We start from the raw sequence: 115,343 nt of genomic DNA on the forward strand, positions 1-115,343 counted from the left end.
GCGCCGGCGATGTCTTCTTCGGTGTACGGCACGCCGAGGGTGCGCAGTGCCGACATCTTCTTGGCGGTGTCCTTGCCGTCGAGGGTGTTCTCGACCAGCCACGGGTAGGACGGCATCTTCGATTCGGGCACTACGTTGCGCGGGTTGTACAGGTGCGCGCGGTGCCAGTCATCGGAGTAGCGGCCACCGACACGGGCCAGGTCCGGACCGGTACGCTTGGAGCCCCACAGAAACGGGTGGTCGTAGACGCTTTCGCCAGCAACGGAGTAGTGGCCGTAGCGCTCGGTTTCAGCACGGAACGGACGGATCATCTGCGAGTGGCAGCCGACGCAGCCTTCGCGGATGTACAGATCGCGGCCTTCCAGTTGCAGCGCGGTGTAGGGCTTCATGCCTTCGACCGGCTCGTTGACGGCGTCCTGGAAGAACAGCGGGACGATCTGGGTCAGACCACCGATGCTCACCGCCAGGATCATGAACAGGGTCAGCAGACCAATGTTCTTTTCGAGTACTTCGTGATTCTTCATCTATCCGTTCCTCAAGCGATCTGCGCAGCAGCGTCGTACTGAGCTGCTTTGGCGGCACGCACAGTGCGCCAGGTGTTGTAGGCCATCAGCAGCATGCCGGCGAGGAAGAAGGCACCGCCCAGTGCACGGACGATGAAGCCGGGGTGGCTGGCTTCCAGTGCCTCGACGAAGGAGTAGGTCAGCGTGCCGTCTTCGTTGATTGCGCGCCACATCAGACCCTGGGTGATGCCGTTGACCCACATCGAGGCGATGTAGAGCACGGTGCCGATGGTGGCCAGCCAGAAGTGGGTGTTGATCAGCGCGACGCTGTGCATCTGAGCGCGGCCGAAGACCTTCGGAATCAGGTGATACAGCGCGCCGATGGACACCATGGCAACCCAGCCGAGGGCGCCGGCGTGAACGTGGCCGATGGTCCAGTCGGTGTAGTGCGAGAGGGCGTTGACGGTCTTGATGGCCATCATCGGACCTTCGAAGGTCGACATGCCGTAGAACGCCAGCGATACCACCAGGAAGCGCAGGATCGGGTCGCTGCGCAGTTTGTGCCAGGCGCCCGAGAGGGTCATCATGCCGTTGATCATGCCGCCCCAGCTCGGAGCCAGCAGGATGATCGACATCACCATGCCCAGGCTTTGTGCCCAGTCCGGCAGGGCGGTGTAGTGCAGGTGGTGCGGACCGGCCCAGATATAAAGGGTGATCAGCGCCCAGAAGTGAACGATCGACAGGCGATAGGAATACACCGGGCGCTCGGCCTGCTTCGGCACGAAGTAATACATCATGCCCAGGAAGCCGGTGGTCAGGAAGAAGCCCACGGCGTTGTGGCCGTACCACCATTGCACCATCGCGTCGGTCGCACCCGAATAGATCGAGTAGGACTTGAACCAGGACACCGGGATTTCCAGGTTGTTGACGATGTGCAGCATCGCCGTAACCAGGATGAACGCGCCGAAGAACCAGTTACCGACGTAGATGTGCTTGGCCTTGCGCTTCATGATCGTGCCGAAGAACACGCCGATGTACGACACCCACACCAGCGTGAGCAGGATGTCGATCGGCCACTCCAGTTCCGCGTATTCCTTGGAGCTGGTGAAGCCCTGTGGAAGCGTGATGACTGCAAGCACGATCACAGCCTGCCAACCCCAGAAGGTGAAGGCCGCGAGTCCGTCGGAGAACAGACGCGCCTGGCAAGTGCGCTGAACCACGTAATAGGACGTGGCAAACAGTGCGCAACCACCGAATGCGAAGATAACCGCGTTTGTGTGCAATGGTCGTAGACGGCCGAAGCTCGTCCACGGCAGGTCGAAGTTGAGCGAGGGCCACACCAACTGCGCGGCGATCAAAACACCCAGGCCCATCCCGATGATTCCCCATACCACCGTCATGATGGCGAATTGGCGAACCACCTTATAGTTATAAGCAGTCTCACTTATTGCTGTGCTCATGCAAGGCTTCCACGCTAATGGCATTTTCGAAGGCAAAAACGGCGGCAAGTATGGAGAAAGCATGGGGGCAATGCAAACGACGCCCGGGCTCTCTTTGCTGGCCAAAACCCTGATTTAAAGCGTTTTCCATGCGCTGCGCAGGGATGTTTCGCACCAGGCCGGTGCGCTAGAAATACCGAGTTCGCCTTATGCTTCTAGGTGGTGCGGCGAGTCGGAAGCAAAGCTTAGAAGTGCGTGGGCGGGCGGGGAAGGTCTTCGGTCGGCTGATGATGCGACAGATGGTCGCAGCGCGACGAGAGTTGCCTGAAGACAAGGCGAGAAGGGCGGTACGAGTGTACCGCCCTTTTACGACTTACTGCTTGGCGAGTTGTTCCGGTTTCTGCGACAAGCTGTAGACGTAGGCGGCGAGCAGGTGAACCTTGTCGTCGCCCAGGTACTGCTGCTGGGCAGGCATCTGGCCGTTGCGGCCGTGGCGGATGGTCTGCTGCAGCTGGGCGAGGCTCGAGCCGTAGATCCAGCCGGAGGCATGCTGGAGATTCGGCGCACCCAGTGCCGCCATACCTTCTCCACCCTGGCCGTGGCAGACGGAGCAGGTCTGTGCATAGACCTCTTTGCCTTTGCCCAGATCAGCGTCGGTGCCTTCCGGCAGCGCCAGGCCAGCGAGTTCCTTACGGACGAAGGCTGCCACGTTCTTCACGCCTTCCTCGCCGATAGCCTGACCCCAGGCCGGCATTGCTGCGATACGGCCGTTGAGGATGCTGGTCTTGATCGAGGCTGCATCACCACCCCAGCGCCAGTCATGGTCAGCCAGGTTCGGGAAGCCCAGGGAGCCCTTGGCATCGGAACCATGGCAGATGGCGCAGTAGTTGGCGAACAGGCGAGCACCCATCTTCACGGCTTGCTCGTCCTGAGCGACTTCTGCCACCGACATGGCAGCGTACTTGACGAAGATCGGACCGTATTTTTCATCGGCCTGAGCGACCTCGCGCTCCCACTGCTTTTCCTGAGTCCAGCCACCCTCGTAGCCGGGCAGTACGCCTTTCCAGTTACCCAGGCCCGGATAGAGCACGAGGTAAAGGATGCCGAACACCAGGGTGCCGATGAACAGCAGGAACCACCAGCGCGGCAGCGGGTTGTCGTATTCCTCGATGCCGTCGAAGGCATGACCCATCGTTTGGTCCGTGGTGCCGGCCGACTCGCCCTTGCGGGTGGCGAAGATCAGCCAGAACAGAGCGACGATGGTGCCCAGCGTCAGCAGGGCGATGTATCCACTCCAGAAAGTGCTCATGTGCTACTCCTGGACAGCCCGAGCAACTCTGGCTGTCCGCGATTGAAGTCCCTGACGGCTGGCTTGGCAGCCGTCATTTTTCTTGGCTGCGATTAGCGCTTGTTGGTCAGAGCCGTGCCGAGCACCTGCAGATAGGCCACCATGGCGTCCATCTCAGTCTTGCCCTTGACGGAGTCACGAGCGCCGGCGATGTCTTCTTCGGTGTACGGCACGCCGAGGGTGCGCAGTGCCGACATCTTCTTGGCGGTGTCCTTGCCGTCGAGGGTGTTCTCGACCAGCCACGGGTAGGACGGCATCTTCGATTCGGGCACTACGTTGCGCGGGTTGTACAGGTGCGCGCGGTGCCAGTCATCGGAGTAGCGGCCACCGACACGGGCCAGGTCCGGACCGGTACGCTTGGAGCCCCACAGAAACGGGTGGTCGTAGACGCTTTCGCCAGCAACGGAGTAGTGGCCGTAGCGCTCGGTTTCAGCACGGAACGGACGGATCATCTGCGAGTGGCAGCCGACGCAGCCTTCGCGGATGTACAGATCGCGGCCTTCCAGTTGCAGCGCGGTGTAGGGCTTCATGCCTTCGACCGGCTCGTTGACGGCGTCCTGGAAGAACAGCGGGACGATCTGGGTCAGACCGCCGATGCTCACCGCCAGGATCATGAACAGGGTCAACAGCCCGACGTTCTTTTCTAGTTTCTCGTGCGATTTCATTTACCTAGGCTCCTCAGGCGATCTGCGCGGCAGCGTCGTACTCGGCGGGCTTGGCAGCCTGCACGGTGCGCCAGGTGTTGTAGGCCATCACCAGCATGCCGGCGAAGAAGATCGCACCACCGATCATGCGCACCACGAAACCGGGGTGGCTGGCTTCCAGTGCTTCGACGAAGGAGTAGGTCAGCGTGCCGTCGTCGTTGATCGCGCGCCACATCAGGCCCTGGGCGATACCGTTGACCCACATCGAGGCGATGTAGAGCACGGTGCCGATGGTGGCCAGCCAGAAGTGGGTGTTGATCAGCGCGACGCTGTGCATCTGAGCGCGGCCGAAGACCTTCGGAATCAGGTGATACAGCGCGCCGATGGACACCATGGCAACCCAGCCGAGGGCGCCGGCGTGAACGTGGCCGATGGTCCAGTCGGTGTAGTGCGAGAGGGCGTTGACGGTCTTGATGGCCATCATCGGACCTTCGAAGGTCGACATGCCGTAGAACGCCAGCGATACCACCAGGAAGCGCAGGATCGGGTCGCTGCGCAGTTTGTGCCAGGCGCCCGAGAGGGTCATCATGCCGTTGATCATGCCGCCCCAGCTCGGAGCCAGCAGAATCAGCGACATCACCATGCCCAGGCTCTGCGCCCAATCCGGCAGAGCGGTGTAGTGCAGGTGGTGCGGACCGGCCCAGATGTAGACGGTGATCAGTGCCCAGAAGTGGACGATCGACAGGCGGTAGGAATACACCGGACGTTCGGCCTGCTTCGGCACGAAGTAGTACATGATCCCGAGGAAGCCGGCGGTGAGGAAGAAGCCCACGGCGTTGTGGCCGTACCACCACTGCACCATCGCATCGGTCGCACCGGCATACAGCGAGTAGGACTTCATCGCACTGACCGGGATTTCCAGGTTGTTGACGATGTGCAGAATGGCCACGGTCAGGATGAAGGCGCCGAAGAACCAGTTACCGACGTAGATGTGCTTGACCTTGCGCGTCGCCAGCGTACCGAAGAAGACGACCGCATAGGCCACCCAGACGATGGTGATCAGGATGTCGATCGGCCACTCCAGTTCCGCATATTCCTTGGAGCTGGTGAAGCCCAGCGGCAGGGAGATCGCGGCGAGCAGGATGACCAGCTGCCAGCCCCAGAACGTGAACGCGGCCAACTTCGGCGCGAACAGTGTGGTCTGACAGGTACGCTGTACCGAGTAGTAGGAAGTTGCAAACAGAGCACAGCCGCCGAAGGCGAAGATCACCGCGTTGGTGTGCAATGGACGTAGACGACCGAAACTGGTCCAGGGGAGGTCAAGGTTCAGAAATGGCCAGGCCAATTGTGCTGCGATGAAAACGCCGAGCCCCATCCCGACGATTCCCCACACCACCGTCATGATGGCGAATTGGCGGACCACCTTGTAACTGTAGGCGGTACTGGTTGCTGTGTTCATGTATGGGCTTCCATCCACGGGTAATGAGCAGTTTTTTCTTTCTAATAGAAAGCGGGGCAAGGATGGGGAAAGGGCAATCTGCCGGTATTGACGCGGGTCAATACACACAAAGTGACAAAGGGTATCTCGTCAGGTGGAACCGGCCGTCTGGCGGCGCATGGGTGAGCCTGATCCTGGCGCATGGTGCAGGCGCACCGATGGACAGCCCGTTCATGGAACAAATGGCTGCGCGCCTTGCTGCGCGCGGGATAGCGGTTTGCCGATTCGAGTTCGCCTACATGGCGGCGCGACGTGCCGGGGCAGGCAAGCGGCCGCCCAGTCCACAGGCTCAATTGTTGGCCCAATGGCGTGAAGTCCATGCCCTGGTGCGACAGCAGGCCACAGGACCGCTGGCCATCGGTGGCAAGTCGATGGGGGGGCGAATGGCCAGTTTGCTGGCCGATGAGTTGGGCGCGGACGCGCTGGTCTGCCTGGGTTATCCGTTCTATGCCGCCGGCAAGCCGGAAAAGCCTCGGGTGGCGCATCTCGCCACGCTACAGACGCCGACCCTGATTGTCCAGGGTGAGCGCGACGCCTTGGGTGATCATGAAACGGTGGCGCAGTACGCGCTATCCCTGGCGATTGCGCTGCACTGGCTGGCCGCCGCCGATCACGATCTCAAACCGCTGAAACGCTCGGGCCTGAGCCACGACCAGCACCTCGACAGTACTGCCGATGCGATTGCCGCGTTTCTCCAGGGTGTGATCTCGAACTGAGCGCTGCCTGCAGCCGGATCGATCGATACCGGCTGCGGCTTTTCCTAGCGGTTGAAGCGCTCGACCAGGGCGTACTGCCCTTGCGCCGTGGCGGCGAGGTCCTCGCTGAGCAGCGCAGAGCTGCGCGCGTCACCAGTGGTCTGTTCGGCCAGCTGGGCGATGGTGCTGACGTTGTTGCTGATCTCGTCGGCTACCGCGCTCTGCTGCTCCGTCGCGGACGCGATCTGCGTGGTCATGTCGATGATATTGCCCATCGCCTCATTGATCCCGCTGAGGGCCTGATCGGCCTGGATCACCTGATCGACGCCGCGCGTCGCATGCACTCGGCCATCCTCGGTGGTCTGCACGGCGTGCCGCGCCTGCGACTGAAGCTTCTCGATCAGTTGGTGGATCTCACCCGTGGCACTGGCCGTTCGTTGGGCAAGCTGGCGGACTTCGTCGGCGACCACCGCGAAGCCGCGGCCACTTTCACCGGCACGCGCAGCCTCGATCGCGGCGTTGAGTGCCAGCAGGTTGGTCTGGTCGGCGATGCTCTTGATCACATCGACCACGCTGCCGATCGCCTCGCTGTCGTTGGCCAGTTGGTTGACCGCCTCGCCCGTCTTGGCGACGGACTCGGATAGCTGCTGAATGGCCTTGCGTGTCTCGGCAGTGACCGCACGGCCCTGATCGGTGAGGCGGCTTGCCTCTCGGGTCGCGTCGGCGGCCAGCGCTACGTTGCCGGCGACCTCCTGCGTCGTCGCGGCCATCTCGTTGATCGCCGTTGCGACCTGCTCGGTTTCCTGATGCTGCTGCACGAGGCCATTGGCGCAGTTCTGTGCCAGCGAGTCGGCCTGTTTGGCTTGGCCCTGCAACTGCACGGCCATGTCCTGCAAGCGCGTGAGGCAGGTCTTCAGATGCGCGTGCTGGCTGAGCATCGCCATTTCCAGCTGGGCTTCGACGCCGCTGCTGTCGGTATACATACGCGCGATGAGTGGGTCACTGGTGCTCTGGCTCGCCAGCTGCAACAGGCGCTTTATGCCACGTTGCTGCCAGTGCAGCGCGACTAGGCCGAACGGTACGGCCAGCAGCGCGGCGGCGATGAACCCCAATGCATGATCGAAGCTGGCCCCGACCAGAAATCCTATCTGGCTGATGACCAGAAACGGCAGCCATTTGCTCAGTACGGGCAGCCAGGTGTCGCGGCGGGGCACGCCGGACTTGCCGGAATTGATGCGAGCATACAGGGCTTCGGCTCGCTGAACCTGTTCGCGGGTCGGTTTGGTACGCACCGACTCATAGCCTGTTACCTGGCGCTGCTGATCGAAAATGGGCGTGACGTAGGCGTTGACCCAATAATGGTCGCCGGTCTTGCGCCGGTTCTTGACGATGCCCATCCACGGCTTGCCCTGCTTGAGGGTCGTCCACATGTGGTCGAACACGGCCGGCGGCACATCTGGATGGCGTACCAGGTTATGTGGTGCGCGGATCAGTTCGTCACGAGCGAAGCCGCTGACTTCGGCGAATATGTCATTACAGTAGGTGATCTGACCTTTGAGGTCGGTGGTCGAGATGAGACGTTGCTGGTCAGGAAAGGCGTATTCACGCTGGGTTACGGGCTGGTTGTTACGCATCGACTATCACGCCTGGCAGAGAAATCGTAGGGTGGCGCACCCGACCTTTATATTTTTCTAAGCGGTCGGGCTGACCAGTTGGTCGGCCGGAGACTGGCGTTCTTGAGCGAAAGCTGATTCCGGGATCAGCTTCTATCGCCCACAGGCGACCAACGGCAACAAAGGCTTAATGGTTTTGTCACGAGTTTTCGCCATTGTCGGCGCATGCCCGGATGCTTCGCGATGCGAAGTAGCTTGAGGGAGCCGGGCAACGGGCAGGGATGTCAGGGCAGCTGGAAAACCACTCGCCGAAGGACCGGAAACGCCGATGCGAAAGGACTCGCATCGGCGTTTCCGGTTTTCGATCAGCTTCCGATGAGCTGGCGCAGAACGTAGTGCAGAATGCCGCCCGCCTTGAAGTACTGCACTTCATTGAGCGTATCGATGCGGCTCAGCACCTGGAACGAATCACGCGAGCCATCGGCGCGCTCAACGTCCACGGTCAGCATCTGGCGTGGCGCGATATCGGCGCCAAGGCCGCGGATCGACAACTTCTCCGTGCCGTTCAGGCCTAGCGACTGGCGCGTCTGATCATCGACGAACTGCAACGCCAGCACGCCCATACCGATCAGGTTGGAGCGATGGATACGCTCGAAGCTCTCTGCGATGACCGCCTTGACACCCAGCAGATTGGTGCCCTTGGCCGCCCAGTCGCGGCTGGAGCCAGTGCCATACTCCTTGCCGGCGACCACTACCAGTGGGACGCCTTCGGCCTGGTAACGCATGGCTGCATCATAGATCGAAAGCTTCTCGCCACTCGGCTGATGGAGTGTGTTGCCGCCTTCCTCCCCGCCAAGCATCTCGTTCTTGATGCGGATATTGGCGAAGGTGCCGCGCATCATCACCTCGTGGTTGCCGCGGCGCGAACCATAGGAGTTAAAGTCCTCCGGCGCCACGCCTAGCGACTGCAAATAGGTGCCAGCCGGTGAGCTGGCCTTGATATTGCCAGCAGGGGAAATGTGGTCGGTGGTGATCGAGTCGCCGAACAAGGCCAGTACGCGAGCGTTCTCGACATCTGCCGGCGGGGTCGGAGCCTGGCCGATATCCTCGAAGTAGGGTGGGTTCTGCACGTAGCTGGAGCCTGCGTCCCACGCGTAGGTGTCCCCGGCGCTGACCGGAATCTTTTGCCAGTGCTCGTCGCCGCTGAACACGTCGGCGTAGCGGCTGCGGAACATTTCGCCATCGATGCTCGCTACCGCTTCGGCGATTTCCGCGCTGCTTGGCCAGATGTCCTTCAGGTACACCGGCTCGTTCTGCGCGTCATAGCCCAGCGGTTCGCGGTCCATGTCGATGCGTGTGGTGCCGGCCAGTGCAAAGGCGACCACCAGCGGCGGCGAGGCCAGCCAGTTGGCCTTGACCAACGGATGTACGCGCCCTTCGAAGTTACGGTTGCCAGACAGTACGGAAGAAACGATCAGATCGTTATCTGTGATCGCCTGGCCGATGGCATCCGGCAGCGGCCCGGAGTTGCCGATGCAGGTGGTGCAGCCGTAGCCCACCAGGTTGAAGCCGAGCTCGTCGAGATAGCGGGTCAGGCCAGCACGCTCGAGGTAGTCGGTCACCACCTTCGAGCCGGGCGCCAGAGAGGTTTTGACCCAGGGTTGGCGTTGCAGGCCGCGCTCGATGGCCTTCTTGGCGACCAGGCCGGCGGCCATCAGCACGTTCGGGTTCGAAGTATTGGTGCAGGAGGTGATGGCAGCGATCACTACTGCGCCATGCTTGAGCTGGAACTGTTCACCAGCGACCGCAAAATCGGTATCGGCCTGTTGCTGGCGCCCGCTGGTCTCCAGCAGCAGATCGAAATTCGCGCCGATGTCGCCAAGGGTCACGCGATCCTGGGGTCGTTTCGGTCCGGCCACGGACGGGCGTACCTGGCCGAGATCGAGTTCCAGCGTGGCGGTGAACTCCGGGTCGGGCGAATTGGTGTCGCGCCACATGCCTTGTGCCTTGCTGTAGGCCTCGACCAGCGCGATGCGCTCTTCGTTGCGACCGGTCAGGCGCAGGTAATCGATGGTCACTTGGTCGACCGGGAAGAAGCCACACGTGGCCCCATACTCCGGCGCCATGTTGCCGATGGTGGCGCGGTCGGCCAGCGGGAGGTGATCCAGGCCGGGGCCGAAGAACTCGACAAACTTTCCGACCACGCCGTGCTTGCGCAGCATCTGCGTCACGGTCAGCACCAGATCGGTGGCGGTGACACCCTCGTTGAGCTTGCCGGTCAGGCGGAAGCCGATCACTTCCGGGATCAGCATCGACACCGGCTGACCGAGCATTGCCGCTTCGGCTTCGATACCGCCAACGCCCCAGCCGAGCACGCCGAGGCCGTTGATCATGGTGGTGTGCGAGTCGGTGCCGACCAGGGTATCCGGATAGGCATAGGTTTCGCCGTTCTCTTCGCGGGTCCAGACCACCTGGCCGAGGTATTCCAGATTCACCTGGTGACAGATGCCGGTGCCCGGTGGCACTACGGCGAAGTTGTCGAATGCCTGCTGGCCCCAGCGCAGGAACTCGTAGCGCTCGCCGTTGCGCTGCATCTCGATCGCGACGTTCTGCTCGAATGCCTGATCGTTGCCGAAACGGTCGACCATCACCGAGTGGTCGATGACCAGGTCCACCGGCGACAGCGGGTTGATCTTCTGCGGATCACCGCCAGCTTTGGCGACGGCGTCGCGCATGGCTGCAAGATCGACGACCGCCGGGACGCCGGTGAAGTCCTGCATCAGTACGCGGGCAGGGCGATACTGGATCTCCATCGTGGAACTGCGGGTATCCAGCCAGCTCACCAGGGATTTCAGGTCGTCGGCGCGCACCGTCTGGTTGTCTTCCCAGCGCAGCAGGTTTTCCAGCAGCACCTTCAGTGACGTGGGCAGGCGGCTGATATCGCCGAGTTGGGCGGCTGCGTCGGGCAGGCTGTAGTAGTGGTAGGTCTTGCCGGCAACTTCGAGGCTGCGGCGGCAATTCAGGCTATCCAGGGAAGGCATTCCTCATCTCCTTGTGCCCACACGGTAAGGGCTGGCTGATGAACGAGCGGTGAAACCCATGGGGCTTCGCTACTGCACTGGACCGGGTCATGCAGGCGAGGGTTCCCGTGGTCGGCTATGATGCGCGGCTTTGGCGCTGGCCCGACCGCTGACAGGATTCGAACATGAACACATTGCTGCTGCATTGCCGCCCCGGTTTCGAGGGCGAGGTTTGTGCGGAAATCAGCGAGCACGCCGCTGTCCTGGAAGTGGCCGGCTACGCCAAGGCGCGGCCCGAGAGTGCCTGTGCGGAATTCATCTGCAGCGAAAGTGGCGGCGCCGAGCGGCTGATGCGCAAGCTGCGTTTCGCCGAACTGATCTTTCCGCGGCAATGGGCGCGCGGCGAGTATCTGCAACTTCCTGAAACGGATCGTATCAGCGTCCTGCTGGAGTATCTGGCGAGCTATCCGGTGTGCAGCAGCCTGTGGCTGGAAGTGCTGGATACCAACGACGGCAAGGAGCTTTCCAACTTCTGCCGCAAGTTCGAGGCGCCGCTACGCAAGGCACTGATCAAGGCCGGCCGCCTCGACGAGCAGGGCAACGGCCCGCGACTGTTGCTGACCTTCAAGAGTGGCCGTGAGGTGTTCGTCGGTATTGCCGAGGTGAACAACAGCGCCTTGTGGCCGATGGGTATCCCGCGACTGAAGTTCCCGCGCCAGGCGCCCAGCCGCTCCACGCTCAAGCTGGAAGAGGCCTGGCACCATTTCATCCCGCGCGACCAGTGGGATGCGCGTTTGGCGGCGGGCATGACCGGCGTCGATCTCGGCGCAGCGCCGGGTGGCTGGACCTGGCAGCTGGTCAACCGACACATCAAGGTCAGCGCCGTGGACAACGGCCCGATGAGCGCCGAGCTGATGGATTCCGGGCTGGTCGAACATTTCCGTGCCGACGGCTTCACGTTTCGCCCGCGCAAGCCGGTGAACTGGATGGTCTGCGATATCGTCGAAAAGCCGGCGCGCAATGCTGCACTGCTGGAAACCTGGATCGGCGAAGGCTTGTGCCGCGAAGCGGTGGTCAACCTCAAACTGCCGATGAAGCAGCGCTATGCCGAGGTCAAGCGGCTGCTGGAGCGCATCGCCGATGGCCTGGCCGCGCGCGGCGTCAAGGCCAGCATCGGCTGCAAGCAGCTGTACCACGACCGCGAAGAGGTGACCTGCCACCTGCGGCGTCTCTGATCAGCCAGCGGATGACCCGCCTGCGCGCATGCGTAACAATGCACGCCAGTTTTCCGGAGCCCAAGATGACCCAATCAGCTGAAATGTCCGTCGATGCCGTGCTCGATGCCAGCGGCCTGAACTGCCCCGAGCCGGTGATGATGTTGCACAACAAGGTGCGCGATCTGGCCGGTGGTGCGCTGCTCAAGGTGATTGCGACCGATCCCTCGACCCAGCGAGATATTCCGAAGTTCTGCATCTTTCTTGGTCATGACCTGGTCGAGCAGCAGGAAGCGGCTGGCACCTACCTCTACTGGATTCGCAAGAAGAGCGAGTGAGCGAGGCGGCTGCAGGCTCGTTCGCAGCCTCAGCCCAGCTCCTCCCGGGCAGCACCCGTTTGCTGGCGCCGCCACATGCGGGTCAGCCAGCGCCAGGCGATCCAGCCCCCGCCGATCAGATAGATAAGCCCACCGGGTACCCACATGATCAGGCCGGCGAGTTGCTGGTCGTCCACCGAGCGACCTTCGCCATAGAACGAGACGGTGCCGAAGGTTAGCAGGGCGCCCAGCAGGCCGGTGTGCATCAGCGTCAGCAACACGGCCATCAACGCCTGGGGCACCTGCTTCGGATTGGCGCGCAGCACCGACCACCAGAACAGCCAGCCGGTGAACAGAAAGCACGCATGTTCAAAGGCGTGCCACCAGAGGTTGTCCAGCGCCAGCACATAGAGCTTCGGCGTGTGCCAGATCCAGATGATCGCACCATGCAGCAGCGCCAGCAGCGTGGGGTAGCGGCCGGCGCGCAGAATGCCGGTCCACAGCGGCTGGGCAAAGCGGCCGGTGACGCCGCGCCATTGCGGCAGCGGCCGGGCCAGCGCCCACAGCGGCGCGATCACGATGATGAACAGCATGTGCTGGGTCATGTGCCAGCTGGTGCTGCTTTCCGCCCAGTCGTCGATGGGGCCGAAAACCGAGAACACCGCCAGCAGCATGGCGCTGTGAAAGCAGAGGGCCTCGCTCCGCCGCGGCGGTACCTTGCGGGCGCCCAGCACATAGAGCAGCCAGGCGGCCGCGACCAGCACCGCCGTGAGCAGCAATGGCGCGCGGTCCAGCAGGTGGGCATCGAAAAGGCCATGGGCCTGCGCCGATACCGGCAGGAAGATGGCGGTCAAGGCTGCAGCGGCTGCCCAGCGCATCGGGGGCCGAATTACAGGCATGGCGGAATCTGCAGCAGCGGAATGCCAACGAACAGGGTCGCCAGCGCCGCGATGAAGTGAATGCCGGCAGCCAGCTTGGTGACGAACTGCTGGCGTTCGTTCAACTGCTCCGGTCCCCGTGACAGGCGCCAGAAGTAGCGCGCCATCCACAACAGTAATCCGAGCGTAAGCAGGGTCAGCACGCCGAGGCTGCCGTTCAGCCAGTTCCATACGCCGTCCGCGGGGTCCGGTGGGCTCACCTTGCAGATCACCGCCTGGCCACCGTACATCGCGACAAACCACAGGCTCCAGATGATCAGGCCGATCGGGATCTGCACCGGGTGAAAGGGCGACGTGCGTGCATAGGCCATCAGGCACCTCCCCAGGTCGCCGGGAACAACACGATCGCCGCATAGCTGACCCACAGCACACCCAGGTTGTAGTACCAGAGCTGCTCGACCACGATGGGCTCGTATGGCGCTTTGTCGCCCACGTAACCGAGGGCTACCCGCCACGCCTGCAGGCCGGTCAGCACCGCTGCCAGCGTGCAATGAATCAGGTTGTACGCCAGCATTACGAAGATCACTGCATCGTGGGCCGTTTCGGTCGGTGCCAAACCGGCCGATAGCATCAGCCAGAGCAGCAGCGCCGATTGAATGAAGGCGACGATCGCCAACACGGCAAGTTGCCCCATCAGCCCGCGATGCATACCGGCGCGCAGACGCTTGATCAGCTGGTGCAGCCAGAGCGTGCCGGCACTCAGTAACACGGTGCTGGCCAGCATCAACCAACCGTTCAGGTCGCTGTCCGGCACCTGCCATTGCGGCGACACGGTCCACAGATAGAACCAGCCGAACAGCAGCGAAAGGTACAGCGCGCCATTGGCTAGCAGCGTCACGCCCATGCCCCACAGGCCCGGGCCGTCGAACGTACGCGAGTGCAGCGGTGGCTCGCCCGGTTGGGTATGGGCGTCCGGCGCGGCAGCAGGATGGGCGCCGTTTTCCCAGGACCAGCGCAGCAGCACGATCAGGGTCGCCACGGTGGCGATGATCGCGAGGATGTACGCTTTGTTCAGCAGGCTCAGGCAGAGCACCGCAAGGAACACCGAGGCAATGAACGGCAGCCAGCTGTTGCCAGGCAAATGAATGATCTCGCGGACCTTGCCCGTCAGCGGATCACTGCCCCAGGTCTCCCGTCGACCGTGGTCGATCACCGTCAGCGCATGTTCGCCGCGGGCGATGCTGTCGGGCAGGTTCGGGTCTTTCCACAACGGATGACGGTCCGTCACGTCGGGCAGGCTGACGAAGTTGTACGCGCTGGGCGGCAGGCTGGTGGCCCACTCGAGGGTATCGGCTTTCCAGGGATTCTCCGGTGCCGGGATGCCGAAGCGGAAATGCAGGATGATGTCCAGCAGGATAGTGGCGACACCCACGGCCATGATGAAGCTGCCGATCGACGACACCAGGTTGGGCATGTCCCAGCCGAGGCCGGTGTCATAGGTGTAGACACGCCGAGGCATGCCGATCAGGCCCGTCCAGTGCATGATCATGAAGGTCACGTTGAAGCCGATGAAGAACAGCCAGAAGCCCCAGCGGCCGAGCTTTTCCGACGGCATGCGCCCGGAGAAGTGCGGCAGCCAGTAGTACAGACCGGCCATCAGCGGGAACAACATGCCGCCCACCAGCACGTAGTGCATGTGCGCGACGACGAAATGGGTGTCGTGTACCTGCCAGTCGAACGGCACCAGCGCCAGCATTACCCCGGTCAGGCCGCCGGCGACGAAGACGATCAGAAAGCCCACCAGCCAGAGCATTGGCACTCTGTACACCGGTTTGCCGAGCCAGAGCGTCGCCAGCCAGGCGAAGATCTGCACGCCGGTCGGGATTGCCACCAGCATGCTCGCCGCCGAGAAGAATGCCGTGGCCAGCTGCGGAATGCCCACCGTGAACATGTGGTGCACCCATAGTCCGAAGCTGATGAAGCCGGTGGTCAGTACGCCCAGCACGACCCAGCGGTAGCCCACCAGCGGGCGCTGGCAGAACACTGGAATCAGCGTGGAGACGATGCCGGCGCCGGGCAGGAAGATGATGTACACCTCCGGGTGACCGAACAGCCAGAACAGGTGCTGCCAGAGCACCGGATCGCCACCGCGGGCGACATCGAAGAACGGCATGCCGGCCGCGCGTTCCAGTTCCAGCAGGATCGAGCCGAGGATCAGCGGCGGAAAGCCGACCACGATCATCATCGCCATCACCAGGATGTACCAGGCGTACAGCGGCATCTTGTGCAGCGCCATGCCGTTGGTGCGGGTGCGCAGGATCGATACCACCAGCTCGACGCCGGCGGATACCGCGGAAATTTCGACGAAGGTGATGCCCAGCAGCCAGAAATCCGAGTTCACCCCCGGCGTATGTGCCGAGCTGGACAGCGGCGTGTACATGAACCAGCCGGCCTTGGGCGCGACGTCGAGAAAGATGCTCGACAGCAGGATCAGCCCGCCGAACAGGTAGCAGTAGTAGCCCAGGGCGGAAAGGCGCGGGAAAACCAGGTCGCGGGCACCGATCATCTTCGGGATCAGGTAGACCGCCAACCCCTCCATCATCGGCACCGCGAAGAGGAACATCATCACCGTGCCGTGCATGGTGAAGACCTGGTTGTAGACGTCCGGCTCCATTAGCTCGTAGCCGGGGAGGGCGAGCTGGGTGCGGATCAGCATCGCCAGCAGGCCGCCGACGAGGAAGAAGAAGGCTCCGGTGACCAGAAAGCGCAGACCGATGCTGGTGTGGTTGACGATGGTCAGCGCACGCCAACCACGGGGGTTGCCCCAGACCTCGTTGAACTGGTCCTGCAACTGGTCGAGATCGGTGGCGGGCGCGCCGCTCTTCGGGGTCGGTGTCATGGAGCGAGTGTCTCCAGCCAGTCGGCAAGCTGGCCGAGGGTTTCTTCGGGAATGTCGTCGTGCCGCGGCATGGCGTTGCCGTGCTTGAGGCTCTGGTGATCGCTCAGCCAGCGGCGCAGGCCGTCCGCATCGTTGGCGATCACGCCGGCGCCGAGGCTCGGACGGGTGGCGAGATCGCTCAGGTCCGGTGCGCGATTGCCCTCGCTGACGCCAGTGACGCGGTGGCATTGCCCGCAGCGCTCAGCGAAGACGCGACCGGCATCGCCGCTGGGTGGCTGGTGCTGCAGCTCACGGCGGGTCTCGATCCAGCTGGCAAAAGCGTCAGCTTCCAGCGCCTCTACGTGCAGAATCATGTGCGCATGCTGACTGCCGCAGAACTCCGAGCATTGCCCGCGGAAAATCCCGCTCTGCGCGGCCTGCACACGCAGGGTGTTGGTCCGGCCGGGAACCATGTCCAGCTTGCCGCCCAGGCGTGGCACCCAGAACGAGTGGATCACGTCCGCGCTGGTGACCTCGACGTCCACCGGGCGATCGACCGGCAGGATGAATTGGTTGGCCGTCACCACCCCGCTTTCCGGGTAGCGCACCTCCCACCACCATTGGTGGCCGATGACCTGGATGCGCAGCGGCTGCTCGCCCTCGAGCGGCAGTGGCAGCATGCCGCGCCCGGTGGGAATGCCGAACGCCAGCAGGGCGATGATGGTGACGGTGGGCAGGATCAGGCCGCCGCCGATGATCCAGCGACGATTGATCCGTTTGGCTTCTTCGGCGGTGTGCGTTCGCGGGCGGCGCAGCATCGCGTAGATCCACAGCGCGCTCACTACCAGCAGCACCACCACGGAAAAGCCGAACATCGCCCACCAGACGTTCGCCACGTCGCGGGCCATCGGGCCGGCCGGTGAAAGCGCCGATTGCGGACCGTCGCAGGCCGCGAGTAAAGGAACTGCCAGCGCCAGTGTGGTCCATTTGAAAGGGTTGCCGTCTCGCCTCGTCGCACGTACGGCTCGTTTCACTTCAATGCCTGGGAGGGCTGGATGGCCATAGAACGCGAGTCCATCAATAGCAACGCCGCCATTGGTGGCCATCCGCTGCACCCGATGATGATCCACTTTCCGGTCGCCGCGCTGATCGGGCTGGTGCCGGCCGACCTGGCCTACTTGTGGACACTCGACGAGTTCTGGTGGCGCGCAGGGTTGTGGCTGTCGGGCGTCGGCGCGATCGGCGGCTGGATCGCCAGCATTGCCGGCATCATCGACCTGGTTTCGGTCCAGCAGATCCGCCGCAAGGTCACCGCCTGGTGCCATGCGATCCTCGCGGTGATGATGCTCTCGCTGGCCTCGTTGAACTGGCTGCTGCGCTACCAGGGCTTGGATAGTGGAGACGGCGACGCGATGTGGGGGCTGTATCTCTCGCTGCTCACGGCCGTGCTGATTTCCCTGGCCGCTTTCCTTGGCGGGCGGCTGGTCTACGAGCACGCGGTCGGTGTGGATCTGGATGGCGAGCAGGCGCCCTGAGTCGTCGCTCCGACGTGCCGGAGACGGCCAGCTCGGGCAGGCGGGATGGGAATGGTCGAGGCGGGCCGGGCGATCGGTCATGCGAGGTGGTCATTCCTTGAGTCAGAAGGGTTTGGCCAGTACCAGCCACAGGGTCAGGGCAATCAGAACCGGCACCAGTACTCCCAGCGCCATGCATTGGTATGTGACGCCACGCTCCGGCTGGCGTTCGATGCGCAGCACCAGCACGCCGCACAGTGCGTGACAGAGCGCCATCCCCGTTACCGTCGTGAGTTTCAGGATCAGCCAGCCGGCCAGGGTGCCGTCGCGCAGGAACAGCGCCGTGCCGGAGCCGATGGCCAGCAGTGCGGCGGGGGTGCTGATGAGGGTAAAGACCATGCGGGTGAGGTGGGCATGGTCGCGGTAGAACAGCTGCTCGCTGCGCTTGGTGCCGGCGGCGATCAGGGCCGGCAGATACAGCAGCGAGCCGCACCAGCAGAGCAGAGCGGCGAAGTGCAGCAGTTTGAGCAAGGGCATGCCGGTCTCCATCCTGCCTGATGCGAATCTGAGGATGTGACAGCCCTGCTGGTGGGCAGTTCGGGTGTAATCAGCGAGGTGGCCGCCGCGCGCACGGGGTGGGCGCGGGGTCGCTGCGCTCAGTCTGCCGTGTCCTGCTGCTTCGGCTCGAACAGTTGACTGCCGCAGCGGCTGCAGAAGGCCGCATTGGGCTCATGGGTGAGCTTGTCGCAGGTCGGGCAGCTGTGGCGCAGGCTGTCCTGGCGCATGGCATTCGCCAGCTCGGCGGTGAAGATGCCGGTCGGCACGGCGATGATCGAATAACCAGTGATCATCACCATCGTCGCCAGCGCCTTGCCCAACGGCGTATGCGGAACGATATCGCCGAAGCCGACCGTGGTCAGTGTGACCACCGCCCAGTAGATGCTTATCGGAATGCTGGTGAAGCCATTGCCTGGCCCTTCGATCACATACATCAGCGTGCCGTAAACGATGATCAGGGTGGTTACGCTGACGAGGAAGACGATGATCTTCTGCCGGCTGCCCTGCAGCGCCACCAGCAGGAAGTTCGCCTGGCTCAGGTAGGGCGTGAGCTTGAGTACACGGAAAATCCGCAGCATGCGGACGATGCGTACCACCAGCAGGTACTGCGCATCGGGTAGCAGCAGGGCGATGAAGGCCGGCAGCACCGAGAGCAGGTCCACCGCGCCGTAGAAGCTGAAGATGTATTTGCGTGGCTCGGGGTGGGTGTAGATGCGCACCAGGTATTCCAGGGCGAATATCGTGGTGAATCCCCATTCCAGAGTGGTCAGCAGCTCCCCGTGGCGCTCATTGAAGGAGGCGATGCTGTCGACCATCACCACGACCAGACTGGCGAGGATAATCACCAGCAGCCAGGTATCGAAGCGTTTTCCCGCTGGGGTATTGGTGAAAAAGATGATGACGTATAGCCGTTCGCGCCAGCTCATCGCTTTCAAGGAGTCGTTATCCATTCGCTGTGGTCTCTCGCATGGGTTGCAGGTCAGCGGGTCGCCTGCCAAAGCGGCTCATTAAAGCATTGCGACCGTGATGCTGCATGCCCGGCGGTGGCGCGGACCGCTCGCCGTTGGTAACGTCACTTTGCCTGATTCGCGCTTAGCGCATAGTCTGAATACAGGCGCAGCCAGCAGTTGGAGAGTTCCATGCCCGATTCCCAGTTGGTCGACCCGTTCGGCCGGCGCATCACCTACCTGAGGTTATCGGTAACCGATCGCTGCGATTTTCGCTGCACCTACTGCATGAGTGAAGACATGGTCTTCGCTCCCCGCGCGCAGATACTTACCCTCGAAGAGCTCTATGCCGTGGCCGATGCCTTCATCAGTCTCGGTGTCAAACGCATTCGCGTGACCGGCGGCGAGCCGTTGGTGCGCAAGGGGCTGACCGGCCTGCTGGCGCAACTGGGCGCGCGCAGCGAGCTCGAAGACCTGGCAATCACCACCAATGGTTCACAGCTGCCAAGTCTGGCGCCGGCGCTGCGTGATGCCGGGGTGAAGCGCCTGAACATCAGCCTCGACTCGCTCAAGCGCGACCGCTTCGCCGAACTGACCCGCCGTGACCGCCTCGATCAGGTGCTGGCAGGCATCGAGGCGGCACGCGCTGCTGGCTTCAAGCGGATCAAGCTCAACAGCGTGGTGCAGAAGGGGCGCAACGACGACGAGATTCTCGATCTGGTGGAGTTCGCCATCGAGCGCGGCCTGGATATCAGCTTCATCGAGGAGATGCCGCTGGGCAGCGTGTCCAGTCATCAGCGCCAGATCACCTTCTGCTCGAGTGACGAAGTGCGCGAACGGATCGAGGCGCGGCACACCCTGGTGCGCAGCAGTCACGCTACCGGCGGCCCGTCGCGTTACTGGCAGGTAGCGGGCAGCGAAACACAGGTCGGCTTCATTTCGCCCCACAGCAACAACTTCTGCGGCAGTTGCAACCGCGTCCGCGTGACTGCCGAAGGCAAGCTGGTGCTATGCCTCGGCCACGAGGGTGCGCTGGATCTGAAAAGCCTGATGCGCCGGCATCCGGGCGATGGCGAACGCCTGCGCAATGCGCTGGTGGACGCACTGCAACTCAAGCCGGAGAAACATCACTTCCGCACTGATGAGCAGGTTCAGGTGGTGCGCTTCATGAGCATGACGGGCGGCTGACGAATCGTCTTTCCAGCCCGAGCGCCGCTTGCACTTCTGATGCCTTCACCTGCCACACCGTTCTGTGCGCCGCCACGCTGCGAGCGGAGCCAGGCTGCGTGATAAACTCCCTGGCTTCTTGCCAGTACCCATTCGATGCCAGGATTTCCGATGTTCACGGCGACCCCGCTTGTTCGTTCCCACGCTGACTGCCACGGATAGGCCGCATGCGACTGAAAAGCATCAAACTCGCCGGCTTCAAATCCTTCGTCGATCCCACCACGGTCAGCTTTCCGAGCAACATGGCGGCGGTGGTCGGGCCGAACGGCTGCGGCAAATCCAACATCATCGACGCCGTGCGCTGGGTAATGGGCGAAAGCTCGGCTAAGAACCTGCGTGGCGAGTCGATGACGGACGTCATCTTCAATGGCTCGAACACGCGCAAGCCGGTAACCCAGGCGAGCATCGAGCTGATCTTCGATAACTCCGACGGCACGTTGACCGGTGAGTACGCAGCCTTCGCCGAAATTTCCATCCGCCGCCGCGTCACCCGCGACTCGCAGAACACCTACTTTCTCAACGGCGTGAAGTGCCGGCGCCGCGATATTACCGATATCTTCCTCGGCACCGGGCTCGGGCCGCGTAGTTACTCGATCATCGAGCAGGGCATGATCTCCAAACTGATCGAGGCCAAGCCCGAGGACCTGCGCAACTTCATCGAGGAAGCGGCCGGCATCTCCAAGTACAAGGAGCGCCGGCGCGAAACCGAGAACCGTATTCGTCGGACGCACGAGAACCTGGCTCGCCTGACCGACCTGCGCGAAGAGCTGGAACGCCAGCTCGAACGTCTGCACCGTCAGGCGCAGTCGGCGGAGAAATATCAGGAATACAAGGCCGAAGAGCGTCAGCTTAAGGCGCAGCTGTCGGCACTGCGCTGGCAGGCCTTGAACGAGCAGGTCGGCCAGCGCGAGCAGGTCATTGGCGATCAGGAAGTCGCCTTCGAAGCGCTGGTCGCCGAGCAGCGCAACGCCGACGCGAGCATCGAACGCCTGCGTGACGGCCACCACGAACTGTCCGAGCGCTTCAACCAGGTGCAGGGTCGCTTCTACTCGGTTGGCGGCGATATCGCCCGGGTCGAGCAAAGCATCCAGCACGGCCAGCAGCGCCTGCGTCAGTTGCAGGACGATCTGCGCGAGGCGGAGCAGGCGCGTCTGGAGACCGAATCACACCTCGGTCACGACCGCACGCTGTTGGCCACGCTCGGCGAGGAATTGGCGATGCTCGAGCCTGAGCAGGAGCTCTCCGGCGCCGCCGCGGAGGAATCTGCCGTCCAGCTGGAAGAGGCTGAAGCGGCCATGCAGGGCTGGCAGGAACAATGGGAACGCTTCAATCAGCTCAGCGCTGAGCCACGCCGCGTGGCTGAGGTCCAGCAGTCGCGCATCCAGCAGCTGGAGCAGAGTCTGGAACGGTTGGCCGAACGTCAACGTCGGCTGGATGACGAACGTGCGCTGCTGGCTACCGATCCTGAAGATGTGGCGATTCTCGAGCTGGGCGAGCAGCTTGCCGCCAGTGAGCTCGATCTCGAAGCGCTCGCCGCGGCCGGCGATGCGCTCAATGAACGCCTGGAGCAATTGCGTGAAGCGTTGCAGCAGGCGACCCAGACGCAGCAGCAGGCGCAGGGTGATCTGCAGCGTCTGAATGGCCGCATCGCCTCGCTGGAGGCGCTGCAGCAGGCGGCGATGGATCCCGGCAAAGGCGTCGGCGAGTGGCTGCGTGAGCAAGGGTTGGAAAAGCGCCCGCGCCTAGCCGAAGGGCTACGTGTCGAGCCCGGTTGGGAAGTGGCGGTGGAAACCGTGCTGGGCGCCGATCTGCATGCCGTGCTGCTGGATGATTTTGCGGCGATCGAGTTCGAGGGCTTCGAGCAGGGCGACCTAAGGCTGGTCAGTCCTGCAAATGGCGGTGCGCGCCGCGCTGGTAGCTTGCTCGATCTGGTCGAGTCCGCTCTGGATCTGTCGCCCTGGCTGGGCAACGTGCGTCCGGTCGATTCGCTGGAGCAGGCGCTGGCCGCGCGCTCGGGTCTCAACGACGGCGAAAGTCTGGTAAGCCGCGACGGCTACTGGGTCGGTCGGCATTTTCTGCGGGTGCGGCGCGCCAGCGAGGCCGAATCCGGTGTGCTCGCCCGCGGGCAGGAACTGGAGCGGTTACAGGCAGAGCGCGAAGAGCGTGAAACCGCCCTGGCGGCAGTTGAAGAGCGCATCGCTGAGTTGCGTAGCGATCAGGCCCGTCTCGAAGACGAGCGCGAGCAGCAGCGTCGTCGGCAGCAGGAGGAAGCTCGCAGCCATAGCGATCTCAAGGCGCAGCTATCTGCCGGGCAAGCGCGCCTCGAGCAGTTGTCGCTGCGCCGCCAGCGTCTGGATGAAGAGCTTTCCGAGCAGAACGAACAGCGCGAGATCGAGACCGAACAGCTTGGCGAGGCGCGTCTGCAACTACAGGACGCGCTGGATGCGATGGCCCATGACACCGAGCAGCGCGAGACATTGCTGGCCAGTCGCGATGGCATTCGCGAGCGGCTCGATCGCATTCGCCAGGATGCCCGTCAGCACAAGGACCAGGCGCATCAGCTGGCGTTGCGGGTCGGTTCGCTCAAGGCGCAGCACGAGTCCACCCGGCAGGCGCTGGAGCGATTGGAGCAACAGTTCGAACGTGCCATTGAGCGCCGCGAGCAGCTGACGCTGAACCTGGAGGAGGGCGAGGCACCGCTGGAAGAACTGCGCATGAAGCTCGAAGAGCTGCTGGAGCGGCGCATGGGTGTCGAAGACGAACTCAAGCATGCGCGACTGGCCCTGGAAGACGCCGACCGCGAGCTGCGTGATGCCGAAAAACGCCGCACTCAGGCCGAGCAGCAAGCGCAGCTGCTACGTGGGCAGCTGGAGCAGCAAAGGCTGGATTGGCAAGGGCTGAGCGTCCGCCGCAAGGCGTTGCAGGACCAGCTGCAGGAGGACGGCTACGACTTGCACGGCGTGCTGGGCACACTCCCTGCCGATGCAGACGAGCCGAGTTGGGAGGCGGAGCTGGAGCGCCTTGGTCAGCGCATTCAGCGCCTGGGCCCGATCAACCTCGCGGCGATCGATGAGTACCAGCAGCAATCGGAGCGCAAACGTTACCTCGATGCGCAGAACGATGATCTGGTCGAGGCGCTGGACACGCTGGAAAACGTCATCCGCAAGATCGACCGTGAAACCCGCAACCGCTTCAAGGAAACCTTCGACCAGATCAACAGTGGTCTGCAGGCGCTCTTCCCAAAAGTGTTCGGCGGCGGCAGTGCTTATCTGGAACTTACCGGAGAAGATTTACTCGATACCGGGGTGGCGATCATGGCGCGTCCGCCCGGAAAGAAGAACAGTACCATTCACCTGCTTTCCGGTGGCGAAAAGGCGTTGACTGCGCTGGCGCTGGTGTTTGCGATCTTCCAGCTAAACCCGGCGCCGTTCTGCATGCTGGATGAAGTTGACGCACCGCTGGATGATGCGAACGTCGGCCGATACGCGCGCTTGGTGAAGGAGATGTCGGAGAAAGTGCAATTCATCTACATCACCCACAACAAGATCGCCATGGAAATGGCCGATCAGCTGATGGGTGTGACCATGCATGAGCCGGGCTGCTCACGCCTGGTGACGGTCGACGTCGAACAGGCCGTTGCACTCGCCGAAGCCTAGGATTAAGCCGCGTGTTTGAGCATTTTTGATACAAGGAACGCTATAAAAAGAGAACTACCGCACGGTGCAAAGTTACCGTTCGTCGTGCTAGCTTAGAGCACAATTTTTGCGATGCGCTTGAAGCAGTCCCAAGTGACTGTTCGTTGCGTCTTTATCATCGAATTCAGAGGTTAAAGCATTAATGGATATCGGTCTGCGCGAGTGGCTGATCGTCATCGGCATCATCGTCATTGCCGGCATTTTGTTCGACGGCTGGCGTCGCATGCGCGGTGGCAAGGGCAAGCTGAAATTCAAGCTGGACCGCAGCCTTTCCAACCTTCCCGATGTCGATGATTCCACCGAGCTGTTAGGGCCGGCTCGCGTGGTGGATCGTGAGCACGAGCCTTCGCTGGACGAAGCCGACATGCCGCCGGTGAGCGCCCGCCAGTCTGGTCGCGACGCGGGCAAGAAGCGCCGGCATAGCGAGCCTTACCAGGGCGATCTGCAACTGAGCACTGACGAGCCGGTGCCGACCCTGCTGGATCCGGTCGTCGGCGACGCGGACGATGCCGAGGCGCAGCCGGCGAAAGAGCAGGCACCGGTGGAAGAAGTGCTGGTCATCAACGTCATCTGCCGCGATCCGCACGGCTTCCGTGGCCCGGCATTGCTGCAGAACATCCTGGAAAGCGGTCTGCGCTTCGGTGAGATGGACATCTTCCACCGCCACGAAAGCATGGCCGGGAATGGTGAGGTGCTGTTCTCCATGGCCAATGCGGTCAAGCCCGGTACCTTCGACCTGGACGATATCGATCACTTCACCACACCGGCCGTGAGCTTCTTCCTTGGTCTGCCGGGGCCGCGTCATCCCAAGCAGGCCTTCGATGTCATGGTCGCCGCGGCCCGCAAGCTGTCCCAGGAGCTCAACGGTGAGCTGAAGGACGACCAGCGCAGTGTGCTGACCGCCCAGACCATCGAGCACTACCGCCAGCGCATCGTCGAGTTCGAGCGCCGGCAGATGACCATCAAGCAGCGTTGAGTGATATTTGCACCGGGCCTTGCGCCCGGTGTTGTGTGTTAGCAGACGTGGCTTGCTCGCGCCGTCTCATGCTCATGTCTCCAGTGCAGCCATTCCATTGACGGGCGCGCTCCGCCTCTGTCCATCAGTGAGCAGTTTGATTCGGGATAGCTGAGGCCGTCCCGCTGCGCTTCCAGCCTCCGACTAGCCAAAGCCGCGAACCTGCCTTCGATTACGCATTCGGCTAGAATCCGACCTCTCACTATCAACCAAGGCGCGCTGATGCGGTCTGAATCAGCACAGCCCCAGTCACGGCTCCGTCCCTATGCCTTCCGCCCAAACCGCCGCCGAGCGTATTGCCGAACTACGCAGCGAAATCGACGCCCACAACTACCGCTACTACGTGCTCGACGAACCCAGCGTTCCCGATGCCGAGTACGACCGTCTGTTCAATGAGCTCAAGGCGCTCGAGGCAGAGCACCCGGAGCTGGTGACACCCGAGTCGCCAACCCAGCGGGTCGGTGGCGCGGCGCTGGCGGCGTTCGGTCAGGTGCGCCACGAAGTACCGATGCTGAGCCTGGGCAACGCCTTCGAGGAGCAGGATCTGCTCGATTTCGACCGCCGCGTGCGCGAAGGGCTGGATCTGCCGGCGGGCGACCTGTTCGGCGATGGCGCTGTGGTCGAGTACAGCTGCGAACCCAAACTGGATGGTCTGGCGGTCAACCTGCTTTATGAGAACGGCCATCTGGTGCGCGGCGCCACCCGGGGCGATGGCAGCACGGGTGAGGACATCAGCGCCAACGTGCGCACCGTGCGCAACATTCCATTGAAGCTGCATGGCAGTGGCTGGCCCGCGGTACTCGAGGTGCGCGGCGAGATCTACATGCCCAAGGCCGGCTTCGAAGCGCTCAATGCGCGGCAGCTGGAAAGCGGCGGCAAACCCTTCGCCAATCCCCGCAACGCCGCTGCTGGAAGCCTGCGCCAGCTGGATTCGAAGATCACCGCAAGTCGTCCGCTTGAGCTGTGTGCATATGGTGTCGGACGTAGCGACGGCGAGCTGCCGGGCACGCACATCGGTATTCTCGAAGCGCTGAAAAGCTGGGGCCTGCCCATCAGTCGTGAGCTGAAACTGGCCAGGGGCGTGGCCGAATGCCGGGCTTACTACGACGCCATCGGTGAAAAGCGCGACGCGCTGCCGTATGAGATTGACGGTGTGGTGTTCAAGGTCAACGCGGTCGCGCAGCAGCGTGAACTGGGCTTCCGTGCGCGGGAGCCGCGCTGGGCCATCGCACACAAGTTTCCCGCACGGGAAGAAATCACCGAGCTGCTCGATGTAGAGTTCCAGGTCGGCCGTACCGGCGCGATCACCCCGGTCGCCCGGTTGAAGCCGGTGCAGGTGGCGGGCGTTACGGTTTCCAACGCGACGCTGCACAACATGGACGAAGTGGCGCGCCTGGGCGTGATGATCGGCGATACGGTGATCGTGCGACGTGCAGGCGACGTGATTCCCCAGATTCTCGGCGTAATCGCCGAACGCCGCCCGGCCGACGCGCGCGCCGTGCATGTGCCGGAGCAGTGCCCGGTGTGCGGTTCCGCCGTGGAGCGCACCCAGCTGATCAAGCGCAGCAAGGGCCGTGAGTCGGTGAGCGAAGGCTCGATCTACCGTTGCGTCGGTCGTCTGGCCTGCCAGGCTCAGCTTAAGCAGGCAATCATCCATTTCGTATCGCGCCGAGCGATGGATATCGACGGCCTGGGCGACAAGATCGTCGAGCAGCTGGTCGACAGGGGGTTGATCAAATCGCCGGCGGATCTTTACTGCCTGACCCATGATCAGGTCATCGACCTGGAAGGTTTCGCCGAGATTTCCACGCGCAATCTGCTCAATGCCATCGATGCCAGCCGCAAACCGAGCCTCGCAAGGTTCGTCTACGCCCTCGGCATCCCAGACGTCGGTGAAGAAACCGCCAAGTTGCTTGCGCGGGCGCTAGGTTCGCTGGAGCGAATCAGCCGTGCATTGCCCGACGTGCTCGTCTACCTGCCCGACGTGGGGCTGGAAGTTGCCCACGAAATCCACAGCTTCTTCGAGGACGAACACAACCGCACGGTTATCGCGCTGCTGCGTGAGCGTGGCGTCGAGCCGCAGGAGGAGGGCGTCCTCCACCCTGAATTCGCCGCCTGCGCGACGCTGGCGGACCTGCTGGACCGGCTCAATATCCCCTATATCGCCCGCACCGGCGCCCAGCGCCTGGCAGAGCGTTTCGGTAGCCTGGACGCGATCATCGCCGCCGACTGGCTCGATCTGCGTCAGGTCGAACGCCTCACCGAAAAGGCCGCACGCGCGCTGCGCGATTACTTCGACAAACCTGAAAACACCGAACGCGCCCGCGCTATCGAATCGCAATTGCGGGATTTCGGTATGCACTGGGAGAGCGAGCGGAAAGCCGCCGAAGGCCTGCCGCTGGCCGGGCAGACCTGGGTACTGACCGGCACGCTGGAAACCATGAGTCGTGATGAAGGCAAGGCGCGGCTGGAGGCGTTGGGAGCAAAGGTGGCTGGTTCGGTATCCGCAAAAACCACCTGTGTGGTCGCAGGCCCTGGCGCCGGCTCGAAGCTCACCAAAGCCAACGAACTCGGCGTGGCGGTGCTCGACGAAGCGCAATTCCTCGACCGTCTCGCACAGCTTGGTTCATAGCACGTCCGCAACGCCTCATCCCAGCGAGCTTCGCTGTCATACCCGCTCCCCAAATGTTTCACCGAATCTGTGGGAGCGGCCTTCGCCGGGAATGCGTTAGCAAAGCTCACCAGCAGTGAGCGAGCTCCCTTTGACTCCAGGTCAGGGAAACGGCTTCAGCCATCCCCTAAAGTTTTCCCCGCTTCACCCGAAAAGCTAGTCAAGCAAGTCCGCAGTATGGATGTGCTGGCGTAGCGTTGGAGCGGTACCGGGGCCACGAAAAAGTTCGAATCTGCCCTAAAGCCAACCCAAACGGCGCCGATAAGCTAATCGAATGCGAACTCAATGGGTGCCTGGGCACAAGCCGGCCCGGAGTCGCAAGCTCAGGCAAACCAAAGTAACCAGCGCCCTTGGAGGCACATCATGGCTCTTACTGTCAATACCAACATCCCGTCGCTGAATACCCAGCGCAACATCAACAGCACGTCCAACGCCCTGAATACCTCCATGCAGCGCCTGTCCACCGGTAGCCGCATCAACAGCGCCAAGGACGACGCCGCCGGCCTGCAAATCTCCAACCGTCTGACCAACCAGATCAGCGGCCTGAACGTTGCCGTACGCAACGCCAACGACGGTATCTCCCTGTCGCAAACCGCTGAAGGCGCCCTGCAGCAATCCACCAACATCCTGCAGCGTATTCGCGACCTAGCGATTCAGTCCGCCAACGGTTCCAACAGCGACGCTGACCGCGCTGCACTGCAAAAGGAAGTGGCCGCCCAGCAGGCCGAACTGACTCGTATTGCCGAAACCACTACCTTCGGTGGTCGAAAGTTAATGGATGGCTCCTTTGGTACATCCAGTTTTCAGGTGGGTTCCAATGCCTATGAAACTATCGACGTCACTGTCAAGAACGCGTCGGCGAGTGCGATTGGCTCTTATCAGACGGGTAGCGATACGAAAGCCGCTTCAGTTGACGGCGTTCCAACTGCAAAAAATGTTTCCACAGTGACAGCCAGCGTTGTTGCTGATGCTGATGCTGCTTTTTCGGCCACCACCCTCCGTGTCGTTGGTGGAGGCTCCGATTCAACCGTCTCGGTTGAAGCTGGTGATAGCGCTAAGTCCCTGGCGGCAAAATTTGATGGCGCGATTCCTGGCTTGACCGCTACCGCGCGCACTGTATTCAAAGCGGAAGTAGACGCTGATCCAGGTGAGTCGACAGATTTCACTTTGACCGTGGGGTCTGGCGAGGGCAAGCGAGAAGTAAAGTTGGTCGGCGTCAGCTCCACTGAAAGCTTGGCGGATCAAATCAACTCTAATGCTGCCAAGCTGGGCCTGAAAGCTAACGTTTCCAACGAAGGTGTGCTGACTATTGAATCAGCCACTGGTGAGAATGTCACGTTCGGTACTGGTAGTAATACAAACGTCTCAATGAGCGTTCAGGTGCAGGACGCTAATGGTGACTTTGGCTTAAAGAGTGATGTTGGCGGTAAAACGGTGGTTGGTTATCTGCAGCTAAACTCGCCTGAGAGCTACGCAGTTTCCGCAGATGCGGTGGACAATGTAAGTTTTGACTTTGCTCAAGTTGGTTTGGCGCTTACAGCCCCGACCCCATCCGAATCGCCCGACGATCCCGCCGATGATGCCGTGTCATTCAGTATCGCAAGCATTGCGGTGGCGGATGCGTCCGGAAAGATTGGTGCAGAGATTGATCTAAGCGACAAAAGAATCACTTCGCTGGAATCGCTGCGCGCCGCTATCCTGGAGAAGGACACAACTGGTGCCTTGGTTGTTTCTGATGATGGAGCGACCATTAGTTCGGCCAATGGTGGAGACATAGCCTTTGGCCTGATAACTCAGTACAAGGCCAGTGGCGAGGTAGCCGACGGTGCTCAGTTCACGCTCAAAGCAACACAGGTGGATGAGACCGGTGAAGCGACTCCTTCTACCGAAAAAAATCTGACTACGGCTACTACAGCCACTAGTTTTACTGCTCAAACTGAGAGCATTGATGGCGTACCTGGAAGCTATCAGATCTTTGGCACAGCTAGCTCTGAGAAGAGCGCGGTAAGCGAACTGGATATTTCTACTGCTGACGGAGCGCAGCGCGCCCTGGCGGTAGTGGATAACGCCTTGGCCGCCATTGACGCCCAGCGCGCCGACCTCGGTGCGGTGCAGAACCGCTTCGACAACACCATCAACAACCTGCAGAACATCTCGGAAAATGCCTCGGCTGCGCGCAGCCGGATCATGGACACCGACTACGCTGCGGAAACCGCCAACCTGTCGAAGAACCAGGTGCTGCAACAGGCCGGTACTGCGATCCTGGCGCAAGCCAAGCAGCTGCCGCAGTCGGTTCTCTCGCTGCTTCAGTAAGCGAGGACGCCAGCAGGCACAAGCGTGGAGGAAGGGGTAGCCCCCTTCCTCCTTTTTGCGTTGTGAGGTAATGAGCATGGAAACGATAATTCCAACGTCTACTGCGGCGGCCATCAATCTCGTGCGGCGTGAGGCGTCGCACACCGGTATTCTCCAGGGCGCAGTGGGGGCGCCGGTCGGTGCTGCCGAGGGAGCCGAGCCGAAGAGCGCTGCGGTTGAAAGTGCCCAGTCCGCCGTGGAGCAGTTCAAGGCGTTCGTCCAGGACATCCAGCGCAACCTGGATTTCAGCGTGGACGATTCCACTGGCCAGGTCGTGGTCAAGGTCATGGATGGCGATTCGGGCAAGCTGATCCGCCAGATTCCGTCCGAGGAGTTGTTGCGCCTTTCGGAGCGACTCGAGGACATGCGCAGCCTGCTATTCAAAGCGCAGGCCTAAAGAATTTTGTGGAAGGGGCCTTGGCCGCCGACGCTCTTGTTTTGGCTGCGGTGGCGGCCGGTCTTGTCGCGGCCAAGGCCCCTGCTGCGGAGTAGGCATGGTATTTGGATGCTCGGTCTGTGGTCGGGCTTTTCCGGTGGTTTATTGACGAGGTGACATATGGCGGGTATCACGGGTATTGGTTCCGGGATGGATATCAAGGGGATGGTCGATGCCATCGTTGCCGCGGAGAGGGCGCCGAAGGAAGGTCAGCTCGCGAACCTGGAAAAGAAGACCACCACGCAGCTGACTTCCTTGGGCCAGTTGAAGAGCGCCATCAGCAATTTCCAGTCTGCGTTGAGTACGCTGAACAGTCCCTCGTCATTCCTGGCCCGCACGGCTACCTCGTCCGATAGCAAGGTGATGACGGCCAGTGTCAGCCAGAGCGCACAGGCCGGCAGCTACAAGGTCGAAGTTCTGCAGCTGGCCAGCAGCAGCAAGGTGGCGCTGGCTGCGATTGATGGTAAGGCCAAGCTCAATACCGGCACCCTGGATATCAAGGTTGGCGATACTAAATTGGGCATCACCGTCGACTCGACCAACAACACGCTGGATGGCATACGTGATGCGATCAACGAGGCTGGCAAGAGTGCGGGAGTGAGCGCGACCATCATCACCGACGACCATGGTTCGCGGCTGGTGCTGAGCAGCAGCAAGGCGGGTGAGGGTAACGACATTACGGTTGCCGTTGATGAGACTGGTGTCGTGGAAGACGGTGTTTCGTTGAATGAGTTGGCCTATGCCGGCCCGCCTACCAAACCCAGTGAGGGTGACCCTGATTACACCGCTAAGCTGGCGGCTTACGAAAAAGGTGGGCAGACGCTGGCCACTGCACAGAGCGCCAAGCTGACCATCGACGGGCTGGCCGTAACCCGCGACAGCAATACCATCGATGATGCGGTGGCGGGCTTGAGCTTCAATATCAAAAGCGCTGGTTCCAGCACCCTGACCATCGCCAAGGACGAAGCCGGAGTAGAGGCCAACGTCAAGAAGTTCGTCGATGCTTACAACACGCTGATGACTTTCATCAACACCGAGACGAATGTCACGCCAGTCAATGACACGTCGAAGCCGGCAGTGGGGGCGTTGGTCGGGGATAGCTCGGTTCGCTCGTTGGTCAATACCATTCGCTCCGAACTGGTTTCGCCTCAGGGCGAAGGTGCTATTCGTGCGCTGGCGGATATGGGGATCACCACCAAGAAAGATGGCACGCTGGAGATGGACAGCGACAAGGTGAAAAAAGCGGTCAGTACGGACTTCGAGGGGGTGGCAGCCTATTTCACAGGCGACAATGGGTTGACCAGCCGCTTGGGTGACAAGCTGAAACCTTACACCGATGGCGGCGGTATTCTTGAGTCCAGAACCGATTCGTTGCAGGCAACCATCGACAAGGTCGACAAGCAGAAAGAAGACCTTGATACCCGTATGAAAGCGGTGGAGGAGCGCCTGTACAAGCAGTTCAATGCCATGGACAGCCTGGTTGCGCAGTTGATGAGCACCAGCGATAGCCTGACGCAACTGTTCGACAGCATGCCGGGCTTTGTCACACAGAAGAAGTGATTGGTCACGTAGGTTTTGACTAAAGCTTGGCGCGGGCTGGCCGATACCTTGGTAAGTGCCGTTGAACAGCTTTGGAGTTACGTATGAACGCTATGTTGGCCATGAAACAGTATCAGCGGGTTGGGGTGCAGGCTCAGGTTACCGAGGCGACCCCCCATCGCCTGATCCAGATGCTCATGCAGGGTGGTCTGGATCGTATCTATCAGGCCAAGGGGGCGATCGAGTTCGGTCGGATCGCCGAAAAGGGCGAGCTTATCGGCAAGAGTATCTCCATCGTTGGTGGCTTGCGCGAGGCCCTTGATCATGAGGTGGGCGGCGAGATTTCAGCGAATCTCGACCGGCTCTATGAGTACATGATCAGGCGGCTGACGGAAGCTAACCGCAACAATGACGCCGATGCGCTTACAGAGGTCGCGGCTTTGCTTCAGGAAGTCAAGGCTGGCTGGGATGGCATTGCGCAGTACGCGTAACATCTAATAGGGCCTTCGGGTCACCCAGACCAAGGTATTTTTTATGACGCTTATCGGCTCTCTCAAGGATCTTCAGGTCGAGCTAAGTGACGCGCTGTCTCGCCGTGATTGGGGGGCAGTCAGTGGGCTTGATCCTCGCTGTCGTGCGCTTGTAGCAGAGGTTGTTGCGATGGAGCCTTGGGGTGATTCAGCGCTCCGCGAACAGGTTGGCGCTTTGTCTAGTTTGTATGCGGATCTGCAACAGGCGGCGAGAGCGGAGCGTGAGCGAATTGCTGGTGAGTTAGCTCAGCTCAATCAGTCCAGGCGGGCAGATCAAGCGTACAAGACACTCGGCTGAAAGCAGCTCAGTGGTGGAAAGTCCTTGGCGGCTTTCCACCTTGCGCTTGTAATGCTTAACGGTACTCGCACAGATACGCGGTATCTACCTTGACCTTCAGCTGAAACTTGCTGTTCGCCGGCACGGTGAACTGGCTGCCGCTGGCGAAGGTTTCCCAGGCATCGCTACCCGGCAATTTCACGTCCAGGCTGCCGGCAACTACGTGCATGACTTCCAGTTGGGCGGTGCCGAACTCGTATTCACCTGGCGCCATGACGCCGATCGTGGCCGGGCCTTCAGTCATGTCGAAGGCGATGGATTTGACGGTGCCATCGAAGTACTCATTGACCTTGAACATTTGGATTCCTTTGCAGGGTCGGGAAAAGGGTCGCCAGTATGCCCAAGCGCCAGGCCTGGCGTCACCTGGCAGAAGTGCTAGCTGCGGAAAATGAAGTAGATCGCTCCGACCATGCAAAGCCCTGCCCATAGATAGTCCAGCTTCAACGGCTGCTGCATGTACAGCACGCTGAAGGGCACGAACACCATCAGCGTGATCACCTCCTGCATGATCTTTAGCTGGCCGATCGACAGCTCGGTATAGCCGATGCGGTTAGCTGGCACCATCAGCATGTATTCGAAGAAGGCGATGCCCCAGCTGATCAGTGCGGCGATCAGCCAGGGTTTGCCGTTCAGGCTCTTCAGGTGGCCGTACCAGGCGAAGGTCATGAAGAGGTTGGAGCAGCAGAGTAGGGCGGCGGTTTGCAACCAGACAGGCATGATGGGTGTGGGCTCGAAATAGCGACGCGCTAGCGTATTTGCACCTGCGGTCGCCTGCAATGGCGCATCTGGTGTCTTTGCTTTGGCCGGATTATTATCGCGCCCGTTTTTTCACTGAGTGGCAGTTTATGGATTGTCGCCCTGGTTGCGGTGCATGCTGTATCGCGCCCTCCATTAGCTCCTCGATACCTGGCATGCCTCATGGCAAGCGCGCTGGGGAGCGCTGTATTCAATTAAGCGCTGACTTTCTCTGTTTGCTGTTCGGCGATCCGCGGCGGCCGGTTGTCTGCTCTGCTTTTTCGGCGGGCCCTGTTTGCTGTGGTGAAACTAGGGAGGATGCGATTCGATTGTTGGGTTGGCTGGAGCAAGCGACTGCGTAGGCAAGTCTGCGCTTGTTAAGTCCAAGATTGCGTATTCAACTGCTCGTCGGGCTATGAGTTGCTGGCTGCGCCGGTATGTCTGCTGAAAGCTGATCAATGACGTCAGGCCGGAAGATCGCTGATTGCGCTCGATGGCCATCGCTCACCTGTGTCGACCTCTAGTGAATCGAATGGAAGGGATAAATATTCAGTCGGCCCAGGGGGAATAAAAAAGGCTGCCCAAAGGCAGCCTTATTTTGCGCTGGTTGTCGCTTAACGCGGCAGGTCGCGCTTGGTGTGGCCGGTATACAGCTGGCGCGGACGGCCGATCTTCTGGCCGGAGGCGATCATTTCCTTCCAGTGGGAAATCCAGCCAACAGTACGCGCCAGGGCAAAGATGACGGTGAACATGCTGGTCGGAATGCCGATAGCCTTGAGAATGATGCCCGAGTAGAAGTCCACGTTCGGATACAGGTTGCGCTCGGCGAAGTAAGGATCGTTGAGAGCAATCTCTTCCAGCTTCATGGCCAGATCCAGCTGCGGATCGTTGATACCCAGCTCGCCCAGCACCTCGTCGCAGGTCTGCTTCATAACCTTTGCGCGCGGGTCGAAGTTCTTGTAGACGCGATGCCCGAAGCCCATCAGCTTGAACGGATCGTTCTTGTCCTTGGCCTTCGCCAGGAATTTCTCGACGTTCGATACGTCGCCGATCTCGTCCAGCATGGTGAGTACGGCTTCGTTCGCGCCGCCGTGTGCCGGTCCCCACAGAGCGGCGATGCCGGCTGCGATACAGGCGAACGGGTTGGCACCGGTGGAGCCGGCGAGGCGTACGGTGGAAGTCGAGGCGTTCTGCTCATGGTCGGCGTGCAGGATGAAGATGCGATCCATTGCCTTGGCCAGCACCGGGCTGATCGGTTTGATCTCGCACGGAGTATTGAACATCATGTGCAGGAAGTTTTCCGAGTAGCTCAGATCGTTGCGCGGATACATCAGCGGCTGACCGATCGAGTACTTGTAGACCATTGCAGCAATGGTCGGCATCTTCGCGACCAGGCGCACCGCGGAAATCTCGCGATGGTGCGGGTCGTTGATGTCTAGGGAGTCGTGGTAGAAGGCAGAGAGTGCGCCGACTACGCCGCACATGATGGCCATGGGGTGAGCGTCACGACGGAAGCCATTAAGGAAGGACTTCAGCTGCTCGTGAACCATGGTGTGGTTCTTCACGGTGCTGACGAACTGTGCCTTCTGCTCGGCGGTAGGCAGTTCGCCGTTCAGCAGCAGGTAGCAGGTTTCCAGGTAGTCGGATTTCTCTGCCAGCTGCTCGATGGGATAGCCGCGGTGCAGCAGGATGCCCTTGTCGCCGTCGATGTAGGTGATCTTGGACTCGCAAGAGGCGGTCGACATGAAGCCGGGATCGAAGGTGAAGTGACCCGTGGAGGTCAGGCTTCGTACGTCTATTACATCAGGCCCTACGGTACCGGTTAAAACGGGCAGTTCGACGGGGGCAGCGCCCTCGATGATCAACTGCGCTTTCTTGTCAGCCATGTATGGCCTCCTGTTTTGTGCTTGGAATCATCATGGCCCCCCACGCAGGGCCCGCATCACTATAGAGTGATAAATCGCAAAGTCAATTTGCGTGAACCCATGCCGTAGAGGGCTCTGCAGGGGGATGCGTACAGCTTGGGTGCACTGTTTACGGCATTTATATAGGGGCTGCTATCAGCCTTTAGTGGCACTTCACCACATTGTCATTAGTGACCTAACTGTTTATACTCGGACACCGACCGGCAGGGGCCTTACAGGCAGTATTCTGTAGGTTGTCACTCGTGGGTAGCGGGTACTGCTGCGTACTCTTCCCAACAACTTTGCCCTGCGCTCTGGGGCTCTCAAGTGTGAAAAAAAGCCGTGAAAAGCCAACGACCTGTAAACCTAGATCTTAGGACAATAAAACTCCCCATCACTGCTTACACGTCGATTCTCCACCGTGTATCCGGTGTCATCCTGTTCGTCGGTGTCGCCTTGCTGCTGCTTGCGCTCGATACCTCGTTGTCTTCGCCAGAAGGCTTTGAGGATGTTCGCGCGTACCTGGGTAGTCCGCTGGCCAAGCTGGTGAGCTGGGCGTTGCTGTCCGCACTGCTGTATCACCTGGTGGCGGGTGTGCGTCACCTGATCATGGACACTGGGCATGGCGAGACGCTAGAAGGCGGCAAGCTGGGCTCGAAAATCGTAATCGCCGTGTCGGCGGTGCTGATCGTTCTGGCGGGAGTGTGGATATGGTAACCAATGTCACCAACTTTTCGCGCTCGGGTCTGTATGACTGGATGGCACAGCGCGTTTCTGCAGTGGTTCTTGCGGCTTATTTTCTGTTCCTGCTTGGGTACCTGATTGCGAACCCGGGCCTGGAGTACGCACAGTGGCATGAGCTGTTTTCGGCCAACTGGATGCGGATCTTCAGCCTGTTGGCGCTGGTTGCCCTGAGTGTGCACGCGTGGGTTGGTATGTGGACGATTTCCACTGACTACCTGACCAACATGGCGATCGGTAAGTGGGCTACCGGCGTTCGTTTCCTGTTCCAGGCGGTGTGTGGCATTGCCATGTTCACCTTCTTCGTCTGGGGCGTGCAGATTCTTTGGGGTATCTGATTCATGGCTAACATTCGTACGCTTTCTTTTGACGCCATCATCGTTGGTGGCGGTGGCGCCGGTATGCGCGCGGCGCTGCAGTTGTCCCAGTCCGGTCACAAGACCGCTGTGGTCACCAAGGTTTTTCCGACCCGTTCGCACACCGTTTCCGCTCAGGGTGGCATCACCTGCGCCATCGCTTCGGCCGATCCGAATGATGACTGGCGCTGGCATATGTACGATACCGTCAAGGGTTCCGACTATATCGGGGACCAGGACGCTATCGAGTACATGTGTTCCGTCGGCCCGGAAGCTGTGTTCGAGCTCGAGCACATGGGTCTGCCGTTTTCCCGTACCGAGCAGGGTCGTATCTATCAGCGTCCGTTCGGTGGTCAGTCCAAGGATTTCGGCAAGGGCGGGCAGGCTGCTCGTACCTGCGCTGCCGCCGACCGTACTGGTCATGCACTGCTGCACACCCTCTATCAGGGCAACCTGAAGAACGACACCGTATTCCTCAATGAGTGGTATGCGGTCGATCTGGTTAAGAACCAGGATGGTGCGGTCGTTGGTGTTATCGCCATCTGCATCGAAACCGGTGAAACCGTTTACATTCGTTCGAAGGCCACTGTTCTTGCGACTGGTGGTGCTGGTCGCATCTATGCATCGACCACCAATGCTCTGATCAACACCGGCGACGGCGTGGGCATGGCGCTGCGCGCAGGCGTGCCGGTTCAAGACATCGAGATGTGGCAGTTCCACCCGACCGGTATCGCCGGCGCGGGTGTGCTGGTAACCGAAGGTTGCCGTGGTGAAGGTGGCTACCTGATCAACAAGCACGGCGAGCGTTTCATGGAGCGCTATGCTCCTAATGCGAAAGACCTGGCTGGTCGTGACGTCGTTGCGCGCTCGATGGTCAAGGAAATCCTGGCTGGCAATGGCTGTGGCCCGGATGGCGACCACGTGATGCTGAAGCTGGATCACCTCGGTGAAGAAGTGCTGCACAGCCGCCTGCCGGGCATCTGTGAACTGTCGAAGACCTTTGCGCATGTCGATCCGGTGACCGCTCCGGTACCGGTCGTGCCGACCTGTCACTACATGATGGGTGGTATCGCCACTAATATTCATGGTCAGGCCATCACTCAAGACGCCAATGGTAATGACACCATCATCGACGGCCTGTTCGCAGTAGGCGAAGTGGCTTGTGTATCGGTGCATGGCGCCAACCGCCTGGGCGGCAACTCGCTGCTGGATCTGGTTGTGTTCGGTCGCGCCGCAGGTCTGCACCTGGAGAAAGCGCTGAAGGAAGGTATCGAACATCGCGGTGCCAGCGAAACCGATCTGGACGTCGCCCTGAGCCGTCTTGCCGGTCTCAACGAGCGCACCACTGGTGAAGACGTCGCCCCGCTGCGCAAAGAACTGCAGAACTGCATGCAGAACTACTTCGGTGTATTCCGTACCGGCGAGTACATGCAGAAGGGTATTGCTCAGCTGGTGGACCTGCGTCAGCGTATCGCCAATGTCAAAATCTCGGACAAGAGCCAGGCGTTCAACACCGCGCGCATCGAAGCGCTCGAGCTGCAGAACCTGCTGGAAGTTGCCGAGGCTACTGCTATTGCCGCGGAGAACCGCAAGGAATCCCGTGGCGCGCATGCTCGCGAAGATTTCGAAGAGCGTGATGACGAGAATTGGCTGTGCCACACCCTGTACTTCCCGGGTGACAAGCGCGTTGCCAAGCGTGCCGTGAACTTCGCTCCGAAGACCGTTCCGGCATTCGAGCCCAAGGTTCGGACTTATTGAGGTCGACGATATGTTGCAAGTGAGTGTTTATCGCTACAACCCCGATCAGGACGAAAAGCCGTTCATGCAGGATTTTCAGGTCAATACCGATGGTAAAGATCTGATGGTTCTGGACGTCTTGGCTCTGATCAAGGAACAGGATCAGGGTTTCTCCTATCGTCGCTCCTGCCGCGAAGGCGTGTGTGGCTCCGATGGGATGAACATCAACGGTAAGAACGGTCTGGCTTGCATCACGCCGCTGTCCGCCGTGGTCAAGAACAACAAGCTGGTCGTACGTCCGCTGCCGGGTCTGCCAGTTATTCGTGACTTGGCCGTCGATATGAGCATCTTCTACAAGCAGTACGAGAAAGTGCGTCCGTATCTGATGAACGATACGCCGCCACCGGCTATCGAACGTCTGCAAAGTCCGGAAGATCGCGAGAAGCTGGACGGTCTGTACGAGTGCATCCTGTGCGCTTGCTGCTCGACCAGCTGCCCGTCCTTCTGGTGGAACCCGGACAAGTTCCTCGGTCCGGCCGCGTCGCTGCAGGCTTATCGTTTCCTGGCCGACAGCCGCGACACCGAAACCGAGAACCGTCTGGCAGGTTTGGACGATCCGTTCAGCGTGTTCCGCTGCCGCGGTATCATGAACTGCGTTGACGTTTGTCCGAAGGGATTGAACCCTACCAAGGCAATCGGTCACATACGCAACATGCTGCTGCAGAGCGGCACCTGATGACACCCCGGTCGCGAAAGGTTATGCGCTAGCCTGGAATGGCCGGATTGCGTTACCCGTTACACCTGCGGCGCCGAAGTTGAAGCTCGGCGCCGTAGTTTTAGTAGGAATCCCAGCTCACAAAGCCGGGATTCCACTCTGAAAATTTGATGACCAGCAGGAGCACCCGGCTTGTGCCCGGGAACTATCTGCGCGGTCCGTAGTGGCTTTACCTGAGTCGCTGCTTCAGAACTTGGGAAGTCATGCTGCGGTTTCCACGCTGGTGGTGTCTCCTTATCGAAGGTGACCAGACATGCAAGAAAGCGTAATGCAGCGCATGTGGGACAGTGCCCACCTATCCGGTGGTAACGCTGCCTATGTGGAAGAGCTTTATGAGCTCTACCTGCACGATCCCAACGCTGTGCCCGAAGAGTGGCGCACTTACTTCCAGAAGTTGCCCTCCGGTGGCAGCGCTTCAGCCGATGTATCGCACTCGACTATTCGCGACCACTTCGTCCTGCTGGGCAAGAACCAGCGTCGTGCTCAGCCTGTGTCCGCAGGTAGCGTCAGCAGTGAGCACGAAAAGAAGCAGATCGAAGTCCTGCGCCTGATCCAGGCCTATCGGGTGCGTGGCCATCAGGCAGCACAGCTCGATCCGCTTGGCCTGCAACAGCGCACCGTTCCTGCCGATCTGGCGATCAATAACTACGGTCTGACCGACGCCGACCTCGACACCGTGTTCCGCACCGCCGACCTGGCCATGGTCAACGGACAAGGCACTCTGCGCGAAATCCTGCAGGCGCTGCAAGAAACCTATTGCCGCACCATCGGCGCCGAGTACATGCACATCGTCGATTCCGAGCAGCGCAGCTGGTTCGTTCAGCGCCTGGAAAGCGTGCGTGGCCGCCCGGACTTCTCGCCGGAGATCAAGAGCCATCTGCTCGAGCGTCTGACTGCCGCCGAAGGCCTGGAAAAGTACCTGGGTACCAAGTATCCAGGCACCAAGCGTTTTGGTCTCGAAGGTGGCGAGAGCTTGATTCCGCTGCTTGACGAAATCATCCAGCGTTCTGGCTCTTATGGCACTAAGGAAATCGTAATCGGCATGGCCCACCGTGGCCGCCTGAACGTGCTGGTCAACACCTTTGGCAAGAATCCGCGCGACCTTTTCGACGAGTTCGAAGGCAAGAAGGTCGAGGGCCTGAGTTCAGGTGACGTGAAATATCACCAGGGCTTCTCCTCCAACGTGATGACCCCGGGTGGCGAAATTCACCTGGCCATGGCGTTCAACCCTTCCCACCTCGAAATCGTTTCCCCGGTGGTCGAGGGTTCGGTGCGGGCTCGTCAGGATCGCCGTTGTGATCCGGTCGGCGACAAGGTGCTTCCGGTAACCATCCACGGCGATGCTGCTGTCGCCGGTCAAGGCGTGGTGATGGAAACCTTCCAGATGTCGCAGACCCGTGCTTATCGCACGGGTGGCACCATTCGCATCGTGGTCAACAACCAGGTCGGCTTCACCACCAACAAGCAGGAAGATGCTCGTTCCACCGAGTACGCAACCGATGTGGCGAAGATGATCCAGGCGCCGATCTTCCATGTGAACGCAGACGATCCCGAGGCGGTGCTGTTCGTCACCCAGCTTGCTGTCGACTACCGGATGCAATTCAAGCGCGATATCGTCATCGACCTGATCTGCTACCGCCGTCGTGGTCACAACGAAGCGGACGAGCCGAGCGGTACTCAGCCGTTGATGTATCAGAAGATCGCCAAGCAGCGCACCACTCGTGAGCTGTACGCCGATTCGCTGATCCAGTCCAAGGTGCTGGACGACGAGCGTGTTCAGGCCAAGATCGACGAGTACCGTACGGCGCTCGACAATGGGCTGCACGTAGTCAAGAGCCTGGTCAAAGAGCCGAATAAAGAACTCTTCGTTGACTGGCGTCCGTATCTGGGTCATGCCTGGACTGCCCGTCATGACACCAGCTTCGATCTGAAGACCTTGCAGGATCTGTCCAACAAGCTGCTGCAGACGCCGGAAGGCTTCGTGGTGCAGCGTCAGGTCTCGAAGATTCTCGAAGATCGACAGAAGATGGGTGCGGGCGCGCTCACCATCAACTGGGGCTACGCGGAAGTCATGGCGTACGCCACGCTGCTGTTCGAAGGCCACCCGGTACGTATCTCCGGTCAGGACGTCGGCCGCGGCACCTTCTCGCACCGCCATGCTGCGCTGCATAACCAGAAGGACGGCAGTACCTACATTCCGCTGCAGCACCTCTATGAAGGTCAGCCGCGTTTCGATCTGTACGACTCGTTCCTCTCCGAGGAAGCGGTTCTGGCTTTCGAATACGGTTACGCCACCACCATGCCCAACGCGCTTGTCGTGTGGGAAGCGCAGTTCGGCGACTTCGCCAATGGCGCCCAGGTAGTGATCGACCAGTTCATCACCAGCGGTGAGCACAAGTGGGGTCGCCTGTGTGGTCTGACCATGCTGTTGCCACATGGCTATGAGGGGCAGGGCCCGGAACACTCGTCCGCTCGTCTGGAGCGTTACCTGCAGCTGTGCGCCGAGCACAATATCCAGGTTTGCGTGCCGACGACTCCGGCGCAGGTCTACCACATGCTGCGTCGCCAGGCGATTCGCCCGCTGCGCAAGCCGCTGGTTGCGCTGACACCCAAGTCGCTGCTGCGTCATAAGCTTGCGACCTCGACACTGGAAGAGCTCACCCAGGGTTCCTTCCAGACCGTTATCCCGGAAGTCGACGCGATCGATCCGGCGAAGGTCGAGCGTGTAATCATGTGTAGCGGCAAGGTCTACTATGACCTGCTGGACAAGCGTCGTGCCGAAGGCCGCGAAGATATCGCCATCGTGCGTATCGAGCAGCTGTATCCGTTCCCGGAAGAGGATCTGGCCGAAGCGCTCGCGCCTTACCAGAATCTCAAGCACATCGTCTGGTGTCAGGAAGAGCCGATGAACCAGGGTGCCTGGTACTGCAGCCAGCATCACATGCGCCGTGTGGCCACTGCACACAAGAAGGAACTGTTCCTTCAGTACGCGGGTCGTGATGCTTCAGCGGCGCCGGCGGTCGGTTACGCCTCCATGCATGCCGAACAGCAGGAAAAGCTGCTGCAGGACGCCTTCACCGTTTAACCATTTCGTGCAAGGGGCCGCGATATCGCGGCCTCGATGTAGAAACCGAATCAATAGGACCCCTGAATAATGGCTATCGAGATCAAAGCCCCTACATTCCCGGAATCGGTTGCCGACGGCACCGTTGCCACCTGGCACAAGCAGCCGGGCGACGCGGTCAAGCGTGATGAGCTGATCGTCGACATCGAAACCGACAAGGTAGTGATGGAAGTGCTTGCCGAAGCTGACGGCGTGCTGACCGAGATCGTCAAGAACGAAGGCGATACCGTGCTGAGCGGCGAGCTGCTCGGCAAGCTGGAGGCTGGTGCTACTGCCGCCGCCGCACCTGCGCCGGCTGCTGCCCCGGCTCAAACTGCTGCTCCGGCTGCTGCCGCAACCGCAGGTGAAGAGCCAATCCTGGCTCCTGCTGCGCGCAAGATGGCCGAAGAGAACGGCATCGATCCGAACAGCATCGCCGGTACCGGTAAAGATGGTCGTGTGACCAAGGAAGATGTCGTTGCCGCCGTCGAAGCCAAGAAATCCGCTCCGGCTGCTGCTGCCAAGCCGGCTGCTCCAGCTGCCTCCGCTCCGATCTTCGCCGAAGGCGATCGTGTCGAGAAGCGCGTTCCGATGACCCGCCTGCGTGCGAAGGTCGCCGAGCGTCTGGTCGAAGCGCAATCCTCCATGGCGATGCTGACTACGTTCAACGAAGTCAACATGAAGCCGATCATGGAGCTGCGTTCCAAGTACAAGGACCTGTTCGAGAAGACTCACAACGGCGTGCGCCTGGGCTTCATGTCCTTCTTCGTCAAGGCCGCGGTCGAAGCACTCAAGCGCCAGCCGGGCGTCAACGCTTCCATCGATGGCAATGACATCGTCTACCACGGTTATCAGGATATCGGCGTCGCCGTTTCCAGCGACCGCGGCCTGGTGGTTCCGGTCCTGCGCAACGCCGAGCACATGAGCCTGGCCGAGATCGAAGGCGGCATCAACAACTTCGGCAAGAAGGCCAAGGCCGGCAAGCTGACCATCGAAGAGATGACTGGCGGCACCTTCACCATCTCCAATGGTGGTGTGTTTGGTTCGCTGCTGTCGACGCCGATCGTCAACCCGCCTCAGACCGCCATCCTCGGTATGCACAAGATCCAGGAACGCCCGATGGCCGTTAACGGTCAAGTGGTCATCCTGCCGATGATGTACCTGGCCCTGTCCTATGACCATCGCTTGATCGACGGCAAGGAAGCGGTGACCTTCCTGGTTACCATGAAGGACCTGCTGGAAGACCCGGCCCGTCTGCTGCTGGATATCTGATAGAAACGTCACGGGCTGCAGCTGGCAGGTCAGGTGAAAGCCGGCCGTGCTACCTACAGCCTTTGGCTTTTAGCTGCTTTTGAAGAGGATTCGTAATGAGCCAGAAATTCGACGTCGTCGTCATCGGTGCCGGCCCTGGCGGCTATGTGGCCGCCATTCGTGCAGCCCAGCTGGGTCTGAAGACCGCATGTATCGAAAAATACCAGGGCAAGGATGGTAAGACCGCTCTGGGCGGCACCTGCCTGAACGTAGGTTGCATTCCTTCCAAGGCGCTGCTGGACAGCTCCTACAAGTTTCATGAAGCCCACGAGAGCTTCAAGGTTCATGGCATCAGCACTGGCGAAGTGGCCATGGACGTTCCGACCATGGTCGCGCGCAAGGACCAGATCGTTAAGAACCTTACCGGTGGGGTTTCGGCTCTGCTGAAGGCCAACGGTGTGACCGTATTCGAAGGCCACGGCAAGCTGCTGGCCGGCAAGCAGGTTGAAGTGACCGGCCTGGACGGCAACGTGCAGACGTTGGCTGCCGAGAACGTCATCCTTGCCTCCGGCTCGACTCCGGTAAACATTCCGCCGGCGCCGGTCGATCAGAACGTCATCGTCGACTCCACGGGCGCACTGGACTTTCAGAGCGTTCCGGGCAAGCTCGGCGTCATCGGTGCCGGCGTGATCGGCCTCGAGCTGGGTTCGGTCTGGGCGCGCCTCGGCGCGGAAGTGACCGTTATCGAAGCGATGGAAAAGTTCCTGCCGGCTGCCGATGAGCAGATCTCCAAGGAAGCGTTCAAAGTCCTCTCCAAGCAGGGTCTGAAGATTCTGCTGGGCGCTCGTCTGACCGGTTCGGAAGTGAAGGGCGATCAAGTGACCGTCAACTTCACCAGCGCTGAAGGCGAGCAGCAGATGACCTTCGACAAGTTGATCGTCGCAGTGGGCCGTCGTCCGGTCACCTCCGAGCTGCTGGCGGCTGACGCCGGCGTCGATATGGACGAGCGCGGTTTCATCTTCGTTGACGACTACTGCGCCACCAGCGTTCCCGGCGTCTACGCCATCGGTGACGTAGTTCGCGGCGCCATGCTGGCCCACAAAGCCTCGGAAGAGGGCGTGATGGTTGCCGAGCGTATCGCTGGTCACAAGACCCAGATGAACTATGACCTGGTTCCGTCGGTCATCTACACTCACCCGGAAATCGCATGGGTCGGCAAGTCCGAGCAGGCGCTCAAGGCTGAAGGCGTTGAAGTTAATGTCGGCACCTTCCCGTTCGCGGCCAGCGGACGTGCCATGGCTGCCAACGACACCGCTGGCCTGGTCAAGGTCATCGCCGATGCCAAGACCGACCGCGTGCTGGGCGTTCATGTCATGGGCCCAAGCGCTGCCGAGCTGGTTCAGCAAGGCGCGATCGGCATGGAATTCGGCACCAGTGCCGAAGATCTGGGCATGATGGTGTTCTCGCACCCGACGATGTCCGAAGCGCTGCATGAAGCGGCCTTGGCAGTGAATGGCCACGCCATCCACATCGCCAATCGCAAGAAGCGCTAATCGGTTTCGTGCTGTACCCGGGCCCGACGTATCTGCGGATACGCCGGGCCTTTTGCAAACTGCAGATTCGAAAAGGATTGCAGGTCGCTGAGAGGTATCGTGAATTCGCAGATAGTTTTCAGCGACTTGTGAGGGGGCACGGCGGCTCGTCGTGCCGTAAATGCGCCAATACCAAACCAGACGGTAGAAAGCATGAATCTTCACGAGTACCAAGGTAAACAACTGTTCGCTGAATACGGTCTGCCCGTGTCCAAGGGTTACGCAGTCGATAGCCCGAAGGAAGCAGCGGAAGCCTGCGACAAGATCGGTGGAACGCAATGGGTGGTCAAAGCCCAGGTGCATGCCGGTGGACGTGGCAAGGCAGGTGGCGTAAAGCTGGTTCGCAGCAAGGATGAAGCACGGGCGTTTGCCCAGCAGTGGCTTGACAAGCGTCTGGTGACCTATCAGACCGACGCCAATGGTCAGCCAGTCAGCAAGATCCTTGTCGAGGCTTGTACCGATATCGACAAGGAGCTCTATCTGGGCGCCGTGGTTGATCGCGCCAGTCGCCGGGTCGTGTTCATGGCCTCCACCGAAGGTGGCGTGGATATCGAAAAAGTCGCTCACGACACGCCTGAGAAAATCCTCAAGGCCACCATCGACCCGCTGGTCGGCGCGCAGCCGTTCCAGGCGCGCGAGCTGGCATTCCAGCTGGGCCTGAAGGGCGATCAGGTCAAGCAGTTCGTCCATATCTTCGTCGGCCTTGCCCAGCTGTTCCAGGACTATGACCTGGCCCTGCTCGAAGTGAACCCGCTGGTGATCAAGAAGGACGGCAACCTGCATTGCCTAGACGCCAAGATCAACATCGACAGCAACGCCATCTATCGTCAACCGAAACTGCGCGACATGGCCGATCCGTCTCAGGACGATCCGCGTGAATCCCATGCGGCCAAGTGGGAGCTCAATTACGTAGCGCTCGACGGCAACATTGGCTGCATGGTCAATGGTGCGGGCCTGGCCATGGGCACCATGGATATCGTCAACCTGCATGGCGGTGCGCCGGCGAACTTCCTCGACGTGGGCGGTGGTGCCACCGAGGAACGCGTGACCGAAGCGTTCAAGATCATTCTCTCCGATAGCAATGTCGCGGCCGTTCTGGTGAACATCTTCGGCGGCATCGTGCGATGCGACATGATCGCCGAAGGCATCATCGGTGCCGTTCGCGAAGTGGGCGTCAAGGTGCCCGTGGTGGTTCGCCTGGAAGGCAACAACGCCGACTTGGGGGCCAAGATGCTGAGTGAAAGCGGTCTGAACATCATCGGTGCGAGCAGCCTGACCGATGCGGCCATTCAGGTTGTCAAAGCCGCGGAGGGCAAGTAATGAGCGTATTGATCAACAAGGACACCAAGGTCATTTGCCAGGGCTTCACCGGCTCGCAAGGTACCTTCCACTCCGAGCAGGCCATTGCCTACGGCACGAAGATGGTCGGCGGCGTCACGCCGGGCAAGGGCGGCACCATGCACCTCGGTCTGCCGGTATTCAACACCGTTCGGGAGGCCGTCGAGACCACCGGTGCTGACGCCTCGGTGATCTACGTGCCGGCGCCGTTCTGCAAGGACTCGATCCTCGAAGCGGCTTTCGGTGGGATCAAGCTCATCGTTTGCATCACCGAAGGCATTCCGACACTGGATATGCTCGAGGTTAAGATCAAGTGCGACGAACTGGGTGTGCGCCTGATCGGGCCGAACTGCCCGGGTGTGATCACGCCGGGTGAGTGCAAGATCGGCATTCAGCCTGGGCACATCCATATGCCCGGCAAGGTCGGCATCGTCTCGCGCTCCGGCACGCTGACCTACGAAGCCGTGAAGCAGACCACCGACGCCGGTTTCGGCCAGTCGACCTGTGTTGGCATCGGTGGTGACCCTATTCCGGGCTCGACCTTCATCGATATCCTCAAGCTGTTCCAGGATGATCCGCAGACCGAGGCCATCGTCATGATCGGCGAGATCGGCGGTTCGGCCGAGGAAGAAGCGGCGGCCTTCATCAAGGCCAACGTGACCAAGCCAGTCGTTTCCTACATCGCGGGTGTCACCGCTCCGGCTGGCAAGCGGATGGGGCACGCCGGCGCGATCATTTCTGGTGGCAAGGGAACGGCGGAAGAGAAATTCGCAGCCCTGCAGGACGCCGGTGTGAAGACCGTTCGCTCGCTTGCCGATATCGGCAAGGCGCTGGCGGAAGTGACTGGCTGGGAAATGAAGGCTTGATGTAACGCCCGCCCGGCTGCAGCCGGGCGTTCGAGCTGCTCAGTCTTCGCATGCCCCGAGGCAGACCTGACGGTTCTGCCTCGGGGCTTTCAGCTTTGGGTTTGGTAACGTTGCAGCTTCAATCGCTGCTTGGTCCCGCGCTTCAACCCTGCGGCGCGACGTTTTTTCGCGGCCAATGTTGACGCTCCGGTCAGCATCCATCGCCGCATCGTGGCATCATTGCCGCTCATTCATACGCTTGTTCGGTCCACAAGAGCGACAGCGTGCAACGAAGGATTCGGCCCAACCGGCTGAATGACGTTTCCCCTTATCCCTGAAGGAAACCCGTATCCCATCATTCAGGCCAATATGAACCGCTGACCCGTCGCGCTCGTGGCATGTGCGTCGCGTTCATTTATGCCGTCATCCATTTGGTAGTTTTTTCCGCATGAATCGTTTGAAAGGTTTTGACCTGCTGGCTCTTGGCTTCATGACATTTGCGTTGTTCCTTGGCGCCGGCAACATCATCTTCCCGCCCAGCGCCGGTATGGCGTCGGGCGAGTTTATCTGGCAGGCGGCACTGGGCTTCTTGCTGACAGGTGTCGGGTTGCCGCTGCTGACCGTCGTCGCGCTGGCGCGAGTGGGTGGGGGCATGGACCGTTTGACCGCACCGCTCGGCAAGGTCGCTGGTACGGTGCTGGCGGTGGCCGTCTACCTGGCGATCGGTCCGCTGTTCGCGACTCCGCGCACCGCCGTCGTTTCGTTCGAGATGGGCATTGCGCCATTCAGCGGTAACGCCGGCATGCCGCTATTCATCTACACGCTGGTGTTCTTCGCGGCCATGCTGTTCCTGGTGCTGAACCCCGGTCAGCTGGTCAACCGTATCGGCAAGTTCATTACGCCGGTGCTGCTGGCGGCACTGCTGGTGCTCGGTGGCGCGGCGATTTTCGCCCCGGCGGGAGAGGTCGGTGCGGCGAGTGAGAGTTACCGTGCGTCGCCGCTGATCAAGGGTTTTCTCGAGGGCTATCTGACCATGGATACCCTCGGCGCTTTGGTTTTCGGCATCGTGATCGCCACCGCCATTCGCGACCGCGGTGTCACCGAGCCCGCGCTGGTTACCCGTTACTCGATGATTGCCGGCGTGATTGCTGCGGTCGGGCTGTCGTTGGTCTATCTCGCTCTGTTCTATCTTGGTGCTACCAGCCAGGGCATCGCCGCCGGTGCGGAGAACGGCGTGCAGATTCTGACGACCTACGTGCAACACACGTTCGGCACGCCGGGCAGCCTGCTGCTCGCAGTAGTCATCACGCTGGCCTGCCTGACCACGGCGGTCGGCCTGACCACGGCCTGTGGCGAGTTCTTCAGCGCATTGCTGCCGGTTTCCTATCGCACAGTGGTGGTCGTTTTCGCTCTGTTCAGCCTGCTGGTGGCCAACCAGGGTCTGACGCAGTTGATCAGTGTGTCGGTGCCGGTCTTGGTGGGCCTTTACCCGCTGGCCATCGTCCTGGTTGCTCTGAGCTTGCTGGATCGCTTCTGGGTTTCGCCCTCGCGGGTGTTCGTGCCGGTCATGGCGGTGACGCTGATCTTCGGCGTAGTCGATGGACTTGCCGCCGCGGGCTTCACAGATTGGGTTCCAGTGTTGTTCACGCAGTTGCCATTGGCCGATCAGAGCATGGGCTGGCTGGTTCCGGTTCTGGTGATGCTGGTGTTTGCAGTCGTCACTGATCGCCTGCTCAGTCGCGCCGATCAGGCGCAGCATCACGCCTGACTTGTTCTCGCGCTGCGCCGTGGCTGACGATAGATCGGTCGCGGGGTAGCGCTGACATTAGGCGCAAGCTTCGGCGACGCGGTGCTGGCTATAATCGCGTGATGTCTCCGAGGGCGCGCCATGACGTTATCCGATTCAACCCTGCCGCATCTGATCGCCGTGCTCTGGTTCATCGTCTGTTGGGCTGGATACACCCGCTACGCGAGCTGGCGCGGTCGGGATACGGCTTGTCTGGCGAGTGTGTTGCACCTCTATCGGCAGGACTGGATGCAGCGCCTGCTGTTGCGTGACAACCGTATCGCCGATGCCAACGTGATCGGCAATCTGGAGCGCAACGCATCGTTCTTTGCATCCAGCACGCTGATCATCCTTGCAGGCATCCTGACCGCGTTGGGTGCATCCGATCGAGCGGTTTCGCTATTGGCGGACCTGCCATTTGCGCAACCGGTCAGCCGCGGTCTTTCAGAAGTCAAGCTGCTGTGTCTGGCGGTCGTCTTCGTCTATGCGTTCTTCACCTTCAGCTGGTGCATGCGCCAGTACAACTTCGCCGCGGTACTGGTTGCCTCGGCGCCGATGGTAGGCGAGCGCAACGTCAGTGATCAGGAGCGCAGGGCTTTCGCCGAGCGTGCGGCGCGGGTCCTGTCCATGGCGGCCAACCAGTTCAACTTCGGCTTGCGCGCCTATTACTTCGGCATGGCCACCTTGGCCTGGTTCGTTCACCCCTGGTTCTTCATGTTGGTCACCACAGGCGTGGTGCTGATCCTCTATCGCCGCGAATTCCACTCGGACGTGCTCGGGGTGATGGTATTCACGCCAACTTCCCCGGCCGAAATGCCCAAGGAATAGGGCGCGTGCATGGCAAGGCGGTATCATGCGCGCCTTGAGCATCCCCCGAGAATTCGAATGAGCGATAGCCAGATACTCGAGCGCACCCAGCGCTTCTTGTCCTTTCTGCGACACTGTCAGGTGCTGGGGCTTACAGTCGAGCATGCCGACAGCCGCGGCCTTACCCTGCGCCTTCCATACAGCGAGAAGATCATCGGAAACCCGGAAACCGGTGGAGTCCATGGCGGCGCGATCACCACGCTAATGGACACCACCTGCGGCATTTCAACGGCCTGCGCCCTGCCGGAGCTGGAAGTTTGCCCGACGCTCGATCTGCGAGTCGACTACATGCATCCCGCCGAGGCCGGACACGATATCTTCGGCTTCGCCGAGTGCTACCGCGTCACCCCAACGGTCATCTTTACTCGTGGCGTCGCCTATCAGCGCGACATCAACGAACCGATCGCTCATGTGGTAGGCACCTTCATGCGCATGGGCAAGGCTGCACCGGCAACCATGGGTAAGGAGGGCGGCGCATGAGCGATCTCAACCTCAACGAGCTGGTCCAGCATGCACACGCCAACAACGATTACGACTCGCTGATCAAACTGGTGCCGTACGCCAAGCTGATCGGCATCGAGTGCCTGCGGCTCGGTGACGAAATGGTTTTTCGTCTGCCGCAGAACGAGGACAACATCGGCAATCCGCTACCGGCCATTCACGGCGGGGTCATCGCAGGCTTCATGGAGCACGCGGCGATGCTGCATCTGCTGATGTTCATGGGCGCGCCACATTTGCCCAAAATCATCGACTTCTCGATAGATTATCTACGCGCCGGTCACTATCGTGACACCTTTGCCGCCTGCCAGGTCTGGCGCCAGGGCCGCAGGGTCGCCAATGTCGCGATCACCGCCTGGCAGACCCATCAGGCCGAGCCCATCGCCACCGCCCGCTGCCATTTCAAGATCGACGAGCCCTGACGCATTCGTCAGGGTGGCGTTGCGGTGTGCGGCGTCACCTTGTGCGATTGCGTGAAGGAACTTGAATGGAAGCACTTCTGATCCTCGGCGGCTTGCTGCTGATTCTTGCTGGCGCCGTCTGGCTCATCAGCCTGGCATTCTCGACGAGCTTGCTCTGGGGCCTGGGCAGCCTGCTGCCTCCATTGACGTTGGCGTTCGTATTCAGTCACTGGCGCGTTGCGCGCAAGGCGCTGATCCTGTCCTGCCTGGGTTTCATTCCGCTGATCGTGGGGCTGTCGCTGCTGGCCAGTCGCGATGCCGAGCGGCTGGAGGCGATTTTCAGTCTGCGTTGGCTGCCAACCCAGGGCGAGCCGGATCTTGCCATGGGGGTGCGCGGGGAATTGAACGGACGTCGATTCGCACCGCAACAGGGTGAGCTCATAAATGGCGTATTGAATCTGCGTGAGGGGAAGGGCTTCTTCGCTCGCCAGGAGGTGACGATTCGCTTGCGCGAACCGATCGAGGGCGCGTTGTGCATCGACGTTCTGCCCGACGACATCGGCGCATTGCCTGAGGTCGAAATCGCCTGGCTGAACCCCGATCAGGAGCTGCCGGAGACGCGACGCCTCGATCGCGGTTACACGTTGCATCTTGATCTGCAACCGGTGGCGCCGAACAAGCTGCGTGGCGATTTCCATCTCGTGCTGCCGCCACAGTTCGACACCAGCATCACTGGTGTCATCGAGCTGTACACCGATCGCCTGCGCTACCTGAACGGTCAGGTCGACCGCCGCCATGATTCGCGGGACACCCTGGCCTTCGTGATCGAGGACTACCTGCAGCGTCGTCACGCGAGCCGGGACGTCGCTTTGCAATCGACGCCCGTCGTCACGTTGCCGGCCGAAGAGTTGGAGGTTGAGGTCCAGGCTCAGGTGAATGGCGAGATGCAGGCGTTCACGCTGCCCCTGGCAAAGAACGAGCAGGGCTGGCACGTCAGGGGCGATGACTATCCGCCCCTGACCGAACCTGCGGTGGAGACACCTGTAACGACGACCAAGGCGGCCGAGCCCGTTGCTGCGACGGTGCCGCAGAGCAGTCTGGATCGGCGACTGCGCTTCTCGATGGAGCAGGTCCTGCGCACGCCTGACCGCTATCAGCACCTGTTGATGCGTGCGCACACCGAGCGCGGCGGTGTTGCAGAAGGGCGATTCGCTGGTCTGGATAGCGAGGGCAATCTGATCATCAGGCGGGTCATCAGCGGCCCAGGCGAAGCGACCTATAACCTGGCTCCCGGGGAGATCGTGCTGCTCGAACTCGTTGACCCTTAACTGGACTGGCCGGCGTTGCGACGCGTCGGCTGCCCTTGAAAATCATCGCCACGCCCCCATCTGCCAGACATCGCCGCAACCGCGGTCCGTGCCATTACGCTGATGTGGAGTTTGTAGACGATGAGTGTGGAGACTCAAAAAGAAACCCTGGGCTTCCAGACCGAAGTGAAGCAGCTGCTTCATCTGATGATCCATTCGCTGTATTCCAACAAGGAAATCTTCCTTCGCGAGCTGATTTCCAACGCCTCCGATGCCGCCGACAAGCTGCGCTTCGAAGCGCTGGCCAAGCCGGAGCTGCTTGAGGGTGGCGCTGATCTGAAGATTCGCCTCAGCTTTGACAAGGATGCCAATACCGTCACCCTGGAAGACAACGGCATCGGCATGAACCGCGATGACGTGATCGCGCATCTGGGTACCATCGCCAAGTCCGGTACTGCCGACTTCCTGAAAAATCTCTCTGGCGACCAGAAGAAGGATTCGCACCTGATCGGTCAGTTCGGTGTGGGCTTCTATTCGGCGTTCATCGTCGCCGACAAGGTCGACGTCTACAGCCGCCGCGCCGGTACCCCGACCAGCGAAGGGGTGCATTGGTCGTCGAAGGGCGAGGGCGAATTCGAAGTCGCCACCATCGACAAGGCCGAACGCGGCACCCGCATCGTCCTGCACCTGAAGAAGGGCGAAGAAGAGTTTGCCGATGGCTGGCGCCTGCGCAACATCGTCAAGAAGTACTCCGATCACATCGCGCTGCCGATCGAGTTGCCTAAAGAGTTCCACGGCGAGGAGAAGGACAAGCCGGCCGAGCAGGAGTGGGAGACGGTTAACCGCGCCAGCGCCCTCTGGACCCGTCCGCGCACCGAGGTGAAGGACGAGGAGTATCAGGAGTTCTACAAGCACGTCGCTCACGACTTCGACAACCCTCTGTCCTGGAGCCACAACAAGGTCGAGGGCAAGCTCGAGTACACCTCGCTGCTCTATGTGCCCGGCCGTGCGCCATTCGATTTGTATCACCGCGAGGCGCCGAAGGGCCTGAAGCTTTACGTCCAGCGCGTCTTCATCATGGATCAGGCGGACGAGTTCCTGCCGCTGTACCTGCGCTTCGTCAAGGGCGTGGTCGATTCCAATGACCTGTCGCTCAATGTGTCCCGCGAAATCCTGCAGAAGGATCCGGTCATCGATTCGATGAAGTCGGCGCTGACCAAGCGCGTGCTGGACATGTTGGAGAAGCTGGCCAAGGACAAACCCGAGGACTACAAGAAGTTCTGGTCGCAGTTCGGCCAGGTACTCAAGGAAGGTCCGGCGGAAGATTTTGCCAACAAGGAGAAGATTGCCAGCCTGCTGCGATTTGCCTCCACCAGCGACGCGTCGGGCGAGCAGTCGGTTTCGCTGACCGATTACCTGTCGCGCATGAAGGAAGGTCAGGACAAGGTTTACTACCTGACTGGCGAAAGCTACGCGCAGGTCAAGAACAGCCCGCACCTGGAAGTCTTCCGCAAGAAAGGCGTCGAGGTACTGCTGCTCACTGATCGTATCGACGAATGGCTGATGAGCTACCTGACCGAGTTCGACGGCAAGCAGTTCGCCGATGTTGTGCGCGGCGACCTGGATCTGGGCAAGCTGGATTCCGAAGAGGACAAGAAGGCTCAGGAAGAAATCGCCAAGACCAAGGAAGGGCTGATCGAGCGCCTGAAGGGCGCGCTGGGTGATGAAGTCGCCGAGGTGCGCGTCTCCCATCGTCTGACCGACTCGCCGGCGATTCTCGCCATTGGCGAGCAGGACCTGGGCCTGCAGATGCGGCAGATTCTCGAGGCAAGCGGGCAGAAGGTGCCAGAGTCCAAGCCGATCTTCGAGATCAACCCGCAGCATCCGCTGATCGAAAAGCTCGATGCCGAGCCGGACGAGGGTCGCTTCGCGGATCTGTCGCACATCCTGTTCGACCAGGCTGCGCTGGCGGCGGGGGATAGCCTGAAGGATCCCGCTGCTTACGTGCAGCGTCTGAACAAATTGCTGGTCGAACTATCGGCCTGATCCCTGGCAGCGATGTACGAACGGCCCGTCAAGTGACGGGCCGTTTTCGTTTCGGGTTGCTTCAGAGCAGGACGCTGACCAGGCGAGTGCCGTGGGTGAGATTGTCGGCTACCGGGCAACGCTGCTCGATCTGCTCCAGCAATGCCTGCTTGCCGGCCCGATCCAGATCGGCGTCGATGTCCACCTTGATGCGCAATTCCTGAAAGCCCGGCCGTACAGCAGGATCGCGTCCGAGCAGTCCGGCGGGATCGTAATCGGCTTCGATCTCGAAGCGCATGCCGCGCAGTTCGATCTTCTGCTGGTGAGCGATGAAGCGGCCGATGGTGCCGAAACATCCGGCCACTGCCGCCAGAATGGCTTCCAGCGGCGTCGGGCCGAGGTCTTGGCCCGCCGCGCTCTTTGGCTGGTCCATGATCAGGCGGTGGTTGCCGCATTGCACCTCGATTGCCATTCCGGCATTCAATGTTCCGTGCGCGCTGATGGTTTTCATTGCCATGCGATGGGTCCTTTTGTGAAGCGGAAGAAAAGCAGCGCGCAGTGAGGTAGCGGCCGCGCGGTTGTGGTGGCCATGAGACTAGTGTGATGGCGATGGATGGTCGTTGATTTCAGTCAAATACCGTGGGGGGTATGCCTCGGCTGAGCCCCTGGTCGTGTTCCGCAGCATGGAGATGCTGAACGGGTGGCCCTCATGACGGTCTACTCGCTGGCTGTCAGGAGGACCGAGCTTTGTACATTTTCAGAATATTTTCCGTTGTAGCCCTCGTTACGTTGTCGTCCGTCGCGGTAGGGGAAGGGCGTGACTATCGTTACAGCGATGCGCATCTGCACTATGTGGATTTTTTCCAGGAAACCGATGGCATGCAAAAGCTGCTGGCAGCGATGGACGCGGGCAGCATCGATCACGTGATGATCAGCGGCATTCCGGTGGCGAAGAAATGGCACGAGAACGAGCCCAAGCGGCCTCGCTACTACGCCGGCGACGATGCGCCGGTGTACTGGTACAGCGCGACCGACGTGCTGGTCGCCGCAGCGCTGGAAGATCTGGATGAGGAGCAGCGCAAGCGCTTCCATCCGTTTCTTTCCGGCTTCAACCCTAACGACAAGAACGCCGACGCGCATATCCGCCGCATGCTGGAGCTGAACCCGGGCCTCTGGCAGGGTCTGGGGGAGGTATTCACCCGACACGATGACGTGACCGCGTTGACCGAGGGCGACACCCCGCGGGCCAACAACGAGGCGCTGGCCAGGGTCTATCACCTGGCGGCGGAGTTCGATCTGCCGGTGATGCTGCATTCCAACATCACCTCCAAGCGAGAGCGCAATCCGCTCTACCTGGTCGAGCTGGAGGAGCCGCTGCGCAATCATCCGCATACGCGCTTTATCTGGGCTCATGCCGGAACCAGCATGGAGCTGCACCGACACCAGGAGAAGCTTGAATTCCTGCACGATACGGTCAGCCGCCTGCTCGATGACTATCCGAATCTGTACATCGACCTTTCCTGGACCATGTTGCAACCTTATCTGCTGGACGAAGATAAGCGTCCCGACCCGAAGTGGGTCGCGCTGGTGAAGCGGCATCCCAAGCGCTTCGTAATCGGCTCGGACGTGGTCGGCCATTTCGATAACCTGGCGACCGGCATGCACGCCTTCGCTCCCTTCCTCGATGCACTTCCAGCCTCCGTAGCGCAAGGCGTGGCGCGAGATAACTTTCTCGCGCTGCTCCCCCGCAAGCGTCAGGCTGAGCTACGTTGAGCGTCATGAGACTGTAATCGGTGCGTCATAACCTGCCTGCTTCGCAAACAGGAAGGAGCAGGTTCCATGTCGTTCACTCGTTGGGCGCTCGTCGCCATGGTACTGGGTGTGAGTTCGCCCGCAGCGCTGGCGCAGGTCGAGGTCGTGGGTGCCGTGGAGTATGGCGTGTTCGAAACCGTCAAAGAGGATTTCGAGCCAGGCGAGCGCGTGCTGACTCGTCGTGACCAGCCCATTCGCCAGACGAATGAGGTGCCGGCGCGGCTTGGAAGCAAGTTCGGCCTGCGCTATCGCCTCGCTGGTAAGCGCGAAGCCGATACGCCGCTGACCTTGCTATACCTGACGCCAGGTGTGGTGACACCCGATGGCAAGCGCCATGACAAGTTCGAGGTCGTGCAATCGCTGGTATCGGGCGCCGAAACGGACGTGATGGCATTCGAATTCACCGAGCCCCATGAGATTGTGGTCGGCCGATGGCATCTAATGGTGTTCCAAGGGGACCGCAAGTTGGCCGAGCAGATGTTCGACGTCCGGTGATGGCCATCTTGTTAGGTCGAGATGGCCATTCGAACCGTTAGTCGGGGAGGGAGTCGAGCGGCGCAAAAAATTGGCGTCAAAGTTCAAGTGAAAGGCCAGGCCTTCCGATAACGGAGCAAGTCACGGTTTGTGGCGTTGTTCCGTTTTTCATGGAGAAGGTAGTCCCATGTCCATTCGCTCGCTCACTATTGGTAAACGCTCAACACTGGGTTTCGGCCTGATTGGCCTGCTCGTACTCTTCCTCGGCCTGTTCGCACTGAACCAGATGGCCAACATGCGCAACGAGAGCAAGGAGGTCGATGAGAACTGGCTACCCAGCATCATGGCGCTCAGTGAACTTAACGTCACGGTCATGCGCATTCGAGCCAATACCCTGCGCCTGGCTCTGGCTGAAGAGTCGCAGATGGTGCAGGACACCGCCCAGCGCTTGACCCAGATGCGCAGCGAAGTGGCTCAACGTGATGCCGATTACGCCAAGCGAGTAACTACGGCCGAAGAACGTGCTGCGTATGAACGCTTCAAGCAGAGCTTCGAACAGTACTTGCTGCTTCAGCAACGTGTCGTCGAGCATGTGGTCCGCGGTGAGCGCGCCCAGGCCGTGACGATAATCAACGTCGAAATCAACGGGCACGCGGATAACGTGACTGCGTCACTGAACCAGCTCCTGACCATCAACAGCGAGGAAGCCGGCGGGGCGGCGGACCGCGCGTCCGCACAATACGACACGGCGTTCAGCTGGGTGGTAGCGACGCTGGTGTTCGCTGCCGCTATCACCGTTACGCTGGCCTGGGTGTTCACCCGCAGCGTCGTGGGCCCGCTGGGAACTGCTGTTTCGGTAGCCGAGCGTATCGCTGGTGGTGATCTGACCGGCGATTTTGTGGTCGAGGGCAAGGACGAGCCGGCCCGCCTGCTGACATCACTGAAAGCCATGCAGGCCAATCTGCGCTCGACCATTCAGGGCATCGCCGACTCGTCCAATCAGCTTGCCTCGGCAGCCGAGGAGCTCAACGCGGTCACCGAAGACTCGACCCGCGGCCTGCACCAGCAGAACCACGAGATCGAACAAGCGGCTGCCGCCGTGAATGAGATGACCGCAGCCGTAGACGAAGTGGCGCGCAACGCGGTGGCTACCTCCGAGGCCTCCCAGGACTCCAACGACACCGCACAGCGCGGGCGCAAGCAGGTGCTGCAGACAGTCGAGTCGATCAATCTGCTGGCGAGCGACGTGACCAACACCGCCGGAGAAGTGGAGCATCTGGCTGGTCAGGTGCGGGACATCAGCAAGGTGCTGGAAGTGATCCGCTCGATTGCCGAACAGACCAATCTGCTCGCGCTGAACGCCGCGATCGAGGCGGCTCGGGCTGGCGACGCCGGCCGCGGCTTTGCGGTGGTGGCCGACGAGGTACGTGCCTTGGCGCATCGTACCCAGCAGTCCACCGGTGAGATCGAGCAGATGATTGGCAGCGTGCATCAGGGCACGGACAAGGCCGTGCACGCGATGCAATCGAGCAACGAGCGTGCCCGTACCACGTTGGAAATGGCTCGGGCGGCCGGCGAAGCTCTTGATGGCATCACCTCGGCGATCAGCCAGATCAGCGAGCGCAACCTGGTGATTGCCAGCGCCTCAGAAGAACAGGCTCAGGTCGCGCGGGAAGTGGATCGGAATCTGGTTAATATCCGTGACTTGTCGCTGCAGTCCTCGGCAGGTGCCAATCAGACGAGCGCGGCCAGTCAGGAACTGGCGCGCCTGGCCATCGACCTGAACGGTCTGGTAGCGCGCTTTCAGGTGTGACATGCGCTAGCCGCAATAGCGCCTTCCCGCCGTCTGTAGGCGCTTCAGCAGCCTCCTGTGCCCCCGTGACAGCACAACGCTGGGCATGGGCGGGAGAGCGGCGTACCATCCGGCGTTTTTCCATGGCAGGCACGGGCTGTTTCGGGCCGTACCTGCCGAGCTGCGAGATGCGCCCATGTCCGATATGCCTCGATTCATTCGCTTCATCAGTCGTACCAGCCTCGTTGCCCAGATCGTCGCGGGCCTGGTGGCTGGCGCCTTGCTTGCGCTACTGCTGCCTGGCGCAGCAAAATCCGTAGCTCTTCTCGGTGATCTGTTCGTGCAGGCGCTCAAAGCGGTAGCACCGATTCTGGTGTTCGTGTTGGTGACCTCTTCACTGGCCAACCACAAGCGCGGCCAGCCTACCCATATCCGCCCCATCATCTTGTTGTACGCGCTCGGCACGCTGAGTGCGGCGGCCGTTGCCGTGCTGGCGAGCTTCATATTTCCAACCACGCTCACGCTGGTCAGCGGTGCTGCGGATGTAACGCCGCCGTCGGGCGTTGGGGCCGTATTGCAGACGCTGCTGTTCAATATCACGGCTAACCCGGTGCAGGCGCTGCTCGACGGCAACTTCATCGGCATCCTGGCCTGGGCCATCGGACTTGGCTTCGCCTTCCGTCATGCACAAGAAAGCACCCGGCATCTGATCAGTGACCTTTCCGATGGCGTCACCTTGATCGTCAAGGTGGTCATCCGCTTCGCCCCGCTGGGGGTATTCGGGCTGGTAGCCGGCACGTTGGCCGAATCGGGCTTCGACGTGCTGCTGGGCTACATGCGGTTGTTGCTGGTGCTGGTCGGCGCGATGCTGTTCATGGCGTTGGTGATGAATCCGCTGATCGTGTTCTGGCAGATCCGTCGCAACCCGTATCCGCTGGTATTCGCCTGCCTGCGAGAAAGCGGTATCACGGCGTTCTTCACGCGCAGTTCTGCCGCGAACATTCCGGTGAACATGCAGCTCTGCCAGCGGCTCGGGCTGCACAAGGACACCTATTCGGTATCCATTCCGCTCGGGGCGACGATCAACATGGGCGGCGCGGCGATCACCATCACGGTGCTCACCCTGGCGGCGGTAAACACTCTGGGTATCGAGGTGGATATCGCCACGGCGGTGCTGCTCAGCCTTCTGGCTGCGGTATGTGCCTGCGGTGCGTCGGGTGTCGCCGGTGGTTCGCTGCTGCTCATTCCGCTGGCGTGCAGCCTGTTTGGCATCTCCAATGACCTAGCGATGCAGGTGGTGGCTGTCGGCTTCATCATCGGGGTCGTCCAGGACTCGGCGGAAACCGCGCTCAACTCCTCTACCGATGTGTTGTTCACCGCCGCTTCATGTATTGCCCATGGCGATATCGATGGGGGCGCCGAGCGCCGGGTGTGACGGCATTAGGTGGAAACAAAAAACGGCGCCCTAGGGCGCCGTTCTTGTTTGTCGCAAATCAGACTCAGCCTTTGTAACGACGCAGCACCAGCGTGGAGTTGGTGCCGCCGAAGCCGAAGCTGTTGCTCATCACGGTATCGAGCTGCACGTTCTCGCGGGTTTCGCGAAGAATCGGCATGTCGGCGACCTCCGGATCCAGCTCGTCGATGTTGGCGGAGCCCGCGATGAAGTTGCCTTCCATCATCAGCATCGAGTAGATCGCTTCGTGAACGCCTGCGGCGCCGAGGGAGTGGCCGGACAGGCTCTTGGTCGAGCTGATGGTCGGGATCTTGTCGCCGAACATGTTGCGTACGGCCTTGATCTCGGCCACATCGCCGACCGGCGTGGAGGTGCCGTGGGTGTTCAGGTAGTCGATCGGGGTATCGACGGTCGACATTGCCTGCTGCATGCAGCGCAGGGCGCCTTCGCCACTCGGAGCAACCATGTCGTAGCCGTCGGAAGTGGCGCCGTAGCCGACGATTTCAGCATAGATCTTGGCGCCGCGCTTGAGTGCGTGCTCCAGTTCTTCGACCACCACCATGCCGCCGCCGCCGGCGATGACGAAACCGTCACGCTTGGCGTCGTAGGCGCGGGAGGCTTTCTCCGGGGTATCGTTGTACTGGCTGGACAGCGCCCCCATGGCATCGAACAGGCAGCTCTGGCTGTAATGCTCTTCTTCACCACCACCGGCGAAGACCACATCCTGCTTGCCCATCTGGATCTGCTCCATGGCGTGGCCGATGCAGTGCGCGCTGGTGGCGCAGGCCGAAGCGATGGAGTAGTTGATGCCTTTGATACGGAACGGCGTCGCCAGGCAGGCAGAAACGGTGCTGCTCATGGTGCGCGGCACGCGGTATGGGCCGATACGCTTGACGCCCTTGTCGCGCAGAATGTCGATGGCTTCCATCTGGTTGATGGTCGAGGCGCCACCGGAACCGGCCACCAGGCCGATGCGCGGGTTGGAAATGTCATCGAGGCTGAAGCCGGCATCTTTCACGGCCTGCTCCATTGCCAGATAGGCGTAGGCGGCGGCGTCACCCATGAAGCGCAGGACCTTGCGGTCGATCAGCTCTTCGAGGTTCAGGTTGACGGAGCCGGAAACCTGGCTGCGCAGCCCCATGTCCGCGTAGGACTGGTTGAAGCGAATGCCGGGGCGGCCGGCGCGCAGGTTGCCGGAGACGGTCTCTTTGTCATTGCCCAGGCAGGAAACGATACCCAGGCCAGTGATCACGACGCGACGCATGCGGATGTCCTTCAAAAGCTGTCGGTAGAGGTGAACAGGCCGACGCGCAAGCCTTCGGCACTGTAAATCTCGCGGCCATCAACGCTGACGGTGCCATCGGCGATGCCGAGAATCAGCGAGCGGTTGATGGTGCGCTTGATGTGAATGTTGTAGGTGACCTTCTTGGCGGTCGGCAGAACCTGACCGAAGAACTTCACTTCGCCGGAGCCGAGGGCACGGCCGCGGCCGGGGTTGCCCTGCCAACCGAGGTAGAAGCCGACCAGCTGCCACATGGCATCCAGGCCCAGGCAGCCGGGCATGACCGGATCGCCTTCGAAATGGCAAGCGAAGAACCAGAGATCAGGGTTGATATCCAGTTCGGCGACCAGTTCGCCCTTGCCATACTTGCCGCCCACTTCACTGATGTGAACGATACGATCGACCATCAGCATGTTCGGCGCGGGCAGTTGCGCATTACCGGGACCGAAGAGTTCGCCGCGGCTGCAACGAAGCAGGTCTTCCCGAGTAAAGGCGTGTTGTTTGGTCATGCGTATTCCTCAATGGGCCCCTGCGAAGGGCTTTGCTGCTTACATACCGGGCCAGAATTCGAGGCCTGATCATCAAGACTAGTCATAGACTGCCGCGTTGTGGCTAAAGTCACAGCTTGCCAACAGCGACGCCATTCAATCCGTACCTGCGGCTGAAGGCGCAAAGACAGAAACGGGCGGCTACTTTAACACTCCTTAACGACGAACGAGGACCTTGCGACAGCGTGCCCTCTATAGACAATCGTTGCAGGGACGGTTGCATGGCGTGGACGATTACCTGCTGCTAACGCTCGGGCAGGCTCTGAATCAGTGTTAGCAGCGACCGTAAGCAAATGATTTAACAGGGCTTGGCGGTTGCGCTGGCCGCTGTGAAGATGAAACGTATAATGCCCGGCACTGCCATTTCGGATGGCCTACGACGGATTCCACATGACACGACAGCAACCCATCGCGGTACTCGGCGGCGGCAGTTTCGGGACCGCGATCGCCAATCTGTTGGCCGAGAACGGTCACCACGTTCTGCTCTGGATGCGCGATGCGGAGCAGGCTGAAAGCATCCGAAGGCTGCGACAGAACCCGCGCTACCTGAAGGGCGTCGAGATCCTGGTGCAGGTCGAGCCGACCACCGATCTGTCGTCCACTCTCGATGCCTGCGAGCTGATCTTCGTTGCGCTGCCGTCCAGCGCGCTGCGCCAGGCGCTGCAGCCGTTCGCCGCGCAGCTTGGCGGCAAGATGCTGGTCAGTACAACCAAGGGCATCGAGGCTGACGGATTCATGCTGATGAGCCAGATCCTCGAGCAGATCGCACCCCAGGCGCGCATCGGCGTGCTGTCCGGACCGAATCTGGCGCGGGAAGTAGCCGAGCATGCGTTGACGGCGACCGTCGTGGCGAGCCATGACGAGGCGCTGTGCCGAAGCGTGCAGCATTATCTGCACGGTCGTACGTTCCGCGTTTACGCCAGCTCCGATCGTTTCGGCGTCGAGCTGGGTGGCGCGCTGAAGAACGTCTACGCGATCATGGCGGGCATGGCCGCTGCGCTGGGCATGGGTGAGAACACTCGCAGCATGCTGATCACCCGTGCATTGGCGGAGATGACCCGGTTCGCTGTGAAACTGGGCGCCAATCCCATGACCTTTCTCGGGCTGGCAGGGGTGGGCGATCTGATCGTTACCTGCACCTCGCCCAAGAGTCGCAATTTCCAGGTGGGCTACGCCCTGGGCGAAGGCCTTAGCCTGGAAGCGGCGGTTTCCCGGCTGGGCGAGGTTGCGGAAGGCGTCAATACCATCAAGGTGCTCAAGTGCAAGGCCGAGGAGCTGCAGGTGTACATGCCGCTGGTCGCGGGTCTGCATGCCATCCTGTTCGAGGGGCGTACGCTCGATCAGATCATCGGTGTACTGATGCGGGGCGAGCCCAAGACCGATGTGGATTTCATTTCAACCGACGGTTTCTGAGCCGAGCGTAGGGGACATTCCATGAATCAATCGAACCAGGCAACGGACCGGGAATCGCTGATCCTGCGGGCCGTCTGGATGCTGATCTTCTTCTTCGTCTGGCAGTTGGCCGAGCTGGCCCTGCTGGTGGTCGTGGTGCTGCAACTGGTGATGCGCCTGGTCAAGGGCTATGCCGACTCCAGTCTGCAGGGCTTTGGTGACAGCCTCAGCCAATACATCGCGCAGATCGGCCGTTTCGCCACCTTCAATACCGAGCGCAAGCCCTGGCCGCTTTCGGATTGGCCCACACCACGCCCTGCGGATGTGGAACTGACCACCCCGGTTCCGCCCGTTGCGCCAACCGAGCCGAAGGACTCCCAGCAGGGTCCGACGGTATGAGGCTTTGGCTGCTACGACATGGCGAAGCCGAGCCCAGCGCGCGCACCGATGCGGAGCGCAACCTGACTGAGGGGGGGCGCCGCGATGTGCGCCGCAGCGCCACTTTTCTTCGCGGTAAGCCGCTGCAGACGATTCTGGTAAGTCCGTTCCAGCGCGCGCAGCAGACTGCGGATGAGGTGCGCAAGGCTCTCGGCTTCGCCGGCCAGTGCGAGACGGTTGACTGGGCGACACCGGAGTCCGATCTTGCCGAGGCATTGCGGCAGCTCGATCTGCGCGGCGAAAGCGATCTGCTACTGGTCACCCACCAGCCCTTCGTCGGCAATCTTGCCGGCTGGCTGATGAACGGCAACTATGCGGAGCCTGTGCCGATGGCGACCGCGTCCCTGGCGGAGCTGGAGGGTGAGGCAATTGCCGGAGGGCTGATGCGGCTGGTGTCCTTGCGTCACGTTGGTTAGGGTTGACCGGTCCGCCAGGCTGTTTTGCTCACGGCGGCACATCAATCAAGAACAACAATAGACGTCAGGAGTATGCGCATTGAGTATCTGGCACCGTCAGCCCAACCTGGAAGAGCTTCACAGTACCCGCAAGAACACCATCACCGAATTGCTGGACATCCGCTTCGAGACCTTCGATGACTCATCCATCACCGCCAGCATGCCGGTCGATGCACGCACTCACCAGCCTTACGGCCTGCTACATGGCGGTGCCTCTGTAGTGCTGGCTGAAACGCTCGGTTCGATGGCCAGCTATCACTGCATCGACAGTAGCAAGTTCTATTGCGTTGGCCTCGAAGTGAACGCCAACCATCTGCGCGGTTTGCGCAGCGGACGCGTGACCGGCGTATGCCGGCCGGTGCACCTGGGACGTTCGACCCATGTCTGGGATATCCGTCTCAGCGGTGAGGACGGCAAACCAAGCTGCATTTCACGTTTGACTGTCGCGATCGTGCCGCTGGAAAAAGGTGCTTCGGCGGGCTGACAGCAAACCTGGGACATTGCGGCCTGCTGATTGGCCTGAATGCCCTTCATTCGGCAGGGCTATGGCGATTGCTGCCTGCCGAGGCCTGCCAGACAATGAGGCTTCAGTCTGTCCGGCAACGCCTTCCATGTCGCAACGCATCTTCTTCGCCCACGCCAATGGCTTTCCCTCGGCCACCTATCGCAAGCTGTTCGACGCCCTGGCGCCGGAATACCGGGTCACGCACATGGACCGCCATGGGCACGACCCGCGCTTTCCGGTCGACGATAACTGGAACAACCTGCTCGACGAGTTGTTCGAGCAGCTCGATCGATTGCACGAGCCGGTGTGGGGGGTAGGGCATTCGTTCGGTGGCATGCTGCATTACCGCGCCGCGCTGCTGCGCCCGGAGCTGTACCACGGGGTCGTCATGCTGGATTCGCCGATACCGACCTGGTTCGACCAGACGGTGATCTGGGCGGCCAAGCGCCTCGGTTTCATCGACCGGCTGACGCCGGCTGGCCGCACGCTGGGACGGCGCGAACAGTTCGCCAGTGTCGAAGAGGCACGCGCCTATTTCGCCGGCAAAGCCCTGTTCAGCAGCTTTGATCCGGAATGCCTCGAAGCCTATATCGAGCATGGTCTGGAGCCTGTAGGGCAGGGGGTGCGCCTGCGTTTCGATCCGCAGACTGAAATCAGCATCTATCGCAGCGTGCCTCATCTCACTCCCGGTTGGCCGCCGGCCTTGAAGATTCCGCTGGCGATGATTCGCGGGCGCGATAGTCGTGTCGTGCTGCCGCATCATGGTTATCTGCTGCGGCTGATGTCGCGTGGCGAAGCGCACAGCTTGCCAGGAGGCCACATGTTTCCGTTCGAACAGCCGCAGCAGACCGCGGAAAAGCTGCGTGAACTGCTTGGCCGCTGGGGCAGCTCTACCGAGCTTTCCAAGGGGGCTGCATGAGCGTGCTGTTCGAAGAAGTCCGGCTGAGCCTGCCGCATCTCGAGGTGGCGGCGCATCTTTACGGGCCCGACGATGGCAAGCCGGTGATTGCGTTGCATGGCTGGCTGGATAACGCGGCGACCTTCAGCCGGCTGGCGCCCAGGCTGCAAGGGCTGCGCATCGTGGCGCTGGATTTGCCTGGTCATGGCCATTCCGATCATCGTCCGATCGGGGCCGGATACAACATCTGGGACTACGCCCATGACGTGCTGCAGGTCGCCGAGCAGTTTGGCTGGCAGCGCTTTTCATTGCTCGGGCACTCCATGGGCGCGATCGTTTCCGTGCTGCTCGCCGGTGCGCTACCCGAGCGCGTCGAGCGGCTCGCATTGATCGACGGCGTGATTCCCTACACCGGCGAGGCGGATAGCGCGCCGCAGAAGCTTGGTTTTGCCCTCGAGGCGCTACTCGCGGTGAACGACAAGCGCAAGCCGGTCTACGCGAGTTTCGACCAGGCTGTGGAAGCGCGGATGAAAGGTGTCGGCGCGGTCAGTCGCGAGGCGGCCGAGCTGCTCGCACAGCGCGGGTTGATGCCTGTGCCCGGCGGCTACACCTGGCGCACCGATCCACGCCTGATGCTTCCCTCGGCAATGCGGCTGACCCGCGCCCATGCGTTGGCCTTCGTCAGTCGGGTCGCTTGCCCGACCAGCCTGGTGCTGGCCGAGCAGGGGTTGATGATGCAGCCTGAGCTGCTCGAGCTTGTCGAAAGCTTCCCGTTCGATATCCGCCGCCTGGTGGGTGGGCATCATTTGCATCTGGACGATGACATTGGCGCTGAGGCGGTCGCCAGGGTATTCAACAGCTTCTTACGCGACTGACGTATCCGGCGGGCTCGCAATACTCTCTCGCAAACCCTTGCTTGACTTGCTTTTGCCAACTGGCGAGGCTGGGAAGCAATGTTCCAGCAGAGCCAGCGCAATGATTGATCGCTACAGTGCCACGTTTCCCTGCGAGCATCGGCCTGCTGACGTTCTGAGCCTATCGGGTCCATGCGACGCGATACGCCGGTTGAGCTTCTGCAAGCAGTCGAAGGTGTCCCGTTGAGGAGAGTTATGCGAAGTGCATGGATAGCAGCGGCGGCGTTTTTCTCCGCCGCTGTGCTGGCGGCTGACGTTACCGGGAGCGCCGATCTGGAGCGCCTGCCTCGTTTTGCCCAGGCGCAGATCGTCGATTACCGGCAAACCCAGGTTCAGGAGCGGGTGTATCCGCAGGACTCGATACGTCGCATCAGTGGCAACCTGCGGATGGCCTCCCAGGTGGTCGTCTCTGGCGAGCTGACCGCGATCACCTATCAATTGCCAGCCACGCACACGGGTATTGAAGCCTTTACCGAGGCTCGCGGCACGCTTTTGCAACAGGGCGCCGAATTGCTTTTCTGGTGCGAAGGGCGCGAGTGCGGTTCCAGCAGCCTCTGGGCCAACGCTATCTTCAACAAGTCCATGCTCTACGGTCCTGAAGCGCGGCAGGCCTATCTGCTGGCACGCATGCCAGGCGGTGAAGGCGAGCTGATCGCGCTGTACGGGATTACCCGTGGCAACGGCAGGCCTTATCTGCACGTCGAGCAACTCCACTCCGACCGGCCTCTGGCTGGTGTGCTGCCGACTGCGGCGACATTGCAGCGACAGCTGCGCAGCACCGGGGAGCTGCGTTTGCCCGATCTGGCCGATGAGCCGACTGCCGAGTGGGGCGTGCTGCTGGCCAATGTCATGCGTCTGGACAGCACAACGCGGGTGAGCCTGGCCGGGCGTAGCGCAGCCGCCTGGCGTGAAGCGCTGATCGCCGAACGCATTCGTGGCGGTCGCCTGGAAGTGGATGACTCGGAGCAACCCGGCCTGCTCATCAGACTATTGCGCTGATCCTGCGTAACGGCTGCAATAGCCGTCTTCGCTGACGCGTCACGCTGACAGAACGCGCCGGCTCTTTTCAGTAGAGTAATTTCACATGCTCAACAATGATCGCCTGCTGGTGCAGATTCTGCTCCTCGGGCTACTGGCCGCCTGTCTCTGGGTACTGGCGCCCTTTGCTTCCGCGTTGTTCTGGGCTGCCGTTCTGGCATTCGCCAGCTGGCCAGTCATGCGCGTGCTGACCCGTTGGCTGAATGGCAATGCCACGCTTGCCGCCGGTCTGCTCACGTTCAGCTGGATGGTTCTGGTGGCGGTGCCGCTGGTTTGGCTGGGCTTCAACATCGCCGACCAGATCCGCGATGCCAACGCATTGCTGCACGATCTGCAGGTCGAGGGACTGCCGCCGGCGCCGGCCTGGCTGGGTGAGGTGCCGCTGATAGGCGATGCACTGCTGAATTTCTGGAGCACCGTGGACGAGCAGGGCACGGCGCTGATCGCCAGCATTCGGCCCTACATCGGCCAGGTCGCCAACTGGCTGCTGGTGCGCAGCGCGCGCATCGGCGGCGGGATGCTCGAACTTGCGCTGAGCCTGGTGCTGGTGTTCTTCTTCTATCGCGATGGGCCACGCTTGTCGGCATTCGTCCATAGCCTGTTGCACAGGCTGATCGGTGATCGTGCGGATCATTATCTGGAACTCGTTGCGGGGACGGTGCAGCGCGTGGTCAACGGGGTGATAGGCACTGCCGCGGCTCAGGCGATTCTGGCCTACATCGGTTTTCTCATCGCCGGGGTGCCGGGAGCGCTGGTGCTCGGGCTGCTGACCTTCGCCTGTAGCTTCATCATGGTGCCGCCGCTGATCTGGGGCCCTGCCGTTGCCTGGCTGGCCTGGCAGGGCGATTACGGTATGGCGATCTTCCTCGGCATCTGGGGGATGTTCATCATCAGCGGCGTGGACAACGTGCTCAAACCCTATCTGATCAGCCGAGGGGGCAATCTGCCGCTGGTGGTGGTGCTGCTCGGTGTGTTCGGCGGCATTCTCGCGTTCGGTTTCATGGGGCTGTTCCTCGGCCCGACACTGCTCGCGGTGGCCTATAGCCTGCTGGGTGACTGGCTGATCAAGGAGGTGCCGCAGATGCCACCGCACGAATCGACGCAGCTCGCGAACGAGCGGCGGGAACCTGCCGGGCGGTGAGGTGGCGCCTGCCGATCACTGCTCCTCTTCGTAGCGCACGAGGGCGTCGTGGGCGACGATGCGGCCCAGCGCTATGAGCTCCGGCGCCTTGTAGAACTCGTAGAAGCGGCAGGCCCGCTTCGGAATATTGACCAGCACATTCGGCGGATAGCCGGCGATCTTGTACTGCGCCAGCGAAGACTGCATGACATCGAAGCTCTGGTTGATCAGCTCCAGCAGCGACGCCGGGCCAGTCACATCGATTACCGTCGAGCCTTCCGCCGATCGAGGCGCGCTGCGGCTGGTCGGTGCGGCCGGTGGCTGATCACCGCGAGTCAATTCGCCTGCGCGGATATCCTCGATCTGTTCGGTCAGCTCGGCTTCGTCCTTGCGCCAGAACGGGATGTGCGAGCTGATCGAGGTCATGAGCGAGTCGAAGCGGCCGGGGCGCTCGATCTCCGGTAGCGGGTATTGCTTGTGATTGTTGGCGTTGAGGTTGACCGCGATGATCATGTCGCAATGCGCCGACACCACCGGGACGATCGGTAGGGGATTGAGCAGGCCGCCGTCGACCAGCATGCGATTGCCCTGCATGACCGGCGTGAACAGGCTCGGGATGGCCGCGGAGGCGCGCATCGCCAGTTCCAGGCTGCCTTCCTGAAACCAGATCTCCTGCTGATTGGTCAGGTCGGTGGCGACCGCTGTGAACGGAATCGGCAGATCCTCGATGCGGGTCTTGCCGACCATGTCGCGGATGCGGCCGAACACCTTTTCGCCGCGGATCGCGCCGAGACTGAAGCTCGGGTCGACCAGGCGCAGCAGATCCAGATAATCGAGGCTTTCGATCCAGCTGCGGTACTCGTCGAGCTTGCCGGCTGCATAGATGCCGCCGACGACCGCGCCCATTGAACAGCCTGCAATGCAGGCGATCTCATAGCCTCGTGCCTCCAGCTCCTCGATCACGCCGATATGCGCATAGCCCCGTGCGCCACCTGATCCCAATACCAGTGCAACTCTCTTACTCATGCGTTTCTCCCTGTGGCACTCGCGATAGCTTCGTGCCTGGCCGGCAAGCCTGCAAGGGCTGATCGGACCTCGTCACGCTCGAGCCTGTCGTTGCATGCCCGAATCCGGCGGCAACCGGCGAATCTACAGCGGCCTTTGCTACAATCGCCGCCCGTTTGTGCACGTGTCACGAGAGAGTCCGATGAGCGAACCGATCCGCCTCACCCAGTACAGTCACGGCGCCGGCTGCGGCTGCAAGATATCGCCCAAGGTACTGGACGTGATTCTTGCCGGCAGCGGTGCGCAGAACCTCGATCCGCGTCTGTGGGTCGGTAACGCCTCGCGTGATGATGCCGCGGTGTACGGCATCGACGAGGAGCGCGGTGTGGTGTCGACCACCGACTTCTTCATGCCCATCGTCGACGATCCGTTCGACTTCGGCCGCATCGCCGCAACCAATGCCATCAGCGACATCTATGCCATGGGCGGCGATCCGCTGATGGCCATCGCGATCCTCGGCTGGCCGGTCAACGTGCTGCCGCCGGAAGTCGCCCGCGAAGTGATTGCCGGGGGCCGTGCCGTCTGCGATGCCGCAGGCATTCCGCTGGCTGGCGGCCATTCGATCGATGCGCCCGAGCCGATCTTCGGCCTGGCCGTCACCGGGCTGGTGAACAAGCGCCAGATGAAGCGCAACGACACTGCCACCGCCGGCTGCCAGCTGTACCTGACCAAGCCGCTGGGCATCGGCATCCTCACCACCGCCGAGAAAAAGGCCAAGCTGCGCGCCGAGGACGTCGGGCTGGCCCGCGACTGGATGTGCACCCTGAACGCTGCCGGTAGCCGTTTCGGCAAGCTCGAGGGGGTTCGTGCCATGACCGACGTCACTGGCTTCGGCCTGCTCGGCCATCTGGTGGAAATGGCCGACGGCAGCGGCCTGACTGCCGAGATCGACTACGACCGCGTGCCGCGGCTACCGGGCATCGAGTACTACCTGGAGCAGGGTTGCGTGCCCGGCGGGACCCTGCGCAATTTCGACAGCTACGGTGAGCGCATCGGCACGCTCGACGAACGCCACAAGCAGCTGCTCTGTGACCCCCAAACCAGTGGTGGCTTGCTGGTCGCGGTGGCGCCGGAAGGCGAAGCTGAATTCCTCGCCGTTTGCGCCGAGCTCGGCCTCGCCCTGGAGCCGATCGGCCAGCTGGTGGACGCGCGCAGCCATGCGGTAGAGGTGCGTTGATGCGCAGCGATACCGAAGATTTTCGCGCGCTGTTCCTCAACGACACCCCGATGATGGATGCCCGTGCGCCGGTGGAATTCGACAAGGGCGCGTTTCCCGGCGTGGTCAACCTGCCGCTGATGAGCGACATCGAGCGGCAGAAGGTCGGCACCTGCTACAAGCAGCACGGCCAGAAAGCCGCCATCGAGCTGGGCCATCAGCTGGTGTCCGGCAAGACCAAGGCGGAGCGGCTTCAGGCCTGGGCCGATTTCGCCCGGGCTCATCCGAACGGCTACCTGTACTGCTTCCGTGGTGGTTTGCGTTCGAAGATCGTCCAGCAATGGCTGAAGGATGAGATGGGCGTCGAGTACCCGCGGGTCGTCGGCGGCTACAAGGCGATGCGCCATTTCTTGCTGGACACCATTGATCAGGCTGTCGAGCAGTGCGGTTTCGTGCTGGTTGGCGGGATGACCGGTACCGGCAAGACCGAAGTGCTGGCGCAGCTGGATAACAGCCTGGACCTGGAAGGCCTGGCCAATCACCGTGGCTCCAGCTTCGGCAAGCGCGCGACACCACAGCCGGCGCAGATCGATTTCGAGAACGCCCTCGCGATCCGGCTGCTGAAGATGCGTGCAGCGGGCATCGAGACGTTCGTTGTCGAGGACGAGGCGCGTCTGGTCGGGCGTTGCTCGATTCCATTGCCGCTGTTCAACGGCATGCAGGAATTTCCGCTGGTCTGGCTGGAGGACAGCCTGGAAGGGCGCGTCGAGCGGATTCTCAAGGACTACGTGATCGACCTGTGCGCTGAATTCATCGCCGAGCAGGGCGAAAACGGTTTCGCTGCATTCGCCGAGCGTCTGCAGCAAAGTCTGGTCAATATCAGCAAGCGACTCGGCGGCGAGCGTTACCAGCGCCTGGCATTGCTGATGGATCAAGCGCTGGCGGAACAGGCGCGTAGCGGCTCTGTCGACCTGCATCGCGCCTGGATTGAGGCGCTGCTGGGTGAGTATTACGACCCCATGTACGCCTATCAGCGCGAGAGCAAGGCCGAGCGTATCGAGTTCGCTGGCGACCAGCCGTCCGTGGTCGAGTATCTGCGGCACCGTCAGGCGCGAGCGGCGCCTTAATTCCTGAATGGCATACGAGGGATCATGCGATGAAAACCTGGCTATCTTTGCCTTTGCTGGTTCTGTTGCTGGCCGGTTGTGCTGGTAAGACGGCATATCGTGACAGCTGCGCCGCGGAGCTGAATGCGGCGTGGAGGGAGCAGAGCCTGGCAGAAGCCGAAGGCTTCGCCGGTACGGTCAGCTACTCCAAGGCCATGGCCTTGCTGACCGGCGCCAAGACGCAGCAGCAGTTCGAAGCCTTCCGCGGCTGCACGCAGAAGGCGCAGAAGGCGCGCTTCTACCTTCGCGAATCCCGCGCCGGACGCTGAGCCGGCGCCTCCAGTTGCTGGTCCGTTCGCTAGCGCACGGGCCGGCAATTGCCTTCGAGCCTTCCGGCTCGCTTGCCGCTTGCCCGCGGCCCGTAGTCCCACAAGCAATCTCTGCAGCTGTTCTCCGTCGTCTGGAACAGGCGCAGCGGCGTGAGCGCTGCCGGCATCACAAACTCGTCACCGGGCATTTCCTTCGCTTTGCCTGGGCGCAGCCGACCAGTAGCATCAGGACGACGAACGAAGGAGAGTCTATGCGCACCCGATTGGACGCCTGCCTGCGAGCAGTCAACGAAGTATTGCTCGGCAAGGAAGCCCAGGTTCGACTGGCCCTTGCCTGTCTCTTGGCCCGAGGTCATCTGCTGGTCGAAGATATGCCGGGCATGGGCAAGACCACCCTGAGCCATACCCTGGCCAAGGTGCTGGGACTGGAGTTCCAGCGCATCCAGTTCACCTCCGATCTGCTGCCCGGCGACATTCTCGGCACCTCGGTGTTCGACAAGGACAGCGGACAGTTCGTCTTCCACCCGGGTCCGATCTTCGCCGAGCTGGTGCTGGCCGACGAGATCAACCGCGCCACGCCGAAGAGCCAGAGCGCGCTGCTTGAAGCCATGGAGGAGGGGCAGGTCACCATCGAGGGGGCGACGCGCCCGTTACCTGACCCATTCTTCGTCATCGCCACACAGAACCCGGTCAGTTCAGGCGGCACCTTTGCATTGCCGGAATCGCAGCTTGACCGCTTTCTCATGCGCGTTTCCCTGGGCTATCCGGCCAAAGCAGCGGAAAAGGCGCTGCTGTTGGGCGAGTCGCGACGCGATCTGCTGACCCGCCTCGAACCGCTGCTGGAACACGACGAGCTACGTGCCATTCAGGACGCTGTGGGCAACGTGCGGGTCAGCGATGCACTGGTCGATTACGTGCTGCGACTGGTGGAGGCCACCCGCACGCAGCCGCAATTCGCCTGGGGGCTGTCGCCGCGTGGCAGCCTGGCCCTGCTTGCGGCTGCCCGCGCCTGGGCATTCCTCGACGGACGCGACTACGTGATTCCGGAAGATGTGCAGGCGGTGTTGCCCACCGTGGTCGGCCACCGTCTGCGCGAGCGCGCGGATGCCACCGGTCACGGGGGCGGTGCGCTGGTGCAATGGCTGCTGCGCGAGGTGCCTGCGCTGTGACAGCGACATCCGCGCATGATGGCGGGCAACCATCGTGAGGCTGTTGCCGCGCTTTCGTGACCGCTGGCTGCTACGGCGCATCCCGCCCGCTTCCAGCGTGCGCCTGAACCAGCGGCGCATCTTCATCATGCCCACCGCGGTCGGGCTGGCGTTCCTGGTGGCGCTGCTGCTGATGCTGCTGACCGCGATCAACTACCAGAACAGCCTGGCCTACGGCCTGACCTTTCTGCTCGGGTCGTTGTATCTCGTCACCATCCTGCATACCTGGCGCAATCTTGCCGGCCTGGTCCTGCAGGCGGGCGGAACCACCGCAGCATTCGTCGGTGAGCAGGCGCTGTTGCGGGTGCGTCTGGAAAGTCCCGGTCGCGCCTATCAGGCGGTGGCGCTCGGCTGGCCGGCCAGCGGCTTGCGCCTGGTCGATGTGCCGGCGGGCGGCGCCGTCGAAGTCGAATTGAGCCTGCCGACGCAACGCCGCGGCTGGCTGCGACCTGGGCGTGTGCGGGTCGAGAGCCGGTTTCCGCTGGGCCTGCTGGTGGCCTGGAGCTGGATCGATCTGGAGTTGGCGGCGCTGGTCTACCCGCAGCCATCGATTGCCGAGCGCCCTCCTGGCGGCAGTGCGCCGGAAACCGAGGATGAGGGCACGCTGACGCGCGGCGCCGGTGTCGACGACTATCAGGGGCTACGGGCTTGGCAGCCGGGCGATCCGCGCCGACGCCTGCACTGGAAGGCCTATTCCCGTGGCCAGGGCCTGCTGGTGAAGGATTTCGCCAGCCTGCTCGGCAACGATCCGCTGCTCGATTTCGATGCCCTGGACGGCGACACCGAGCAGCGCCTGTCGAGGCTCTGCCACTGGGTCGTCGACCTCAGCGACAAGCAGCAACCGTTCGCACTGCGCCTGCCGGGTGAGCTGGTCGGACCCGATGGCGGGCAGGCTCATCGGGATGCCTGCCTGCGTGCACTGGCGCTGCATGGCCTGAGCGAGGAGGGCGTGAAGTGAGCGCGAAGCCGGGAATTCCGCGCAACAGCCTGATCTGGCTGCTGGTGGCGCAGGTGCTGGTGATCCTGCCGCACCTCACTCATCTGCCGCTATGGATCATCGGCCTGTGGTTGGGCTGCGCCAGCTGGCGGATTCAGATATTCCGCATGCGTGCGCGTTATCCGCGCAGCTGGCTCAAGGCGCTGCTGATGATTGGCGCCGGCTTCGGCGTGTATTTCTCGCGCGGCAGCCTGGTCGGCCTGGAAGCCGGCGTGGTGCTGCTGATAGCTGCGTTCATTCTCAAGCTCGTGGAGATGAGCACCCGTCGCGATGCACTGGTACTGATCTTCCTCGGCTTCTTCGCGGTGGTGACCAGCTACCTGTTCGAGGACAGCCTGGTCGCCGGACTGTATAGCCTGCTGCCCGTCACCGCATTGCTGGCCGCGATGATCGGGCTGCAGCAGAGTAGCCTGGTCACCCGACCATGGCCGACGGTACGCCTGGCCGGTTCGCTGCTGTTGCAGGCGATTCCGCTGATGCTGGTGCTGTTTCTGTTCTTCCCCCGCCTGCCGCCACTGTGGTCGTTGCCGCAGGCCGGCGACCGCGGCACAACCGGCTTGGCCGATCACATGGCGCCCGGCGACATCGCCCGTCTTGGCCGTTCGGCGGAGCTGGCCTTTCGCGTCACCTTCGACGGCGACATTCCGCCCCGCGACCAGCTCTACTGGCGCGCGGTGACCTTCGAACGCTTCGACGGTCGTCGCTGGTCGCAATCCTACGCTTCGCAGCTTCCCCAGGCGCCGGAGTGGCAGGCGGCTGGTGAGCCGCTCAGCTACAGCATCGTCATGCAGCCCAGCGGCCAGCCCTGGCTGTTCGCGCTGGATGTGCCGCAGGTTGCGAGCGGCGAGGCGCAGCTTATGGCGGATTTTCATCTCCAGCGCCGCCAGCCGGTGAACAAGCCGCTGATGTATCAGGCGACTTCATGGCTGGACGCGCGTCGCGAAGCGATCAGCGCACCGGCGAGCCTCGGGCGGGCATTGCAGCTGCCGGAGCAGGGCAATCCACGCGCCCGCGCCTGGGCGAGCGAGCTACGGCAATCCGCGCAGGCGCCTCAGGCGATGGTGGATGCGCTGTTGAAGCACTTCAACCGCCAGCCCTATCACTACACCCTGGAGCCGCCGCCAGTGGGCAGCGATATCGTCGATGACTTCCTGTTCGAGACGCGCAGTGGTTTCTGCGCTCACTACGCCGGCGCCATGACCTTCGTCCTGCGCGCAGCGGGGATTCCGGCGCGGGTGGTGGCGGGCTATCAGGGCGGTGAGGTCAACCCGGCGGGCAATTATCTCTCCGTTCATCAGTTCGACGCCCACGCCTGGGTCGAATACTGGGTCGCGGAGCGTGGTTGGGTCAGTGTCGACCCGACCTTCCAGGTTGCGCCCGAGCGGGTGGAGCAGGGCCTGGAGCAGGCGCTGGCCCGTGAGCAGAGCTTTCTCGCCGACGAACCGATGTCACTGCTCCGCTACCGTGATATCGGCTGGATGAACGCGCTGCGCCTGCGCTGGGACAGCCTCAATTACGGTTGGCAGCGCTGGGTACTCAACTATCAGGACGAGCAGCAGTCGCAGATGCTGCAACGCTGGTTCGGCAAGCTGGACGGCCAGACGCTCGGTCTTGGCCTGGTGGCGCTGCTGGGTGTGCTGACCGGCGTGCTCGCGCTGCTGCTGTTCAAGCCCTGGCGGCGCGAAACGGACGCTCAGCAGCGCCTGTTCCGGCGCTTCGAACGACTTCTGGCACGTCATGGCGCGCGCCGCCACAAAGGCGAGGGCGCCCGTAGTTTCGCCCAGCGCGCCGCAGCGATGCTGCCCGAACAGGCGCCGGCCATCCTTGCGTTCGTCAGCCTCTACGAGGCGCAGCGCTACGCCCAGCAAACTGATGCGACTGACGACCTGTCACGCGCCTTGAGCCAGCTGCGCCGGGCGCTGCCCTGGCGTCCCGCTGCGCCGGCGCAACGTGGCTGACGTCCATTGCCGGCATGGATGATTCGGCATTTCATGCGGCCGCTTCTGCCAGGCAGGCTCGCACCCTCACCGGCGCCCCTTTAACATCGCTCGCATAACGAACGATAACGAGGTGGATATGGAGCTTTGCGAGCTGTTGCAGGCGGTGCGTGACAACCCCGGCAGTGTGGTGGTACCGGCCAGCTGGGGACAGGGGCGTGCCGGTTTCGGCGGTCTGGTCGCCGCACTGGTCTTCGAAAGCATGCGCGCCAAGGTGCCCGACGGTAGACCGCTGCGTTCGCTGGCGATCACCTTCGTCGGGCCGCTGGCGCTGGACACGCCGGCGAGCTTCGAGGCCGAGGTACTGCGAGAAGGCAAGGCCGTGAGCCAGATGCTCGGCCGGGTGATGCAGGACGGGCAGGTGGTCACCATAGTCCAGGGCAGCTTCGGCGCAGCGCGCAGTTCCGTCGTGGATGTCGCGGCCGAGCCGGCGCCAGCCATGCCACCGGTCGAAGCCTGCCAGGAACTGCCTTACGTAGCAGGCGTAACGCCGGAATTTACCCGCTACCTGGCCATGCGCTGGGGCATCGGCGGGCTGCCATTTTCCGGCAACGCGTCCCGCGAAATGGGCGGCTGGGTGCGCCAGCGTGGTGATGTACCCCGCGAGCCGATGACCGAAGCGCACCTGCTGGCGCTGGTCGATGCCTGGCCGCCTGCCGTGTTGCCGCATCTGAAGAGCTTCGCGCCCGGCAGTTCACTGACCTGGACCATCGAATTCATCCAGCCGTTGCCTGAACTCGACAGCCACGACTGGTGCATGTACCGCGCAGTTATCGAGCATGCCCGTGACGGCTACGGCCACTGCGCCGCGGCGTTGTGGACGCCAACCGGAGAATTGGTCGCACTGAGCCGGCAAACGGTGACCGTTTTTGGCTGATGGCAATCGGCGGTGTGCGTTACCGATGTTCATCGCCGAGGTGCCGCGCTACGCGAGGGTTTTACTTGCGATCGGTGCGGTAGATCTTTTCCGGATTCATCTTCGGGCTCCACGGCAGGCCGGCGTTCTGCCAGCCGTTCTGTAGGCGAAAACCTGCCTGCGGTCCTTCCTTTATGGCCGCGCCCTGAAATCCATCGACGACATACCGTGCATTGGGAAAACCGTTCTCACGCAGGAAATCCGCACTGGGTTTGCCACGCTCGCTGCCCGAGCGGCACATGGTGATGATTTCGGTGTCGGCGCCCAGCCCACGCTTGTCCAGTTCGGCCTGGATCTGCTCGAGGAACTTCGGATTACGGTTGGTCTGGAACGCACCGCGCTCGTCATTCCAGGCGTTCCGCTCGACGAGCAGATACGGAATGTTGGTGTCCACGGCATCGGTGAAGCCGACGAACATGATCTCCACCGGGTCGCGGACGTCGATGAAGAGGACCTTTGCACCCTCCTGTTGGGCGCGGGCGTAGGCGTCTTGCGGGGTGACTTCGAGTTCTACTGCCTGGGCCGCGAAAGCCAGCATGCTGAGGGAAAGGGCGATCAATGAGGATTTCATCTGAAGCTCCGACATGAAAGGACGTAGATGTTCGGGTCATCTTATACCGGTGGGGGTATTTATCCACTCATTGATCCACTCAGTGCTTCTCTTCCCAACCGCTAACCATGGCTCTGATGTGTTCCAGGGGCGTCCGCCCGGTTGTGGCCAGGTACACATGCGCTATCAGGAAGATCAGCATCATGAACGCGCCCGCCGTGTGCAGCAGTGCGACCTGTTGCAAGCCGAGCCAGGGCGAGATTAGCTCCTGTACCTGCTCCCAGAAGAGATAGAGCAGCCCGGTCAGCCACAGCAGCGGGCCGATCATCACTTTGACGAACAGGTACGACAGGCGCTGCAACGGGTTGTGCTTGCGCTCCACCGTGATCTTGTACGGATGGGGGGCGCCCATGAAAATCCCGTGGACGTAGTAGCGCAGCATCCGGTCGATGTTGTTCAGCGTGGGAATGTACTGGCGCCACTGGCCGGTGGTGAAATGCCAGAAGATGCCGAACACCCACAACAGCATCAGCAGCCAGGCTGATACCTCATGGATTCCAACCGCAGTGCGAAACTCCAGTAATGCGTGGCTGCCATGAACCGCGAAGCCGCTAAACAACAACGTGATGATCAGTGTGGCTTGTGACCAGTGCCAGAAGCGCTCGAAACGGGTAAACAGGTAGAGACGCTCGCCCATGTCAGTGACTCCTTCTGCGGCGGCGCGAGAGTACGCGCAAGGCGGCATGGATGAGGACGCCCAGCAGAGTGAGGCCAGCCAGCCCAAAACCGATCCGGTCGAGCAGGGGGCTGTGGTGCTTGCCAGTCAGCCAGATGCCGGGTACAGCGCCGAGCCGGCTTTGCCGGGCATGGCACTGCGCGCAATCGAGCGCCTGTTCCTTCGGTGCGACCATATGGGTGATCGGCCACAGCATCGACGTGTCGACGAAGTCGAACTTTCCGCTGTAGGGTGCGCCAGAAGCGTCGGCTCCAGCCTGCAGGGCCTTGCCCCAATCAAAGTTGTACCAGAACGCCGTATCGTTCGGGATCGCGGTATGCGGCACCAGCAATGTCCGGAGTTCGGTATCGAAAGGCTGGCGCCCGTGAAAGGTTTTGACCGGCCAGATGCGTGCATCAGTGGCCCCCGGTGTGCCGTGGAAGCTATTGATCGGTACCCGGGTGCTTGGGTCTATTACAGTATCGGGTTGCACATAGCTAACCCGACCGTCGAACCAGACATAGTCGGGCACTACATCCTCGCCGAGTACGAAACTGCCCTTTCTGCTGTCGTAAAGAACCTGACCGCGCTCGTTGCGCGTCTGGAATGGCTTGCCGTTGGCGTCCATTCTTCCGGCGCTGGACGAGTCCCAGGCCATTTTGGTAGGCACGCCGCCGCGGGCGAAGGCCGGGATATGACAGCTCTGGCAGGCAAGCACGCTGGTGTGGTCATTAAGGCGCCCGGCGTGCAGCAGGTTTCCCTGGTGCGGCTTGTCGCCATGGCAGGACTGACAGGTCGAACGGTTGCGCTCGCTGCGCTCACCTCGAGTGACTGCGCCGTGCGGGTCGCTGGCAGTAACGTTGATGCGACTGCCGGCGATCCGGTGCTCCTCGGCAACGTGGCACGTCGAACAGGTGAAATCGAGACCCTCGGCGGCCATGTGTACGTCCAGCTCACGCGACGGCGCATTGAGCGACGAATCGAGATCGCCGTGCTTCACGCCGTCGCCACCGCCGCCGTAGTAATGGCAGGTTCCGCAGGTCCGGCGTGTGGTTGCACCAACATGGCGTGCCACGGCGGCCAGGTCGACCGGTTCGATGAATTTGCCTGAGCCGGGTGCGGTTTCGCTGCGCACCAGCGGCGGATGCCCGGCGAGGCCCGCAAGCTTGAGGTAGTTGCCGGTGTTATGGCAGGAAAGGCAGTCGACCTTGGTTTCGTCAGTAAAGTCGAAACTGGCGTCCTTCCAACCGTAGCCAATGTGGCAGGACTGGCAGAATGCCTCGTTGGACCGGTCGCCGATGCAGAAACCATTGAGCATGGTCTTCTTGCCCAGACGCTGACCGGTATCCGGGTTTATGTAGTCCCAGGTCCAGTGTCGCGTGGCCATGATCTGCTTGGCTGCCTTGCCGTGGCAACTCAGACAGGCCCGCGTTACTTCTTCGCCACTGGCGAAAGGACCCAGCAGGGCATCGAAACGAGCGTGATTGGCGGTGGATGCTTGCGCCAGGCCGCCAGCAAGCAGGAGCGGCGCTAGTAGCAGGGCGACGGTGCGCTGGCGGAATGCTTTCATTTGCCTCTCCCTTGCTGCATGGCAGCGGCGCTAGGTCCAGCATAGGTCACCCCTAGCAAACTGCTACTGCAGCCACTCCGTTTGCAGCAGCATGACGATGCCTCGCGGTAGCATCACCGCGCGACACGACGTGGTACATGAGCGTGCTTCCCTGGTGCTGGCCTAGCCGCCGGCGGGGCGATGGCACATGGTTTGCGAATCCACGCCCATCCTCGACCGTCCTTTTCCGGCCGGCAATGATCTGTAGCACGGTTGCGCGGTGTGAGCGGCCTTGGCACAGCAGGGTGGACTAATCTCTTAATCAGCGTCATGTAACCGGACCTGGCAAGCGGACAGAATCAGGCTTCGGTGAGACAGGCCTGTGCCGTACTGTTTGCCGTCCTACCAGCGGAGATTTTGGCGATGAAGATCGAGCGATTCGAAGACCTGATCGACTGGACACGCGACACCCATGCCATGCTGGCTCGTTGCATGGCTCGCTGTTCCGACAAGCACGAAGAGACCCGAGCCAAATGGCTGCTTGTCTACATTGCCGACCACGAGAGAGCACTGGCGGAAACGGTCGACAAGATCGAGAAGCATGCCGACCCGAAGGCATTGCATACCTGGATCTACGACTATCTGGCACGCAATCCGGTGTTGCGCAATCAGGCCTGTAAGGCTTACGACACCATGACGGTGGAGGAGATTTCCCTGGATATCTTCACCATTCATAACCAGGTGATCGATCTCTACCGTTCCTTGGCGCGTCGCGCCGAAATTGATGGTGCACGCAATCTCGCCGAGGACCTTCTACGCATGGAAGAGCACGAGACCATGCGTCTTGCTCGTCAGGTGAGCCGTATTCACGAGATGTGATGTCAGTGCGGCCCGTCCTGCCGTCCATGGCAATGTCCGATCTCGGCAACACCGGTGCCGCATGTAAATTTGCCCTGTTGCCCTGTTGCCCTGTTGCAAGGTGACACAGTGACGCCGGCTAGTCTGTCGCGAGTGAATCGCCGCGGGCTTGGAGGTTCTTACTCAAGCATCATCCCAGCCGCAGTCACCGCCCAAGCGATGCGCTTTCCCGCATACTGCGCGCCGTCAGTCAGCATGGTTACGGTTGCATATCGATGGTGTCGCTCTCCGGCTATCTCGGCCTTTTTCTCGCGGCGTTCGGTGCCGCCACGCTGCTACCGATGCAGTCCGAGGCGGTGCTCGCCGGCCTCCTTCTTTCCGAACGCTACACGGTCTGGGCCCTGGTCGCCGTGGCCAGCCTCGGCAATGTGCTGGGCTCGGTTGTGAACTGGCTGCTCGGGCGTTACGTCGAGCATTTTCGCCACAAGCGCTGGTTTCCGGTCAACGAGCGGCAACTGACGAAGGCGCAGCACAGCTACCATCGCTACGGTCGCTGGACCTTGCTGCTCAGCTGGGTGCCGATCATTGGTGATCCGCTGACCCTGGTCGCCGGCGTGATGCGTGAGCCGCTATGGAGCTTTCTGCTGATCGTCACGTTGGCGAAGACCGCGCGCTACCTCATGGTGATGGGGCTGACCTTGGGCTGGATGTGACGCAAGGGCTGACAGCGCGACCGTGCCTGGTCGATCATGGCGGCCATCGACTTCTGGCAGGAAACCGAGCCGCATGATCAGCGAGGCGCAACCGACAGCAGACGAGGCAGCCGTCTCGACGATAGCCCGTCGGGACAGCATCAGCGTCCGCCTGGTGGCCGAGGCACTGCAGGGTTTCGTGCGGCCTGGGCAATCCACCGGGCAGCTGCTGGATGAGATCGGTCTTGACCCCGCCTGCCTGCAAGATCCCGACGGCCGCATGGACGTGCGTGACTACTCGCAACTCTGGCTGCGACTGGCGCGGCGCTTCGATGACGAATTCTTCGGCATGGACCCGCGCCGGCTGCGCTGGGGCAGCTTCGTCTTTCTCAGCCGCAGCTGCATCCAGCAGCCGACACTGGAGAAGGCGCTGGTTCACGCACTGAGCTTTCTCGGGCTGGGCCTGGAGGACCTGCGTGGCAAGCTGATCCGCAGCCAGAGCCTGGCTGAAGTGGTGCTGCGCGAACGCAACCCCGAGCCGGCGCGAGCCTTTTGCTACTTCACCTTCTGGATGCTCCTGCACGGCCTGGCCTGCTGGCTGGTGGGGCGGCGTATCCCGCTGCTGGCGGTCGAGTTGCGTTGTGCCGAACCGGACTACACGGATGATTACCGGGTGATGTTCTCCGACAACCTGCGTTTCGGCCGGCCGTCGACGCGGATCATTTTCGCTGCCGAAGTGCTCGACCTGCCGATCCGTCGTAGCGAAGCAGAATTGCAGGCCTTTCTCGCCGAGGCGCCAGCCAACATCCTGGTGCGTTATCGCGACCACTCCAGCCTGGCCAGCCGCATCAAACAGCACCTGCGCAGCCTGCCCGCCGAACGCTGGCCGGACAGCGAGACGCTGGCGCAAACCCTGTGCATCTCGGCCTCGACCCTGCGCCGACGCCTGGCGGAAGCGGGGCAGCCGTACCAGGCGATCAAGGACGGCTTGCGTCAGGAGATGGCCACCGAGTGGCTGGCCGATGCTGCCATCAGCTACGGCGAAATCGCCGAGCGGCTTGGGTTTGCCGATGTCAGCTCGTTCTACAAGGCATTCCGCAAGTGGACGGGCATCAATCCCGGGCACTACCGCAATCTGATTCTGGCGCCGGCGCGGCGCTGATTACCCGCCTCCAGCCTTCAGTCCACCGGCGTGTGTTGTGGCGCAGCGTGATCGCGTTTTGCGATTGGCCAAAACGGTCAGGCAGGTTGAGAACATCGACCATTGCCGCACCCGTGTGGCTGTCCAAAGATAACTTCCGGCTTCGCACCGAATAACAACAAGCACGGGAGAGCGCCATGCAGATTCGCGACAAGGTATTCCTCATAACTGGCGGCGCATCCGGCCTCGGCGCTGCGGCGGCGCAGGCGCTGGTGGAGGCGGGCGGCAAGGTCGTACTCGTCGATCTGGATGAAGCCGCGGCCAACGCAACGGCACAGGCGCTGGGGCCGAACGCCTTGGGTGTCGCTGCCGATATTCGTGATGAGCAGGCCGCGCGCCATGCCGTCGCCACCGCCCGCGAACATTTCGGCGCGTTGCACGGGCTGGTCAACTGCGCCGGCGTCGCCGGCGGCGAAAAGGTCCTCGGCCGCAACGGCCCGCACAGTCTGGACGGCTTCAGCCGCATCGTCGGCATCAACCTGATCGGTAGCTTCAACATGCTGCGGCTGGCCGCCGAGGCGATGGCCGAGAACGCGCCTGACGAAGGTGGCGAGCGCGGCGCGATCATCAATACCGCATCGATCGCTGCCTTCGACGGCCAGATCGGCCAGGCGGCCTATGCCGCGTCCAAGGGCGGGGTGGTGAGCATGACCCTGCCGGCCGCCCGCGAATTGGCGCGCTTCGGCATCCGTGTGATGACCATCGCCCCCGGCGTGTTCGAGACGCCGATGATGGCCGGCATGACCCAGGAAATTCGCGACTCGCTGGCCGCCGGTGTGCCGTTTCCGCCACGCCTGGGCCACCCGGCCGAATACGCCGCGCTGGTGCGGCACATCTTCGAGAACAGCATGCTCAATGGCGAGGTGATCCGTCTCGACGGCGCCTTGCGCATGGCCGCCAAGTGAAGGAAGCAGAGATGAAAGATGATCCGATCGTAATCGTCAGCAGTGCGCGCACGCCCATGGGCGGTTTTCAGGGTGACGTGCAGGGGATGACCGCCTGGCAGCTCGGTGCTGCCGCCATCCGTGCCACCGTGGAACGCAGCGGCCTGCCGGCCGAGAACGTGCAGGACGTGCTGATGGGCTGCGTGCTGCCTGCCGGCCAGGGCCAGGCACCGGCGCGCCAGGCGGCATTGAGCGCCGGGCTGACCCGCGCCACCACCTGCACCACGGTCAACAAGATGTGCGGCTCGGGCATGCAGACGGTGATCATGGCCCACGACCAACTGCTTGCCGGGAGTGCCGATATCGTCGTCGCCGGCGGGATGGAAAGCATGTCCAACGCGCCTTACCTGCTCGACCGAGCCCGTGGCGGCTATCGCATGGGCCATGGGCGGGTGCTCGACCATATGTTTCTCGACGGTCTTGAAGACTCGTTCGACAAAGGCCGGCTGATGGGCACTTTTGCCGAAGAATGCGCCGACGCGTTCGGCTTCAGCCGTGAAGCCCAGGACGCCTACGCGCTCGAGTCCCTGCGCCGCGCTCAGGTGGCCATAAGTGAGGGGCGTTTTGCCGAAGAGATCGTTGCGCTGGAGGTCACCCAGGGCAAACAGCAGCGGCAGATCCGCGACGACGAGCAGCCGCCCAAGGCTATGCCGGAAAAGATTCCCAGCCTGAAGCCGGCGTTCCGCGAGGGCGGCACGGTGACCGCGGCCAACTCCAGCTCGATTTCCGATGGTGCCGCCGCGCTGCTGCTGATGCGCCGCTCCGAAGCCGAGCGCTGTGGCCTGCAGCCACAGGCGGTGATCCACGGCCACGCGGCCTACGCTGATGCACCGAATCTGTTCACCACAGCGCCGATCGGCGCGATCCGCAAGCTGATGGAGCGCACCGGCTGGTCCACCGAAGACGTGGATCTGTTCGAGATCAACGAAGCCTTTGCCGTCGTCGCCATGGCCAGCATGCGCGAGTTGGGCTTGGACCACGCCAAGGTCAACGTCAACGGCGGTGCCTGCGCGCTCGGCCATCCCATCGGTGCCTCGGGCGCGCGGATCCTGGTGACGCTGCTTTCGGCCCTTCGTGCACGTGGTCTGCGCCGTGGCGTAGCGGCGATCTGCATTGGTGGCGGCGAAGCCACGGCCATGGCCGTCGAACTGATCTGAGGAGGCATCCATGCTGCCCAATGAAGATCAAAACGCGATCGCCGAGATGGCTCGCCAGTTCGCTCAGGAACGCCTGAGGCCTTTCGCCGAACAGTGGAGTCGCGAGCATCGCTATCCCGCCGAGGCGATTGCCGAGATGGCCGCGCTCGGCTTCTTCGGCATGCTGGTGCAAGAGCAGTGGGGTGGCAGCGACACCGGCTACCTGGCCTATGCCATGGCGCTGGAAGAAGTTGCTGCCGGTGACGGCGCCTGCTCGACCATCATGAGCGTGCACAACTCGGTAGGCTGCGTGCCGATCCTGCGTTTCGGCAACGACCAGCAAAAGCGCGACTTCCTCGGTCCGCTAGCACGCGGCGAGCAGATCGGCGCCTTCGCCCTCACCGAACCACAGGCCGGTTCCGACGCCAGCAGCCTGCGTACTCGTGCCCGGCGTGACGGCGATCATTACGTGCTCAATGGTGCCAAGCAGTTCATCACGTCGGGCAAGCATGCCGGCACGGTGATCGTCTTTGCGGTGACCGACCCGGACGCCGGCAAGCGCGGTATCAGTGCCTTCATCGTACCCACCGACAGCCCGGGCTATCAGGTGGTACGGGTCGAGGACAAGCTCGGTCAGCACGCGTCGGATACCTGCCAGATCGCGTTCGAGGACCTGCGCGTGCCGGTGGCCAACCGGCTGGGCGAGGAGGGCGAGGGCTATCGCATTGCCCTGGCCAATCTCGAAGGCGGACGCATCGGCATCGCCGCCCAGGCAGTGGGCATGGCGCGCGCGGCGTTCGAAGCAGCGCGTGATTACGCCCGCGACCGCGAAACCTTCGGCAAGCCGATCATCGAGCATCAGGCCGTGGCCTTTCGCCTAGCCGACATGGCCACCCAGATCGCCGTGGCACGGCAGATGGTGCATCACGCCGCCGCGCTGCGCGAAGCCGGGCGGCCGGCATTGGTGGAGGCGTCGATGGCCAAGCTGTTCGCCTCGGAGATGGCGGAGAAGGTCTGTTCCGCCGCGATTCAGACCCTGGGTGGCTACGGCTACCTGTCCGACTTCCCGGTGGAGCGTATCTACCGCGATGTGCGGGTCTGCCAAATCTACGAAGGCACCAGCGACATCCAGCGCCTGGTCATCGCGCGCAACCTTGGAGGGCCGGCTTGACCGAAACCAGGTGCGCCTGCGTGCCCTGCGGCGCATCGATACGTGATTTCAGTGGTGCCGGTAGAACGCCGTTTCCTCGACCGGCACTTGCACAATAAAAACAAGATAGAGGTAGGAAACATGCAACCAGGATTGATGCAGAACGCCCCCCTGTTGATCAGCAGCATCGTCACCCACGCCGCCCGTGCTCACGGTGATCGCGAAATCGTCTCGCGGCTGGTCGACGAACCCCTCTGGCGTTATGACTATGCCGGGCTCGCCGCCCGTTCGGCGCAGGCCGCCAGCATGCTGGCCAAGCTCGGCATCGGCCCCGGCGATTGCGTGTCGTCGCTGGCCTGGAATACTCACCGTCACTACGAGCTGTTCTTCGCCGTGCCCGGCATCGGCGCCGTGCTGCACACGGCCAACCCGCGGCTGTCGGACGAACAGATCGTCTACACCATCAACCACGCCGGCAGTCAGGTGCTGCTGTTCGACAGCAGCTTTGCCGAGTGCGTCGCCCGGCTGCGGCCACGGTTGGGCAATATCCGCCATTTCATTGAACTGGCTGCGCAACCGAGTTCTGGCCTAGAGGATGTCCTGGGCTACGAGCAGCTGATCGCCGACGAGCAGCCGCTGGACTGGCCGCAGTTCGACGAGAACGCCGGCGCGGTGCTCTGTTACACCTCCGGCACCACTGGCGACCCCAAGGGTGTGCTCTACAGCCACCGCTCGGTGGTGCTGCATGCGATGGCCGCCGGCCTGTCCGGCGCGTTCGGCCTGTCCGCCTTCGATTGCATCATGCCGTGCTCGTCGCTCTATCACGGCACCGCCTGGGGCATCCCATTTGCCGCTGCAATCAATGGCTGCAAGTTCGTGCTGCCGTGCGACAAGATGGACGGCGCGAGCCTGCAGGAGCTGATCAAGAGCGAGGGCGTGACCCTGTCCGGCGGCGTGCCGACCATCTGGACCATGTACCTCGCCCATCTGGAACGTAGCGGTGAGGATTCCGGCAGTCTGGCGCGGCTGGTGATCGGCGGTTCCGCCGTGCCGCGGGCGATGGCCGAAACCTTCCAGACCAAGTACGGCGTCGCGGTCTGCCAGCTCTGGGGGATGACCGAGACCAGCCCGCTGGGTGTTGTGGCCACGCCGACGCCGAAACTGGCCGAACGTGGTCAGCAAGCGACCAACGACACCATCTGGACCCGTCAGGGCCGCCTGCAATTCGGTATCGAGCTGAAGATCGTCGATGAGGAAGGGCGCGAGCTGCCATGCGATGGCGTCAGTTCTGGCAGCCTCAAGGTGCGCGGCCCCTGGACGGTCGAGCGCTACTACCGCAGCGAAAAAAGCGCGCTGGATGAGGATGGCTGGTTCGATACCGGTGACATCGCCACGCTGGATGCCGATGGCTTCATGCGCATCACCGACCGCAGCAAGGACGTGATCAAGTCCGGCGGCGAGTGGGTCAGCTCCATCGATATCGAGAACGTCGCGGCGGCCTGTCCCGGTGTGAAGGTGGCGGCGGTGGTCGGCGTGTTCCACCCCAAATGGGAGGAGCGCCCGGTGCTGGTGGTCGAGCCGCACGCCGACGCTGAGGTCACGGTCGAGACGATCCTCGCCCATCTGGAGCCGAACATCGTCAAGTGGTGGATGCCGGATGCGGTGATCTTCGACTCGGTGCCGCTGACTGCTACCGGCAAGATCGACAAGAAGGTGCTGCGCGAGCGCTATCGCAATCATCTGGTCGAGAACCAGCCCAGCGCTGTAAACCAGTAACGCCTGTTACCCATACGCGCTCCGTGCTTCGGTGCGGGGCGCGTCTGCGTGCGTGTGAATCTAGGAGATTTGCCATGAACGAACACGACGATGCTCGTAGCGGACCGCTGTGCGGCCTGCGCGTGCTGGAGTTCGCCGGCATCGGCCCCGGCCCGCATTGCGCCATGCTGCTGGCCGACATGGGCGCCGAGGTGCTGCGCATCGAGCGCGAAGGCGGCAATGGCTGGCCGAACCCGGTGGTCGATCGCGGGCGCAAGACGCTGACCCTCGACATCCGCAGTGTGGCTGGGCGAGAGCGCTGTCTGACGCTGGCCGTGGACGCCGACGTGCTGATCGAAGGCTTCCGCCCCGGGGTGATGGAACGGCTGGGGCTGGGCCCGGACGAACTGCTGGCGCGCAATCCGCGGCTGATCTACGGACGCATGACCGGTTGGGGGCAGACTGGGCCGTTGGCCAGGGCTGCCGGGCACGACATAAACTACATCGCCTTGACCGGCGCGCTGGCGGCAATCCGCGGCGAGAGCGGGACGGCGATTCCGCCGTTGAACCTGGTCGGTGATTTCGGCGGCGGCTCGCTCTATCTCGCCGTCGGCATCCTCGCCGCGCTGTGGGAGCGCGAACGTTCGGGGCAGGGGCAGGTGATCGATGCGGCGATCGTCGATGGCGTGTCGTCGTTGATGACTTTCTTCGCCGGCCTGCTGCCGAGCGGGCGGATCGACATGCAACGCGAACGCAATCCGCTGGCAGGCGCTGCGCCGAACTACCGTTGCTATCGCTGCGCCGATGGTCGCGAGATTGCAATCGGGCCGCTGGAGTCGCAGTTCTGGCACGAGCTGCTGGAGCGAATAGACGCACCGAAAGCGCTCTGGGCGGGCTGTGCCGATCCAGGCGAATGGCCTGTGCAGAGCGAGTTGCTGGAGCGGCTGTTCGCGACCCGCACGCGAGCCGAGTGGTGCGCCTTGCTCGAGGGCAGCGACGCCTGCTTCGCGCCGGTGCTTGAACTGGAAGAAGCGGCGCAGCACCCGCATCTGCGCCAGCGTGGCGTTTACCAGGACGTTGAGGGCGTGTTGCAGGCAGCACCGGCTCCGCGTTTTTCCCGCACGCCAGGCAAGGCGAGGCGGACGTTACGTTGCGGTGCGGAGGAGGGGTGGGACTGAGCTGCGCAGCTGACGGTAAGCACTGTTACGACGCACGCAGGCTTGCGCGCGAGTATCGAAGTCGACGATTTTCATGCTGCGAAAAAAAGCGCGTCCATTATTGGGCAAGCAGTCAGGAAAATGATTCCTGAATATATAACGCTTATATCGCAACACTGTTCAAAGTAATCATTCGGGGTCGACCAAAGTAGTGTGCAGCGCCCGTAAAGCGCGGCCTAGACGTGCCGCACGTCGGTTTTGGTTTGCGAGTTGGCACCAGCTGACTACTATGAAAACGGAGGCTGCTTATTACAACAAAAACGGGGAGTACAACGTCATGATTAATGATGCCGAACAACAAGTAGTTGCACTTGAACTGTGCCGTTTCCTGGCCCACTGCGTCGCTGCGATCGTTGTCGTGGGGATGCTGTTCGTGGCCCTCGTCGGATCCTGGCACGCTGCCCTCAGTGTAGGTGTCGTCCCTTTGCTCGCCATCATGGCCTGCGATTACCTAGCGAGACGCAAGGAAACTGCTGTGCAGACAGCAGACGCCTGATACGACACAGGCGCTAACCAGCCGAAGAACCTTTTTATGCCCATCGAGCGATAGACACCCTGACAGTGAACCACTGCCGGGGTGTCCTGCGTTATGCAGCCGCGAATCGGCTGGCAGACCCTTTCATATCACTATCGCGCCCTTGCACGTCGCCGCGCACAGAGGCGGTTACCCAAAGGTGTTACTCCTTTCGTACAGCGTAACGGTCACTGAGGTGGGCGGTAACGAATCAGGCGCGGATTCTGTGCTCTCTCTGCATGCATAAATCGTAACCTGTTGAAAAATATGGAGTTATCGAAACTGGCACGACGAATGCTGTGTTATTGGCATAACAAGAACAAGAAAGCACATCCAATAACAAAAACAACACGTAGCGACTCCGACACAATAAAAACAAGCAGGTGGGAGACGTAGCAAACTGATTCTTTTGGAGAGGAATTGCCCGACAGGTTTCCTGTCGACCGGACCGAGAACAATAAAACTGCCTTGAGGCAGCTCCAGAACCGGTTGAGCCCGCGAGGGTAGTGGCAACATCAGCGACCAAAATAATCCGTTTGTTCTTTATGTCCCTTATGGGACTGCTACTCGGACGATGTCCGACCGGGCTGCCAACAAAAACAACAAGCCCGTCAGCAGAAGAAGAACAAAGCAACACGACCTGAAGGGGAGCCTAGCGGCTCCCCTTTTTATTTGGGCCGCAAGGCAGCGGCCGCGCTGTCAGGCGTTGTGGGCATTGATTGTGTAATTGAGTGGGCTTCGATACAGCCAGGCTGGCTTTGCCGTGCGAGTTACGGCGCCCTTGTGACGAATGCCGAGCTGTCACATTGCAGCACGGCATTCGTCCAGCACGCAGTGGCGCTTACAGCGCGTAGTTCGCCAGCTCCCGCGCGATCAGCAGGCGCTGGATTTCGCTCGAGCCCTCGTAGATTTGCGTGATCCGTGCGTCGCGGTAGTAGCGCTCGACCGGATAATCCTCCAGATAGCCGTAGCCGCCGTGAATCTGCACGGCCTGCGAACAGACCTTCTCCGCCATTTCCGAGGCAAACAGCTTGGCCTGCGAGGCTTCGGACAGGCAGGGCAGGCCGGCGCTCTTCAGCCGCGCGGCATGCAGAATCAGCAGACGCGCCGCATTCAGCTGGGTCTGCATGTCGGCGAGCATATTGGCGATGCTCTGGTGCTCGACGATCGGCTTGCCGAACTGTACGCGCTCGCGGGCATAGAGCAGGGCGGCTTCGAAGGCTGCACGGGCGATACCCAGGGCTTGCGCGCCGATGCCGATACGGCCGCCTTCGAGGTTCGACAGCGCAATCGCCAGGCCCTTGCCACGCTCGCCAAGCAGGTTCGCCTGCGGGATTCGGCAGTCGCTGAGCGAGACCGCGCAGGTGTCCGAGGCGCGGATACCCATCTTGTGTTCGCTGCGCTCCACCGCGAAGCCGGGCGTGTCGGTGGGCACCAGAAACGCGGAAAGACCCTTCTTGCCGAGGTCCGGATCGGTCACCGCAAACACGATGGCCAACTTCGCCCGCTTGGCATTGCTGCAAAACTGCTTGCTTCCGTTGAGTACCCACTGACCGTCCACCAGCTCCGCGCGGGTGCGCAGGTTGTGCGCCTCGGAGCCGGCCTGCGGTTCGGTGAGGGCGAAGCAGCCGATGGCGCGACCGCTGGCCAGTTCGGCCAGCCATTCGTCCTTCTGCGCCTGCGAGCCGTAGTTCAGCACCGGGCCGCAACCGACCGAGTTGTGGATGCTCATCAGCGCGCCGGTGGCGCCGTCGCCGGCGGAGATTTCCTCCACGGCCAGGGCGTAGGCGACGTAGTCGATGTAGCTGCCGCCCCATTCTTCCGGGACGACCATGCCGAGCAGGCCAAGCTCACCCATCTGGGCGACCAGGGCGTCGTCGATCCAGCCGGCCTTTTCCCAGACCTGTGCATGGGGGGCGATCTCGCGGCGGGCGAAGTCGCGCGCCATGTCGCGGATCATGCGTTGGTCTTCGCTGAGTTCGAGGTCATGCATTGCGCGGTCTCTTCTTGTTGTTGTGCTGCAAAGAGGTTCAGGCCGTGGCGCTGCGGCGTGTCTTGCCGGTGGTGGCCTTGAAGCCGTCGAAGAACGCCTGGACGCGCTCCGGCGTGACCTCTGCCAGCGTCGGCGGATTCCAGCGCGGTGACTTGTCCTTGTCGATGATCAGCGCACGCACGCCTTCCATTATGTCGCCCTTGGCGAACCATTGACGGTCCAGATGCAACTCCAGCGCGAAGCAGTCGGCGATCGGCAGTTCGCGGCCGCGACGCAGCATCTCTAGGGTCACGCACATGGCCAGCGGCGAGCGGCTGTCGAGCACCTTGAGCGTTTCCTCGGCCCAGTCGGCAAACTCCGGGCGCGCCTCGGCGGCCAGCGATGCGCGAATCGACGCCACATCGCTTTTGCCGAAATGCTCGTCGATGGCCTGATGTAGGGCCTTCAGCTCGGAACCCGGCAGTTTGTTGCTGCCCAGCGTCGCCACCAGGGTGCGCAACGCTTCCTGCGGATGGACCGACCAGCTCATACGGTCCAGGCAGCGATCCAGCTCGGCAATCTGGTCGTGGCTGACGCACCAGTCCGCCAGGCCAACGTGCAAAGCATCAGCGGCGCGGATCTGCAGGCCGGTGACGCCCATGTAGGTGCCAAGCTCACCCGGCAGGCGTGAGAGGAAATAGCTGCCGCCGACATCTGGGAAATAGCCGATGCCGACTTCCGGCATGCCCATGCGCACGCGCTCGGTGACCACGCGCAGCGACGCGCCCTGGACCAGGCCCATGCCGCCGCCGAGGACGAAACCGTCCATCAGCGCCAGCAGCGGCTTCGGGTAGGCATGGATGTGTTGGTCGAGGGCGTATTCCTCCTCGAAGAAGGTTTCGTGCTCGGTGTCGCCGCGCTGGAAGCTGTCGTACAGCGAGCGGATGTCACCACCGGCGCAGAAGGCTTTCTCGCCATTGGCGCGCAGCACCACGGCATGGATCTGCGGATCGGCCGCCCAGGCGCTGAGCTGCTGTTGCAGCAGACGGACCATTTCCAGGGTCACCGCATTCAGCCCGGCCGGGCGGTTGAGGGTGAGGTGGCCGACGTGGTTGCGTACGGCGGCCAGCACGGGGCGTTCGGTTGGACTCATGGTCAGGTGTCCTTGCGGTACTGATTGATGATCGCCGAGAAATCCAGGCCGCCATGACCCTGGGCGCTGAAGCTCTGGTAGAGCTGCTGGGCGAGGGCGCCGAGGATTACCGGCTGGCGCACCTGCTTGGCGGCCTCGGTGGCCAGGCCGAGGTCCTTGAGCATCAGATCGCTGCCGAAGCCGCCGCTGTAGCCGCGTGAGGACGGAACGTTGTCCAGCACGCCGGGGAAGGGGTTGTAGGTATCCGAGCTCCAGCAACGGCCGCTGGAGGTGTTGATCACACCAGCCAGGGTCTTGGCATCCATGCCCAGCGAGACGCCCAGCGCCATCGCCTCGGCGACGCCGATCATGGAAATGCCCAGCAGCATGTTGTTGGCGACCTTGGCCACCTGGCCGTTGCCGGCTGCACCGCAGTGCACGATGTTCTTGCCCATGGCCGCGAGGATCGGCTGCGCACGGTCGAAGTCCGCGTCGCTGCCACCGACCATGAAGGTCAGGCTGCCGGCTGCTGCACCGCCGGTGCCGCCGGAGACCGGTGCGTCGAGCATCGGGTTGCCATGCTCGGCGGCGGCCTTGGCCACTTCGCGGGCGCTGTGCGGATCGATGGTCGAACAGTCGATCAGCATCACACCCTCGCGGCTGCTGGCGATCAGGCCGTTCTCGCCCAGGTACACGCTCTTCACATGGGCGGCGGCCGGCAGCATGGTGATGATCAGTTCGGCGTTGCCTTGGGCGATGGCGGTCGGAGAATCGACCGGAAGCGCGCCGGCGCCGACCAGGTTTTCGACGGCCGCGGCGTTGAGGTCGAAGACGCTGAGTTGGTGGCCTGCCTTGAGCAGGTTGTGGGCCATGGGTGCGCCCATGTTGCCCAGGCCGATAAATCCGATATGCATGGCGTGCTTCCTCTTGTTGTTATGGCCAGATGCGGCTCAGCGATTGGTGAACTCAGGCTTGCGCTTCTCGCTGAACGCGGCCATGCCTTCCTTCTGGTCGGCAGTGGCGAACACCGCATGGAACACACGACGCTCGAAGCGAATGCCTTCGGCCAGCGTGGTCTCGAAGGCGCGGTTGACGCTTTCCTTAATCATCATGGTGGCCGGCAGGGATTTCTCAGCGATCACCCGGGCGGCCTTGAGGGTTTCCTCCAGCAGGCTTTCAGCCGGGAACACACGGGCGACGAGACCGGCGCGCTCGGCTTCGGCGGCGTCCATCTGGCGACCGGTCAGGCACATGTCCATCGCCTTGGCCTTGCCCACTGCGCGGGTGAGGCGTTGAGTGCCGCCAATGCCGGGCAGCACGCCTAGGTTGACTTCCGGCTGGCCAAAACGCGCGTTGTCTGCGGCGAAGATCATGTCGCAGAGCAATGCCAGCTCGCAGCCGCCGCCCAGGGCGTAACCGGCGACGGCGGCAATCAGCGGCTTGCGGCGCGTGGCAATGCGGTCGGCTTCGGCGAAGAAATCATCAAGATAGATCTGCGGGTAGGACAGCTCGGCCATTTCCTTGATGTCGGCGCCGGCGGCGAAGGCCTTGGCCGAGCCAGTGAGCACGACGCAGCCGACCTGCGGATCGGCCTCGAGCTGGCCCAGGGCCTGGTTCAGTTCGCTGATCAGTTGGGCGTTGAGCGCGTTGAGCGCCTGCGGCCGGTTAAGGGTGATCAGAGCAACGCGTTCTTTGATTTCTACGAGCAGGGTTTCGAATGTCATTTCAGCATCCTTTAGGGCCGGCGCGCGCGCCGGCTAGGTGAGTGATTTCACTTAAGATTGATGGTGGTGTTGACCGGGCCGCCGACCTCGTTCTCATCGAACCAGCGCTCGGTGATGGTCTTGGTCTGGGTGTAGAACTGCACCACCTGCTTGCCATAGGGGCCGAGGTCGCCGAGCTTGGAAGCGCGTGAGCCGGTGAAGGAGAACATCGGCACCGGCACCGGGATCGGTACGTTGATGCCGACCTGACCCACGTCGATCTCTTCCTGGAAGTGCCGCGCCGCGGCACCTGAACGGGTGAAGATGGCGGTGCCGTTACCATTCGGGTTGGCGTTGATCAGTTCGATGGCTTCGTCCATGGTCGCTGCCGCCATGACGCAGAGGACCGGGCCGAAAATTTCTTCCTGATAGATGCTCATCTCGCGGGTAACGCCGGAGAAGATCGTCGGGCCGACGAAGTTGCCCTTTTCGTAGCCGCTGACGCTCGGGTTGCGGCCGTCCAGCTCCAGCTTGGCGCCTTCGCGTACGCCACGTTCGATCAGCCCGCTGACGCGATCCAGCGCCGCGCAGGAAACCAGCGGACCGACATCGGTGCCGGCCTCGACACCGGCGTTGACCTTGAGGGTCTGCGCCTTGGCCACCAGATCGGGAATCCAGGCCTGCGCTTCGCCCACCAGCACCACCACCGACAGCGCCATGCAGCGCTGGCCGGCCGCACCGAAGGCGGCACCGGCGAGGTTGTTGAGGGTCTGTTCCTTGTGCGCATCGGGCAGCACGATGGCGTGGTTCTTCGCGCCCATCATGCACTGCACGCGCTTGCCAGCCTGGCTGGCGCGGTTGTAGACGTGGGTGCCGACCCTGGTCGAGCCAACGAAGGACACCGCCTTGATATCCGGGTGGTCGCAGATCGCGTTCACCGCGTCCGGCCCGCCGTGCACCACGTTGAGCACGCCCGGCGGCACGCCGGCTTCCAGCGCCAGTTCGCACAGGCGCATGGTGACCATCGGGTCCTGTTCGGACGGCTTGAGGACGAAGGTGTTACCGGTGGCGATGGCCATCGGGAACATCCACAGCGGGATCATGGCCGGGAAGTTGAACGGGGTGATGCCGGCGCAGACGCCCAGCGGCTGCAGCAGGGTATAGGTATCGACGCCCGCGGCGACGTTGTTGGCCAGCTCGCCGAGCTGCAGGTTGCCGATGCCAGCGGCGTGCTCGACCACTTCCAGGCCGCGGAACACGTCGCCCTCGGCGTCAGCCAGGGTCTTGCCCTGTTCGGCGGTGAGGATCGCCGCCAGCTCCTTCATGTTTTCGCGAATCAGCTGCTGGTACTTGAGGAAGATGCGTGCCCGCGCACCGATCGGTGTCTTGCGCCAGGTCTTGAAGGCTTTCTGGCCGCTAGCGACGGCACGGTCGATTTCCTCGGCAGTCGCAAAAGGCACGCGCGCCAGGACTTCCTGGGTCGCCGGGTTGACGACATCGCGCCAGTCCTGGGTCGTCGATTCGATAAATTCACCGTCGATCAGCAATTTAACGGTAGGAATGGAGCTGGACGTTGTCATAAGGCTCTCCGCCTGAAAAGGCACTGTTGTTGTCATGGCTCGCGGACGGCTGCGATCAGTTGCACTGAATGTAGCAATGCAAAAAACCACATTACAATGGAGTCAAATGCAGAGTTGCTCTGCATAAATGCACAGAGGCTAATGGAGGCTTCAACCATGGACTGGGACAATCTGCGCTATTTCCTTGAGGTCGCCCGAGCGGGGCGGCTGACGACTGCGGCGCGTCGGCTCGCTGTCGACCACACCACCGTGTCCCGTCGTTTGCAGGCGCTGGAAAAAAGCATGGGCCTGCAGCTCTTCCTGCGCGAGCCGGGTGGTTACAAGCTCACCGAAGCCGGGCGCAATCTGCTGCCGCGAGTGGAAGCGATGGAAAGCGCCAGCGTGGCCATCGAGCATTCGTTGCCGAGCATGGGGGATGGCCTTTCCGGGCAGGTACGTATCGGCGCGACGGAGGGTTACGGCACGGTGATGCTCGCCGGCCAGCTCACCGGGCTCAGCCGGCGCTATCCGCACCTGAACATCGACCTGCTGGCGCTGCCGCGGGCGGTGCGCCTGTCGCGCCACGAGGCGGATATCGTCATTACCCTTGAACGCCCCGAGCGTGGGCCTTTCATCATTACCCGGCTCACCGACTATGCGCTGCGGTTGTACGCTTCGCCGGCGTATCTGGAGGAACACCCGCCGATTCGCAGTCGCGAGGATTTGGTTGAGCACCGCTTCGTCAGTTACGTGGATGATCTGCTCTTCACCAAAGAGTTGCTGTTTCTCGATGGCATCGCCGACGCTCGCTCCATCGGTTTGCGCAGCACCAGCCTGCTGGCGCAGCAGGAAGCGGTGGCGATGGGGGCGGGGATTGCGATCCTGCCGGCGTTTTCCGCCGACGCCGATCCACGGCTGCGACTGCTGCTGCCGGAGGAGGTCAGCTTTACCCGCACCTTCTGGATGCTGATGCCGATCGAGTTCAAGGACCTGGCGCGCATGCGCACGACCTGGGATTACCTGAAGGAAATGGCGCAGCAGAGCCAGGCCCGATTGTTGGGCCAGTAGTTATCGATGATTGACCCATTGCAGCCACGGCGCCGCTAGAGCGCCGTGACCTCTGCGCTCTTGCCGCTTGTCGCTTGAGAGGCTGTTAGCGAGCAGCGCATCATCGAGGCGCTGCCGGTCGATCAGACGCGCGGTGTGGTGCGGCTTTCGTTGCCCATGGGGGTGGAGTCCGGCATCTGTACGCTGGTATCGGTGAAGTCCGAACTGTGCACTTCGGAATCCATTGGCATATGGCTGTAGCGCTGGCTCGGCAGCGCCGGCTTGCTTTCCATCTCCGCGAGCATGCGCTTGGCCTCGCAACGACCGCTGATACCACGAGCCAGCGCCATACCGCCCATGGCCAGCTCGGCGATCCCGATCAATCCGCCACGGCGTAGCCCCTTGCCCATCATCACCAGACCGCCGGCCAGCGAGGCGGCGCGTTCCCAGCCGTGGACGTTCTGTGGGGCGTTTTTGTCGAACATTTGCTTGATCATGACGCGGCATCCTCTATGCGGGTGGTTTATAGATGACTGCGGCATGCGGGCAGCGTTCCGGCTGTTCATCGCTGCCAAAGGATGAGCGGCAGTTCCAGCGGCACCGCCAGGCCCAGCGCGGGGCTGGGTACGACCCGAGCCGTGTAGTCGGCCTCAGGGCGCTGGGTGCTCAGCTCAGTCCGGTAGCTGGCGTATGAGCCTTCGTGGTGCTGGAGTTGCAACGTGTGGACGCTGGCCGGCTCCGCTCCCTGCGATTCGGCGAACAGCTGCACGGCTATCTGCTCCGGTTCGATTCGGCCGAGGTGCAGTCGAGCCTCAATCTGCTGGCCATCGCCCTCGCGCCGCCACTCAAGCTGTTCGAAGGCCAGTTCGTGCCAGTAACTGCGCAGGCTGGTGATTCGGCGCAACATCTCGCTGGCCAACGCAGAACCATCCGCGCAGCGCTGTCGGTAGTTGCCGGACAGCGGCAGGTAATAGCGCTCGGTGTATTCACGCACCGTTCGGTCGGCGGAAAAGCGTTCCACCAGAGCACTCATGCTGCGGCGCATGCGTTTCACCCAGGCGGTGGGGATGTCCTGCTGGTCGCGCTGGTAGAAGCAGGGCACGACTTGCTCTTCGAGTAGCCGATACAGCTGTTCGGCGTCCGCGGCATCGTGTTCGGGTTCGTGCTCCAGGCCGTCGCCGACCGCCCAGCCGAGGTCGGCGGCATAGGCTTCGGCCCACCAGCCGTCGAGCTGCGAAAGATTCAGCCCACCGTTGGCCAGGACCTTCATGCCGCTGGTGCCACTGGCTTCCCACGGGCGACGAGGGGTATTCAGCCAGACATCCACGCCCTGCACCATGTGCCGGGCGATACGCATGTCATAGTCCTCGAGAAATACCACGTGGCCGGCAATATCGGGGCGCGCGGCGAACTGCTGCCATTCGCTGAGCAGCGCCTGGCCGGCGCGATCGGCGGGGTGCGCCTTGCCGGCAACCAGCAGCTGCACCGGGTAATCGCGATGGGTGAGGAGGCGCGCCAGCCGCTCCGGGTCCTGCAGCAGCAGGTTGGGGCGTTTGTAGGCGGCGAAGCGCCGGGCAAAGCCGAGCGTCAGCCGTTGCGGGTGCAGGCGCGAGCCGGCGAATTCGATCTCCGCAGGCGAGGCGCCGTGCACCGCGAGGCTGCGGGCCAGGTGGCTGCGTACGAAGCTGAGCAGTTCGCCACGGGCATGCTGGCGGATCTGCCACAGCCAGCGGTCATCGACCTGGGCCAGAAGATCGTCCACGGAAGCCTGGTCGGTGCCGCGCCAGGGAATCTCATCGCCATGCAGCTCATACCAGTGGGCTTCGGCGTCCGGCGATACCCAGGTCGGCAGATGGATGCCATTGGTGACATGACCGATCGGCACCGACTCGAGCGGCCAGCGCGGATAAAGCTCGCGGAAGATGTAGCGACTGGTGCGGCCATGCAGCTGGCTGACGGCATTGACCGCCCCGGCCCCGCGCGTTGCCAGGTAGGCCATGTTGAATGGCTCGTGTGGGTCGTGCGCATGCTTGCGACCCATGGCCAGCAGGGACTGCAGCGGGATGCCCAGTTCGTACTCGGCATAGCGCTCCAGGTATTTGCTCAGCAGCTCCGGCGGGAAGCGGTCGAAGCCGGCTTCGACGGGCGTATGGGTCGTGAACAGATTGCCCGCGCGGGTTGCGTGGAGTGCCACGTCGAAGGACACGCGCTCCCTGGCCATGTAGCTGCGGGCGCGCTCCAGCACGGCGAAGGCGGCGTGGCCGTCGTTCAGGTGAAGCACGTCGGCCTGCAGTCCGGCGGCTTCGAGCAGCCGCCAGCCGCCGATGCCCAGCACCAGCTCCTGGCGCAGACGCATTTCGTTGTCGCCACCGTAGAGTTCGCTGGTGATCAGTCGTGCGATGGGCGGGTTGGCAGGGTCGTTGGTGTCCAGCAGGAGCAGGCGGTGGCGGCCGACCCTGGCCTGCCAGCCGCGCAGCCAGATCTGCACGCCGGGCAGCTGGATCGCGAAACGCAATGCTGTTCCGCTGGTGTCGAGCAGCGGCTCGATGGGCATCTGCCGGGTGTCATTGACCGGGTAGAGTGCCTGCTGGCGACCATCCGGGCCGATGCTCTGACGAAAATAGCCGTGCTGCCAGAGCATGCCTACTGCGGTTATCGGCACGCCGAGGTCGTTGGCGGCCTTGAGCTGGTCGCCGGCGACATTGCCGAGCCCGCCGGAGTAGATCGGCAGCGCCTCGCTGAGCATGTACTCCATGGAGAAATAGGCGACTCGCGCGAGTTGTTCGCTGTAACTGCGGTCACCGTGGCCTTGGCTGGCGAACCAGGTCGGCCGCTCCAGGCGTGCCTGCTGAGCTTCGACGATGCCCTCCACCAGACGATGGCATTCAGCGCGTTGCAGCAGTGCTTGCAGCTTCTGTTCGGGCACGGTGCTGAGCACCATGCTGGGATTGCGCGTGAGCTGCCACAGGTCGTTATCGATCAGCTGCCACAGGTCGTCGTTCTGGCTGGTCCAGCGGATGGACTGGTCGAAGGCGAGCTGGCGCAGGGTTTCCGGGGTGATGGCTGGGCGTTCGGATGCAGGTGTCATGCGGGCTCTCTCGTCTGAACTGGGCGTAGGGTGTGTTCCAGCATAGGCCGATCAGCCCCGACTGAGGGCCAGCGGCTCAGCGTCGCGGGCCGGCCGCAGGTTGCGGTACCTCGCCCGGGGTGACGGGCTCCTCGTCGATGGTTTCCTCGACCTGCTGCTCGTCGTCGCGATCGGCTTCAAGGCCATGCTGCTCTTCAGTGTGCTTGGGGTCGTACTGCAACTCGATGAACACCGGGAAATGGTCGGAGCCGATATCAGGCAGCCGCAGCAGGCGGATGAAGCGGAAATGCGCGCTGTGAAAAAAGTGATCAAGCGGCCAGCGCAGAAACCAGTGATGGGCATGGAAGGTGTTGTACATGCCGCGGCCGACCCGTGGATCGAGCAGTCCGCTGATCTTGCGGAACAGGCGCGTGGTGGGCGACCAGGCGACATCGTTGAGGTCGCCGCTGACGATGATCGGGTCATCGCTGTCCTGGATGCTCCTGGCGACCACCAGCAACTCCGCGTCGCGCTCGGTGGATTCCTCGTTCTCGGTCGGGCTGGGCGGTGCGGGATGCAGGAAGTGCATGCGCACCGTGAGCTCGTCGCTGACACGCACCCGAGCGTGCATGGAGGGCACGTCGTCCTCCACCAGAAAGCACAGCTCCGGCTCTTCCAGCGGCAGCCGTGAAAAGACATGCATGCCGTAGAGGTTGTCCAGCGGGCAGCGGATGCTGTGCGGGTAGTGCTCGGCGAGTTGCTCGAGCTGCGTTTCCCACCACTGGTCCGATTCAAGCGTCACCAGAACGTCCGGGCGATACTCGCGAACCAGCGCCAGCAGCCGATCGGACCGTCGGTTCGGCCCCAGCACATTGGATGACATCACCCGGATGCGCGGCCCTGCGGCATCTGCCTCCGCCCGGCGAACCTCGTTGCGCCAGGGACGTGTGTAGGGCACGACCCATGCGAGCTGGTAGATCAGACACGCGCCGGCCAGGGCAGAGATCAGGTAATGCCAGGGCTGGCTGTAGTCGAGCAGCATGCCTTGAGCGACGAGCAGGGCGACCAGCAGCGCGCCGAGCTGCAGGCGCGGAAACTCCCATACGCGCACCCACCAGGCGCGATGCCGCCACAGCGGCAGGAGTGTGACGAGCACAAAGAGTCCCGTGGTGAGCAGCAGTATCCCTTCGATCATGACGTTTCCCGTTATGGCCGATCAGTTCGGCAATCAGGTGTGCACTCCAGATTGGTTCCAGGACCGGGGTATTCGACAGGCTATTAGGCGAAGCGTCGCAAACGAATTCGGATTACGTCCAGTTTTTGCCGGTGCGTGCGCCGAAATCGGCGCCGGGAAGGGCACCGATGCGGGCGTTGGGGATCACTTTTCGGCCGAAAGCATGCCGCTGGTCAGCGCCGGCAGGTTTTCCGGTCGGCACAGCGTGTTCTGGCCTTGCAGGTAGGGTTGCAGGAGGGGCGCCATGCCCTTGAGTGTCTGCACGGGCAGCGCCGAGGTAAAACGGAAACTGTCGGCGGCGCGTCCCGGTACATAGGCCGTCAGCGTGCCGAAGTGGTTGGGCCCGAGATAGAAGACGAAGGTGGCGGTGCGGTTCAGCGCCAGCGAGCTGATCAGCCGGCCGCCAGCACCGACGCTCTGGATGCGGTTGTCACCGGTGCCCGTCTTGCCGCCCATTCGCAAAGCGCTGCCGTCCTGCTGCACGAAACTGCCTTGCAAACGCCGCGCGGTACCGCCTTCGACGACATTGGCCAGCGCATCCTGCAGCGCGCGGGCCACTTCGACCGGCATCACCCGCTTGCCGGTCCCGGCGACCAGGCCCATGCGGGTTTCATAGGGCGTGCCCTGGGCGAAGTGCAGGTTGTCGATCCGCACGCTGGGCAGGCGGACGCCGTCGTTGAGGATGATGCCCATCAGCTCGGCCAGCGCGGCTGGTCGATCACCCGAGCTGCCCAGCGCGGTCGCCAGCGAAGGCACCAGGTTGTCGAACGGATAGCCCAGCCGCTGCCAGCGGCGATGGATGTCGGTGAAGGCCTCGACCTCCAGCATGATGCGAATCCGACTGTCGCGTGCGCTCTTGTGCCGGCTGCGGAACAGCCAGCCGTAGACTTCCTGGCGCTGCGCGCGGCTGTCGGCGACCACTTCGGAGAGCGTTGCCTGCGGGTGAGCGATCAGGTAGCCGAGCAACCAGAGGTCCAGCGGGTGCGTGCGGGCGATGTAGGCCTGATCGGGCAGGCTGTAGGCGCCTGGGCCATAGCGGGTGTAGAGCGCATCCAGCTTCTTGTCGTTGAGATCGGCATCCGGCAGATGCTGCTTGAGAAAGCTGTCGAACATTGGCCGCTCGGCATCCGGCATCAGGTAGCGATGCACGGCCGCCAGGCGCACCGGTGTCGGCCGCATGCCCTGCAGGAAGGTTTCGATGCGCTGCTCGGCGCTCTTGTTGCGGTACTTCTTCCAGAAACGTTGCAGGAATACCGAGCCCTCGCGATCGGCGAAGCGGGTCAGGTATTCCTGGCGGCGCGGGTCCTTGTCGTCCCCAAGCAGCTCGGCACTGTTGATGGTTTCGTAGGTGCTGTAGCTCACCAGATCACGCATCAGCCGTACGAAGGGCAGATTGATCGATTCGCGCAGCGATTCGCGTACGGTGGGGATACGCCCGTCGTCTTCACGGCGGAAGTTGCCGAAGCGGTGCATGCCGGCGCCGGTGAAGAAGCGTTCGGCGGGGCTGGCCGAGTAGCGCCGATCCAGGGCTGCGTCGAGCATGCGCTCCAGGCTGCGGTCGCTGTGCGTGGCCAGGTAATCGATGGCCCAGCGGCTTAGATTGGCCTTGGTGTCGATCTTGCGCAGCTCGCCCGGGGTGAGGTCCGAGTAGCGCTGGTGCAGCTCGGCGATAACCTCAAGATAGGTGGTCAGCACGCGCAGCTTGGCGGTCGAGCCCAGCTCCAGCTTGCTGCCCTCGTTGATGTCGAACGGCTGGTTGGTGTTGTCGGTCTGCACCCGCACCTGGAAGCCTTCCTCGCCGCGCTCGAACAGCGTGAAGCTGTAACGCACGGCGGCGGTCTTCTCCGGGGACAGCATGCGATCACCGAACAGCCCGACCGTTTCGGCGAAAGCGGGATCGGCCAGGCGCACCAGGTACTCGCTGATCTATGCCTGCAGATCACCCTGCAGCGGCGTGCTTGCGGTGAGGTCCAGGCGATCCAGGTCATACAGGGGCAAGCCGAGCAGTCCTGCCAGGCGCATGCGCGCGACGGTGATGCCCTTGGTGGCGTCCACCTGCCGGATCGCCGAGTCGCGACTCGGGCTTTGCCCGAGGACGCGCTGGCCCAGCGCTGCGTCGCGCAGGCCGGCATCGATGATGCCGCCGTTGGCCAGCAGGCGGATGTGACTGTCGGTCAGCGTTGCCATTTCCTCGCGGCCGGCACCCAGGTAGTACGACGGACGCCGCTGTGCGATCAGCAGCGACAGCACCTGACGCAGCGCCAGACCGCGCGCCTGCGGATCGACCTCGTCGGCGCTGCGTGGATCGAGCAGGCGATTGACTTCACGGAAGTCGGCGCCGAACCACAGTCGCAAGCCATCGGCGATGCCATGCACTTCACCGTGTCCGGGCGCCGCCGAGAGCGGCACGCTGTTTAGGTAGTCGCGCACGATGCGCTGACGGGTGGCCAGGGTTTGCGGGCCCTCGCGATAGGTACGCACGCTGGCGGAGATCATCTGCCGGATCTTTTCCTGCGGATCGCCGGTGCGGCCTTCGGGCGAATGCCGATACTTCTCGACCTGGGTGGCCAGGGTGCTGCCGCCGGCGGCCTGGCCGCTGAGGCCAAGGCGCTTCTCCAGCTGGCTGATCGCCGCCTTGGTGAAGCGCGGCCAGTCCACCGCCGGGTTGGCGTGGGGGCGGCTGGCGTCCAGCAGGCCACGGTCCTCGATGAACAGCAGGCTCATCACCACCAGCGGTGGGATGTCCTCGAAGCGCTCGTAATACTGGCGTGGATAGCTGTTGGTGTAGATCGGCACGCCGCGGCAGTCGTTGATGGTCAACCCGGCCTGGGAATCCTCGGGGTAGGGCGGAAAGAATCCGCGGTGGGTGTAATCCAGCAGTGCCCGCGAGAAGCGTGCCTGCTCCTCGATTCTGAAGTTGCGCTGTGACAGCTGTTGAATGAAGCGCGGCAGATCGACGTAGCCCAGGCGGCGGTCGAACGGACCGTCCTCGGGGAACTGAATGCGTGGGCTCGGCCCGGGTTTGACCGCGTAATCCAGATCGGCCGCATAGCGGCTTAACCAGTGCGATTGCCATCGGGCGCTGTCCAGCTCCTGCCAACCGAGATAGCCACCGCCTGCCAGCAGCGAAATGCCGACGAGCAGCGCCAATCGGCGTGCCGTCTTGCGACGGCCTTTAGCTGGTGTGCGGGATGATTTCGGGGAAGGGGCGCGCTTGTTACGCCCATCCTGGGATGTATTGTCGGACCGCCATACTGCGCCCATGTGTGCCTGGCTTCCTAGCAGTGCTCTACGGCAAGCATAGTTCGCCCGCACGGCTTAAGCGATGGCGGTTTGACGAACGGAGCGGCTCAAGCACGAGCCTTGAAGCGGAGGCGGTGGGGCGCTTGGTGAGTTGCTCGTCGTAGCTGTGGACCGCTACTGTGAGACGTGCATCGTTCGGGGCTTGGGAGTAGTAATGAAGGGCAATAACGATTGGATACGGCGCCCTGACGAGCCTGGCCCCCTTGAGCGGCTTGAGGCCTACTTCAGTGGCTACGGTTACGCTCCCCACAGGCATGACACTTATGCGATCGGCTGTACGCTCGCCGGCGTGCACCGTTTCAACTACCGCAAGAGCGCCCGCTACAGTCTCCCTGGAAATACCTTCGTGGTGTATCCCGACGAGTTGCACGACGGCGAGGCGGGGAGCGAGGCGGGTTTTCGGTACCGGATAATCTATATCCAGCCTGCGATGCTGCAGGGGCCGCTCGGTGGGCAGCCATTGCCTTTCATCAATGACGGGATATCCCGTGATCCACGCTTGCGGCGTGTCGTCTGGGCGCTGCTGTCTTGCCTGGACAACCCGATAGAAGAGTTGGAGCAGCAGGATGCGCTGTTTGACCTGGCCCAGGTCATGTCCGTCGTAGCCGGGAAAAGAGTCAATCGACGACGAGCCGACTTCCGCGCCGCCGAACTGGCTCGGGAGTACATGCACCATCATCTGGATGGAGCTCTCAGCCTTGACGAACTCGAGCGGGTTTCCGGCCGGGATCGCTGGAACCTGTCGCGCGATTTTCGCGCCCTGTATGGCACCAGCCCATACCGCTACCTGACGTTACGTCGCCTAGATCATGTTCGGCGGTTGCTTTCGAACGGGATATCAGTGGCCGACGCGGCACTCGTTTCGGGGTTTAACGACCAGAGCCACATGAGTCGCCACTTCAAACAAGCCTATGGACTTACCCCTGCACACTGGGCACGGCTGATGCGGCTGAGCTGAAGTCAGCGCGCGGTTGCACGATCGTACAAGAATCCTTCGGCGGCACTACTCACACTTCGCAGGGCATGTCATCGCGCAGCTCGGAGTGGAGTAATTGTCAGAAATAGTAGAGAACGCGGACCCGGCGGCGCCGCTCGTAACCGGCAGCGCTTTGAAACAGGCCCTTCCGGCGGCATTGTCGGTCATGCCGGTTGCCATGCTGTTCGGCGTGCTTGCCGCACGGTCCGGCTGGTCGGTACTAGATGTTTTGCTGCTCGGCTTGCTAGGTTTCACTGGCAGCGGGCAGTTTGCAGCATTGCCGCTGTCCGAAAGTGGCACGGGGTTCTTTACGCTGCTGCTTGTAACTGCATCGATCAATTGTCGTTACCTGCCGATGGCGATCTCGACTATAGGACGGATGCCTCGATCTGCATTCGCGCGCGCCTGCAGTGCGCACATGCTAGGCGACGAAGCCTATGCCTGTGAACGGGACGACGAGCCGATCAACCGGATGCTGCAGATACGCAGCGCGATATTTCTAACCTGGGTACTGGCAGGAGCCTTTGGCGCTGTGATCGGTGGGGTTCTGCCTGAAGATTGGCTCAGCAACGATTTCAACCTCGGATTTCCGGCGAGCGCTGTGTTGTTTTACCTCGCCTTGTCGCAGCTGAAGGCACGGCGAGCGCACATTCGGCGCCATCAGGTCGCCGGGGCAGCTTTGATCTTTCTTTGTGCCGCAGCTTCCCTCGGACTGATCCTGACGCTTGGTCCTGTGTACTTCTGGATCCCCGGCGTATTGCTCGTAGCCTTGCTATTGAACGGAGTCAGAGCATGAACGGGGCGGTCCTGATTGCCACCGCCGCGCTGCTGATCACCAGCTTATTGGTCAGAGTCGTGCCAGTATTCGTCAGCATGCCGCTCGGCGCGGGCGGTCTACGCATCGTCGGGCAGATCCTGCCGACCGCGGTGTTCATCAATCTCGCAGTCTACGTCGCATACAGCGAAATCAGCGCTGCACCGGCTGCTGCTGCGACGTCACTATTGGGTGTCGCTCTGCTCGCCATCAGCGGCCGAGTCGGTCTGGTTGGCAGCATGCTGTTCGGTGCAGCGCTCTACTACACAGCGGCAGCCCTCATCGGCTGATCGAGTCAGAACCAGCGATCGTTACGCTTACGGCCGCGGGTGAGCATTGGCAGGATCAGGCCCACCAGCAGCCCAGCACCGGCGATGCTGCCGCCATAGACCATGTACTGCATGAGCACCTGCTTGTTCTCGTCGCCGAGCCGCGCCTGGGTCGTACGCAGTTCGGACTGTGCTTCGGTCAGCTCCGCCTCGAGGGCGATGCGGCGGGCGTCGAGTTCGTCGATCAGAGCTTTGCGCGAGTCCAGGGTTTCCTGCATGCCTTGCACGCGCACCTTCCAACTATCGTCGATGGTCTTGAGTTCCTCGCTGAGTTCGGCGACTTGCTGTTCAAGCTGCGGCAGGCGCTCGGCCTGGCCGGGAACGTCTTGCAGTTCCTTGCTGGGAATCCAGACGTTGCTGCCGGACTCCGAGCGTACCTGGCTGTAATCGCCCTGGGTGCTGATCAGCTCGACCTTCTGCCCTGAGGTCAGCGTGCCGACGATGCGATAGCCGTCGGTGGGGCCGCTGCGCACGTAGGTGTTCAGGCTGTCGCTGACCCAGCGCGCGTTATCGGACGATTCCTGGGCATCCACAGGCCCTGCAATGAGCAGGGCGCCGAACAGACTGGCGCCGATGACTTGGCGCGGCTGGGAAAAGCTGAACCGGGAGAGCAAGGCAAAAAGATGAAGAGATATGGACATGAAAAATTCGCGTTATTGGAAGAATAGGACCCAAGCGTGAGGGTAGTGAGGTCGGCTTGTCTGGCGCGCGAGACGCAGGCTCGGAGGCAGCGAGAAGCACGCTGAACGTGGCCGGAGTCGGTGGCAGCCACGGGCCGGAGGCCGACGTGCAAACGGCACGAAAACGCAGGCGCTCCGTAGGGTGCATCAGCTGACTGACAGTCCCTCCTGGCAAAAGTTCAGGCACTTTTTGTCGGATTGATGACTGCGTGATGAAGGGCGGCATACTCTGTGACCGTAGTCGTTGCATGCCGCAGGTGGTTCGAAACAGAGAGTGTGATACCGGGCCGGTCTCTATGCCGGCATGGCTATGAGAGCTTCGGCGCGGCGGGCCTGCTCCAGCGTGACTCCTGTTCGCTGATGCAGGCCCACCGTCAGTTTATTTCGATTGCTGTTGAGCGAGACCGAGCTGCTTCTGCCGTGCGCGCCGGGCCATCATGTTCAGCATCTCGACTCCGGCGGAGAACGCCATGGCGGCATACACGTAGCCCTTTGGTACGTGGGCACCGAAGCCCTCGGCGATGAGGGTCATGCCGATCATCAGCAGGAAGCCGAGCGCGAGCATCACGACGGTCGGGTTCTCGTTGATGAATTTGGCCAGGGGGTTCGCCGCCAGGAGCATCACGGTTACCGCGACGACCACGGCAATGACCATGATCGCGACATGATCGGTCATACCCACCGCAGTGATGATGCTGTCCACCGAGAACACCAGGTCGAGCAGCAATATCTGCGCAATCGCGGCGCTGAAGCCCATCGTGACGGCATTGTCGAGCTGCTTGCCTTCGAACATGTCGCCGCCGGGTGTCGGGTCGACACTGTGGTGAATCTCCTTGGTGGCTTTCCAGAGCAGGAACAGGCCGCCGGCGATCAGAATCATGTCCTTCCAGGAAAACGCATTGCCGAATAGTTCGATGACCGGCTCGGTGAGCTGAACGATCCAGGCCACCGTGCCGAGCAGGCCTAGTCTCAGGACCAGCGCCAGGCTGATGCCGATGCGCCTCGCGCGCTCACGCTGATGTTCCGGAAGCTTGTTCGTCAGAATCGAAATGAAGATCAGGTTGTCGATGCCGAGAACCACCTCCATGGCGATCAAGGTTGCCAGGGCAACCCAGGTGGTGGGTTCGGAGAAGAGCTGGATAAGCGATTCCATATGGATCTCTAGCGTGAGTGACGACGATCCCGCGTCTGGCGGGTGCGCGAGCATAGCTGCAAGGCAATCCGTAATAGAGCCCGCATTTTGGACCGCTTTGTATCAAATCGATTCAGTGCTCGACGGCGACCGCCGCGCGTGCGGTGCCCATCTGGGCAGAGCAGGGTCCTGGCGGAAATGATGCACCTGGGGCGCCACAGTTCGGCGAGCCAGGCCGCTTGATTTCGTGCAACCGCCTGGGCAGCTGCAAGTGCAAAGCCTGGCGGTTTCTGCTTTTATGACCTGCAGCACGCTGCGGGATTACCGCCCGCCCATTCATCACGATGCATAGTGGAAATAGCTCTGGAAAATCTGACCCGAGAGGAGCTGGTGGCTGAGGTGGCGCGCCTGCGCACGGTTCTGGACCGGGCTGGAATCGATCCGGATCCGGCCCTATCTCAAGTTCACCGTGATAGTCAGCCCGCCCGCGAGCAGCATCGTCAGCGCCCGACACCCGCACAGTTGGGTGCCTCCAAACATCTCCCCGAAACGCTGCATGCCAGCCTTCTGGCACTGGCTGGCAGCGAGGCACGACAGCGCGCGATATTCGAGAGCGCGATCGACTTCGCCATCATCCTGACCGACACCGCTGGCATCATCACCGACTGGAACGCCGGCGCCGAGCAGGTAATGGGCTGGACCGCAGACGAGATGCGCGGGCAAAGCGCCGAGCGGTTCTTCACGCCAGCCGATCGGGCCTGCGACTGGCTCGGCGAAGAGATGCAGAGCGCGCTACGTGAGGGCCGCGCTCTGGACGAGCGCTGGCACCTGCGCAAGGACGGTCAGCAGTTCTGGGCAGCGGGCGAACTCTCGCCGATCCATGACGAAAACGGTGCACACCTCGGCTTCATGAAAATCCTGCGTGACCGCACCAGCGAGCACCTTGCGGGCCTCGCCATGGAAGACACCCAGGTGCGCTATCGGCTGGCCGCGAAGGCGACCAACGATGCGGTCTGGGATTGGGATCTGCTCAACAATCACGTGTTGTGGAATGACGCGCTGGAGCAGGCGTACGGCCATCCGCTGGCAAACGTCGACAGCTCCGGTGATTGGTGGCTGGCGCATATCCATCCGGATGACCGTGCACGTATTCATCGGTCTATTCATGCGGTCATCGATGGCAGCGAGGTGACCTGGACCGACGAGTACCGCTTTCGCCGTCTGGATGGCTCCTACGCGGATATCCTCGACCGCGGTCATGTGATTCGTGACGTTCACGGCCAGGCCGTGCGGATGATTGGCGCGATGCTCGACCTGACGCGCATGCGCGCTGCCGAGGCGGCCTTGCGCCAGAGTGAGGAACGCTTCAGCACCATTCTGGAGACCATCGAGGCGGCATTCGCCATCGTTCAGGTCAAGTTCGACGCCGACGACAATCCCGTGGATTACTGCTTCCTCGAGGCCAATCCTGCATTCGAGCGCCAGGCCGGCGTAGACCTGCGCGGTAAATGGGTCACCGAGTTCGCGCCGGACCTGGAGCAGTTCTGGTTCGAAGCCTATGGCCACGTCGCCAAGACCGGTGAGCCGGCCAATTTCGAGAACTATGCTGAAGCGTTCGAACGCTGGTTCGATGTTCGCGCCGTCCGCGTCGGCGATCCCGCCGAGCGGCGAATCGCCATTCTCTTCAACGACGTCACCGAGCGCAGAAACGCCGAAGAGCGGCTTCGGATCAGCGAAGCCCTCGCACGCGAGAACGTGCAGCGCGTCCAGCTGGCCCTGGAGGCAGGCGCGATCATCGGTACCTGGAACTGGCATCTGCCGACCGACCGCTTCACCGTGGATGAGGGCTTTGCGAACGCCTTCGGCCTCGATCCCACCCTTGATCGTGACGGGCTTAGCCTCGAGCAGATCATCGCAACGGTGCACCCTGAGGACCGGGACGGACTGATCGCAGCGATCGAAGAAGTCATCGCCCGCGGTGGTGCCTATGCGCACCAGTACCGTGTGCGCCGCGCTGATGGAAGGTTCTACTGGCTTGAGGCCAACGGGCGCGTCGATCATGCCGAGGACGGAACGCCGTTGAGCTTTCCCGGCGTCTTGATCGACGTCGAGGACCGGCGCTCCATCGAGGCGGAGCGGGATCGCGCCACCGCTGCGCTGCGTGCACTCAACGACACGCTGGAACAGCGCGTGGCTGAGCGGACAGCGGAGCTGATCCAGGCCGAGGAGAAATTGCGTCAGTCGCAGAAGATGGAAGCGGTCGGCCAGCTGACCGGCGGTCTCGCCCATGACTTCAACAACTTGCTGGCTGGCATCAGTGGCGCGCTGGAACTGATGAACGTGCGGATTTCCCAGGGGCGGCTGGACGACATCGATAAGTACATGTCGGCCGCGCAGGGCGCCGCCAGGCGTGCCGCGGCGCTGACTCATCGGCTGCTCGCCTTCTCCCGCCGTCAGACCCTCGACCCGCGGCCGGTGGACGTCAACATGCTGATGGACGGCATGATCGAGCTGATCCAGCGCACGGTTGGGCCGAGCATCCTCCTCGAAACCATAAGCGCGCCTGACCTCTGGCCGGCGTCGGTCGATGCCAGTCAGCTGGAGAACGCGATCCTCAATCTCTGCATCAACTCGCGCGACGCGATGCCCGACGGCGGTCGGATCACCATCGAGACCGCCAACCGCGTGCTCGGCCCGGAGATGGCGCAGGTCTATGACCTGCCCGCCGGCGAGTATCTGTCGCTGTCCGTCACCGACACAGGGACCGGCATGACGCCCAGCGTGATTGCAAAAGCGTTCGACCCGTTCTTCACCACCAAACCGATTGGCGAAGGCACCGGGCTGGGGCTTTCGATGATCTACGGATTCGCCAAACAGTCCGGCGGGCAGGTGCGCATCGATTCCGAGGTCGGTCGCGGAACCTCGATGTGCATCTACCTGCCGCGCTACCACGGCAATGCCGGGACCGGCACCTTGGCGCAAAGCAACTCCGCGACAGCGCTTGCGGGCGCCTGCGGCACCATTCTGATCGTCGACGACGAGCCGACCGTGCGCCTGCTGCTGATGGATGTGCTGGGCGACCTCGGCTACACGCTGATCGAAGCATCGGACAGCGTGGCCGGGCTGAAGCTGCTGCAGTCGGATGTGAGCATCGACCTGCTGATCACCGATGTCGGCCTGCCCGGTGGGATGAACGGCCGGCAAATGGCCGATGCCGGTCGCCAGGTGCGGCCCGGCCTGAAGACGCTGTTCATCACCGGTTATGCCGAGAGCGCCGCGTTGGGCAACAGCTCGCTCGGTGCCGGTATGCAGGTACTGACCAAGCCATTCTCGATAGATGTGCTCGCTGCCCGGGTGCTCGAGATGATGAAAGACTAGGCGCTTGAATCGCGTTCTCTTTTTCCCCTCGCTAGTTGAAGTATCCGGGCAATGCGCCTAGCCTCTCGGCCTGTTTTCAGGCCCGCCGATTCCGGCGGCTCTCACTCTTCGGATCCGTCAGTGTGGGTCGAATGAAATCACTGCTGCACCCAGGCAGGGTTGTCTCGCTCGTTTTTCTCTTCGCCATTCTCTGCGGTACAGCGTTGCTGTCATTGCCCGCTGCCCAAGCCCAGGGCGAGTCGGCGCCGTGGATCACCGCCTTCTTCACCGCCGTCTCAGCGGTCAGCGTTACCGGTCTGGTGGTGGTCGACACCGGCACCTATTGGTCCACTTTCGGCCAGGTGGTGATCATGCTGCTGTTCCAGCTCGGCGGTTTCGGCATGATGACCCTGGCCACGCTGCTTGGGTTGCTGGTCAACCGCTCGTTTCACCTGCGAACCAAGCTGATCGCCCAGGCCGAATCCCACGTGCTGGGGCTGGGTGACATCACCAGCGTGGCGAAGCTTGTTTTGGTGGTGACGCTGGTAATGGAGCTGGCGGTGATGCTGCTGCTCACCCTGCGTTTGCATCTGACCTACGGTCTCGCCTGGGGCGATGCAGCCTGGAGCGGGCTGTTCCACGCGGTGTCGGCATTCAACAACGCCGGGTTCTCGATTCACGGCGACGGCCTGGTCCGCTATGCCACCGATGCGCTGATCCTGACCCCGGTGATGAGCGCCATCGTGATCGGCGGGATCGGCTTTCCGGTGCTCTACGATCTGCGCAGCAAGTGGACCGATCCGCGGCATTGGTCGCTGCACACCAAGCTGACGCTGTCCGGGACTGGGGTATTGCTGGCAGGCGGCTTCCTGGCCGTGTTGCTGTTCGAGTGGTCCAACCCGGGCACGCTCGGCCCGATGGCCTGGGCGGACAAGATGCTCTCGGCGGCCTTCGTTTCCGTCTCGGCGCGTACAGCCGGCTTCAATGCCATCGACATCGGCGCGCTGACCCACGAGAGCTGGGCGCTGCACTATTTTCTGATGTTCATTGGCGGTGGCAGTGCCGGTACCGCGGGCGGGGTCAAGGTCGGAACAGTGGCCATCCTGGCGCTGATGGTGATCGCCGAGATTCGCGGCCGGCCCGACGTCGAGGTGTTCGGCCGTCGGGTCGGCAGTTCGGCGCAGCGCCAGGCCATAACCGTGCTCGTGCTGGGTAGCGCGCTGGTGGTGCTGGGTACGCTGGTCATCCTGCGCGACACCGATATCCCGACCGATCAGGTCATCTTCGAAGTCATTTCGGCATTCGGCACGGTCGGCCTGTCCACCGGCATTACCGCGGACCTGCCGGAAACCAGTCAGCTCATGCTGACCCTACTGATGTATGTCGGTCGGGTCGGCACCATCACGCTGGCCGCTTCCCTCGCACTGGGCGAGCACCGCATGCCATACCGCTATCCGGAGGAACACCCAATTGTTGGCTAAATTGTTGTTTTCAGAGCAGTTTTCGTTCTCTAAAGGCGACAGCGTGGTGGTCATCGGGCTGGGGCGGTTCGGCAGTTCGGTGGCGCGCTCATTGACTCGCCTGGGTCACGATGTGATGGGTATCGATCAGGCGGCGGAGCCGGTGCACACCTGGGCCGACCTGCTGACCCATGCGGTGCAGGCCGATTCCACCAATGTCATGGCGCTGCGGCAGCTCGGCGTCGCCGATTTTCCCCACGCGATCGTCGGCATCGGCTCCGACATGGCGGCAAGCCTGATGACCATCATGGCGCTGACCGAGCTGGGCATCAAAGACATCTGGGTCAAGGCGCTGACCGCCGAGCACGGACAGATCGCGACGCGGATCGGCGCGCACCATGTGGTCTATCCCGAGGCGGATATGGGCGAGCGGGTCGCCCATCTGATCTCCGGGCGGATGGTGGATTTCATCGAGTTCGACGACGGTTTCGCCATCGCCAAGATCCATGCGCCGGAACGCGTTCATAACGCGACGCTCGCCGCGGCCGGGGTGCGCGAGAAGTTCGGCGTGACCGTCGTGGGCCTCAAGCGCGCCAATGAGGATTTTCAGCATGCGACGCCCAGCACCCAGGTGCTGCCGGGTGATCTGCTGATCGTTTCGGGCCCGACCCATGACATCCAGCGTTTCGCCGGCCAGGGGCGCAAGCGAAGCTGAGGCCTGGGGCTACGAGCTCCTTTAGTGCGGCAGCCGAGAGGCGACTACGCTTTTCGGGCGGTCGAACCTGCGCTTCAGTGATCGATAAGCTGGGCTCGCTGCTTCCTTTCGTTGAATTAGAGGACGCCGAACGTGAATTCATTAACTGGGGGCTGCCTGTGCGGCAACCTGCGGATCGTGACGGCGGGGCAGCCTTATCGCGTCGGGATCTGTCATTGCCTGGACTGCCGCAAACATCATGGCGCGCTGTTCTATGCGGCTGCGGTGTTCCCGCAGGATGCGGTAACCGTCGAGGGCGATACGGCCGAATATGCCGGACGGCATTTCTGCCCGCGCTGTGGCTCGTCGGTTTTTTCCCGCCTCGCAGATGAAATCGAGGTGCATCTCGGCGCCCTGGATGCACCCGACCAACTGAGGCCGACCTACGAATGCTGGACCGTGCGCCGCGAAGGCTGGTTGCCAGCGTTTCCGCTCAACCGGCGCTACCAGCACGATCGCGACGACTCCAGCCGCTTCGAATGAGCGTCATTGCCCGCTGGCGATCAGCGGCTGCTCGGTCTTCTGCGTGTTCGGCAGCACGCGAATCGCGATGAATTTCGAAGTCGGCGTGTGGCTGCGGTCGCCAAAGCTCTCCAGCGGCACCAGCGGGTTGGTTTCCGGGTAATAGGCGGCGGCCTGGCCGAGCGGGGTGTCGTAGGCGAGCAGGGTGAAACCGCGCACGCGGCGCTCGATGCCATCGTCCCACAGCGAGAGCAGATCGACCTGCTGCCCGGCTTCCAGGCCCAGCCGCTGGATGTCGGCGGGATTGACGAACACCACATCGCGCATGCCTTTCACCCCACGATAGCGATCATCCAGACCATAGAGCGTGGTGTTGTACTGATCGTGGGAGCGCAGCGTCTGCAGGATCAGGTCGGCCTCCACGCCGTCGTGGCGGGCCTGCTCGGGTAGCAGATCGGCCGGCAACGGGTGCGCCTTGAACTCGGCTCGGCCGCTGGCCGTATTCCATTCGCGCCGGGCAGCGTTGTTGCCGAGGTAGAAGCCACCAGGACGGTGCAGGCGGTGGTCGAAGCCGGCGAAACCCGGGATGGTCGCCGCGATTAGCTCGCGGATACGGGCGTAGTCCTCCACCAGCCAGAGCCAGTCCACCGGGCGCTTGCCCAGCGTGGCGGCGGCGATGCCGGCGACGATGGCTGGCTCCGAACGCATCTCGGCGGACGCGGGCTCGAGCTGGCCGCGCGAGGCGTGGATCATGCTGAACGAATCTTCCACAGTGACTGCCTGCGGGCCGCAGGCCTGGCGGTCGATGTCGGTGCGACCGAGGCAAGGCAGGATCAGCGCGTCGCGGCCCATGGTCAGGTGGCTGCGGTTGAGCTTGGTGCTGATCTGTACGGTCAGCGCGCAGTTGCGCAGCGCCTGCTGGGAGCGCGGGGTGTCCGGCGTGGCCTGGGCGAAGTTGCCGCCCAGACCGATGAATACCTTGACCTGCCCGGCGAGCATGGCCTGGATGCATTCCACGGTGTTGTAGCCGTGCTGGCGCGGCATCGGCAGGTCGAAC

General features: G+C 62.3%; 98 protein-coding genes and 3 pseudogenes (1 of these 101 running past the window's edge). 66 read left to right on the forward strand and 35 right to left on the reverse strand.

Annotated elements, in window-relative coordinates:
• The 5 genes from ccoO (RT582_RS06475) to ccoN (RT582_RS06495) form a co-directional block, all read right to left on the reverse strand.
• Window positions 1–524, reverse strand: a 524-nt coding sequence (gene ccoO, locus RT582_RS06475; protein ID WP_313476964.1) for a cytochrome-c oxidase, cbb3-type subunit II, incomplete at its 3' end; no start/stop codon positions are given.
• 11 nt (window positions 525–535) lie between these two features.
• Entirely contained in the window at window positions 536–1,963 is a 1,428-nt protein-coding gene (gene ccoN / locus RT582_RS06480; RefSeq protein WP_313476965.1) for a cytochrome-c oxidase, cbb3-type subunit I, read from the reverse strand.
• A 352-nt stretch (window positions 1,964–2,315) separates the two neighbouring features.
• Window positions 2,316–3,251: a cytochrome-c oxidase, cbb3-type subunit III gene (ccoP, locus tag RT582_RS06485; protein ID WP_313476966.1), complete on the reverse strand. Its 936-nt coding sequence runs from the start codon at window positions 3,249–3,251 to the stop codon at window positions 2,316–2,318.
• Window positions 3,252–3,343: 92 nt separating this feature from the next.
• Window positions 3,344–3,955: a cytochrome-c oxidase, cbb3-type subunit II gene (ccoO, locus tag RT582_RS06490; protein WP_003301811.1), complete on the reverse strand. Its 612-nt coding sequence runs from the start codon at window positions 3,953–3,955 to the stop codon at window positions 3,344–3,346.
• Between the two features lie 13 nt (window positions 3,956–3,968).
• On the reverse strand, window positions 3,969–5,393 hold the full coding sequence (ccoN, locus tag RT582_RS06495; RefSeq protein ID WP_041014122.1) for a cytochrome-c oxidase, cbb3-type subunit I: 1,425 nt from the start codon (window positions 5,391–5,393) through the stop codon (window positions 3,969–3,971).
• A 62-nt stretch (window positions 5,394–5,455) separates the two neighbouring features.
• Between ccoN (RT582_RS06495) and RT582_RS06500 the strand changes: the two genes are divergently transcribed.
• Window positions 5,456–6,148: an alpha/beta family hydrolase gene (locus RT582_RS06500; RefSeq protein WP_313477038.1), complete on the forward strand. Its 693-nt coding sequence runs from the start codon at window positions 5,456–5,458 to the stop codon at window positions 6,146–6,148.
• Window positions 6,149–6,192: 44 nt separating this feature from the next.
• Here RT582_RS06500 and RT582_RS06505 read toward each other — a convergent pair whose 3' ends face one another.
• A complete protein-coding gene (locus RT582_RS06505; protein ID WP_313476967.1) occupies window positions 6,193–7,761 on the reverse strand; it encodes a methyl-accepting chemotaxis protein in 1,569 nt (522 codons plus the stop codon).
• A gap of 344 nt (window positions 7,762–8,105) precedes the next feature.
• A complete protein-coding gene (gene acnA, locus RT582_RS06510; protein WP_313476968.1) occupies window positions 8,106–10,781 on the reverse strand; it encodes an aconitate hydratase AcnA in 2,676 nt (891 codons plus the stop codon).
• A gap of 164 nt (window positions 10,782–10,945) precedes the next feature.
• Between acnA and rlmM the strand changes: the two genes are divergently transcribed.
• Both rlmM and tusA read left to right on the forward strand, forming a co-directional pair.
• On the forward strand, window positions 10,946–11,995 hold the full coding sequence (gene rlmM, locus RT582_RS06515) for a 23S rRNA (cytidine(2498)-2'-O)-methyltransferase RlmM (RefSeq protein ID WP_313476969.1): 1,050 nt from the start codon (window positions 10,946–10,948) through the stop codon (window positions 11,993–11,995).
• 65 nt (window positions 11,996–12,060) lie between these two features.
• Window positions 12,061–12,312 (forward strand): sulfurtransferase TusA, encoded by a 252-nt coding sequence (gene tusA, locus RT582_RS06520; protein WP_014820499.1) that lies wholly within the window; start codon window positions 12,061–12,063, stop codon window positions 12,310–12,312.
• Window positions 12,313–12,341: 29 nt separating this feature from the next.
• On the opposite strand, the gene RT582_RS06525 is transcribed toward tusA, so the two are convergent.
• From RT582_RS06525 to coxB, 4 genes are read right to left on the reverse strand one after another with little or no spacing between them, the layout of a single operon-like run.
• Complete coding sequence (locus tag RT582_RS06525; protein WP_014820498.1) at window positions 12,342–13,169, reverse strand: cytochrome c oxidase assembly protein; 828 nt, start codon at window positions 13,167–13,169, stop codon at window positions 12,342–12,344.
• A gap of 11 nt (window positions 13,170–13,180) precedes the next feature.
• Entirely contained in the window at window positions 13,181–13,540 is a 360-nt protein-coding gene (locus RT582_RS06530) for a hypothetical protein (protein ID WP_023446301.1), read from the reverse strand.
• Window positions 13,540–16,068, reverse strand: a complete 2,529-nt coding sequence (ctaD, locus tag RT582_RS06535) for a cytochrome c oxidase subunit I (RefSeq protein WP_313476970.1) — start codon at window positions 16,066–16,068, stop codon at window positions 13,540–13,542. The genes RT582_RS06530 and ctaD overlap by 1 nt, the downstream gene beginning before the upstream one ends.
• Window positions 16,065–16,955, reverse strand: coding sequence for a cytochrome c oxidase subunit II (gene coxB / locus RT582_RS06540; RefSeq protein WP_104097466.1), 891 nt, complete (start codon window positions 16,953–16,955; stop codon window positions 16,065–16,067). Before coxB ends, ctaD begins: the two co-directional genes overlap by 4 nt.
• 147 nt (window positions 16,956–17,102) lie before the next feature.
• On the opposite strand from coxB, the gene RT582_RS06545 reads away from it, so the two are divergent.
• The gene (locus tag RT582_RS06545) at window positions 17,103–17,582 is read left to right on the forward strand and encodes a DUF2231 domain-containing protein (RefSeq protein WP_003301826.1); all 480 of its coding nucleotides are present in this window, start codon (window positions 17,103–17,105) and stop codon (window positions 17,580–17,582) included.
• Window positions 17,583–17,684: 102 nt separating this feature from the next.
• Here RT582_RS06545 and RT582_RS06550 read toward each other — a convergent pair whose 3' ends face one another.
• Both RT582_RS06550 and RT582_RS06555 read right to left on the reverse strand, forming a co-directional pair.
• A complete protein-coding gene (locus tag RT582_RS06550; protein WP_313476971.1) occupies window positions 17,685–18,098 on the reverse strand; it encodes a CopD family protein in 414 nt (137 codons plus the stop codon).
• Window positions 18,099–18,217: 119 nt separating this feature from the next.
• The gene (locus RT582_RS06555) at window positions 18,218–19,069 is read right to left on the reverse strand and encodes an ion transporter (RefSeq protein WP_313476972.1); all 852 of its coding nucleotides are present in this window, start codon (window positions 19,067–19,069) and stop codon (window positions 18,218–18,220) included.
• A 189-nt stretch (window positions 19,070–19,258) separates the two neighbouring features.
• Here RT582_RS06555 and moaA point away from each other — a divergent pair, with 189 nt between their 5' ends.
• The 10 genes and pseudogenes from moaA to fliT all read left to right on the forward strand — a co-directional run bounded on the left by moaA (window position 19,259) and on the right by fliT (window position 32,829).
• Window positions 19,259–20,254: a GTP 3',8-cyclase MoaA gene (gene moaA / locus RT582_RS06560; protein WP_023446296.1), complete on the forward strand. Its 996-nt coding sequence runs from the start codon at window positions 19,259–19,261 to the stop codon at window positions 20,252–20,254.
• Between the two features lie 206 nt (window positions 20,255–20,460).
• Complete coding sequence (gene smc / locus RT582_RS06565; protein ID WP_313476973.1) at window positions 20,461–23,949, forward strand: chromosome segregation protein SMC; 3,489 nt, start codon at window positions 20,461–20,463, stop codon at window positions 23,947–23,949.
• Between the two features lie 181 nt (window positions 23,950–24,130).
• Window positions 24,131–24,964, forward strand: a complete 834-nt coding sequence (gene zipA / locus RT582_RS06570) for a cell division protein ZipA (RefSeq protein ID WP_102841293.1) — start codon at window positions 24,131–24,133, stop codon at window positions 24,962–24,964.
• Window positions 24,965–25,268: 304 nt separating this feature from the next.
• Window positions 25,269–27,635, forward strand: a complete 2,367-nt coding sequence (ligA, locus tag RT582_RS06575; protein ID WP_313476974.1) for an NAD-dependent DNA ligase LigA — start codon at window positions 25,269–25,271, stop codon at window positions 27,633–27,635.
• Window positions 27,636–28,037: 402 nt separating this feature from the next.
• Window positions 28,038–28,937, forward strand: a pseudogene (locus RT582_RS22425) (flagellin N-terminal helical domain-containing protein); the annotation flags it as partial.
• A gap of 705 nt (window positions 28,938–29,642) precedes the next feature.
• Window positions 29,643–29,987: pseudogene (locus RT582_RS22430) on the forward strand (flagellin); the annotation flags it as partial.
• Between the two features lie 76 nt (window positions 29,988–30,063).
• A complete protein-coding gene (locus RT582_RS06585) occupies window positions 30,064–30,423 on the forward strand; it encodes a flagellar protein FlaG (RefSeq protein WP_313476976.1) in 360 nt (119 codons plus the stop codon).
• 159 nt (window positions 30,424–30,582) lie between these two features.
• Entirely contained in the window at window positions 30,583–32,022 is a 1,440-nt protein-coding gene (gene fliD / locus RT582_RS06590) for a flagellar filament capping protein FliD (RefSeq protein WP_313476977.1), read from the forward strand.
• An 83-nt stretch (window positions 32,023–32,105) separates the two neighbouring features.
• Complete coding sequence (gene fliS, locus RT582_RS06595; protein ID WP_313476978.1) at window positions 32,106–32,492, forward strand: flagellar export chaperone FliS; 387 nt, start codon at window positions 32,106–32,108, stop codon at window positions 32,490–32,492.
• A 43-nt stretch (window positions 32,493–32,535) separates the two neighbouring features.
• A complete protein-coding gene (gene fliT, locus RT582_RS22435; RefSeq protein ID WP_376785671.1) occupies window positions 32,536–32,829 on the forward strand; it encodes a flagellar protein FliT in 294 nt (97 codons plus the stop codon).
• Window positions 32,830–32,884: 55 nt separating this feature from the next.
• On the opposite strand, the gene ppnP is transcribed toward fliT, so the two are convergent.
• Window positions 32,885–33,166 carry a pyrimidine/purine nucleoside phosphorylase gene (gene ppnP, locus RT582_RS06600; protein ID WP_003302386.1) on the reverse strand — a complete coding sequence of 94 codons (282 nt, stop codon included), beginning with the start codon at window positions 33,164–33,166 and terminating at the stop codon, window positions 32,885–32,887.
• 77 nt (window positions 33,167–33,243) lie between these two features.
• Window positions 33,244–33,585, reverse strand: a complete 342-nt coding sequence (locus RT582_RS06605; protein ID WP_313476979.1) for a DMT family protein — start codon at window positions 33,583–33,585, stop codon at window positions 33,244–33,246.
• 128 nt (window positions 33,586–33,713) lie between these two features.
• Between RT582_RS06605 and RT582_RS06610 the strand changes: the two genes are divergently transcribed.
• Window positions 33,714–33,965: a YkgJ family cysteine cluster protein gene (locus tag RT582_RS06610; protein ID WP_313477039.1), complete on the forward strand. Its 252-nt coding sequence runs from the start codon at window positions 33,714–33,716 to the stop codon at window positions 33,963–33,965.
• Between the two features lie 252 nt (window positions 33,966–34,217).
• On the opposite strand, the gene gltA is transcribed toward RT582_RS06610, so the two are convergent.
• Window positions 34,218–35,489, reverse strand: coding sequence for a citrate synthase (gene gltA, locus RT582_RS06615; RefSeq protein ID WP_003294794.1), 1,272 nt, complete (start codon window positions 35,487–35,489; stop codon window positions 34,218–34,220).
• Between the two features lie 360 nt (window positions 35,490–35,849).
• Between gltA and sdhC the strand changes: the two genes are divergently transcribed.
• The 15 genes from sdhC to htpG all read left to right on the forward strand — a co-directional run bounded on the left by sdhC (window position 35,850) and on the right by htpG (window position 54,150).
• Window positions 35,850–36,224, forward strand: coding sequence for a succinate dehydrogenase, cytochrome b556 subunit (gene sdhC, locus RT582_RS06620; RefSeq protein WP_228207109.1), 375 nt, complete (start codon window positions 35,850–35,852; stop codon window positions 36,222–36,224).
• The gene (gene sdhD, locus RT582_RS06625; RefSeq protein WP_015277279.1) at window positions 36,218–36,586 is read left to right on the forward strand and encodes a succinate dehydrogenase, hydrophobic membrane anchor protein; all 369 of its coding nucleotides are present in this window, start codon (window positions 36,218–36,220) and stop codon (window positions 36,584–36,586) included. Before sdhC ends, sdhD begins: the two co-directional genes overlap by 7 nt.
• Before the next feature lie 3 nt (window positions 36,587–36,589).
• Window positions 36,590–38,362, forward strand: coding sequence for a succinate dehydrogenase flavoprotein subunit (sdhA, locus tag RT582_RS06630; RefSeq protein ID WP_014820478.1), 1,773 nt, complete (start codon window positions 36,590–36,592; stop codon window positions 38,360–38,362).
• Between the two features lie 10 nt (window positions 38,363–38,372).
• Complete coding sequence (locus tag RT582_RS06635) at window positions 38,373–39,077, forward strand: succinate dehydrogenase iron-sulfur subunit (RefSeq protein WP_003302396.1); 705 nt, start codon at window positions 38,373–38,375, stop codon at window positions 39,075–39,077.
• A 292-nt stretch (window positions 39,078–39,369) separates the two neighbouring features.
• Window positions 39,370–42,201 carry a 2-oxoglutarate dehydrogenase E1 component gene (locus RT582_RS06640; RefSeq protein WP_014820477.1) on the forward strand — a complete coding sequence of 944 codons (2,832 nt, stop codon included), beginning with the start codon at window positions 39,370–39,372 and terminating at the stop codon, window positions 42,199–42,201.
• A gap of 69 nt (window positions 42,202–42,270) precedes the next feature.
• Entirely contained in the window at window positions 42,271–43,491 is a 1,221-nt protein-coding gene (gene odhB, locus RT582_RS06645; protein WP_023447232.1) for a 2-oxoglutarate dehydrogenase complex dihydrolipoyllysine-residue succinyltransferase, read from the forward strand.
• Between the two features lie 95 nt (window positions 43,492–43,586).
• Window positions 43,587–45,023, forward strand: a complete 1,437-nt coding sequence (lpdA, locus tag RT582_RS06650; protein ID WP_041014095.1) for a dihydrolipoyl dehydrogenase — start codon at window positions 43,587–43,589, stop codon at window positions 45,021–45,023.
• Window positions 45,024–45,215: 192 nt separating this feature from the next.
• Complete coding sequence (gene sucC / locus RT582_RS06655) at window positions 45,216–46,382, forward strand: ADP-forming succinate--CoA ligase subunit beta (RefSeq protein WP_045666739.1); 1,167 nt, start codon at window positions 45,216–45,218, stop codon at window positions 46,380–46,382.
• Window positions 46,382–47,266, forward strand: a complete 885-nt coding sequence (gene sucD, locus RT582_RS06660; protein WP_014820473.1) for a succinate--CoA ligase subunit alpha — start codon at window positions 46,382–46,384, stop codon at window positions 47,264–47,266. The genes sucC and sucD overlap by 1 nt, the downstream gene beginning before the upstream one ends.
• A 427-nt stretch (window positions 47,267–47,693) precedes the next feature.
• Entirely contained in the window at window positions 47,694–49,013 is a 1,320-nt protein-coding gene (gene brnQ / locus RT582_RS06665) for a branched-chain amino acid transport system II carrier protein (protein WP_045666738.1), read from the forward strand.
• A gap of 120 nt (window positions 49,014–49,133) precedes the next feature.
• Complete coding sequence (locus tag RT582_RS06670) at window positions 49,134–49,859, forward strand: DUF599 domain-containing protein (protein WP_014820471.1); 726 nt, start codon at window positions 49,134–49,136, stop codon at window positions 49,857–49,859.
• Window positions 49,860–49,916: 57 nt separating this feature from the next.
• On the forward strand, window positions 49,917–50,378 hold the full coding sequence (locus tag RT582_RS06675; RefSeq protein WP_313476980.1) for a PaaI family thioesterase: 462 nt from the start codon (window positions 49,917–49,919) through the stop codon (window positions 50,376–50,378).
• Window positions 50,375–50,818 (forward strand): PaaI family thioesterase, encoded by a 444-nt coding sequence (locus tag RT582_RS06680; protein ID WP_014820469.1) that lies wholly within the window; start codon window positions 50,375–50,377, stop codon window positions 50,816–50,818. Before RT582_RS06675 ends, RT582_RS06680 begins: the two co-directional genes overlap by 4 nt.
• Window positions 50,819–50,883: 65 nt before the next feature.
• Window positions 50,884–52,125 carry an MFS transporter gene (locus RT582_RS06685; protein ID WP_313476981.1) on the forward strand — a complete coding sequence of 414 codons (1,242 nt, stop codon included), beginning with the start codon at window positions 50,884–50,886 and terminating at the stop codon, window positions 52,123–52,125.
• Window positions 52,126–52,245: 120 nt separating this feature from the next.
• A complete protein-coding gene (htpG, locus tag RT582_RS06690; RefSeq protein ID WP_313476982.1) occupies window positions 52,246–54,150 on the forward strand; it encodes a molecular chaperone HtpG in 1,905 nt (634 codons plus the stop codon).
• Between the two features lie 61 nt (window positions 54,151–54,211).
• On the opposite strand, the gene RT582_RS06695 is transcribed toward htpG, so the two are convergent.
• A complete protein-coding gene (locus RT582_RS06695; protein WP_014820466.1) occupies window positions 54,212–54,646 on the reverse strand; it encodes an OsmC family protein in 435 nt (144 codons plus the stop codon).
• A 230-nt stretch (window positions 54,647–54,876) separates the two neighbouring features.
• On the opposite strand from RT582_RS06695, the gene RT582_RS06700 reads away from it, so the two are divergent.
• From RT582_RS06700 to sstT, 4 genes are all read left to right on the forward strand, one after another.
• Window positions 54,877–55,902, forward strand: a complete 1,026-nt coding sequence (locus RT582_RS06700) for an amidohydrolase family protein (protein ID WP_101275609.1) — start codon at window positions 54,877–54,879, stop codon at window positions 55,900–55,902.
• Between the two features lie 66 nt (window positions 55,903–55,968).
• Entirely contained in the window at window positions 55,969–56,436 is a 468-nt protein-coding gene (locus RT582_RS06705) for a DUF3859 domain-containing protein (RefSeq protein ID WP_014820464.1), read from the forward strand.
• Window positions 56,437–56,602: 166 nt separating this feature from the next.
• The gene (locus RT582_RS06710) at window positions 56,603–58,228 is read left to right on the forward strand and encodes a methyl-accepting chemotaxis protein (protein WP_313476983.1); all 1,626 of its coding nucleotides are present in this window, start codon (window positions 56,603–56,605) and stop codon (window positions 58,226–58,228) included.
• A gap of 175 nt (window positions 58,229–58,403) precedes the next feature.
• Entirely contained in the window at window positions 58,404–59,642 is a 1,239-nt protein-coding gene (gene sstT, locus RT582_RS06715; protein ID WP_104097484.1) for a serine/threonine transporter SstT, read from the forward strand.
• 64 nt (window positions 59,643–59,706) lie between these two features.
• Here sstT and fabB read toward each other — a convergent pair whose 3' ends face one another.
• Window positions 59,707–60,924, reverse strand: a complete 1,218-nt coding sequence (gene fabB, locus RT582_RS06720) for a beta-ketoacyl-ACP synthase I (RefSeq protein WP_003302431.1) — start codon at window positions 60,922–60,924, stop codon at window positions 59,707–59,709.
• Window positions 60,925–60,935: 11 nt separating this feature from the next.
• Window positions 60,936–61,451, reverse strand: coding sequence for a 3-hydroxyacyl-[acyl-carrier-protein] dehydratase FabA (gene fabA / locus RT582_RS06725; RefSeq protein WP_003285418.1), 516 nt, complete (start codon window positions 61,449–61,451; stop codon window positions 60,936–60,938).
• 429 nt (window positions 61,452–61,880) lie between these two features.
• Between fabA and RT582_RS06730 the strand changes: the two genes are divergently transcribed.
• The 8 genes from RT582_RS06730 to RT582_RS06765 all read left to right on the forward strand — a co-directional run bounded on the left by RT582_RS06730 (window position 61,881) and on the right by RT582_RS06765 (window position 68,271).
• Window positions 61,881–62,903 carry an NAD(P)H-dependent glycerol-3-phosphate dehydrogenase gene (locus RT582_RS06730; RefSeq protein WP_278348176.1) on the forward strand — a complete coding sequence of 341 codons (1,023 nt, stop codon included), beginning with the start codon at window positions 61,881–61,883 and terminating at the stop codon, window positions 62,901–62,903.
• A 21-nt stretch (window positions 62,904–62,924) separates the two neighbouring features.
• Entirely contained in the window at window positions 62,925–63,281 is a 357-nt protein-coding gene (locus RT582_RS06735; RefSeq protein ID WP_278348175.1) for a DUF4389 domain-containing protein, read from the forward strand.
• On the forward strand, window positions 63,278–63,736 hold the full coding sequence (gene sixA, locus RT582_RS06740; protein ID WP_313476984.1) for a phosphohistidine phosphatase SixA: 459 nt from the start codon (window positions 63,278–63,280) through the stop codon (window positions 63,734–63,736). Before RT582_RS06735 ends, sixA begins: the two co-directional genes overlap by 4 nt.
• Before the next feature lie 79 nt (window positions 63,737–63,815).
• Complete coding sequence (locus RT582_RS06745; RefSeq protein ID WP_044314286.1) at window positions 63,816–64,259, forward strand: hotdog fold thioesterase; 444 nt, start codon at window positions 63,816–63,818, stop codon at window positions 64,257–64,259.
• A 127-nt stretch (window positions 64,260–64,386) separates the two neighbouring features.
• On the forward strand, window positions 64,387–65,199 hold the full coding sequence (locus RT582_RS06750; RefSeq protein WP_102831610.1) for an alpha/beta fold hydrolase: 813 nt from the start codon (window positions 64,387–64,389) through the stop codon (window positions 65,197–65,199).
• Window positions 65,196–66,053 carry an alpha/beta hydrolase gene (locus RT582_RS06755; RefSeq protein ID WP_313476985.1) on the forward strand — a complete coding sequence of 286 codons (858 nt, stop codon included), beginning with the start codon at window positions 65,196–65,198 and terminating at the stop codon, window positions 66,051–66,053. Before RT582_RS06750 ends, RT582_RS06755 begins: the two co-directional genes overlap by 4 nt.
• Window positions 66,054–66,287: 234 nt before the next feature.
• Window positions 66,288–67,091, forward strand: a complete 804-nt coding sequence (locus RT582_RS06760) for a DUF4892 domain-containing protein (RefSeq protein ID WP_044315418.1) — start codon at window positions 66,288–66,290, stop codon at window positions 67,089–67,091.
• A gap of 85 nt (window positions 67,092–67,176) precedes the next feature.
• Complete coding sequence (locus tag RT582_RS06765) at window positions 67,177–68,271, forward strand: AI-2E family transporter (protein WP_023447213.1); 1,095 nt, start codon at window positions 67,177–67,179, stop codon at window positions 68,269–68,271.
• Window positions 68,272–68,286: 15 nt separating this feature from the next.
• Here RT582_RS06765 and RT582_RS06770 read toward each other — a convergent pair whose 3' ends face one another.
• Complete coding sequence (locus RT582_RS06770; RefSeq protein ID WP_031298529.1) at window positions 68,287–69,276, reverse strand: patatin-like phospholipase family protein; 990 nt, start codon at window positions 69,274–69,276, stop codon at window positions 68,287–68,289.
• Window positions 69,277–69,457: 181 nt separating this feature from the next.
• Here RT582_RS06770 and selD point away from each other — a divergent pair, with 181 nt between their 5' ends.
• The 7 genes from selD (at window position 69,458) to RT582_RS06805 (ending at window position 76,985) form a co-directional block, all read left to right on the forward strand.
• Window positions 69,458–70,492: a selenide, water dikinase SelD gene (gene selD / locus RT582_RS06775; RefSeq protein WP_312144931.1), complete on the forward strand. Its 1,035-nt coding sequence runs from the start codon at window positions 69,458–69,460 to the stop codon at window positions 70,490–70,492.
• Entirely contained in the window at window positions 70,492–71,598 is a 1,107-nt protein-coding gene (gene mnmH / locus RT582_RS06780) for a tRNA 2-selenouridine(34) synthase MnmH (protein WP_313476986.1), read from the forward strand. Before selD ends, mnmH begins: the two co-directional genes overlap by 1 nt.
• 29 nt (window positions 71,599–71,627) lie before the next feature.
• Window positions 71,628–71,906 carry a hypothetical protein gene (locus RT582_RS06785; RefSeq protein WP_090519764.1) on the forward strand — a complete coding sequence of 93 codons (279 nt, stop codon included), beginning with the start codon at window positions 71,628–71,630 and terminating at the stop codon, window positions 71,904–71,906.
• Between the two features lie 251 nt (window positions 71,907–72,157).
• Complete coding sequence (locus RT582_RS06790; RefSeq protein ID WP_014820448.1) at window positions 72,158–73,075, forward strand: AAA family ATPase; 918 nt, start codon at window positions 72,158–72,160, stop codon at window positions 73,073–73,075.
• A 34-nt stretch (window positions 73,076–73,109) separates the two neighbouring features.
• Window positions 73,110–74,072: a DUF58 domain-containing protein gene (locus tag RT582_RS06795; protein ID WP_044315420.1), complete on the forward strand. Its 963-nt coding sequence runs from the start codon at window positions 73,110–73,112 to the stop codon at window positions 74,070–74,072.
• Entirely contained in the window at window positions 74,069–76,069 is a 2,001-nt protein-coding gene (locus RT582_RS06800; protein ID WP_044315421.1) for a transglutaminase TgpA family protein, read from the forward strand. The genes RT582_RS06795 and RT582_RS06800 overlap by 4 nt, the downstream gene beginning before the upstream one ends.
• Before the next feature lie 118 nt (window positions 76,070–76,187).
• Entirely contained in the window at window positions 76,188–76,985 is a 798-nt protein-coding gene (locus tag RT582_RS06805; protein ID WP_014820445.1) for an acyl-CoA thioesterase, read from the forward strand.
• A gap of 61 nt (window positions 76,986–77,046) precedes the next feature.
• On the opposite strand, the gene RT582_RS06810 is transcribed toward RT582_RS06805, so the two are convergent.
• The 3 genes from RT582_RS06810 to RT582_RS06820 all read right to left on the reverse strand — a co-directional run bounded on the left by RT582_RS06810 (window position 77,047) and on the right by RT582_RS06820 (window position 79,859).
• The gene (locus RT582_RS06810; RefSeq protein WP_313476987.1) at window positions 77,047–77,595 is read right to left on the reverse strand and encodes a rhodanese-like domain-containing protein; all 549 of its coding nucleotides are present in this window, start codon (window positions 77,593–77,595) and stop codon (window positions 77,047–77,049) included.
• A gap of 79 nt (window positions 77,596–77,674) precedes the next feature.
• On the reverse strand, window positions 77,675–78,271 hold the full coding sequence (locus tag RT582_RS06815) for a cytochrome b/b6 domain-containing protein (RefSeq protein WP_313476988.1): 597 nt from the start codon (window positions 78,269–78,271) through the stop codon (window positions 77,675–77,677).
• Window position 78,272: 1 nt separating this feature from the next.
• Window positions 78,273–79,859 carry a tetrathionate reductase family octaheme c-type cytochrome gene (locus RT582_RS06820; RefSeq protein WP_313476989.1) on the reverse strand — a complete coding sequence of 529 codons (1,587 nt, stop codon included), beginning with the start codon at window positions 79,857–79,859 and terminating at the stop codon, window positions 78,273–78,275.
• A gap of 402 nt (window positions 79,860–80,261) precedes the next feature.
• Here RT582_RS06820 and RT582_RS06825 point away from each other — a divergent pair, with 402 nt between their 5' ends.
• The 9 genes from RT582_RS06825 (at window position 80,262) to RT582_RS06865 (ending at window position 89,287) form a co-directional block, all read left to right on the forward strand.
• Window positions 80,262–80,717, forward strand: a complete 456-nt coding sequence (locus RT582_RS06825) for a hypothetical protein (RefSeq protein ID WP_104097495.1) — start codon at window positions 80,262–80,264, stop codon at window positions 80,715–80,717.
• Between the two features lie 254 nt (window positions 80,718–80,971).
• Window positions 80,972–81,409 (forward strand): YqaA family protein, encoded by a 438-nt coding sequence (locus RT582_RS06830; RefSeq protein ID WP_090519774.1) that lies wholly within the window; start codon window positions 80,972–80,974, stop codon window positions 81,407–81,409.
• A gap of 73 nt (window positions 81,410–81,482) precedes the next feature.
• On the forward strand, window positions 81,483–82,550 hold the full coding sequence (locus RT582_RS06835) for an AraC family transcriptional regulator (RefSeq protein ID WP_313476990.1): 1,068 nt from the start codon (window positions 81,483–81,485) through the stop codon (window positions 82,548–82,550).
• 176 nt (window positions 82,551–82,726) lie between these two features.
• On the forward strand, window positions 82,727–83,494 hold the full coding sequence (locus RT582_RS06840) for an SDR family NAD(P)-dependent oxidoreductase (RefSeq protein ID WP_044315577.1): 768 nt from the start codon (window positions 82,727–82,729) through the stop codon (window positions 83,492–83,494).
• Between the two features lie 11 nt (window positions 83,495–83,505).
• Window positions 83,506–84,690, forward strand: a complete 1,185-nt coding sequence (locus RT582_RS06845; RefSeq protein WP_313476991.1) for an acetyl-CoA C-acyltransferase — start codon at window positions 83,506–83,508, stop codon at window positions 84,688–84,690.
• Between the two features lie 10 nt (window positions 84,691–84,700).
• A complete protein-coding gene (locus tag RT582_RS06850) occupies window positions 84,701–85,840 on the forward strand; it encodes an acyl-CoA dehydrogenase (protein WP_046620199.1) in 1,140 nt (379 codons plus the stop codon).
• A gap of 135 nt (window positions 85,841–85,975) precedes the next feature.
• Window positions 85,976–87,595 (forward strand): long-chain fatty acid--CoA ligase, encoded by a 1,620-nt coding sequence (locus RT582_RS06855; protein WP_313476992.1) that lies wholly within the window; start codon window positions 85,976–85,978, stop codon window positions 87,593–87,595.
• A gap of 74 nt (window positions 87,596–87,669) precedes the next feature.
• Complete coding sequence (locus RT582_RS06860) at window positions 87,670–88,752, forward strand: CaiB/BaiF CoA transferase family protein (protein ID WP_313476993.1); 1,083 nt, start codon at window positions 87,670–87,672, stop codon at window positions 88,750–88,752.
• A 268-nt stretch (window positions 88,753–89,020) separates the two neighbouring features.
• Window positions 89,021–89,287: a hypothetical protein gene (locus tag RT582_RS06865; RefSeq protein ID WP_014820432.1), complete on the forward strand. Its 267-nt coding sequence runs from the start codon at window positions 89,021–89,023 to the stop codon at window positions 89,285–89,287.
• An 859-nt stretch (window positions 89,288–90,146) separates the two neighbouring features.
• On the opposite strand, the gene RT582_RS06870 is transcribed toward RT582_RS06865, so the two are convergent.
• The 5 genes from RT582_RS06870 to RT582_RS06890 are packed head-to-tail and all read right to left on the reverse strand — an operon-like array spanning window position 90,147 to window position 95,692.
• Window positions 90,147–91,298 carry an acyl-CoA dehydrogenase family protein gene (locus RT582_RS06870; RefSeq protein ID WP_313476994.1) on the reverse strand — a complete coding sequence of 384 codons (1,152 nt, stop codon included), beginning with the start codon at window positions 91,296–91,298 and terminating at the stop codon, window positions 90,147–90,149.
• A gap of 37 nt (window positions 91,299–91,335) precedes the next feature.
• On the reverse strand, window positions 91,336–92,430 hold the full coding sequence (locus tag RT582_RS06875; RefSeq protein WP_191122740.1) for an enoyl-CoA hydratase/isomerase family protein: 1,095 nt from the start codon (window positions 92,428–92,430) through the stop codon (window positions 91,336–91,338).
• Window positions 92,431–92,432: 2 nt separating this feature from the next.
• Window positions 92,433–93,323 carry a 3-hydroxyisobutyrate dehydrogenase gene (gene mmsB / locus RT582_RS06880; RefSeq protein ID WP_313476995.1) on the reverse strand — a complete coding sequence of 297 codons (891 nt, stop codon included), beginning with the start codon at window positions 93,321–93,323 and terminating at the stop codon, window positions 92,433–92,435.
• Between the two features lie 36 nt (window positions 93,324–93,359).
• Window positions 93,360–94,133, reverse strand: a complete 774-nt coding sequence (locus tag RT582_RS06885) for an enoyl-CoA hydratase (protein ID WP_014820428.1) — start codon at window positions 94,131–94,133, stop codon at window positions 93,360–93,362.
• A 47-nt stretch (window positions 94,134–94,180) separates the two neighbouring features.
• Entirely contained in the window at window positions 94,181–95,692 is a 1,512-nt protein-coding gene (locus RT582_RS06890; protein WP_014820427.1) for a CoA-acylating methylmalonate-semialdehyde dehydrogenase, read from the reverse strand.
• Between the two features lie 156 nt (window positions 95,693–95,848).
• On the opposite strand from RT582_RS06890, the gene RT582_RS06895 reads away from it, so the two are divergent.
• Entirely contained in the window at window positions 95,849–96,739 is an 891-nt protein-coding gene (locus RT582_RS06895) for a LysR family transcriptional regulator (RefSeq protein WP_312724420.1), read from the forward strand.
• Between the two features lie 122 nt (window positions 96,740–96,861).
• On the opposite strand, the gene RT582_RS06900 is transcribed toward RT582_RS06895, so the two are convergent.
• The 4 genes and pseudogenes from RT582_RS06900 to RT582_RS06915 form a co-directional block, all read right to left on the reverse strand.
• Window positions 96,862–97,215: a YgaP family membrane protein gene (locus RT582_RS06900; protein WP_278348155.1), complete on the reverse strand. Its 354-nt coding sequence runs from the start codon at window positions 97,213–97,215 to the stop codon at window positions 96,862–96,864.
• Between the two features lie 65 nt (window positions 97,216–97,280).
• Window positions 97,281–99,806, reverse strand: a complete 2,526-nt coding sequence (gene glgP, locus RT582_RS06905; protein WP_313476996.1) for an alpha-glucan family phosphorylase — start codon at window positions 99,804–99,806, stop codon at window positions 97,281–97,283.
• Between the two features lie 76 nt (window positions 99,807–99,882).
• Window positions 99,883–100,980 (reverse strand): endonuclease/exonuclease/phosphatase family protein, encoded by a 1,098-nt coding sequence (locus tag RT582_RS06910; RefSeq protein WP_044315318.1) that lies wholly within the window; start codon window positions 100,978–100,980, stop codon window positions 99,883–99,885.
• A 183-nt stretch (window positions 100,981–101,163) separates the two neighbouring features.
• A pseudogene (locus tag RT582_RS06915) lies at window positions 101,164–104,283 on the reverse strand (transglycosylase domain-containing protein).
• Between the two features lie 193 nt (window positions 104,284–104,476).
• On the opposite strand from RT582_RS06915, the gene RT582_RS06920 reads away from it, so the two are divergent.
• The 3 genes from RT582_RS06920 (at window position 104,477) to RT582_RS06930 (ending at window position 106,402) form a co-directional block, all read left to right on the forward strand.
• On the forward strand, window positions 104,477–105,280 hold the full coding sequence (locus RT582_RS06920) for an AraC family transcriptional regulator (RefSeq protein ID WP_102831633.1): 804 nt from the start codon (window positions 104,477–104,479) through the stop codon (window positions 105,278–105,280).
• Window positions 105,281–105,374: 94 nt separating this feature from the next.
• Window positions 105,375–106,094: an AzlC family ABC transporter permease gene (locus RT582_RS06925; RefSeq protein ID WP_104097507.1), complete on the forward strand. Its 720-nt coding sequence runs from the start codon at window positions 105,375–105,377 to the stop codon at window positions 106,092–106,094.
• Window positions 106,091–106,402, forward strand: coding sequence for a hypothetical protein (locus RT582_RS06930; RefSeq protein ID WP_278390059.1), 312 nt, complete (start codon window positions 106,091–106,093; stop codon window positions 106,400–106,402). The genes RT582_RS06925 and RT582_RS06930 overlap by 4 nt, the downstream gene beginning before the upstream one ends.
• Window positions 106,403–106,407: 5 nt before the next feature.
• On the opposite strand, the gene RT582_RS06935 is transcribed toward RT582_RS06930, so the two are convergent.
• Window positions 106,408–107,082, reverse strand: a complete 675-nt coding sequence (locus tag RT582_RS06935; protein ID WP_014820418.1) for a TIGR04211 family SH3 domain-containing protein — start codon at window positions 107,080–107,082, stop codon at window positions 106,408–106,410.
• 418 nt (window positions 107,083–107,500) lie between these two features.
• The gene (locus RT582_RS06940) at window positions 107,501–108,274 is read right to left on the reverse strand and encodes a TerC family protein (protein ID WP_014820417.1); all 774 of its coding nucleotides are present in this window, start codon (window positions 108,272–108,274) and stop codon (window positions 107,501–107,503) included.
• Window positions 108,275–108,604: 330 nt separating this feature from the next.
• Between RT582_RS06940 and RT582_RS06945 the strand changes: the two genes are divergently transcribed.
• The 4 genes from RT582_RS06945 to RT582_RS06960 all read left to right on the forward strand — a co-directional run bounded on the left by RT582_RS06945 (window position 108,605) and on the right by RT582_RS06960 (window position 114,307).
• Window positions 108,605–111,631: a PAS domain-containing hybrid sensor histidine kinase/response regulator gene (locus tag RT582_RS06945; protein WP_376785672.1), complete on the forward strand. Its 3,027-nt coding sequence runs from the start codon at window positions 108,605–108,607 to the stop codon at window positions 111,629–111,631.
• Between the two features lie 131 nt (window positions 111,632–111,762).
• Window positions 111,763–113,091 (forward strand): TrkH family potassium uptake protein, encoded by a 1,329-nt coding sequence (locus RT582_RS06950; protein ID WP_278399850.1) that lies wholly within the window; start codon window positions 111,763–111,765, stop codon window positions 113,089–113,091.
• Window positions 113,081–113,785 (forward strand): potassium channel family protein, encoded by a 705-nt coding sequence (locus RT582_RS06955; RefSeq protein ID WP_031297088.1) that lies wholly within the window; start codon window positions 113,081–113,083, stop codon window positions 113,783–113,785. Before RT582_RS06950 ends, RT582_RS06955 begins: the two co-directional genes overlap by 11 nt.
• A 132-nt stretch (window positions 113,786–113,917) precedes the next feature.
• Entirely contained in the window at window positions 113,918–114,307 is a 390-nt protein-coding gene (locus tag RT582_RS06960) for a GFA family protein (protein ID WP_313476997.1), read from the forward strand.
• Between the two features lie 3 nt (window positions 114,308–114,310).
• Here the strand turns inward: RT582_RS06960 and RT582_RS06965 are convergent, their stop codons facing one another.
• On the reverse strand, window positions 114,311–115,343 hold the final stretch of the coding sequence (locus RT582_RS06965) for an FdhF/YdeP family oxidoreductase (protein ID WP_313476998.1). Its footprint extends 1,316 nt past the window's final position; 1,033 of the gene's 2,349 nt are visible here — the last part of the coding sequence; the start codon falls outside the window, past its right edge; it ends in the stop codon at window positions 114,311–114,313.

This window comes from Stutzerimonas kunmingensis (assembly GCF_032106285.1).
GTDB lineage: Bacteria > Pseudomonadota > Gammaproteobacteria > Pseudomonadales > Pseudomonadaceae > Stutzerimonas > Stutzerimonas kunmingensis_B.

Excerpts from the sequence above, each read along its gene's own strand:
- RT582_RS06935 (WP_014820418.1), bottom strand. The coding sequence starts at position 107,082 with ATGTCCATATCTCTTCATCTTTTTGCCTTGCTCTCCCGGTTCAGCTTT.
- RT582_RS06850 (WP_046620199.1), top strand. The coding sequence starts at position 84,701 with ATGCTGCCCAATGAAGATCAAAACGCGATCGCCGAGATGGCTCGCCAG.
- selD (WP_312144931.1), top strand. The coding sequence starts at position 69,458 with ATGAGCGAACCGATCCGCCTCACCCAGTACAGTCACGGCGCCGGCTGC.
- acnA (WP_313476968.1), bottom strand. The coding sequence starts at position 10,781 with ATGCCTTCCCTGGATAGCCTGAATTGCCGCCGCAGCCTCGAAGTTGCC.
- RT582_RS06585 (WP_313476976.1), top strand. The coding sequence starts at position 30,064 with ATGGAAACGATAATTCCAACGTCTACTGCGGCGGCCATCAATCTCGTG.
- ccoP (WP_313476966.1), bottom strand. The coding sequence starts at position 3,251 with ATGAGCACTTTCTGGAGTGGATACATCGCCCTGCTGACGCTGGGCACC.
- fliD (WP_313476977.1), top strand. The coding sequence starts at position 30,583 with ATGGCGGGTATCACGGGTATTGGTTCCGGGATGGATATCAAGGGGATG.
- RT582_RS06870 (WP_313476994.1), bottom strand. The coding sequence starts at position 91,298 with ATGCATGACCTCGAACTCAGCGAAGACCAACGCATGATCCGCGACATG.
- fliT (WP_376785671.1), top strand. The coding sequence starts at position 32,536 with ATGACGCTTATCGGCTCTCTCAAGGATCTTCAGGTCGAGCTAAGTGAC.
- RT582_RS06810 (WP_313476987.1), bottom strand. The coding sequence starts at position 77,595 with ATGAAATCCTCATTGATCGCCCTTTCCCTCAGCATGCTGGCTTTCGCG.
- ccoN (WP_313476965.1), bottom strand. The coding sequence starts at position 1,963 with ATGAGCACAGCAATAAGTGAGACTGCTTATAACTATAAGGTGGTTCGC.
- RT582_RS06940 (WP_014820417.1), bottom strand. The coding sequence starts at position 108,274 with ATGGAATCGCTTATCCAGCTCTTCTCCGAACCCACCACCTGGGTTGCC.
- RT582_RS06610 (WP_313477039.1), top strand. The coding sequence starts at position 33,714 with ATGGATTGTCGCCCTGGTTGCGGTGCATGCTGTATCGCGCCCTCCATT.
- RT582_RS06735 (WP_278348175.1), top strand. The coding sequence starts at position 62,925 with ATGAATCAATCGAACCAGGCAACGGACCGGGAATCGCTGATCCTGCGG.
- fliS (WP_313476978.1), top strand. The coding sequence starts at position 32,106 with ATGAACGCTATGTTGGCCATGAAACAGTATCAGCGGGTTGGGGTGCAG.
- RT582_RS06555 (WP_313476972.1), bottom strand. The coding sequence starts at position 19,069 with ATGGATAACGACTCCTTGAAAGCGATGAGCTGGCGCGAACGGCTATAC.
- rlmM (WP_313476969.1), top strand. The coding sequence starts at position 10,946 with ATGAACACATTGCTGCTGCATTGCCGCCCCGGTTTCGAGGGCGAGGTT.
- RT582_RS06685 (WP_313476981.1), top strand. The coding sequence starts at position 50,884 with ATGGAAGCACTTCTGATCCTCGGCGGCTTGCTGCTGATTCTTGCTGGC.
- odhB (WP_023447232.1), top strand. The coding sequence starts at position 42,271 with ATGGCTATCGAGATCAAAGCCCCTACATTCCCGGAATCGGTTGCCGAC.
- brnQ (WP_045666738.1), top strand. The coding sequence starts at position 47,694 with ATGAATCGTTTGAAAGGTTTTGACCTGCTGGCTCTTGGCTTCATGACA.
- RT582_RS06815 (WP_313476988.1), bottom strand. The coding sequence starts at position 78,271 with ATGGGCGAGCGTCTCTACCTGTTTACCCGTTTCGAGCGCTTCTGGCAC.
- RT582_RS06680 (WP_014820469.1), top strand. The coding sequence starts at position 50,375 with ATGAGCGATCTCAACCTCAACGAGCTGGTCCAGCATGCACACGCCAAC.
- mmsB (WP_313476995.1), bottom strand. The coding sequence starts at position 93,323 with ATGCATATCGGATTTATCGGCCTGGGCAACATGGGCGCACCCATGGCC.
- RT582_RS06950 (WP_278399850.1), top strand. The coding sequence starts at position 111,763 with ATGAAATCACTGCTGCACCCAGGCAGGGTTGTCTCGCTCGTTTTTCTC.
- RT582_RS06550 (WP_313476971.1), bottom strand. The coding sequence starts at position 18,098 with ATGCCCTTGCTCAAACTGCTGCACTTCGCCGCTCTGCTCTGCTGGTGC.
- sucD (WP_014820473.1), top strand. The coding sequence starts at position 46,382 with ATGAGCGTATTGATCAACAAGGACACCAAGGTCATTTGCCAGGGCTTC.
- RT582_RS06525 (WP_014820498.1), bottom strand. The coding sequence starts at position 13,169 with ATGCGCTGGGCAGCCGCTGCAGCCTTGACCGCCATCTTCCTGCCGGTA.
- RT582_RS06830 (WP_090519774.1), top strand. The coding sequence starts at position 80,972 with ATGGTGTCGCTCTCCGGCTATCTCGGCCTTTTTCTCGCGGCGTTCGGT.
- RT582_RS06640 (WP_014820477.1), top strand. The coding sequence starts at position 39,370 with ATGCAAGAAAGCGTAATGCAGCGCATGTGGGACAGTGCCCACCTATCC.
- ligA (WP_313476974.1), top strand. The coding sequence starts at position 25,269 with ATGCCTTCCGCCCAAACCGCCGCCGAGCGTATTGCCGAACTACGCAGC.
- ppnP (WP_003302386.1), bottom strand. The coding sequence starts at position 33,166 with ATGTTCAAGGTCAATGAGTACTTCGATGGCACCGTCAAATCCATCGCC.
- RT582_RS06705 (WP_014820464.1), top strand. The coding sequence starts at position 55,969 with ATGTCGTTCACTCGTTGGGCGCTCGTCGCCATGGTACTGGGTGTGAGT.
- RT582_RS06500 (WP_313477038.1), top strand. The coding sequence starts at position 5,456 with ATGGGGAAAGGGCAATCTGCCGGTATTGACGCGGGTCAATACACACAA.
- RT582_RS06545 (WP_003301826.1), top strand. The coding sequence starts at position 17,103 with ATGGCCATAGAACGCGAGTCCATCAATAGCAACGCCGCCATTGGTGGC.
- RT582_RS06755 (WP_313476985.1), top strand. The coding sequence starts at position 65,196 with ATGAGCGTGCTGTTCGAAGAAGTCCGGCTGAGCCTGCCGCATCTCGAG.
- RT582_RS06895 (WP_312724420.1), top strand. The coding sequence starts at position 95,849 with ATGGACTGGGACAATCTGCGCTATTTCCTTGAGGTCGCCCGAGCGGGG.
- ccoN (WP_041014122.1), bottom strand. The coding sequence starts at position 5,393 with ATGAACACAGCAACCAGTACCGCCTACAGTTACAAGGTGGTCCGCCAA.
- RT582_RS06910 (WP_044315318.1), bottom strand. The coding sequence starts at position 100,980 with ATGATCGAAGGGATACTGCTGCTCACCACGGGACTCTTTGTGCTCGTC.
- RT582_RS06855 (WP_313476992.1), top strand. The coding sequence starts at position 85,976 with ATGCAGAACGCCCCCCTGTTGATCAGCAGCATCGTCACCCACGCCGCC.
- zipA (WP_102841293.1), top strand. The coding sequence starts at position 24,131 with ATGGATATCGGTCTGCGCGAGTGGCTGATCGTCATCGGCATCATCGTC.
- RT582_RS06865 (WP_014820432.1), top strand. The coding sequence starts at position 89,021 with ATGAAAACGGAGGCTGCTTATTACAACAAAAACGGGGAGTACAACGTC.
- glgP (WP_313476996.1), bottom strand. The coding sequence starts at position 99,806 with ATGACACCTGCATCCGAACGCCCAGCCATCACCCCGGAAACCCTGCGC.
- RT582_RS06675 (WP_313476980.1), top strand. The coding sequence starts at position 49,917 with ATGAGCGATAGCCAGATACTCGAGCGCACCCAGCGCTTCTTGTCCTTT.
- RT582_RS06835 (WP_313476990.1), top strand. The coding sequence starts at position 81,483 with ATGATCAGCGAGGCGCAACCGACAGCAGACGAGGCAGCCGTCTCGACG.
- RT582_RS06845 (WP_313476991.1), top strand. The coding sequence starts at position 83,506 with ATGAAAGATGATCCGATCGTAATCGTCAGCAGTGCGCGCACGCCCATG.
- RT582_RS06635 (WP_003302396.1), top strand. The coding sequence starts at position 38,373 with ATGTTGCAAGTGAGTGTTTATCGCTACAACCCCGATCAGGACGAAAAG.
- mnmH (WP_313476986.1), top strand. The coding sequence starts at position 70,492 with ATGCGCAGCGATACCGAAGATTTTCGCGCGCTGTTCCTCAACGACACC.
- sdhD (WP_015277279.1), top strand. The coding sequence starts at position 36,218 with ATGGTAACCAATGTCACCAACTTTTCGCGCTCGGGTCTGTATGACTGG.
- sstT (WP_104097484.1), top strand. The coding sequence starts at position 58,404 with ATGTCCGATATGCCTCGATTCATTCGCTTCATCAGTCGTACCAGCCTC.
- sucC (WP_045666739.1), top strand. The coding sequence starts at position 45,216 with ATGAATCTTCACGAGTACCAAGGTAAACAACTGTTCGCTGAATACGGT.
- RT582_RS06695 (WP_014820466.1), bottom strand. The coding sequence starts at position 54,646 with ATGGCAATGAAAACCATCAGCGCGCACGGAACATTGAATGCCGGAATG.
- htpG (WP_313476982.1), top strand. The coding sequence starts at position 52,246 with ATGAGTGTGGAGACTCAAAAAGAAACCCTGGGCTTCCAGACCGAAGTG.
- RT582_RS06605 (WP_313476979.1), bottom strand. The coding sequence starts at position 33,585 with ATGCCTGTCTGGTTGCAAACCGCCGCCCTACTCTGCTGCTCCAACCTC.
- moaA (WP_023446296.1), top strand. The coding sequence starts at position 19,259 with ATGCCCGATTCCCAGTTGGTCGACCCGTTCGGCCGGCGCATCACCTAC.
- lpdA (WP_041014095.1), top strand. The coding sequence starts at position 43,587 with ATGAGCCAGAAATTCGACGTCGTCGTCATCGGTGCCGGCCCTGGCGGC.
- tusA (WP_014820499.1), top strand. The coding sequence starts at position 12,061 with ATGACCCAATCAGCTGAAATGTCCGTCGATGCCGTGCTCGATGCCAGC.
- RT582_RS06770 (WP_031298529.1), bottom strand. The coding sequence starts at position 69,276 with ATGAGTAAGAGAGTTGCACTGGTATTGGGATCAGGTGGCGCACGGGGC.
- RT582_RS06840 (WP_044315577.1), top strand. The coding sequence starts at position 82,727 with ATGCAGATTCGCGACAAGGTATTCCTCATAACTGGCGGCGCATCCGGC.
- RT582_RS06765 (WP_023447213.1), top strand. The coding sequence starts at position 67,177 with ATGCTCAACAATGATCGCCTGCTGGTGCAGATTCTGCTCCTCGGGCTA.
- RT582_RS06505 (WP_313476967.1), bottom strand. The coding sequence starts at position 7,761 with ATGCGTAACAACCAGCCCGTAACCCAGCGTGAATACGCCTTTCCTGAC.
- RT582_RS06790 (WP_014820448.1), top strand. The coding sequence starts at position 72,158 with ATGCGCACCCGATTGGACGCCTGCCTGCGAGCAGTCAACGAAGTATTG.
- RT582_RS06875 (WP_191122740.1), bottom strand. The coding sequence starts at position 92,430 with ATGAGTCCAACCGAACGCCCCGTGCTGGCCGCCGTACGCAACCACGTC.
- RT582_RS06825 (WP_104097495.1), top strand. The coding sequence starts at position 80,262 with ATGAAGATCGAGCGATTCGAAGACCTGATCGACTGGACACGCGACACC.
- RT582_RS06920 (WP_102831633.1), top strand. The coding sequence starts at position 104,477 with ATGAAGGGCAATAACGATTGGATACGGCGCCCTGACGAGCCTGGCCCC.
- coxB (WP_104097466.1), bottom strand. The coding sequence starts at position 16,955 with ATGGCCCGCGACGTGGCGAACGTCTGGTGGGCGATGTTCGGCTTTTCC.
- RT582_RS06730 (WP_278348176.1), top strand. The coding sequence starts at position 61,881 with ATGACACGACAGCAACCCATCGCGGTACTCGGCGGCGGCAGTTTCGGG.
- sdhA (WP_014820478.1), top strand. The coding sequence starts at position 36,590 with ATGGCTAACATTCGTACGCTTTCTTTTGACGCCATCATCGTTGGTGGC.
- fabB (WP_003302431.1), bottom strand. The coding sequence starts at position 60,924 with ATGCGTCGCGTCGTGATCACTGGCCTGGGTATCGTTTCCTGCCTGGGC.
- ccoO (WP_003301811.1), bottom strand. The coding sequence starts at position 3,955 with ATGAAATCGCACGAGAAACTAGAAAAGAACGTCGGGCTGTTGACCCTG.
- RT582_RS06805 (WP_014820445.1), top strand. The coding sequence starts at position 76,188 with ATGGAGCTTTGCGAGCTGTTGCAGGCGGTGCGTGACAACCCCGGCAGT.
- RT582_RS06860 (WP_313476993.1), top strand. The coding sequence starts at position 87,670 with ATGAACGAACACGACGATGCTCGTAGCGGACCGCTGTGCGGCCTGCGC.
- RT582_RS06710 (WP_313476983.1), top strand. The coding sequence starts at position 56,603 with ATGTCCATTCGCTCGCTCACTATTGGTAAACGCTCAACACTGGGTTTC.
- RT582_RS06890 (WP_014820427.1), bottom strand. The coding sequence starts at position 95,692 with ATGACAACGTCCAGCTCCATTCCTACCGTTAAATTGCTGATCGACGGT.
- RT582_RS06750 (WP_102831610.1), top strand. The coding sequence starts at position 64,387 with ATGTCGCAACGCATCTTCTTCGCCCACGCCAATGGCTTTCCCTCGGCC.
- smc (WP_313476973.1), top strand. The coding sequence starts at position 20,461 with ATGCGACTGAAAAGCATCAAACTCGCCGGCTTCAAATCCTTCGTCGAT.
- RT582_RS06900 (WP_278348155.1), bottom strand. The coding sequence starts at position 97,215 with ATGATCAAGCAAATGTTCGACAAAAACGCCCCACAGAACGTCCACGGC.
- RT582_RS06885 (WP_014820428.1), bottom strand. The coding sequence starts at position 94,133 with ATGACATTCGAAACCCTGCTCGTAGAAATCAAAGAACGCGTTGCTCTG.
- RT582_RS06530 (WP_023446301.1), bottom strand. The coding sequence starts at position 13,540 with ATGGCCTATGCACGCACGTCGCCCTTTCACCCGGTGCAGATCCCGATC.
- RT582_RS06760 (WP_044315418.1), top strand. The coding sequence starts at position 66,288 with ATGCGAAGTGCATGGATAGCAGCGGCGGCGTTTTTCTCCGCCGCTGTG.
- sixA (WP_313476984.1), top strand. The coding sequence starts at position 63,278 with ATGAGGCTTTGGCTGCTACGACATGGCGAAGCCGAGCCCAGCGCGCGC.
- fabA (WP_003285418.1), bottom strand. The coding sequence starts at position 61,451 with ATGACCAAACAACACGCCTTTACTCGGGAAGACCTGCTTCGTTGCAGC.
- ctaD (WP_313476970.1), bottom strand. The coding sequence starts at position 16,068 with ATGACACCGACCCCGAAGAGCGGCGCGCCCGCCACCGATCTCGACCAG.
- gltA (WP_003294794.1), bottom strand. The coding sequence starts at position 35,489 with ATGGCTGACAAGAAAGCGCAGTTGATCATCGAGGGCGCTGCCCCCGTC.
- RT582_RS06670 (WP_014820471.1), top strand. The coding sequence starts at position 49,134 with ATGACGTTATCCGATTCAACCCTGCCGCATCTGATCGCCGTGCTCTGG.
- RT582_RS06785 (WP_090519764.1), top strand. The coding sequence starts at position 71,628 with ATGAAAACCTGGCTATCTTTGCCTTTGCTGGTTCTGTTGCTGGCCGGT.
- RT582_RS06930 (WP_278390059.1), top strand. The coding sequence starts at position 106,091 with ATGAACGGGGCGGTCCTGATTGCCACCGCCGCGCTGCTGATCACCAGC.
- RT582_RS06820 (WP_313476989.1), bottom strand. The coding sequence starts at position 79,859 with ATGAAAGCATTCCGCCAGCGCACCGTCGCCCTGCTACTAGCGCCGCTC.